Below are 112293 nucleotides of genomic sequence, written 5' to 3'. Positions count from 1 at the left end.
GACGGCGCCGTCCACGCGCACGCCGCCGCCGTCGATCAGGCGGTTGGCCTCGCTGGTCGACGGGGCCAGGTTGGCCTGCTTGAGCAGCGCGCCGATGCCCAGCGGCGCGCCGGCGAGCGACACCTCGGGGATCTCATCAGGCACGCCGCCCTTGCTGCGGTTGATGAAGTCCTGCTCGGCCGCATCGGCCGCCGCAGCGCTGTGAAAGCGCGCGGTGATCTCCTTGGCCAGCGCCACTTTGGCGTCCTTGGGGTTGCGGCCGCCCGCCACCTCGGCCTTGAGCGCCTCGATCTCGGCCAGGCTCCTGAACGACAGCAGGGTGTACCAATCCCACATCAGCGTGTCGGAGATGGACAGCACCTTGGCGAACATGGTGTTGGCCTCTTCGGTGATACCGATGTAGTTGTTCTTGGACTTGGACATCTTGTCCACACCGTCCAGGCCCACCAGCAGCGGCATCGTCAGGATGCACTGCGGCTCCTGGCCGTATTCCTGTTGCAGGTGGCGACCCATTAGCAGGTTGAACTTCTGGTCGGTTCCGCCGAGCTCCAGGTCGCTCTTGAGCGCGACCGAGTCGTAGCCCTGCAGCAGCGGGTAGAGGAATTCGTGCAGGCTGATCGAGCTGCCGTCGGTAAAGCGCTGGTGGAAGTCGTTGCGCTCCATCATGCGCGCCACGGTGTACTTGGCGGCGAGCTGGATCATGCCGACGGAGCCCAGAGGCTCGCACCATTCGCTGTTGTAGCGGATCTCGGTGCGCTCCGGGTCCAGCACCTTGGCGGCCTGGGTGTAGTAGGTTTCGGCGTTGACCTTGATCTGCTCGGGCGTGAGCGGCGGACGGGTGGTGTTGCGGCCCGAGGGGTCGCCGATCAACGTGGTGAAGTCGCCGATCAGAAAGATCACCTGGTGGCCCAGGTTCTGCAGCTGCCGCATCTTGTTGAGCACCACCGTGTGGCCGATGTGGATGTCCGGCGCCGTCGGGTCCAGCCCCAGCTTGATGCGCAACGGCTGGCCGGTGGCTTCCGAGCGCGCGAGCTTGCGCGCCCATTCGTCGCGCGGCAGCAGTTCCTCAACGCCCCGCAACGTGACTTCCAGGGCTTGTCCTACACCATCGGTGATCGGGTAGGTTGTAACAGCAGATTGATTCATAAGGGTTTTTTTCGGGTCCGGCCGTAGGTGAATGGCTATACTTCGACCCACATCGCAATGGCGGATTCTAGTGGCCCGCCCGTCACGGCCCGGCCCAGCCACTGCGCACGACGACATTCCTGCACCCCGCCTCCACCCTCTGCTGCACGCTGGGCCGCAGGGTATGGCCCGGGTGCATCCATTTGGGGTACAACTTTTGACCAATGGCTTGACTTCCGCCTGCCTGGACCTGCTTGAGCGGGTTCGACAGCGCCTGGCAGATACCGCCCGCAAGCATCCGAAACGCATCACCGCCGCCGTGGCGACCCTGCTGCTCACCGGCGGCGGCGGGGCATTCGCGGTCGCTTCCCTCGCGCCCGATGCATCCGAGCTGCCCGTGAGCACCGTGTCGTACGCGGTCGACTCGCTGGCCGGCGACACGCCCCTGACCCAGCTGGTGGACATTCCCAGCTACACGCTCTATCGCTCCGACCAGACGCGCACCAACGACACCGCTGAGAGCATCCTTCAGCGCATGGGCGTGGCAGATCCTGCTGCAGCAGGCTTCCTGCGTGGCGACAGCCAGGTCCGCCAGAACCTGCTGGGCCGCGGCGGCCGCTCGCTCACCGTCGAGGCCACCGAAGACCACCGCCTCGTGCGTATGGTGGCGCGATGGGCACCCGACGACAGCGGCACGTTCAAGCGCCTGGTGGTCGAACGCCAGGACGGCGGCGGCTTTGCCTCGCGCATCGAGACCGCACCACTCACGGTGGGCTCGCGGCTGGCGGGCGGCATCATCCGCAGCTCGCTCTTCGCCGCCACCGACGCGGCCAACATCCCCGACGCCATCGCGATCCAGCTGGCCGAGGTGTTCTCCAGCAACATCGACTTCCACCGCGCGCTGCGCAAGGAAGACCGCTTCTCCGTGGTCTATGAAACGCTGGAAGCCGATGGCGAGCCGCTACGCAGCGGCCGCGTGCTGAGCGCCGAGTTCCACAACAACGGCAAAACGCACGACGCCATCTGGTTCCAGGAACCCGGCGCCACCAAGGGCTCCTACTACACGCTGGAAGGCGAGAGCATGCGCCGAGCCTACCTGGCCTCCCCGGTCGAGTTCTCGCGCATCTCCAGCGGCTTCCAGATGCGCTTCCACCCCATCCTGCAGAAGTGGCGCGCGCACCTGGGAACCGACTTCGCAGCGCCCACGGGCACCTCCGTGCGCACGGTGGGCGATGGCGTGGTGGAATTCGCCGGCGTGCAGAACGGCTACGGCAACGTGATCTACGTGAAGCACCGTAACCAGCACGTGACGGTGTATGCCCACCTGAGCCGCATCGACGTGCGCAACGGCCAGGCCGTGGAACAGGGCCAGAAGATCGGCGCCGTGGGCGCCACCGGCTGGGCCACCGGCCCGCATCTGCACTTCGAATTCCGCGTGAACGGCCAGCACCAGGATCCGATGACCATCGCGCAGCAGAGCGAGGCCGCCCAGCCCGTGTCGGCCGCTTCGCGGGCCGCGTTCAAGCAACTGGCGTCGAACATGCGTATCCAGCTGACCTCGGCGGGGCAGTTCGAGCAGGCCAGCGCGCAGTAGGGGTGCCCCCCCCGGAGGCGCTGCGCGCCTTCCCCCTTCTCTCGCGCTGCGCGCGGGAAGGGGGACGACGCCAGTGGACCGGCGGAGCCGGATCCACGGCGTCTTTGGCCTTTGGCCGCGCCGGCCTCCACGCTGCGAACTGATTCAACCAGCAAGGCGCTTCGCCCTATTCACTGCTTTCCCTGTGAACTCCTCCGCTTCCGTCGATCGCTATATCGGGCTCATGTCGGGCACCTCGCTCGATGGCGTGGATGGGGCGCTGGTCGAATTCGATGGTGATCGGCTGCGCGTGGCGGGCTTCGCATCGCTGCCGTTTCCCGCCGCGCTCAAGGCCGAGCTGCTGGCGCTCAACACCAGCGGGGCGGACGAGTTGCACCGCGCAGCGCTGGCGGCCAACGCGCTCGTGGGGATCTATGCCGATGTGGTCCACCAGTTGCTTCAGACGGCGCAACTCGGCGCCGCCGATGTGCGGGCCATCGGTGCGCACGGCCAGACTGTGCGGCACCGGCCGGGACTCTTCGACGGCACGGGCTACACGCTGCAGCTGAACAGCCCGGCCCTGTTGGCCGAGCGCTCCGGCATCGCCGTGGTGGCCGATTTCCGCAGCCGCGACGTGGCGGCCGGCGGCCAGGGCGCGCCGCTGGTGCCGGCCTTCCATCAGGCGGTTTTCGGGCAGGCAGGTTCGGACGTCTGCGTGCTGAACATCGGCGGCATCGCCAACCTCAGCGTGCTGGGCGCGCAGGGCGAGGTGCTGGGCTTCGACTGCGGCCCCGGCAATGCGCTGATGGACCACTGGTGCGAACGCCACACCGGCCAGCCCTACGACGCAGGCGGTGCCTGGGCCGCTCAGGGCCGCGTGTTGCCCAATCTGCTGCAGAGCCTGCTGGCCGAGCCCTATCTGCACCAGCCGCCGCCCAAGAGTACCGGGCGCGACCTGTTCCACCCGGCCTGGCTGCAGGCCCACCTGCAGGCCCATGGCGACGCGGCCCCGGCCGACGTGCAGGCAACCCTGGCCGAATTGACCGCCCGCGCTGGTGCAACCAGCGTCATCAGCTATGGAAAAAATAGCAAACGGCTTGCCGTCTGCGGCGGGGGCGCACGCAATGGCTACCTGATGGAGCGCATCGCCGCAGCGCTGCCAGGCGTGGCGGTGCAGGCCACCGATGCGCTGGGGCTGCCCTCGCAGCAGGTCGAAGCCGCCGCCTTTGCCTGGCTGGCGCGCCAGACAGTGCACCAACTTCCCGGCAACCTGCCCCAGGTCACGGGCGCCGCCGGCCCCCGCATCCTGGGCGCGATCTACCCAGCCTGACGCCCTTCATCAGCCCTGGCCTGACACTTCGGGCCCGTCGCGGGGCGGCGTGCGCGCCTCGCGCGGCAGCTGCCAGAAGACCGCCGCCGACACCACCGTGATGAAGCCCACCGTCAGAAAGGTGGACTGGAAGGCGTGCAGCACCGCGCCGGGCACTTCCGTGCCGCCGTAGGCCTGGCTCCATTCGGACAGTACCGCCCCCGCCACCGCGACGCCCAGACTCATCGCCAGCATCTGCACCATGGAGAGCAGGCCGTTGCCGCTGCTGGCACTCGCACCATCCAGGTCCTTGAGCGTGATGGTGTTCATCGCGGTGAACTGCAGCGAATTCACGGCGCCAAAGGCCGCCAGCTGCAGCACCTGCCAGGCCAGCGGCCAGCCGGGCTGGCGCAGCGCGAAGCTCGCCATCAGCAAACCCAGCAGCAGGGTGTTCACAACCAGCACGTTGCGATAGCTGAAGCGGCGGATCAGCGGCGTCGCAGCGCGCTTGATGCCCATGCCCGCGAGGGCGGTGGGCAGCATCATCAGCCCGGCCTGCATCGGCGAAAATTCCAGGAGAAGCTGCAACGACACCGGAATCAGGAACGGCATGGCACCGCTGCCCAGCCGGCAAAAAAGGTTGCCCAGCAGCCCGACCGACAACGTGCGCACGCGAAAGAGCTGCGTCGAATAGAGCGGGCGCTCGTGGCGCACCGCATGCAGCCAATAGACGACCAGCGCCACCAGGCCACCTACCCCTAGCGCCGCCGCACCGCCCCGCCCCACCAGGCTCGCCGCCTCGATCGCCAGCGAGATGGCCACCATGCCAAAGGCCAGCAGCACGTATCCGGCGGTGTCAAACCGGTCGGGTTTGGGCACCCGCAGGTCGGGCATGAAACGCGTCGTCGCCACCAGGCCGATCAGGCCCACCGGCAAGTTGATGAGGAACACCCAGTGCCACGATGCGCTCTGCACCAGCCAGCCGCCCAGCGTCGGGCCCAGCAGCGGCCCGATGAGCCCGGGGATGGCCACGAAGCTCATCGCCTCGAGGAACTCACCGCGCGGAAAGGTGCGCAGCACCGCAAGGCGCCCCACGGGCAGCAGTAGCGCGCCGCCCAGGCCCTGCAGCACGCGCGCGGCCAGCAGCTCGTCCAGATGGCGCGAACTCGCGCATGCCAGGGAGCCCAGCGAGAACACGGCGATGGCGAAAAGGAACACCTTGCGCGTGCCAAAGCGGTCCGCCAGCCAGCCCGAGGCGGGGATCAACATGGCCATGGTCAACGAATACGCCACGATCACCGACTGCATATGCAGCGGGCTCTCACCCAGACTGGCGGCCATCGCGGGCAGGGCCGTGTTGACGATGGTCGCATCCAGCGTCTGCATGAAGAACCCCACCGCCACGATCCACAGCAGGATGCGTCGATGGTCCGGGCCAGGGGCAGAGGCAGGAACGATGGGCGTGGCTTCAGGACTGGGAGATGCCATGGCTTCTGGGTCTTGCGGGAACGAAAAAGCCGCCCTGGGGGGCGGCTGGACGGGTGGCACGGGCGGGAATCAGGTCGAGAAGCTCGAACCGCATCCGCAGGTCGTGGTGGCGTTGGGGTTCTTGATGACGAACTGCGCGCCTTGCAGGTCTTCCTTGTAGTCGATCTCGGCGCCCACCAGGTACTGGTAGCTCATCGCGTCGATCAGCAGGGAGACCCCGTTCTTGGTCATGGTGGTGTCGTCGTCGTTCGTGATCTCGTCGAACGTGAAGCCGTACTGGAAGCCCGAGCAGCCGCCACCCTGCACGAACACGCGCAGCTTGAGGTCGGGGTTGCCTTCTTCGGCGATCAGATCCGCCACCTTGGCAGCGGCGCTGTCGGTGAAGAGGATCGGGGCGGGCATATCGGTCTGTACGTTTTCTGCTACTGCGCTCATCGGGTGCTCCTTCGGGAGGGTTTGCGGTCAATGCTACTGCAATACCCCCATCGAGTCAGATCAAGAGGCGTTTGACGCCAGTTTCAGTGTGGGCTTTGCCTCCAGCAGTGCTTCGGCCGCGGGCGACATCTGGCCGGCGATCGTCGCGCCCTGATGCATCTCGAGCGCCTTGTAGTGCACGTCGCCCGTGATGCGTGCCTTGGGCTGCAGCTCCAGCAGCTCACCCGCATGCACCGGGCCGACTACGGTGCCGTTCACGATCACATGCATGGCATGCAGGGCGCCTTCCACTCTGCCCGATTCCGACACCACCAGGATACTCGGCTGCCCCGGCTCGGCACGAACCTCGCCCACCACCTCACCGTCGATGCGCAGGCCTTCGGAGAACAGCACGTCGCCCTGGATGCGCGTGCCCTGGGCGATCAAGCTCTTGATGGGCGGTTGTTTCTTGCGGGAGAACATGGCGGCAGGCTCCTGGGCGGCAGCGCGCGCGATGCGCGCAGGGTTAATCGACGTCCACGCTATGAACGGTTCGCACCGTATTGCCTTCCAGCACCCGGGCGGTAACCGTTTGTACCATGGCCCCTTCGGGCAGATCGATCATCCCTTCGGCACGCCGGTATTGCTGGAACAGCAGGGGCTGCGCCACGGCGGGCGGCGCACTGCTCCACGGCTGGCCGTTCTGCGTGCCCGACAGCACCAGCTCTAGCCGCCCCTTGAATTCGGGTGCATTGCGCACCGGCTGGATCACCAGCACCTGCCAGCGCATCTGCCTGCCCCCCTGCCGCTCGGCCTGCAGCCCGCGAATGGAAATGCCGTCGGACTTGCCTGCAGGAATGAGTTTCTCGAAAAAGCCGAGGTCGTCGCGCAGAGCGCGGTTGTCGGCTTCGAGCTGGCGCATCTGCGTCTGCACGCGCTCCAGCGCGGAGCGCTCGGCGATCAGCATGCTGCCTGCGGTGGCGGCCACCTCCTGCTGCTGGCGGCTTTCGGCATGCAGCCGGCCCACCTCTTCGCGCAGCCGCATCAATTCCTCGCGCGAGCCGGAATCCAGCCCGGCGATGCTCTTGCCGAATTCAAAGGCCCACAGCGCGACCGCAGCAGAGAACCCCAGCAACAGGGCGGCCAGCAGCCAGCGCAGCGGCCACGGAAGCGCATTGCGCACCGCGACGCGGGGCGCGGAGATGGTCAGGCGGCGGCGCAGCAGGCGAAATCGCATGGGCTCTTTTCTCGCTCCGGAAAAAGGGCGGATTCTCGCCGATGTCCATGAAACGCAAAAACCGCCACGAGGGCGGTTTTTGCAAAGGGCAGATCCTTCTCTTGCGAAAGAGAAGGCCTGCAGGGCGGCAAAGCCCTGCGGGCAGCGAATTAACGCTTGGAGAACTGCTTGGCGCGGCGTGCGGAGTGCAGACCGACCTTCTTACGTTCGACTTCACGGGCATCGCGAGTCACGAAGCCGGCTTGGCTCAGTGCGGACTTCAGCGTTGCGTCGTAGTCGATCAGGGCGCGGGTGATGCCGTGGCGGGTGGCACCGGCTTGGCCGGATTCACCGCCGCCGTGGACGTTGACCTGGATGTCGAAGGTTTCGACATGGTTGGTCAGCACCAGCGGCTGCTTGGCGATCATGATGGAGGTTTCGCGGCCGAAGTACTGTTGAATGTCTTTGCCATTCACAGTGATCTTGCCGGAGCCCTTCTTCAGAAACACGCGGGCGACGCTGGACTTGCGACGGCCGGTGCCATTGTTCCATTCACCAATCATTCAAGGCTCCTTAGATTTCCAGCGCTTTGGGCTGCTGAGCGGTGTGCGGATGTTCCGCGCCGCCGTAGACCTTGAGCTTCTTGATCATGGCGTAGCCGAGCGGGCCCTTGGGCAGCATGCCCTTGACGGCCTTTTCCAGCGCGCGGCCGGGGTGCTTGGCTTGCATGTCGCGGAAGTTCGTGGCCGTGATGCCGCCGGGATAGCCCGAATGGCGGTAGTACACCTTGTCGAGCGACTTGGTGCCGGTGACCTTGAGCTTGGATGCGTTGATGATGACGATGAAATCGCCGGTATCGACGTGAGGCGTGTAAATGGCCTTGTGTTTGCCGCGCAAACGGAGAGCAACTTCGCTGGCTACTCGTCCGAGGACCTTGTCGGTCGCGTCAATCACAAACCACTCATGCACGACCTCAGCGGGCTTTGCGCTGAAAGTAGTCATGTGTTTCTCTCAAGAAAAAGAGGGTTTGGTCGGTCCTTTTCCACGGTCGGTGCTTCTCTGAAGGAAGCCTCTTAGGTGGCAGTTGAAACCTCGCCGCGGGACCTGGAAATCGCTGCGAAGCCCGCCATTATACAAAGCCGGCCGCACAACATGCAAAGGCGCCAAAACAACGGCCCGGATGGCCGACGGGTCCCGGCCCCTTCGCGCCACAAGGCTCGCATCGGGCGCTGTTGGCGATCCTGTCTGGGCGATGTGCGACCACGGCAGGACAGCCCGCTATGGCGAGAAGGTCTCTCGGCGGCGCGCCTCTTCCGCAGCGCGCTGGCGAAGCTCGACGCACACCGGATGGCGCGTGAAGGCGGACGACTGGCATTCTCGGTGAATGCACATCGGCCGCGTCAGCATCGAGGAGTCCGCGCAGGCCTCCACGGGGCCGCGCGGGCGCGGGGCCTGCCGCGCGGGGGACGGGGGGGGCTCATCCGTGGCCTGCGACGAAGGCGCACCCCCCGCAGCGCCATCGGCAGGCAGGCCGCCAGTGCCGGCGCTGCCCGCAGCGGCGTGTGCTCTCTTCACGGACGACCCAACGCGCCTTTCCTGGCGCCGGGCGTGGGATGCGATGTCGGCTGGCGGAGTGGCGTCGGGCTGAGCCTGTGCCGGCGAGGCAGATGCGTCCTGCTCCGGCGACAAAGGGGCGGCCGCAGGCTCGGGCGTTGCAGCTGGAATGGAAGGCGCGGGCTTGGCCCATTCAGTGACTATGTCGCTGTCGGGCGTGCGGGCCTGCGGCGTCTCGCCGCGCCAGGGCCACCCTGCGGCCAGGAATCCGGCGACCAGAACGCCTGCCAACATGGCCACGGGCGCCCAGCGCCGGACTGAAGCGGTCCCCGGCGGCTCTGCTCCGACGGGAGCAGACGCCGAGACCGTGGCGCCCGGCATCGAATGCACGGCAGCGCCGTCGCCGCTGCCGGCCAGCTCATCGTGCGTCCCCCCAGCAGCGAACGGACCATACGCGGCCTCCGGCGTGGAAACAGCCGACGACGTCGGCGGCTCGTGCGCAGGCGCGAGTGCCGGGTGAGTCGTGTCACGCTCCCTATCGGGCATCCTCACCGTCGCCGTGACCGGCACATCGGGTCGCTCCACGGCCGCGCCTGGGCTGACCGCACCCGGCTCGACCCAGACATCGCCCAGCTCGGCGCGGAAGTCGAAATGCTCCAGACCCGAAGCCGGCTGCTGCAGCTCCAGTAGCCGCACGAGTTCGTCCGCCGATTGAGGCCGGTCGTGCGGTTGCAACTGAAGGGCCTGGGAGATGCCACGCACGAAGGGCTCTGAGTACGCCAGCCCCCACTGCTGTTCGACCGTATGCGCCACACGCTCAAAAGGCACCATGCGGTCGCGGATGGCCCGCAGCGTGGCCGGCATGGGCGTATCGTTGCACAGGCATCCGTGCACCACGGCCGCAAGGGAATAGAGGTCGCTCCAAGCACCCTGCCGCAGGTCGCTGCCGGCCTCGGCGTATTGCTCGATGGGCGCGTAGTTCACCTTGAGCACGGCCGTGTGCTGATGGATGCCATCGCCGCCACCGCCGATGGCATGGCGCGCAGCGCCCAGGTCCAGCAGCACAGGCGGACCCACGTGCTGCAGGAAGATGTTGTCCGGAGAGATGTCTCGGTGCAGCATCTGCGCGCCGTGCAGCACCCGCAGCGCCCCCAGCACCGACCACAACACCTGCCGCAGCCACGCTTCAGGCGGTGGCGTGCGCATGCTGGCGCGAGCCTGCTTGAGCGTCATGCCGGAATAGAGCGGCATCACCATGTAGGCGGTGTGATGGGCCTCCCAGAAACGGAACACCTTGACCAGCGAAGGGTGGTCGAACTGCGCCAGCAGACGTGCCTCGTTCACGAAGGAAGCCAGTCCCGCCTGGTACGACGCCTCGTCGCCAGAGGACCTCACTCGCAATGACTGTCCCTCCATGCGCCCCGCCAGCGCGGTGGGCATGTATTCCTTGATGGCGACGAAGCGCTGCAGCGAATGGTCGTAGGCGCGGTAGACCATGCCGAAGCCGCCCACCCCCAGCAGCGAAAGCACCTCGAACTCCCCCAGCCGCGCGCCAGGGGCCAGAGCATCGACATGGTGGACAGTGCCGGCGGCAGTGTGACTGGGCATGATGGAGCGCGAAACGGTGCGGGTGGAGCAGTAACTGGGAGGCGTGCGGCGGGCGCAGCAGCCCGCGCATCGTAGCGTGCGCGAAAGGCTTCGACACGGATCTCACGCGGGCGCAGTCCGCCGTGCTGGTTACCATTGGCCGATGTTCAGTTATCGCCACGCCTTCCATGCAGGCAACCACGCCGATGTGCTCAAGCACACCGTGCTGATTGCCGCCCTGCAGCATTTGACCCAAAAAGACGCGGCGCTGACCGTGCTCGACACCCATGCGGGGGCTGGGCTCTACCGTCTGGATGGCGACTACGCCAGCACCAGCGGCGAGGCGGCCGACGGCATCCTGCGGCTGCTTGCGTCGCCACAGCCGCTCACGCCCGCCCTGCAGGCCTATGTGGATGTGGTGCGCGCCTTCAACCAGGGCGCCGCCACGCGCACCTACCCCGGCTCGCCCTTCATCACCCAGCACCTGCTGCGCAGCCACGACAAGCTCAAGCTGTTCGAACTGCACCCCACCGACCTGCGCTCGCTGGCCGGCAACGTGGCGCAGCTGGAGGCCGGCCGCCAGGTGGCCGTTTTGCATGAGGATGGCTTCGAGGGCGTCAAGAAATTCCTGCCCCCGCCGGCCCGCCGCGCGCTGCTGCTCTGCGATCCCAGCTATGAAATCAAGAGCGACTACGGCCGCGTGCTGGACATGGTGACCGATTCACTCAAGCGCTTCGCCACGGGCACCTACGCCGTCTGGTACCCCATCATCCCCCGCCCCGAGGCGCACGACCTGCCGCGCCGCCTCAAGACCATGGCCACCAAGGCGGGCAAGCCCTGGCTGCACGCCACGCTGACGGTCAAGAACAGCAAACTGGTGGAAGCCGCCGACGGCGAGAAGCGCCGCCCGGGCCTGCCGGCCAGTGGCATGTTCCTCATCAACCCGCCATTCACGCTCAAAGCCGCACTGAAGGATGCCCTGCCGCAGATGGCCGAGCTGCTGCAGCAGGACAAGCACGCCGCACACAGCCTGGAATCGGGCGGCTGACGCCCCACCCTGCCGGGGCTTACGGCCCGAAGGCTATTGGTCGTCGTCCGCATCCTGCTTGTCGGTGCAGCCGCTCTGATCATCGTCAGCCAGCGCAGTGATGGCCACCTGCTTGGTGCCCAGACCGAGCATGCCCAGGCGCTTGGCGGCAGCCTGGCTCAGATCGATGATGCGCCCGGGGGTGTGCGGCCCCCGGTCGTTGATGCGCACCTGCACCGTCTTGCCCGTGACCAGGCTGCGCACACACACGCGGGTGCCGAACGGCAGCGTGGGATGGGCCGCCGTGAGGGCATACATGTCGAACCGCTCCCCGCTGGCGGTGCGCCGCCGATGGAAGCGCGAGCCGTACCAGGAGGCCATGCCTTGCTGGCCGGACTCCGCCTCGCCATCGGAGGGTTTTCGCAGGCCTTCCGATGATTTCTCTTCGTCCAGCGAATACAGTCCGCCCGGCCCAGGCACGCCGGTGGGAGCGACCGCCGGCACCACGGTGGAAACCGGCGGCAGCTCCGCCGCCCGACGCGCCCGGCCCGTCGCGTCGGAAGCCGGCGCCGGGGCGGCTGAAGAGGGCGATGCCTGGGACGCGGCCGCCCGTGCCGCAGGCTTGGACGGATGCGCCGCGACGGGCGATGCTTCGGACTGCGGCGAATGCGCGGACGGAGCTGCGCAGGCGGCCATCAAGCCAGCGCCGGCAAGCAGGGCCAGCCAGCGCGCAGCACGCCAGGCTGCCGGCACGAAACGCGGATCATGAAATGACGCGTTGCCTGCCGCGCCGCTCATGCGGCGCGTGCCGGCACTCGGCAACGGCGGCGAGCGCCACAGGTCTTGGAGAGGGCAAGGGAAGTCTTCATCGGCGCGATGTTAGCGAATGACGGGAACGACGCAGCCCCAGTGGCCAGCCCATGAAGCACGCTCACAAGCCCAGCCGACGGCACAGCTCCAGCGTGGGGCCGCTCTGGTTCATGGTGTAGAAGTGCAGCGCGGGCGCGCCGCGCGCGCGCAGTTGCGCGCACAGCTCGCTCACCACGTCCAGCCCGAAGGCGCGGATGCTGGCCACGTCGTCGCCGAAAGCCTGCAGGCGCAGCCGGATCCAGCGCGGGATCTCGGCGCCGCAGGCATCGGAAAAGCGCATCAGCTGGCTGGAGCCCATGATGGGCATGATGCCTGGCACCACCGGCACGTCCAGCCCCAGGCGGCGCGTGTCGTCCACGAAACGGAAATACGCGTCGGCATTGAAGAAGTACTGCGTGATGGCCGAATCGGCACCGGCGCGCACCTTGGCGGCGTAAGCCTGCAGGTCCGCCTCGGGCGAGCGCGCCTGCGGGTGCGTTTCCGGGTAGGCCGCCACTTCGATGTGGAAGTCGCGCCCCGTCTCGGCGCGGATGAAGGCCACCAGATCGCTCGCGTAGTGGAATTCGCCGCCCGCGCCGTAGCCGCTGGGCAAGTCGCCGCGCAGCGCCACCAGGCGCTGGACGCCCATGGCCTTGAGCTGGGCGAGCTGGCCGCGCACCGACTCGCGCGTGGCGCCGATGCACGAGAAGTGCGAGGCCGCGCTGAAGCCTTCGGCCAGGATCTCGCGCACCGTGCCGAAAGTGCCTTCCTGCGTGGAGCCGCCAGCGCCATAGGTCACCGAGCAGAACTCCGGCTGACGCGCATAGAGCTGCTGGCGCACGGCGCGCAGTTTCTCGGCGCCCTCGGGCGTCTTGGGCGGGAAGAATTCGAAGCTGACCGGAAAGCGGCCTGATGCGGCTGCGGCCCCGGCTGCGGGAGTGGTCGTCTCGCTCATGCGGCGCTCCGTGCGTGGATGAAGAATTCGCGGTTGCCGTCGCCACCTTCGATGGCGCTGTCCAGCCAGGCGACGACCTGCAGGCCCAGGCCCGTGCAGCAGTCGCGGATGCGCTGCTCCACCAGCGGGTAGAGAGCCGCATCGCGCACGATGCCGCCCTTGCCCACCTGGCCGGGCTGCAGCTCGAACTGCGGCTTGACCAGCATCAGCAGCTCGCCACCGGCCTTGAGCAGCGGCGCCACGGCCGGCAGGATCAGCGTGAGCGAGATGAACGAGACGTCGCCCGTCACCAGGTCGAAGACGGGCGTGACGTCCACCTGCTCGCGTCCGGCGCGGCGGCGGCGCACCGTGGGCAGCGCGCCTTCGGCACGCGCGCGGGCCTTGGCCTGGCGCTCGGCCTTGAAGGCTTCCACCTCGTGCTCCTTGGCGTCGTCGCTGTCGTCGTATTCCTCATCGACGAGGCCGCCGTTGCGCATCCAGCTGTAGGGCGCCTCGGGCTGGGTCTCGTTGTCTTCCAGATCCTGCTCGACGCGTTCGGACAGCGCCTCTTCGCAGGCTTCCTGCAGCGATTCGGCGGTGATCGAGCGGGCATTGATGCCCTCCACGCCCACCACGCGCGGGTCTTCGCGCAGCCGCTCATGCAGCTGGCCGTGGCCCACGTCCACGCCGATCACCTGCGCTGCGCCGCGCTGCAGCAGGCAGTCGGTGAAGCCGCCGGTGCTCTGGCCCACGTCCAGGCAGCGCCAGCCGGCGACGGCCAGGCCGGTGGCCTCCAGCGCACCCTCGAGCTTCAGGCCGCCGCGCGAGATGTAGCGCGCCTCGGACTGGTCGAGCAGCTGCACTTCGGCGATCTCGGGGATGTCGTCGCCGTTCTTGGCGACGGTGTTCCAGGGCAGGCTGGCCGCCAGCCGCCACTGCACGCCCGCCGCGATCAGGCGCTGCGCCTGCGAGCGGGTCGTGGCATGGCCCTTGTCCACCAGGTACACGTCTGCACGCATGCACCCCTCCTTTTTCAAGACTCAGAAATGCTTCAGGCGCCCATTCCTCAAGCGCCTGAAGCTATGAATTCAATAGCACAGCACCACGCCCCTCACAGGGCGGGCGCGGCGCCGTGCCGCATGCGATCCGGGGATCAGTAGCGGTAGGTGTCGGGCTTGTAGGGCCCTTCCTTCTTCACGCCGATGTAGGCGGCCTGGGTGTCGGTCAGCTCGGTGAGCTGGGCGCCGACCTTCTTCAGATGCAGGCGCGCGACCTTCTCGTCCAGCACCTTGGGCAGCACGTACACCTTGCCGGCCTGGTAGGCGTCGGGCTTGGTGAACAGTTCGATCTGCGCGATGGTCTGGTTGGCGAAGGAGCTGGACATCACGAAGCTCGGGTGGCCCGTGGCGCAGCCCAGGTTGACCAGGCGGCCCTTGGCCAGCAGGGTGATGCGCTTGCCGTCCGGGAAGATCACGTGGTCCACCTGGGGCTTCACTTCTTCCCACTGGTACTTCTCGATCGAGGCGACGTCGATCTCGTTGTCGAAGTGGCCGATGTTGCAGACGATGGCCTCGTTCTTCATGGCGACCATGTGCTCGTGGCGGATCACGTCCTTGTTGCCGGTGGTGGTCACGAAGATGTCGGCCTTGTCGGCGGCGTATTCCATGGTCACGACCTTGAAGCCTTCCATGGCGGCCTGCAGGGCGTTGATGGGGTCGATCTCGGTGACCCACACCTGGGCGCGCAGGGCGGCCAGGGCCTGTGCGCAGCCTTTGCCCACGTCGCCGTAGCCGGCCACCACGGCGACCTTGCCGGCGATCATCACGTCGGTGGCGCGCTTGATGCCGTCCACCAGCGATTCACGGCAGCCGTAGAGGTTGTCGAACTTCGATTTGGTCACCGAGTCGTTCACGTTGATCGCGCGGAACAGCAGCGTGCCCTTGGCGGACATCTCGTTCAGGCGGTGCACGCCGGTGGTGGTCTCTTCCGTCACGCCGATGATCTCGGCCGACTTGCGGGTGTACCAGGTCGGGTCCTGGGCGATCTTGGCCTTGATGGCGGCAAAGAGGATGCGCTCTTCCTCGCTGGTGGGGTTGGCCACCACAGACAGGTCCTTCTCGGCGCGCTGGCCCAGGTGCATCAGCAGCGTCGCGTCGCCGCCGTCGTCCAGGATCATGTTGGGGCCTTCGCCGGCCGAGCCCTTGGGGCCGAAGTCGAAGATGCGGTGGGTGTAGTCCCAGTAGTCTTCCAGCGATTCGCCCTTGATGGCGAACACGGGCGTGCCGCCTGCGGCGATGGCGGCGGCGGCGTGGTCCTGCGTCGAGAAGATGTTGCACGAGGCCCAGCGCACGTCGGCACCCAGGGCTTTGAGCGTCTCGATCAGCACGGCCGTCTGGATGGTCATGTGCAGCGAGCCGGTGATGCGCGCGCCCTTCAGGGGCTGAGCCGCCGCGAATTCCTCACGGATGGCCATCAGGCCGGGCATCTCGGTTTCGGCGATCTTGATTTCCTTGCGGCCCCAGTCGGCCAGGGAAATATCGGCAATGGCCAGGTCGGCCGGGGTCTTGAGAACTGCGCTCATGGGTTTCTCCAACAAAGGACGTTTGTGAAAAACCACGCTCTTTGGGAAAGGCACTCACCGCACCGGAAATAGCGTGGGTGAGCGTCGTTGCTTGTCTGATCCGAGCCTCACGCCCCGCTGTGCTGGGGGCGCTGCAACGCTCCTCGGAATGGCCGCGATTGTACAAAAACCCTGCGTCCTGCATGGCCGCGGCGGGATGCCACCGCGTCGGTGGCCTGAGTCAGGTCGAGTCAGGTGGCCGCGCCAGCCGCCCGGGCCGTGGCATGCAGGCGCAGAGCCAGCCCCAGCGCCCCGGCCAGCAAGACCAGACAGAAGGCCGCCACGGCCAGCCACTGCCCGAACTCCCAGACTCCGCCGGCAGCCACACCCAGCACACTCGCGCCCAGGTAATAGATGAGCAGGTACAGCGACGAAGCATGCCCCTTGGAATGCCGGGCCACCACCCCCACCCAGCCGCTGCAGACCGCATGCGAGCCGAAGAACCCCAGCGTGAGCACGCAGATGCCGGCGATCACCCATACCAGGTGGTTGGACAGCGTCATCGCCACGCCCGCCGCCATCATGAGCACACCCGTCAACAGCACCGGGCCACGGCCCAGGCGGTCTGCCAGCCCGCCCGCCACCGGCGACACCCCCATGCCCAGCAGGTAGGCGGTGAAGACCAGGCCGATCTCGCTCTGCCCCAGCCCGAAGCCGGGGCCCGACAGCCGAAAGCCGATGGTGTTGAACACCGCCACCAGCGCGCCGACCAGCAGGCAGCCAGCCGCGAACAGCAGCGGCAGCGACGGATCGCGCAGATGGTCTCGCCAGATGCGCACATGCCGGGCCGCGCCCAACCCCTCCGTGCGCACGAAACGGCGGGACGGCGGCAGCAGCAGCATGAAGCCCACGGCCACCACCAGCCCGAGCACGCTGATGGCTGCCAGGGCCGTGCGCCAGCCGTAGGCATCGGTCAGCAGCCCCATGATCACACGCCCCGACATGCCACCGAAGGCCGTGCCCCCGACGTACAGGCCCATCGCGAAGCCCAGGCCGCGCGCATCGATCTCCTCTGCCAGATAGGCCATGGCCACCGCAGGCACACCGCCCAGCACCACGCCTTCGACAGCCCGGGCCAACAGCAGCAGAGGCCACTGCGGCGCCAGCGCCGCCGCAAGATTGCAGGCCGCGGCCAACGCCATCGAGGCGAACATGAGCCATCGCCGCCCGACGGACTGCGACAGCGCGCCGGCGAACAGGATGGACACGGCCAGCAGCCCCGTGGTGAGCGACAGCGCCAGGGCGCTCTGCCCGGCCCCGACGCCGAAATGCCGGGCGAATTCCGGCAGCAGCGGCTGCACGCTGTAGAGCAGCGAAAAGGTGGCGAAACCTGCCAGGAACAGCGCCAAGCTGATGCGCCGGTAGGCCGGCGTGCCGACGAGCACCCCGTCCGGCAGGGCCGCATCGGCGGCCGTTGTGGTCGTTGCCATCGCGTCTCCCATCCCCCCGATGTGTGTGGTGCCGTGATTGTCCGTGCCGGGCAACGCGGCTGTCTAATGCATCGCTCGGGCGGCGCGGGCGAACCCGATAGGCGCAGCGCTGCGAACCCCGGCCCGCTAAAATCGCGGGTTCCGCCCCCAGGGCGCCGGCCCGCACGCCCGCGCCTCGGGGTGCTTTCGAAGCACCTCCCGAGCACACCCTTGTCCTACGCCCCCGAAACCCGGCGCCGCCGCACCTTCGCCATCATCTCCCACCCCGACGCGGGCAAGACCACGCTGACGGAAAAGCTGCTGCTGTTCTCGGGCGCGATCCAGATCGCGGGCGCCGTGAAGGGCCGCAAGGCCAGCCGCCACGCCACCAGCGACTGGATGGAGATCGAAAAGCAGCGCGGCATCTCGGTGGCCTCTTCGGTCATGCAGATGCTCTACCGCGACCACGTCATCAACCTGCTGGATACGCCGGGCCACAAGGACTTCTCCGAAGACACCTACCGCGTGCTCACGGCCGTCGATTCGGCCCTGATGGTGATCGACGCCGCCAACGGGGTGGAGGCGCAGACGCGCCGCCTGATCGAGGTCTGCCGCCAGCGCGACACGCCCATCATCACCTTCGTCAACAAGATGGACCGGGAGGTGCGCGACCCGCTGGACATCATGGACGAGGTCGAGCGCGAACTGGGCATGCCCTGCTGCCCCATGACCTGGCCCGTGGGCCAGGGCAAGAGCTTCGGCGGCATCATCAACCTGCGCACGCAGGCCATGACCGTGTTCGAAAGCGGCAGCGAACGCCGCCCGCAGGACTTCGAGACCATTCCGCTGTCCGACGAAGCGACGCTGCGGGCACGCTTCGGCGCCGAATTCGACGCCGCGCTGGAAAGCATGGAACTGGCCGTGGGCGCATCGCCCGCCTGGGACCATGACGCCTTCCTGGCCGGCAAGCTCACGCCCGTCTTCTTCGGCTCCGGCGTGAACAACTTCGGGGTGATGGAAGTACTGGACGCACTGGTGGACATGGCGCCCTCGCCCGGCCCGCGCGTGAGCACGCTGCAGGTCAACAAGCAGCCCGTGGTCAAGACCGTGCAGCCCGAGGACGAAGGCTTCGCCGGCGTGGTGTTCAAGGTGCAGGCCAACATGGACGCCAACCACCGCGACCGCATCGCCTTCGTGCGCGTGGCCAGCGGCAAGTACCAGCCGGGCATGAAGCTCAAGGTGCAGCGCACCGCCAAGGAATTGCGCCCCACCAGCGTGGTGACCTTCATGAGTCAGCGCCGCGAGGCGGTGGAAGAGGCCTACGCGGGCGACATCATCGGCTTCACCACCCACGGTGGCGTGCAGCTGGGCGACACCATCACCGACGGCGCCAGCCTGCAGTTCACCGGCCTGCCCTTCTTCGCGCCCGAGATGTTCATGACCGTGGTGCTGAAGAACCCGCTGCGCACCAAGCAGCTGCAGCAGGGCCTGGCCCAGCTGGGCGAGGAAGGTGCCATCCAGGTCTTCAAGCCCGACGCCGGCGGCAACATGCTGCTGGGCGCCGTCGGCCAGCTGCAGTTCGAAGTCGTGCAGCACCGCCTGAAGACCGAATACGACGCCGACGTGCGCCTGGAGAACTGCCAGTACACCGGCGCCCGCTGGATCACGGCCGACAGCGCCGCCGACCTGCGCGCCTTCACCGACGCCTACCCGCTGCGCCTGGCCCACGACGCGGCCGACACGCTGGCCTACCTCTGCACCAGCCCCTACGACGTGCGGCTGGCGCAGGAGCGCTTCCCCAAGATCCACTTCCACCCGCTGCGCGAGCACGCCGGGCTCTCGCTGGGCAGCGCGGGCTGACCGCCCGGCCGATGTCTGACACAGCATCCCCCTCGCGCCAGCTGCTGCTGTTCGCCATCGCCGGCGTCGTCGGCCTGTTGGTGGATACGGCCGTGCTCTATGCCCTCGCGCCCTGGCTGGGCTGGTATGCGGCGCGGGTGGTGTCGTTCCTCGCGGCGGCGACCACCACCTGGTGGATCAACCGCCGCCATGCCTTCCGTACGCAGGCGGCCGAGGCCGGCGCCCAGGGCCTGCCCTGGTGGCGCGAATATGCGAAGTACCTCGCCTCGATGACGGTGGGCGGGCTGGTCAACTACGCGGCCTATTCGCTGGTGCTGCAGTGGCTGCACGGGCCGCTCGCGCCCATGCTGGGGGTTGCGGCGGGCAGCGTGGCCGGGCTGGCGTTCAACTTCGCGGCGGCGCGCTATCTGGTGTTCCGCCGCTAGCCCTTTCTGATTGATGGCCCATCCCATGACCGCTGCCGAACACTCCAGCGACACGCTGCGCCCGCTGGCCGAATGGAGCCCGCCGCGGCATCCCGCCGGCGTGCTGACCGACATCGACGACACGCTGACGACCGAAGGCGCCATCACCCCCGATGCACTGGCGGCGCTTGCGGCGCTCAAGGCGGCCGGCCTGGTGGTGATTCCCGTGACGGGCCGGCCAGCCGGCTGGAGCGAGACCTTCGCCGCCACCTGGCCCGTCGATGCGGTGGTGGCCGAGAACGGCGCGCTGGCCTTCGTGCCCGGCGGGCCGGGGGCGCCGCTGGCCAAGCTCCATCAGCAGGACGCGGCGACCCGCGCCGAGAATTTCGCGCGCATGCAGGCGGTGCTGGAGCGCATCGAGCACGAGGTGCCCGGCGCCGTGCGCGCCACCGATTCGCCCGGGCGCGAGTGCGACATCGCCATCGACCACAGCGAATTCACCCACCTGCCGCCCGAGCGCATCGCGCAATGCGCGGCGCTGATGCGCGCGGCCGGCATGAACGCCACGGTCAGCAGCATCCACATCAACGGCTGGTACGGCCGCCACGACAAGCTGGAGGGCGCGCGCTGGATCGTCCGCACCCTGCTGCAGCGCGACCTGGATGCCGAGATCGACCGCTGGGTCTATGTCGGCGACTCGACCAACGACCAGCGGATGTTCCAGCACCTGCCGCACAGCATCGGCGTGGCGAACATCGCGCGCTTCGTGCCGCAGCTGCAATATCGGCCCCGCTACGTCACGCGCAGCGAGCGCGGAGCGGGCTTTGCCGAGGTGACGAAACGGCTGCTGGCTACACGTTGATGCGAAGCCATGCGGCAAACTCGTCAATCCTGCGCTAGAGTGCCGTATGGACCCGATCAACACTCTCAGACAATGGCAGGCATTCGACCGCTCCCGCCCTTCCCTGCCCGGCGAAAACCTTATCGTGGCCGGCCTCGGCCTGGCCCTGATTGCCGTTTCCCTGCGCTCTGAACGGCGCGGCACGGCCGCCGTACAGGCTGCCACCGGCGGCGCCCTGCTGCTGCGCGCCGCACGTGGCTGCACCTATCTGACTCAGCTGCCCGAGCCGCGCCCCGCGCCGGCCTGGGACGCGCACCTGGCAGACGCCCGCGCCCTCGGCCTGGACTGAGGCACCACGGCTCTGCGCCCATCGCATTCGTTACTGCGCCGGATCGCACTGCCCTCCGGCAGGCAAAGGGCACCGGCCCCGATGAGGCCCGGTGCGGTCATGCGTGGCGGCAGCTGCCGTCACGGGGCCTTGGCCAGGCCCAGCTTGGCCACCAGCGCCTTCTCGCGCGCGAAGGTGGTTTCGGCGAACTTCTGATAGGTGGCCGTTCCCATGTAGATCGGCACCATGTCGTAGCGGGCGAGCGCGGCCCGGTAGCTTTCCTGCTCCATCGCCTGCTTGAACGCATCGTGCAGACGCTTCACCACCTCGGGCGGCGTGCCGCGCGGCGCGCCCAGGCCGAAGGGCGAGTTCTGCACCAGGTCGATGCCCAGCTCCTTGAGCGTGGGCGCGTCCGGGAACTTGGCCAGCCGCTCGGCACCCCAGGTGTTAAGCACGCGCAGCTTACCGGCCTCCACCTGCGGCGCGAAGCCGGTGGAATCGGCCGCAGCCATCAGCTGGCCGCCCAGCGTGGCCTGCATCAGGTCGGCGCTGCCCTTGTAGGGAATATGCAGCAGTTCGATGCCGAGCTGCTGCGCGATCAGCTCCATGGTCAGGTGCGGGCTGGTCAGCGTGCCGGTGGAGCCGTAGCTGAGCTTGCCGGGGTTGGCCTTGGCATAGGCCACGAAATCGGCCCAGTTCTTGAACGGCGAGCTGGCCGGCACGACCACCCCGAAGGCGTAGCCGGTAAGGTTCAGCACGTAGCTGATGTCCTTGACCGGGTCCCAGTTGATCTTGGTGGTGTAGGGCAGGCGAAATACGCCCAGCGGGATCTGCGCGACGGTGTAGCCATCGGGCGCGGAGGTCTGCAGCGCCTGGGCGGGCAGCGTGCCGCCCGCGCCGGGCTTGTTGTCGATGATGACGGGCTGGCCCAGCAGCTTGCCGGCTTCGTCGGCCAGGATGCGCATGGTGATGTCGGTGGGCCCGCCGGCCGGGAAGGCCACCAGCAGCTTGATGGGCTTGGATGGAAAGGCCGGCGCCTGGGCGCGGGCGACGAGTGCGGGGGCGGCCAGGCTGGCGGCGGCGAGTTGCACGAGATGGCGACGCTGCATGGAGAAAAATCCTTGGATGAGTGGATGACAACGGCAGTGCGTACATTGCAGCCGATGCGGGCCGCAGCCCCTACGCCGGAAACCCGCACCGGCTGTCGCGCAAGCGTCATCACATGCAGCCGACCTCTTGAGCCTCATCACAGGAAATCCCGCTCTAGCCCTTCGCATAACGCTATTTTTTAGATAGCAAATAGCGGACATATGCGGCGCTCCGAATCAGTACCAGCGGTCGCAAGGGCACTTTCCTACACCGGGCGCCGCGTGGCGCCGACAGTGGCTGCGGTAGGGGCCGCATACCTTCCGATCCGCGGCACGCCACGCACACTCCAGCCGGCGCCCCGACCCGCCTTTTCCGCATGCCGGCTTCTCCGGCAGCCCCCAACCCAGCGCCTTAACCGCCCGTTTCCCGAAAGGAAGCTCCATGACGCATCAACGTGTTGCGCCCATCGCGATGGGGCTGCTGCTCGTCCTCGTCGGACTGGTAGTCGGCATGGGCGGCGTCTGGCTGATGGCACTGGGTGGCTCGTGGTACTACCTGCCCGCCGGGCTGCTGCTGGTGCTCACGGGCTTGCTGCTGCTACAGGGCAATCCCGCCGCGTTGCCCACCCACGCGGTGCTGCTGAGCCTCACGCTCGCGTGGTCGCTGTGGGAATCCGGTCTGAACGCCGGGGCACTCGCCGCGAGAGGCAATGTGCTCTGGATGCTGGGCCTCGTCATGGCCACGCCCTGGTTCCTGCGCGGCCTGGAGGGGCCTCTGCCCCGCGCTGCCCGACGCGGCCTGGGAGCAGCGCTGTCTGTGTTTGCGGCGGTAGGCCTGGCCGCGCTCTTGCAACCCGCCACGGCAAAGCCTGCCCGATTCGGCCTGAGAACCGCTTTCGCCGACGTCACCCCCCTCACGGCCGAGCCTCACCCTACCGACAGGTCCCAGCCGCTGAGCGCCCGCATACCCGCTGGGATGGCCTGCCCGGGCGCATTGCGGGAGTCTGCGGGGAACGCGCAGAGCCAGGCGGCGGGATCAACACCCGTCCGTGGACCGGGCTGCGCAGTGACACAGGCTGAGGATGGCGGTCACCTCGTCGGGCCATCGCCCTCGCAGCGACTGACCGGTGCCGACATGTCGGGGCTGACCCTGCTTGATCACCTGGCCTGCCGGATCGCCTTCGAACGCATACGCTTCAACGCCCGCTTCGCCCGCTCCATGGCGCCAGGGCAGCGGCTGCTGCAGACGCCTCCGCTCGCCAGCGCGCGCCCGCTCGTCAAGCACGCCCCATCAGCCCTGATGTACACGGCGCAGATCACGTCCACGCGCTCCGCTGCGGAGACGACCGATGCACTGGCCCGTCCGATCGAAGACTCCATTGCTGCGCAGCCTGCGCCAACCCGGCCAGCATCCCTGCAGGTTACCGATGACGGACCGGCGGCGCCGCTCAAGCCCCTCGTGTCGCCCATCGGGCTGCCGTGCCTGGCGCCATCACGGGCGCTGCAAGGCGCAATGGCGTCAGGCGAAACCGTCACCGCTCCAGCACCGCGGCCACGGCTGCGCACCGACCCACCGATGGCGGCGGCACAGGTATCAGACAGCGCTGCCCTGTGATTCAGCACAGCCGCATCGTCCCGAACAGAGCATTCCAGAGGCCCGCAGCGCAATCAGAATCGGGGCCCGCAGCTATTAATTCGATAGCAAAATGTTGGCTACGCGGCGCCGGGTGGCTCCGCCCGCAGCGGCAGCGCATCGCAGCCCTGCCCCGCGGCGATCCACCGGCGCGCTACCGCACGCGCACCTCGCAGCCACCACGCGTTGCGCCAGCCCGTAACGCCGGCCGTATCGGTCAGCAGCCCACAGCGATAGCGCCCACCCTGCTCGTCCCAGCGCAAAGCGCTACAAGGGCCATTGCGGCGCCGCGACACCAGCATGCCCACCGGGCAAGGCTCCGCCAGGCAACACAGTCCGCAGCCGTTGCAAGGCTCGCCCCAGGCCGGCTGGGGTGGCGCATCGCTGTGCCACTGCACCACCTGCCATTCGGCGGGCAGCCCCGGCCCGCGCGTTGCGGCGGCTGGGGGGCTTGCGGGGGGGCGGTGGTCAGGCATGGCTAGGAGGTGATGGGCTCGTGCAATGGGAGAGACGGCGCCCCCATTCTGGCCGCCCAAAAGCAAAGGCGCCCGAAGGCGCCTTTGCTTTTTCCTTGGGAGCACCGGCGCGGCGGCTGTGGCCGCCGCTGGCCCGTGCCCTGCACTTCTGCCGGATCAGTGCTGCAGGATCTTGTTGAGGAAGTCCTTGGTGCGCGGCTGGCGAGCGTCGGGGTTGCCGAAGAATTCTTGCTTCGTGCAGTCCTCCAGGATCTTGCCGCCCACGTCCATGAAGATCACGCGGTGGCCCACCTTGCGGGCAAAGCCCATTTCGTGGGTCACGCACATCATGGTCATGCCTTCGTTGGCCAGCGCGACCATCACGTCCAGCACTTCGCCCACCATTTCGGGGTCCAGCGCCGACGTGGGTTCGTCGAACAGCATCACGATGGGGTCCATCGACAGCGCACGGGCGATGGCTACGCGCTGCTGCTGGCCGCCCGAGAGTTGGCCGGGGAACTTGTCCTTGTGCGCCAGCAGGCCCACGCGGTCGAGCATCTTCAGGCCGCGCTTCTTGGCCTCGTCGGCACTGCGGCCCAGCACCTTGATCTGGGCGATGGTCAGGTTGTCGGTGACCGACAGGTGAGGAAACAGCTCGAAGTGCTGGAACACCATGCCGACCTGGCTGCGGAGCTTGGGCAGATTGGTCTTGGGATCGTGCACGGGCACGCCGTTGACCCAGATCTCGCCCTTTTGCACCGGCTCCAGCGCGTTCACGGTCTTGATCAGCGTGGACTTGCCGGAACCCGAAGGGCCGCAGACCACGACCACTTCACCCTTCTTGATGGTGGTGGAGCAGTCGTTGAGCACCTGGAAGCTGCCATACCACTTGGAAACGTTCTTGAGTTCAATCATTTGCTTTATTCCTCACTCACTGACTCGTCGAGGGAGTCGTTCGTCGTTCATTCGTCGAAGTCGGTGGATCTGTTGGTTCATGCCGCCCGGGCGATCATCGGATGATGGCGATCTTGCGGTGCAGGCGCTTGACGACCCACGACAGCGCAAAGCACATCACGAAATAGACGACGGCGGCCAGCAGGTAGGCCTCGATGGGTCGGCCGTAGTTCTTGCCAGCCGTTTCGAAGCCCTTGAGCATGTCGTAGGCGCCGATGGCATAGACGAGCGAGGTGTCCTGGAACAGGATGATGGTCTGGGTGAGCAGCACCGGCAGCATGTTGCGGAACGCCTGCGGCAGGATCACGAGCTTCATGTTCTGCCCGTAGGTCATGCCCAGCGCCTGGCCTGCGAAGACCTGCCCGCGCGAGATGGACTGGATGCCCGCGCGCATGATCTCGCTGAAATAGGCCGCCTCGAACGCGATGAAGGTGATCACCGCCGACATCTCGGCGCCGATGGGCCGCCCGACGATGAAGGGCACCAGCAGGAAGAACCAGAGGATCACCATCACCAGCGGAATGCTGCGCATGCCGTTGACGTAGATGGTGGCCGGCACGTCCAGCCACTTCTTGCCCGACAGGCGCATCAGCGCCAGCACGGTGCCGAACAGGATGCCGCCCAGCGTGGCCACCACGGTGAGCATGATGCTGAAGTAGAAACCCTTCAGCACGAACTTGCTGATGATGTCCCAGCTGTAGAAGGAAAAATCGAGATTCATCATGTCAGTGGCCTCCACCTGCGCCGCTGGAGACGATGAAGCCCGGCACCCGTGAGCGCTTCTCGATGAAGGCCATGATGCGGTTGATCGCGAATGCGGAGATGACGTAGAGGCCCGTCACCGCCAGGTACACCTCGATGCCGCGCGAGGTTTCTTCCTGCGCCTGCATGGCGAACATGGTCAGCTCGGTCACCGACACGGCGAACGCCACGGACGAGTTCTTGAAGATGTTCATCGTCTCGCTGGTCAGCGGCGGAATGATGATGCGGAACGCCATGGGCAGCAGCACATAGCGGTAGTACTGCAGCGTGGTAAAGCCCATGGCCATGCCGGCGTAGCGCTGGCCGCGCGGAAGCGCCTGGATGCCAGCGCGTACCTGCTCGGCGATACGCGCGGAGGTGAAGAAGCCCAGCGCCAGCACCACGAGGATGAAGCTGGAAAAACCCTTGAGCACCGGGAAGATCGCCGGCAGCACGTGGTACCAGAGGAAGATCTGCACCAGCAGCGGGATGTTGCGGAACAGTTCCACCCACGCATTGCCGAAGCCAACGAGGAACTTGTTGTCCGGCAACGTGCGAATCGTGCCGATGAGGGAGCCGGCGATCAGGGCGATCACCAATGCCAGCAGCGAGACGGACACTGTCCAGCCCCAGGCCGAGAGCATCCACTGCAGGTACGTCGGGTATTCGCCACCCGGGTCCTGCAGGAACACCTGCCAATCCCAATTCGATCCCATGGGAAATCCTTCTTTTCTAATCGTTTGTCGTATCAGGCATCCCGGTGGCCCGCAGGTCGTCCCGCAGCGGCCGGCTTACAAAAAACGCCCACTCATGTGGGCGTTTTCCGGGGAGAGCCGCACCTGGGTGCTTCAGTCCTTCAGCTTGTAGTCTTCCATCGGCTTGTCGTTCGGGTGGGCCCAGGCGTCCTTGGTGGCATCGCTGGCGGGCAGACCGACCTTCACGTTGTTCGGCGGGATGGGCTGCATGAACCACTTGTCGTAGAGCTTGGCGATCTCGCCCGACTTCATCATCGCTTTCAGGCTGTCGTCCACCACCTTCTTGAAGGCGGGGTCGTCCTTGCGGATCATGATGCCGATGGGCTCCACGCTCAGGACTTCGCCGACGATCTTGTAGTCGGCAGGTGCCTTGGACTTGGCGATGTTGGAGGCCAGGATGGAGCCGTCCATGATGAAGGCGTCAGCGCGGCCCGATTCGAGCAGCAGGAAGCTGTCGGAGTGGTCCTTGCCGAACACTTCCTTGAAGGTCAGGCCATCAGCGCGCTTGTTCTTGCGCAGCGTCTGCACGGAGGTCGTGCCGGTCGTCGTGGCGATGGTCTTGCCATTCAGGTCCTTGATGCCGGTGATGCCGGAGTTGGCCTTGGTGGCGATGCGCACTTCTTCCACGTAGGTGGTCACGGCGAAGGCCACGTCCTTCTGGCGAGCCTGGTTGTTGGTCGTGGAGCCGCACTCGATGTCCACGGTGCCGTTCTGCACCAGCGGAATGCGGTTCTGCGAGGTCACGGGCTGGTACTTGGTTTCCAGCTTGGCCAGGCCCAGATGCTTCTGGATATCGGAGATCACGCGGGCGCACACGTCGTAGTGGAAGCCCGTGTACTTGCCGTCGCCCAGCGTAAAGGAGAGGCCGGAGGATTCACGCACGCCTTCGGTGATCGTGCCGGAAGCCTTGATCTTGGCCAGGGTGTCATTGGCCTGTGCGAACGCGCTGCCCGCCGCGAGAGCGGTAATGGCCAGGGCCAACAGATGTTTCTTCATGCATATCTCCTTAACTTGCGATACAAAAAACTGAGACTTTCATTCTAGGCGCCGGACTGCAGCACGCACACCGCATAAACCACCCCCGTCAACAGGGATGCCCGGCGCTCATGCGACCGGCACTCTCCCAGCCTGTTCGGCGAGGCATTCCGGGAGCGCGCAGTGAACGCCCGAAGACGCCGCGCCACCCAGCCCACCCACAATCCAAGCAAGCTCTGCGCCAGATACTGTGATGCCACCCGGGCAGCACCGCGACAAATGCCATGCAGCCCGTACGCCGCAGACTGTAATTGCGCCGCTGGCCCGGTGACCAATGCCAATTGGGCGCCACTTTATGCGAGAAACACATAACTCGGGTTAACCCTTGCATAACCCTGCCCATGCGGGAGGCGCCTTCGTCCCCTGCCTGGCCTGCGGAAAGGCTCAGACCGGAGAGTGCACCGTTTCGGTGCTCTGCTGCAGAAGGTAGCTCCAGAGCGCCTCGGCCGTTCCCTTGGCCCCGTCTTTGGCCGAAGGCTTCTCGCGGTAGGCGCGCACCTCCATCACCATCTGCAGGTCTTCCACGCCCGGCGGCGCGGCGCTGACCAGGCGGCGCGAGCGCAACTCCTTCTTCACGGCGCTGTGCGGTAGGAAGGCCACGCCGTGGCCCTCCAGCGCCATGGCCTTCAGGCCCTCGGCCATGTCGGTTTCATAGACGCGATCGAGATGGATGGCCGTGCCGGACTGCTTGAGGATCAGCTCGGTCACCCGACCCAGGTAAGCGCCAGGCGCATAGCCCAGGTAGGGCAGTGGCTGGCCGGGACGGCCGGGCAGCGCGAACAAGGGCTGGCCATCGGGTCCGGCCTTGGCGTAGGGCGAGAGCACCTCCTGCCCCAGGGTCACCATCTCGTAGCGGTTGGCATCGAGCTGCAGCGGCTGCGAGGGGTGGTGGTAGGCGATGAGCAGATCGCAGCCGCCTTCGACCAGCCGCATCACGGCATCGTGGACGTTGAGCGCGATGAGCCGGCTCTTGAGCGGGCCGAACTTCTCGCGCAGGCTGGACACCCAGGCGGGAAAGAAGGTGAAGGCCAGCGTGTGCGGAACGGCGAACTCCACCATGTCCTGCCCCGCGCTGGTATGGGCGCGCAGCATGGCGCGGGTGTTCTGCAGCGCCTGCAGCATCTCCAGCGCCTGGTCGTAGAGCGTCTTGCCCGCCGGGGTGAGCCGGGTGGGGTAGGAGCTGCGGTCCACCAGATCGGTGCCCGCCCAGGCTTCGAGCGCCTGGATGCGGCGCGAAAAGGCCGGCTGCGTCACATGCCGCAATTGCGCCGAACGGCTGAAACTGCGTGTTTCCGCCAGGCTGACGAAGTCCTCGAGCCACTTGGTTTCCATGGCGCGCATTATGGGCACTGCGGGGGGCCTTCCCAGGTGGTCCGCACCCTGCGGCTCCTTTGCTGCGCTGCGGGAACACCCCACGACGGCGCACGCACCTTTGGTTGCAAAATGGTTCGGGGCGCCACCGCGCCCACGGGCGGTCCCCGCCAAGCCTGTGGCGCACGAAGCCGGCAGGCGCCCCGCTGCCGCCGCACCCGTGCGCGCCCTGGCTGCCTTTCTGCCGATTCCCTCAAGCGCCCCCTTTTTCGCCTTTCTCCCGCTTCCTTCTCGACCCATGTCCGCCCACCCATCGCCCGGCTCCGCGCCGGACGCCACCGCTCGCCCCCCCGGCAACGACGCCAACGAACCGCCCCGGTCCCTCCGCATCGAAGACTGGCTCACCGTGATCGTGATGGCGCTGCTCGCACTCATCACCTTCGCCAATGTGCTGGTGCGCTACTTCACCAACTCTTCTTTCGCGTGGACGGAGGAGATCTCCGTCTTCCTGATGATCGTGCTGGCGCTGGTGGCCGGCTCCGCCGCGGTGGCGCGCGACCGCCACATCCGCATCGAATGGTTCGCCGAGCGCGGCTCGCCCGCGCGGCGCCGGTTCCTCGCACAGTTCGGGGCAGCCCTGGTGGCGGTGCTGTTTGGCGTAATCGCGGTGCTCAGCGTGCGCGTGGTCTATGACGACTTCCGCTTCGAGGAAACCTCGCCCGGCATCGGCGTGCCGCAATGGTGGTATTCGATCTGGCTGCCCATCCTTTCGCTGCTGATCACCTGGCGCGCGATAGGCCTCTACATCCGCCGGGGCCGTCAGCCCGATACGTTCTTCACCGATGCCGACGCGGCGCCGGGCACGCCGGGCGTGCCGCAGGAGCGCCAGCCATGATCGCCACCTTGCTCTTTGTGGCCTTCCTGGCGCTGATGTTCGTGGGAGTGCCCATCGGCGCGGCCCTGGGCCTGGCGGGCGCCGCCGCCATCGCGCTGGCCAACCACGACGCGCAGTGGTTCGGCCTGCTGGCCGTGCCGCAGAACTTCTATGCCGGCCTGGGCAAGTACCCGCTGCTGGCCATTCCCATGTTCGTGCTGGTGGGCTCGATCTTCGATCGCTCGGGCGTGGCGCTGCGCCTGGTCAACTTCGCCGTCGCCATCGTGGGCCGCGGCCCCGGCATGCTGCCGCTGGTGGCGATCGCCGTGGCCATGTTCCTGGGGGGCATCTCGGGCTCGGGGCCGGCCAACGCGGCGGCCGTGGGCGGCGTGATGATCGCAGCCATGAGCCGCGCGGGCTACCCGGGCAGCTTCTCGGCCAGCGTGGTGGGTGCGGCTGCGGCCACCGACATCCTGATTCCGCCCTCGGTCGCCTTCATCATCTATTCGGTGCTGGTGCCGGGCGCCTCGGTGCCGGCCCTGTTCGCGGCCGGCATGGTGCCGGGCGTGCTGGCCGGCGTGGCGCTGATCGTGCCCGCCGTGTGGCTGGCGCGCCGCCACAGGATGGGAGCGCTGGAAGCCTCCATGCCGCGCCCGCCGTTCTGGCAGAGCCTGCGCGAAGCCTCCTGGGGCCTGGCCGCGCCGGTGCTGATCCTGGGCGGCATGCGCGCGGGCTGGTTCACGCCCACCGAGGCCGCCGTGGTGGCCGTCTTCTACGGGCTCTTCGTGGGCATGTGCATCCACCGCACCATCACCTGGCGCGATCTGTTCCCCATCCTGCGCGAAGCGGGCGAGCTTTCGGCCGTGATCCTGCTGGTGGTGTCGCTCGCGGGCATCTTCGCGTTCTCGCTGTCCACGCTGGGCGTGATCGACCCGGTGGCCAACGCCATCGTGCATTCGGGCCTGGGCGAATACGGCGTGCTGGCGCTGCTGATCCTGCTGCTGATCACCGTGGGCATGTTCCTGGACGGCATCTCGATCTTCCTGATCTTCGTGCCGCTGCTGCTGCCCATCATGAACCACTACCGTTGGGACCCGGTATGGTTCGGCGTGATCCTCACGCTCAAGGTGGCGCTGGGCCAATTCACGCCGCCGCTGGCCGTGAACCTGATGGTGTCGTGCCGCATCGCCGGCGTGCGCATGGAATCCACCGTGCGCTGGGTCGGCCCCATGCTGCTGGCCATGGGGCTCGTCATGCTGCTGGTCATCGCCTTCCCGCAGCTCGCTCTGTGGCTGCCTGCCCGGCTGGGCTACTGACGGAATCCCGATTCGTACAACCAGGAGACTGAAACCATGAAACTGCGCACCTTTCTCACCTCTGCCATGGCGGCCGCTGCGGCCCTGGCCTTCAGCGCCACGCCCGCACTGGCCCAGACCAACTACAAGAGCGAATACCGCATGTCGCTGGTGCTGGGCACCGCCTTTCCCTGGGGCAAGGGGGGCGAGATCTGGGCCAACAAGGTCCGCGAACGCACGCAAGGCCGCATCAACATCAAGCTCTATCCGGGCGTGTCGCTGATCCAGGGCGACCAGACGCGCGAATTCAGCGCGCTGCGCCAGGGCGTGATCGACATGGCCATCGGCTCGACGATCAACTGGTCGCCGCAGGTCAAGCAGCTCAACCTGTTCTCACTGCCCTTCTTCTTTCCCGACTACGCTGCCGTCGATGCCGTGACACAGGGCGAGGCCGGCAAGACGATCTTCCAGACGCTGGACAAGGCCGGCGTGGTGCCGCTGGCCTGGGGCGAGAACGGCTACCGCGAGATCTCCAACTCCAAGCGCCCCATCAAGAGCCCGGCGGACCTGAAGGGCATGAAGATCCGCGTGGTCGGCTCGCCGCTGTTCCTGGACACTTTCAGCGCCCTGGGCGCCAACCCGACGCAGATGAGCTGGGCCGACGCCCAGCCCGCCATGGCCAGCGGCGCGGTCGATGGGCAGGAGAACCCGCTGTCGGTCTATATGGCGGCCAAGCTCTACACGGTGGCGCAGAAGTACGTCACGCTGTGGAACTACATGAACGACCCGCTGATCTTCGTGGTCAACAAGGACATCTGGAACAGCTGGACCCCGGCCGACCGGGAGATCGTCAAGCAGGCCGCCATCGACGCGGGCAAGGAGCAGATCGCCATCGCCCGCAAGGGCTTGGTGGAGGCCGACAAGCCCCTGCTCAAGGACATCGCCAGCCACGGCGTGACCGTGACGCAGCTCAGCCCCGAAGAGCGCCAGGCCTTCGTGCAGGCCACGCGGCCGGTGGTGGACAAGTGGAAGGGCACCATCGGCGCCGACCTGATCGGCGCGGCCGAGAAGGCCATTGCCGCACGCAAGAAGCCCTGAACCTCAGCCTGCTTGCGGCGCCCGAGCCCCGCCCCTGCGGGGCTTTTTGCATGGCCGCCTCAGCGCGGCGCGGGCGGGTGCTTGACCGCGTTCATCGCCAGCTTGCGGGCCACGGCGGCTTCCAGATCCACGCCGGTGTGGTCGGCCAGCTGCAGCAGGTAGAGCAGCACGTCGGCCATTTCCTCGCCCACGCGATCGCGCCCCGCGCGCTGCTGCGTGAGCGACCGCGACTCTTCGGGCGTGAGCCACTGGAACAGCTCCAGCAGCTCGGCCGATTCCACCATCAGGGCCATCGCCAGGTTCTTGGGCGTGTGGAAGGGCTGCCAGTCCCGGGCCGCGGCGAATTCGCGCAGCTGGCGCTGCAGGGCGGGTACATCCATCGTCGGTCTTCCATTCGAGCGATCCATCGATCACTATCAATTCAATAGCAAACTACCCAGGCGGTTAGCAAGCTAGCCGGCGATTTCGCCATGGCTTTGCTGCAGCGCCCACATGCTGGCGTAGCGCCCGCCGCGGGCCAGCAGCTCGGCATGCGTGCCGCGCTCCACGATCTGGCCGGCGTCCATGACCAGGATCTCGTGGGCATCGACCACGGTGGAGAGGCGGTGGGCGATGAGTAGCGTGGTCTTGCCTTCGGCCGCGCTTTTCAGCTCGGCCTGGATGGCGCGTTCGTTGGCCGAATCCAGCGCGCTGGTGGCCTCGTCGAAGATCAGGATGGGCGGGTCCTTGAGCAGCGTGCGGGCGATGGCCACGCGCTGCTTCTCGCCGCCCGAGAGCTTGAGCCCGCGCTCGCCCACCGGGGTGGCATAGCCCTGCGGCGTGCCAGCGATGAAGCCGTGGATGCGCGCAGCCTGCGCGGCGGCCTGCACCTCCTCCTGCGTGGCGCCGGGCCGGCCGTAGGCGATGTTGTAGGCGATGGTGTCGTTGAACAGCACCGTGTCCTGCGGCACGATGCCGATGGCGCGGCGCACGCTGTGCTGCGTCACGGCGCGCAGGTCCTGCCCGCCGATGGTGATGGCGCCGGCCTGGATGTCGTAGAAGCGGTAGAGCAGCCGCGCCAGGGTCGATTTGCCCGAGCCCGAGGGGCCCACCACCGCCACCGTGCGGCCGGCAGGGATCTCGAAGCTCACGCCGCGCAGGATGGGCCGCGCCGGGTCGTAGGCGAACTGCACGTCAGCGAAGCGCACGGCGGGCGGGCCCGCCAGCTGCAGCGGCGCGGCGCCGGGGGCGTCGGCCACCTCGCGCTCACGGTCCATCAGCGTGAACATCTTGTCCAGATCGGTCAGGCTCTGCTTGATCTCGCGGTAGATCACGCCCAGGAAGTTGAGCGGGATGTAGAGCTGGATCATGAAGGCGTTGACCATGACCAGGTCCCCCACCGTCATGCGCCCGTCGGCCACGCCCTGGGCCGCGCGCCAGAGCATGGCGACCAGCCCGGTGGCGATGATGAGCTGCTGGCCGGTGTTGAGCAGCGACAGCGAGTTCTGGCTTTTCAGCCGCGCGCGGCGCAGGCGCTGCAGGCTCTCGTCGTAGCGCTGCGCCTCGAAGGCTTCGTTGTTGAAGTACTTCACCGTCTCGTAGTTCAGCAGCGAATCGATGGCCTTGGAATGCGCGGCCGAGTCGAATTCGTTGGCCTGCCGGCGGAAATGCGTGCGCCATTCGGTCACGCTCACGGTGAAGGCGATGTAGCAGGCCAGCGCCGCCAGCGTGATCCAGGCGAAGCCCGCATCGAAGCGCACGGCCAGCACGGTGAGCACCATGAACACTTCCACCAGCGTGGCGCCGATGTTGAACAGCGTGAACGAGATCAGCGACTGGATGCTGCTCATGCCGCGCTCGATGTCGCGCGTCATGCCGCCGGTCTGCCGCTCCAGGTGGAAGCGCAGCGAGAGCGCGTGCAGATGCTCGAAGGTCTGCAGCGCGATCGCGCGCGCCGCGCCCTGCGTGGCCTTGGCGAAGACCAGCTCGCGCAGCTCGGTGAACACCGAGGTGGAGAGCCGCAGCAGTCCGTAGGCCACGATCAGCGCCATCGGCACCACCACGACGGCTGCCGGGCTGCCGGGCGGGATCGTCATCGCATCCACCAGGTGCTTGAGCAACAGCGGCACGCCTACGTTGGCGCTCTTGGCGATGAAGACGAAGGCCAGCGCGGCGGCTACGCGCCACTTGTAATCCCAGAGATAGGGCAGCAGCCGGGCGATGGTGCCCCAGTCGGAGCGTGGCGAAGCGGAGGGGGACGCCGGGGCCGAGGCGGCCGGGCGGAGGTGGGCTGCAGATTCGCCGTGGGGGCGCATGAGGGACAATTCCGGTTGTTGTTTTTACCCAGATTGTGCCCATGACCGAATCCCCCAGCCCCGCGCGTGCCGCAGCGCGTGCCCCTGCCCTGCTGACCGCCCTGCCCGCAGACAAGGAACTGGTGCTCAAGGTCATCCCCATGCCCGGCGACTGCAACGCCAATGGCGACATCTTCGGTGGCTGGGTGATGGCGCAGGTGGATCTCGCCGGCTCGGTGCTGCCCGCGCGCTATGTGCAGGGCCGCATGGCCACGGTGGCGGTGAACGAATTCATCTTCAAGCAGCCGGTGCGGGTGGGCGACATCCTCTCGTTCTACGCGAGCGTGCAGCGCATCGGCCGCACGTCGGTGACGGTGGAAGTCGAGGTGTATGCCGAGCGCTTCGCCACCCAGGGCAAGTACCTGAAGGTGACCGAGGCGCGCCTGACCTATGTGGCCATCGACGCCTCCGGCCGGCCCCGGCCGATCCCGCCGCGTGCGGAAGACGACGCGGCGGACGGAACGCTGACCACGGAGTGAATCAGCCCTCGATGGATTGATGGAGTGCAACGGAAACCGGGCTGCAAGAGCGTGCCCGGTGGAAAGCCATCGCGCTGCGGCGCCCGGACGGGCGGGCCGCAGCCGCCGCCGCTCAGGCCGCCGCGAGGGCGGGCGTTTCGTTGCGGGGCGCGTTATAGGCCGCCGTGGTGCTTGCGCTGCTGCTCCGGCTGGCGCTCATGCCCGCCTCGATCTCGCCCGAGAGCTGGCCGCCTTCTTCGATCACCACCTTGCCGTAACGGATCTTGCCCGTGACCTTGCCGGTGCTGTAGATCACCAGCTTCTGGCGCACGGTGAGGGTGCCGTCGAACTCGCCATGGATCTCGGCAATGTCGATCTCGGCCGAGCCGCGGAACGCGCCCTGCTCTGCGATGTGGATCACGCGCGAATCCATCGTGGCCTCGACGGTGCCTTCGACCACCAGCGTGTCGCAATCGGTGATCTCCACGCCCTTGAGCTTGATGTTCGGGCCGACGGTGAGCTTGCTGCCAGCACCTTCGGTGGCGGCTGAGGTCGCCGTCGCGGCGGGCGTGGCCGTCAGGGGCTTGCCGGCAACACTCGCCCCGGCGGCGGGATTCAGGGTGCCCGGGGTGGTAGCGCCCCCCAGCACGGAGTTGGATTGGCGGGGCTGGAATGCGTCGGGTTCACGCTTGCCAAAGAACGGGTTTTGCACGGCCATCAGATCTCCTTGAAAAGAGAGGCCATGCTAGAAGCGCTGCCGTAGGAAATATCCCCGCATCCGGCAAGAACCGTAACGAAACCCCTCGTTCGTTGCATGCGCTTGCAGGGTTTGCAGCGACACACAGCGACCGGACCGGATGGTGGAACGCAGCACATCCCGCCTTCCTCCGAAGCCGACGGCAGGAGGCCTGCTTCAGCAGGCGCTGAAATCAGGGCGCCTTTTTTAACGAAAACCCTTGAGCCGCTGCGCGGCAAGCTACCTGACGGTAGCCCCTGATTTCAGCAGGCGCTGAAATCAGGGCGCCGTTTTTGGCGAAAACCTCTGGGCCGCTGCGCGGCACGCTACCTGACGGTAGCCCCTGATTTCAGCAGGCGCTGAAATCAGGGCGCCGTTTTTCCATGAACGCGGTGAAGGCTTCGCGGGCCGCGGGCTGGGTCAGCATGCGGCCGAAGCTATCGCCCTCGTGGGCGATGCGCTCGAGCACGGCGGCCTGGTCTGCGCCCTTCATGAGGCGCTTGGTCTCGATCAGCGAGCTGAGCGGCTTGCCGGCGAGCTTGCGGGCCTGGGTTTGGGCGACCATGTTGCATTCGGTGGGCGGCACCACACGGTTGACCAGGCCCACTTCCAGCGCGGCCTCGGCCATGAAGGGCTCGCCCAGCAGCAGGGCTTCGGCCGCGCGGTGGTAGCCGAACATGCGCGGCACCAGCAGGCTGGAAGCCGCCTCTGGGCACAGTCCGAGGTTCACGAAGGGCATCGAGAACGCGGCGTTGTCGCCCGCATAGACCAGATCGCAATGGAACAGCATGGTGGTGCCGATGCCCACGGCCGGGCCGCAGACGGCCGCGACCACGGGCTTGGGGAAGGTGGCGATGCCGCGCAGGAAGCGGAACACGGGCGAATCCTGCGCCGAGGGCTTTTGCTCCAGGAAGTCTCCGATGTCGTTGCCCGCGCTGAAGATGGCCACATCGCCCTGCAGCACGACCACGCGCACGGCCGGGTCCTGCGCGGCGGCGTCGAAGGCGTCGGCCAGGGTCGCGTACATGGCGCGGGTGATGGAGTTCTTCTTGTCCAGCCGGTTGAAGGTGATGGTGGTGATGCCGGCTTCGGTGTGGATCAGGATGTCCTGCGAAGTGCCTTCGGCCTGCGGGGATGCGGTGGCGGTGGAATCGGTCATGCGGAGTTCCTTTCTTGCGTGCTGCGGCTGCGTGGGGGGCGCCGCATCATTCCTTGTAATAGACGATCTGGTGGCTGGTCGCCAGCAACGTGCCGCCATGGTTCCACAACTGCGCGGTCTGGTCGAAGAAACCATTGCGGAATTCCTGCGCGCGGGCCTGGCCCAGCACGTGGCCGGCGCCGCTGGCTTTGAGCTGCGCGCTGCCGGCATGGAAATACACCGTGAGCGAAACGGTGCCGGCCGGCACGCGCAGCGCGCGGCGCAGCCAGACGCGCGGGTAGAACACGTCGGCCAGCGCAGTCAGCGCGCAGAAGTCGAGCGGCCGCGCCGGCGCGTCGCGCATCCAGAGCTGCGTGAGCGTGCCCTCGCCCCGGCTGCCGTCCCAGCGCTGCGGTATATTGCCAGCCACGGGGCGCAGATCGTAGCGATCCAGCCAGGCGGTGCCCAGCCCCGGGCCCAGGGGCTCCAGCATCTCCGGCGCGGGGGCCGCTGGCATGGGGGTGTCGCTGTCGCTCCAGGTGTCGCGGCGCGCGGCGGTGACGGCCGTGGCGGTGGTAGCCGTCACGGGCTCGCCGTCGGGCCCGGGTTGGGTGATGGAGAGGGTCCAGTGCTGGGTGGAGCGGTTGGTGCGCACCGGCGTGGCCTGCACGGTGAAAGGGCCCTCGGCGACCGCACCCGCATAGTTCACCGTGAGCGACAGCGGCTCGCCGAGCCGATCAGGGTGCTGCATGACGGCCTGCAGCAGCGTGGCGGCGGTGATGCCGCCGAACGGTCCCACCATGTTCCAGTAAGCCGGCGTGGTGCGGCCGGCGAAGCGGTGAGCACCGGCCGGTTCCAGCGCGATGGCGTCGTCGAAGGGGTGCAGAGCATCGGTCATGGGGGATCAGTGTGCCGTGGTTGAAAGCGGTGCGCCGTCGTGCCCGCGACTTTGCGCTCTGCGAGGGGAGCGGCGTGACTTCGCCAGCAGACGCCGTGGAACGGCCTTCGCCCGGGCGCTGGCGCCGAGCCCCTTCCCGCGCACCAGTGCGGGAGAAGGGGAAGCGGCTTAGCCGCTCAGGGGGTGGACATCAAACCCGCTCGAAGATGCCGGCGGCGCCCTGCCCCATGCCCACGCACATGGTGACCATGCCGTACTTGAGGTTCTTGCGGCGCAGCGCATGCACCACCGTGGCGGCGCGGATGGCGCCCGTGGCGCCCAGCGGGTGGCCCAGAGCGATGGCGCCGCCCATGGGGTTGACCTTGGCCGGGTCCAGGCCCAGCTGGCGGATGACGGCCAGGGACTGCGCGGCGAAGGCCTCGTTCAGCTCGAACCAGTCGATGTCGCCGTGCTGCAGGCCGGCGTAGCGCAACGCGGCCGGGATCGCCTCGATGGGGCCGATGCCCATGATGCTGGGCGGCACGCCCTTGCTGGCGAAACTGACGAAGCGCGCCAACGGCGTGAGGCCGAAGCGCTTGACCGCCGATTCGCTGGCCAGGATGAGCGCGCCCGCGCCGTCGCTGGTCTGCGAGCTGTTGCCGGCCGTGACCGATCCGCGCGCGGCGAACACGGTCTTGAGCTTAGCCAGTCCTTCCAGGCTGGTGTCGGGGCGGGCGCCCTCGTCCAGCGTCACGGTGCGGGTCTTGGCGATGGCCTCGCCGGTGGCGAGGTCGGCCGTGCGGTCGGTCACCTCGATGGGCGTGATCTCGTCGGTGAATTCGCCCGCCTGCTGCGCGGCCAGCGCCTTCTGGTGCGACTGCAGCGCGAAGGCGTCCTGGTCCTCGCGGCTCACCTTCCACTGCTGGGCGACCTTCTCGGCCGTCAGACCCATGCCGTAGGCGATGCCCACGTCGCCGTCCTTGGCGAAGATGCTGGGCGAAAGCGAAGGCGTGTTGCCCATCATGGGCACCATGCTCATGCTTTCGACGCCGGCGGCGATCATCACCTCGGCCTCGCCCACGCGGATGCGGTCGGCCGCCATCTGCACCGCCGACAGGCCCGAGGCGCAGAAGCGGTTGACGGTGATGCCGCCCACGCTGGTGGGCAGGCCGGCCAGCACGGCGCCGATGCGTGCCACGTTCAGGCCCTGTGCGCCTTCGGGGATGGCGCAGCCGCAGATGATGTCCTCGATGGAGGCCGGGTCCAGCCCCGGCACCTGGGCCAGCGCGGCCTTCAGGGTCGTGGCCAGCAGGTCGTCGGGCCGGGTGTTACGGAAATAGCCGCGGTGCGACTTGCCGATGGGCGTGCGCGTGGCGGCGACGATGTAGGCGTCCTGCAGTTGTTTTGCCATGGAGAAGGCTCCTTCAAGCGATCCGTCGATCGGTCAGTCTGTCAGTCAATCTTGTGGGTAGGTTCGGTGGCTCGCTGGCACTCACCTGGCGGGGCGGCTGGAGGGCACCCAGGCCCACGTGAATTCGCACTCCACCGGCTCCACGCCGGCCTCGTCCGTCACGGTGACCTGCACCTGCATCTCGCCCCTGTCGCTCGCCTGCATGGCTGCGCGCTGCGCGTCGCTCAGCACCGCCACGGCGCGCAGGGCGCCGGTGGCGCGCTTGCGGAAGGCCATCTTCATGTCCTTGGCCAGCGGCAGGCAGTCGTCGCGCACGTTCAGCCCCACGGCCATGCCGGTGGCCGTCTCGGCCAGCAGGTTCATGGCCGAGGCATGGATCCCGCCGATGTGGTTGCGCACGCGGGGCTCGTTGCCGAGGCGCACTTCCACGCGGCTGGGCGACATCTCCACGAATTCCACGCGCGCCGTGCGGGTGAACGGCACGGCGCGGCGCAGCACGAGGTTGCGCACCCAGGGGCGCAGCAGCCGGGGGAATTCGTCCACCTGCTGCAGTTGCAGCTGCATGCGGTTGGGGGCGATGTCGGTGGTGGTCGTCATGGCGGCGAGCGGCGGGGCTTCAGTTGCGCACCGGCTTGCCGGTGCTCAGCATGCCCAGGATGCGTTCCTGCGTCTTGGGGTGCTGGATGAGGGCGCAGAAGGCCTTGCGCTCCAGCGCCATCAGGTATTCCTCGCTCACCAGCGTGCCGGCATCCACGTCGCCGCCGCAGACGATCTCGGCGATCAGGGTGGCGATGTGCTGGTCGTGGTCGCTGATGAAGCCGCCGTCGCGCATGTTGACCAGTGAGCCGCGGATGGTGGCGATGCCGCTGCGCCCTGCGACCGGGAACAGGCGCTTGTTCGGCGCGCGCCAGCCGCTGGCGGCCATGGCACGGGCTTCGTTGAGCGCGACGAACAGCACCTCGTCCTTGTGCGGCACGACGATGTCGCTCTCCAGCAGGTAGCCGAGCTTGCGGGATTCCAGCGCGCTCGTGCCCACCTTGGCCATGGCGGCGGCGGTGAAGCCTTCGGTCAGGAAGGGCAGCAGGTCCTTGCCGGTGGAAGCGGCGGCATTCTCGGCCGCGCGGCGGGCGATGTAGGTCAGGCCGCCCGCGCCGGGCACCAGGCCCACGCCCACTTCGACCAGGCCGATGTAGCTTTCCATGTGGGCCACGCGGCGCGCCGAATACACGGCCAGCTCGCAGCCGCCGCCCAGCGCCATGCCGTGGATGGCCGAGATGACCGGCACCTGGGCATAGCGCAGGCGCAGCATCAGGTTCTGCAGCTCCTGCTCCACGCTTTCGATGGCGGAGATGCCGGCCACGACGAAGGCGGGCATGGTGGCCTGCAGGTCAGCGCCCACGCTGAAGGGGGCGTCGCCGGACCAGATCACCAGGCCGTCGTATTCGCGCTCGGCGGTGTCGATGGCTTCGATCAGGCCCTCCATCACGTCGGGGCTGATCGCGTGCATCTTGCTTTGGATGCTGGCGATGAGCACCTTGCCGTCCAGCGTCCAGGTGCGCAGCGCATCGGATTCGGCCACCGTGGTGCCGGCCGTGCGCCAGTCGGGCAGACTGGTTTCGCCCAGCAGGCGTTCGGGGAAGTGCTGGCGCTCATAGACGGGCAGCTGGCGGCGCGGCACGAACGTCGATTTCGACGCGCTCCACGAGCCTTCGGCCGTGTGCACGCCGCCGGCATCGGCCACCGGGCCCTTGAAGACCCACTCGGGCAGCGGCGCCTTCGACAGCGCCTTGCCTGCGTCGATGTCCTCCTGGATCATCTTCGCCACGTCGAGCCAGCCGGCCTCTTGCCAGAGCTCGAAGGGGCCCTGCTTCATGCCGAAGCCCCAGCGCATGGCCTGGTCCACGTCGCGCGCGTTGTCGGCGATGGTGGCCAGGTGCACGGCAGCGTAGTGAAAGCTGTTGCGCAGGATGGCCCAGAGGAAGCGGCCCTGCGCGCCCTCGGCATTGCGCAGCAGTTTGAGGCGCTCGGCGGCGGGCTTCTTGAGCATGCGGCCATAGACCTCGTCGGCCTTCTGGCCGCCCGGCACGTAGTCGCCTTCGGCCAGGTCGAAGCGCAGGATGTCGCGGCCCACCTTCTTGTAGAAGCCGGCCTTGGTCTTCTGGCCCAGGTGCTTCATCTCGATCAGCTTGTTCAGCACTTCGGGCGTGCCGAAGCTGCCGTAGAACGGATCGGTCTCTTCCGTCAGGTTGTCCTGCAGCGTCTTGATGACGTGGGCCATGGTGTCCAGGCCCACCACGTCGGCGGTGCGGAAGGTGCCGCTGGAGGCGCGGCCCAACTTCTTGCCGGTGAGGTCGTCCACCACGTCGTAGGTGAGGCCGAAGTTCTCCACCTCCTTCATCGTCGCCAGCATGCCGGCGATGCCGACGCGGTTGGCGATGAAGTTGGGCGTGTCGTGCGCGCGCACCACGCCCTTGCCCAGGCCGCTGGTCACGAAGGCTTCAAGCTGGTCCAACACGGCGGGCTGGGTGGTGGGCGTGTCGATCAGCTCCACCAGCGTCATGTAGCGCGGCGGGTTGAAGAAGTGGATGCCGCAAAAGCGCGGCTTGATGGCGTCTGGCAGCGCCTCGGAGAGCTTGGTGATCGACAGCCCCGAGGTGTTGGACGCCACGATGGCCTGCGGCGCGACGAAGGGCGCGATCTTCTTGTAGAGATCGAGCTTCCAGTCCATGCGCTCGGCGATGGCCTCGATGATGAGGTCGCATTCGCGCAGCTGATCCAGGTGCTCTTCGTAGTTGGCCTGGCCGATCAGCGCGGCATCATCCGCCACGCCCAGCGGCGCGGGCTTGAGCTTCTTCAGCCCCTCGATGGCCTTGGCGACGATGCCGTTCTTCGGGCCTTCCTTGGCCGGCAGGTCGAACAGCACGACCGGCACCTTCACGTTGGCGAGGTGGGCGGCGATCTGCGCGCCCATCACGCCTGCGCCGAGCACGGCGACTTTCTTCACTTGGAATCGGGACATGGTGGTTTCTTGTCGAATGGGTTACTGCACGCGCTGCCAGACTTGCGTGCGCCAGAAGGGCCCCAGATAGCCGCGCACTTCCAGCTTGGCGCCGCCCTCGATGGGCGTGAAGCTGGCGCGGTATTCCTTGCCGCTCTCAGGATCGAGAATCTTGCCGCCCTCCCACACGTCCTTGGCGTCGGCCTTCCTGCCGCCGCGGATGATCTCCAGGCCGGCAATGGGCTGGCCCTTGCGGTCGTCGGTGCATTCCACACAGGTGGCGTCGGGAGCCGTGTCTTTTTTGAGCGACTTCTCGATGCGCCCGGTCAACGCACCGGCGGCTTCGCCGATGCGGATCTGGGCCTTGGCCTCGCCGGTCTTGTCGTCGATGCTGCGCCACGTGCCCACGGGGGTGACCTGGGCCCAGACGGGGGCGGTGATTGCTACACAAAAGATAGCTACTAGCGCTTTATTCATAAGGGCTCCTTGGCAAAAACGTGGATAAACGGCGAGAGACGGCGGCCCGTTCAGGCCAGCGCGGCGTCGGTGTCCATCAGCGGCTTGGCGCCGGCACGCGCGGTGCGCATCAGCGTGGCCGTTTCAGGGAACAGCTTGGCGAAGTAGAAGCGCGCCGTCTGCAGCTTGGCGACGTAGAACGGGTCGGTGTTGCCGGCCGCGATCTCGCGCAGCGCGACCTGGGCCATGCGGGCGAACAGGTAGCCGAACACCAGGTGGCCGGCCACGCGCAGGTAATCGACGGCGGCGGCCCCCACTTCGTCGGGGTTCTGGAAACCCTTGAAGCCGATCTCGGTGGTGAACTTGGTCATCTGGTCGCCCAGGTAGGCCACGGGGTTGATGAACTCGGCCATCTTCTCGTTCACGCCTTCTTCTTCCACCAGCTTGGCGACCAGCTTGCCCAGCTTCTTGAGCGTGGCGCCGTTATTGCCCAGGACCTTGCGGCCCAGCAGGTCCAGCGACTGGATGGTGTTCGTGCCTTCATAGATCATGTTGATGCGGTTGTCCCGCACGAACTGCTCCATGCCCCATTCCTTGATGAAGCCGTGGCCGCCGAACACCTGCATGCAGGCGTTGGTGGAGATGTGGCCGTTGTCGGTGATGAAGGCCTTGACGATGGGCGTCAGCAGCGCGACCAGCTCGTCCGAGTCCTTGCGCACCTTGTCGTCCGGGTGGCTGTGGGCCTTGTCCAGCAGCAGCGTGCAGTAGATCTGCAGCGCGCGGGCGCCTTCGGCATAGGCCTTGGCCGTGAGCAGCATCTTGCGCACGTCGGGGTGGACGATGATCGGATCGGCGTCCTTGTCCTTGGCCTTGGTGCCCGAGAGGCTGCGCATCTGGATGCGGTCCTTGGCGTAGGCCAGCGCGTTCTGGAAGGCCACTTCGGTCAGCCCCAGCGACTGGTTGCCCACACCCAGGCGGGCCGCATTCATCATCACGAACATGGCCTGCAGGCCCTTGTGGGGCTGGCCCACCAAGGTGCCGATGGCGCCGTCGATGGCGATCTGCGCGGTGGCGTTGCCGTGGATGCCCATCTTGTGTTCCAGGCCGGCGCAGAAGATCGGGTTGCGCTCGCCCAGCGAGCCGTCGGCGTTGACGTGGTACTTGGGCACCACGAACAGGCTGATGCCCTTGCTGCCCTTGGGAGCATCGGGCAGGCGGGCCAGCACCAGGTGGACGATGTTCTCGGTGAAATCGTGCTCGCCGGCGCTGATGAAGATCTTGTTGCCGGTGATCTTGTAGGTACCTTCGGGTGCGCCGGCCACGGGCTCTGCCTTGGTGCGCAGCATGCCCAGATCCGTGCCGCAATGGGGTTCGGTCAGGCACATGGTGCCGGTCCACTCGCCGCTTACCAGCTTGGGCAGATAGGTCTTCTTCTGCTCGTCGGTACCGTGCGCCAGCAGCGCTTCGTAGGCGCCGTGGGAGAGGCCGGGATACATGGTCCAGGCCTGGTTGGCGCTGTTGAGCATTTCGTAGAGGCACTGGTTGAGCACGAAGGGCAGGCCCTGGCCGCCGTATTCGGGGTCGCACGAGAGCGCCGCCCAGCCGCCTTCGATGTACTGCGCATAGGCTTCCTTGAAGCCCTTGGGCGTGGTCACCTCATGCGTCTGCTTATCCAGCGTGCAGCCCTCTTCGTCGCCCGAAATATTGAGCGGAAAGGCCACGCCGGCGGCGAACTTGCCAGCCTCTTCCAGCACGGCGTTGATGGTGTCCTCATCGACCTCGGCATGCTTGGGCATCGCCTTGAACTCGTCGGAAACGCGGAAAACCTCGTGCATCACGAATTGCATGTCGCGCAGGGGAGGCGTGTAGCTGGGCATGTGGGCTCCTCAAAAGGCTGGAAGGGAAACGAACGTTGTCGAAGGGACCGATGGGTGGAACACGGAGGGCAACGCGGACGGGCTCAACCGCCGCTGCTGCCGGAATCGGGCACGCCGTAGCGCGCCAGGATGTTGTCGAAGCCGGCATTGGCCCGGTCGATCGAGCCGGGCGTCTGCAGGAAGCGCGCTTCGTAGTGCAGCGCCAGGATGAGGCCGTGGATCTCGAACAGCATCTGATCGGGGCTCACGTCGGCGCGCAGCTGGCCCAACTCCTTGGACTGCTCGATGGCGCGCTTCATCGCGGCGAGCCAGGTCAGCACGGAACTCGCGAGCGCGTCGCGCACCGGGCCCGCTCGGTCGTCGAACTCCACGGCGCCGCTGATGTAGATGCAGCCGGAATCGATTTCGATGGAGGTGCGCTGCATCCAGTGGGCGAACATGGCCCGCAGCCGCGCCACGCCGCGCGGGGCGTTCATCGCGGGGTAGAAGACCTCTTGCTCGAACCGCACGTGGTATTCGCGGATCACGGAGATCTGCAACTCTTCGCGCGAGCCGAAATGGGCGAAGACGCCGGACTTGCTCATGCCCGTGACGTCGGCCAGCGCGCCGATGGACAGGCCTTCGAGCCCGATGTGGGTGGCCAGGCCCAACGCCGCCTCGACGATGACGGCCTTGGTCTGCTGACCCTTTTGGAGGGCACGGCCTTCCCGCGCCGCGGCGCGGACGGGTTTGTGGGGAGCGGACGTGTCAGTCATGGAAAATAAAACGAACGATCGTGCTATTTTGCATGAAAAATGCGCATCAGCGATAGCCCCTAGGGGCCGATGGGGGGATGCGCGGGAAAACCCCTAGCCGCCGCCTCAGCGAGCGGGGGCGGCGTGGACAGGCCCGAGCCAAAGCTGCAGCGTAGCCTCCAGTTGCTCTACAGGTGAACGGCGGAAATCCGTGCGCGCATAGCGCTGCAGCCGCCCGCGCAGCAGGTCGCAGAGCGCGGCAGCGCGCACCTGGGCATCCGCCGTGGGCGTGGCTGAGCCGGCGGCATCCGCAGCCGGGCGCAGGCATTGCCGCAACGACGATTCGATGCGGTCGAAGAACTGGTTCATGCGCTGCAGAAGGCGGTCGTTTTCCAGCACCAGCGCATCGCCCACCATCACCCGCACCATGCCGGGATTACGCGCGCCGAACTGCAGCACCAGGGCGCAGATGCGGGCCGCGCACTGCGCGCCCTCCTCGCCCGGTGCGGCCTCGCCGCTGGCCGCGCCGCCCGGCACCCGCAGGCCCTGGGTGATCTGCTGCACGCGCCTGAAGATGCTTTCCTCAATGAAGTCGATGAGCCCCTCGAACATCTGGGCCTTGCTGGCGAAGTGGCGGTAGAGGGCCGCCTCGCTCACATCCAGGCGGGCAGCCAGCGCTGCGGTGGTGATGCGCTCCGCGCCAGGCTGCTCCAGCATGCCGGCCAGGGCCTGCAGGATCTGCAGGCGGCGCTCACCCGGCTTGGGGCGGCGGCGAGCCGCCGCAGCGGCCGCCGGGGGCGATGCGGCCTCATCCATGCCTGCGGACGCGGCGGAGTCGGTGGCAGCGCCGCCGAAGGCAGCGGAATCGTTGGGGATATCGGGCATGACCTGCGGGTGTGTGCAAATCATTCTCGCACAGCGTTTTGACAGGGCTTTGCTCCAGCCCAGGCGGCGCGCTCAGGCCGCAAAACGCACGGAAACCAACAGCCCCTGGCCTTGCGCGCCCTGGTCCAGCGCCAGTTCGGCCTGGTGGGCCCGTGCGATTTCATCGGCAATGGGCAGACCCAGCCCCGTGCCCTCTCCGGCGGAGCCGGGCAGGCGGTAGAAGCGCTGCATGACCCGCGTCCGCTCGGCAGCCGGCACGCCAGGACCGTCGTCCTCCACCTGCAGGAAGGCCCGGCCCGCCTCCATGCCGCAGCGCAGGGTAACGACGCCGCCACAGGGCGTGTATTTGATGGCGTTATCCACGAGGTTGGAGAGCAGCTCGCGCAGCAGCCACCCGTGCCCGTTGGTGTAGGCCGGCGCGACTTCCAGCCCGAGATCCAGCCGCTTGGCGGTGGCCGCATCGAGCGAATCCTCCAGCAGGCTTTCGCACAGCGCTTTCAGATCGACGGACTGGGGAGCCAGCGCATCGAGGTTGCGCGCATCCGCCCGCGACAGGGCGAGCAGCTGGTGTGCCAGCTTGGACGTGCGCCGCGTGGCCTGGCGCAATTTTTCGACCTCAGAAGCTCCTAAAATAATAGCATTCTGCCCAACATTTACGGGCGCAGAAGCCGTTTTCTGCACTACGCCAGGCAGCTGAGAACCGGCTGCACCCGCAGTGCCACCGCGAGCCGCCAGCGCCCAGGCCTCGACCTGCGCCTGCAGACCTGCCAGCGGCGTGCGCAGTTGGTGGGCAGCATCGGCCACGAAGCGGCGCTGGCTCTCGGCCTGCGCATTGACCAGCGCGAACAGCCGGTTGAGCGAATCGACCAGCGGGCGCACTTCGGCCGGCGAAGCGGCCTCGTCGATGGGGCTCAGGTCACGCGGCGAGCGGCGCTCGACGGCGTCGGCCAGCTCCACCAGCGGCTTGAACGCGCGCCGTACAGCCCAGTGGATGGCGAGCGCCGCAGCCGCAATCAGCGCCAGGTTGGGCAGCAGCACGCGCAGCAGCATCTGGCGGCCCCACTGCTGGCGCGGGTCGGAGCCGTCGGCCAGCGCCACCACCAGTTCGCCAGCGCCCGTGTGGCTGCGCTGCACAGCCACACGGTAGATCACCCGGTCGTGCTCGACGCTGTGGAACTCCGGCACCAGTGTGGTGGGCACAGCGTTGCCCAACCAGTCGTCGCCCAGCAGCACGCGTCCTTTCAGGTCCAGCACGCTGAAGCCGGAAGCGCCGCCGTTCTGGCGCAGGAACTCCTCCACGGGCGGCGCCAGGAGCAGCATGGGCTCGCCATCCTCCGTGATGGCCGGCGAAAGGATCGAGTCGGCCAGCGCCGGAAGCAGCCGCATCAGCCGCTGGTCGTGGCGGCCAGCCGCTTCGTCGGCAGAGCGGTAATCCAGCCAGGCCCCGACCAGCGCCAGCAGGCACAGCGGCGCCAGCAGCAGCAGCAGCAGACGGTTGCGCAGGTCGGAGGTCACGGGAATTCTGGGAAACGAAGCGCAGGGCGGCGCGGCGCCGTGCCCCGATCAGCCCGGCGGCGACGCAGGCCGCAGTTCGAGCCGGTAGCCGAAGCCGCGAATGGAGCGCAGTGCCACGCCGTGCGGCTCCAGCTTGCCGCGCAGGCGCGAGACGTAGACCTCGACGGCGTTGGGCGTGATTTCCTTGTCCCACCCCGTCAGGGCCTGCAGCAGCTTGTCCTTGCTGGCCGGCTTGGGCGCATGGATCATCAGGTATTCGAGCACCGTCCACTCGCGAGGCCCCAGCTCCAGTGCGTGGACTTTCGGCCCCACACCATGCATGCCAGGCCATGCCGGCGCCGCAGCCCCGCCCGCCATCCCGTCTGCCGCCCCGCGAATGCTGGCCGTGCGGTGGGCGGCATCCAGCTCCAGCGGGCCGAAGCTCAGCACCGATGTGGTGGCGGCCTGCGAGCGGCGCAGCAGCGCCCGCAGCCGGGCCAGCAGCTCGGGCAACTCATAAGGTTTGACCAGGTAGTCGTCGGCCCCCAGATCCAGCCCCTGGACCCGGTCATGCAGCGCATCGCGCGCCGTCAGGATCAGCACCGGCATGGAAGGATGCGCCATCTCGGGCCGGCGCAACCGCCGTGTGAGCTCCAGCCCATCCATGCCCGGCAACCCAATGTCGATCACCGCCGCATCGAACGACTCGGCCAGCAGCACCTCTTCAGCGCGCTCGCCGCTGCCCACCCAGTCCACGGCATAGCCGGCGTCCGTCAGGCCCAGCTTGATGCCGCTGGCCAGCATGACGTCGTCCTCGACCAGCAGGAGGCGCATGTCAGAGGCCTGCCCCGAGGGTCACCGGCACGGCGTCGACCCGGAAAGCGAACGGCACGCCACGCTGCGCGTTCGATCAGTGGCTGCGAATCATCGTGCCGTAAGCCTGCTCGGTCAGGATCTCGAGCAGCATGGCATGCGGCACGCGGCCGTCGATGATGTGTACGGCATTCACGCCCGCCTTCGCCGCATCCAGCGCGCCGGCGATCTTGGGCAGCATGCCGCCAGAGATCGTGCCATCGGCGAAAAGCGCATCGATCTCGCGCGAGGTCAGGTCGGTCAGCAATTCGCCCGCCTTGTTCAGCACACCGGGAATGTTGGTGAGCAGCACCAGCTTCTCGGCCTGCAGCACGGTCGCCAGCTTGCTGGCCACCACGTCGGCGTTGATGTTGTAGCTCTCGTTGTCCTCGCCGAAGCCGATCGGGCTGATGACCGGAATGAAGGCATCGTCCTGCAGTGCCTTGACCACACTCGGGTCGATAGAAACGATGTCGCCCACCTGGCCGATGTCGTGCTCAATGCTCGGATCCTTGTTGTCCACCATGCGCAGCTTCTGGGCACGGATCATCCCGCCGTCGCGGCCCGTCAGGCCCACGGCCTTGCCGCCGGCCTGGTTGATGAGGCCCACGATGTCCTGCTGCACCTCGCCGGCCAGCACCCATTCGACGACTTCCATGGTCTCGGCATCGGTCACGCGCATGCCCTGGATGAACTCGCCCTTCTTGCCCAGACGGTTCAGCGCCGTCTCGATCTGCGGCCCGCCACCGTGCACCACCACCGGATTCATACCCACCAGCTTGAGCAGCACCACGTCCTCGGCAAAGTCCGCCTGCAGCGCCGGATCGGTCATGGCGTTGCCGCCGTACTTGATCACCATGGTCTTGCCATGGAACTTGCGGATGTAGGGCAGCGCCTGGGCCAGGATTTCGGCCTTGGTGCGCGGCGCGATGGAAGACAAGTCGAGTTCCGTGGAGTTGGACATGGCGTTGAACGTTCCTGAGACAAAACTGGCGCGATTGTAGGTGCGCAGCCGTTACATCCTGAGCCAGCGCGGCACCTTGAAGCGGATGATCATCAGATACGCTCCCACATAGGCCGCAGCGAACACGAGGCAGCAGATCACCAGCACCGTGGTGTTGCGCCAGAACAGCATGGCCGGTACCACCGATGCGGCAGCGAACATCCAGAGATAGGGCGAGGTGCGGTTGTTGCGGGAGAGCAATTCACGCGCCTCGTCATCCTGCAGCGCCACCCGGACGATGCGCCGAAAGATCAGCTGGTGCAGATGCAGCGCATCCGCCATGCCAGGCGACTGGCCGCGCACCAGCTTGCGATAGATGGAAAAGAAGGTTTCCCCAACGGGATAGATCAGCAGCAATACCGGAAACCAGGGCGACACGGCCGGATGGCGCTGCACCAGCATGATGCAGCCCACCGCGATGACGAGCCCCCAGACATAGGCCCCGCCATCTCCGGCGAACACCTTGCCCCGAGGGTAATTCCACAGCAGAAAGCCGGCCGTCGCGCCAGCCAGGCACACCAGAGCGGCGGCCAGTTGCCGATCACCCAACTGCAGCGCGACGTGGACCAGCGCCAGACTGATGATCAGTGCCACCACCCCAGCCAGCCCGTTGTAGCCGTCGATCAGGTTGAAGGCATGCGGCAAGCCCGCAATCGCGATGACGGCAAAGGCCGCGGCAGCCCAGGGGCTGACATGCAGCCAGGCATCCACCGGCCCCAGGCCCAGTCGATTCGTCTGAAGCCCCAGCAAGACGCACAGCAGCATGGCCGACAGCGCCGTCAAACCCAACCGGACTTTGGCCGGCACTTTTTGCGTCACATCCTCGACCAACCCAGCCCCCACCGCCGGTACCATGCACAGCAAACCAGCCAGGGAAGACCAGAACGGCAGATTCACGTTCAAATGCTGCCCCAGGGGCGACGCCGCGAACAGCACCGCACAACCCAGTCCGATGAAGATGCCCAGGCCGCCGATGCGAGGCACATGACCGCTATGGAAGCGCTGCGGCATGTCCTGCCGGTAACGGCGCGCATGGCGACGAGCCACACGCGTGATGAGGAAAGTCGTGAGTGCTGCGCAGAAAAAGCTCAGAACGATAAGGGCGATCATGCAGTCGTGAGTGAAACGCAGTTGCAAGCTGCTCTTTGATAGAAATAAAGCACCGGTCTTTCAACTTGTCCCGAAAGCTTGCCGACGGGCAAGACAGCTACACAAATTAGATCATGACCAACCCACTGCCAGCCTTTAAAAGCGTTACCGTCTCCATCGTGAGTCACGGCCAACAGGCGCTGATCCGTCCATTGCTGGAACAGTTGGACCGCCACAGCCACCAGTGGGTAGCGGTAGTCGTGCTCACCCTCAACATCCCCGAAACAGATCTCCTGACCGAAGCCGAAGAGGCATCGTGGCGCTTTCCGATAAGGCGCCTCGTGAACAGCACACCCCATGGATTCGGGGCCAATCACAACCAGGGATTCCAGCACTGCGGTACGCCCTGGTTCTTGGTACTGAACCCCGACATCCGTTTCGACTGCGATGTGCTGGCACCCTTGCTGGCCCAGGCCGCGCCGGACGCGGGACTACTAACACCTCGCGTACAAGAGCCAGGCAAGCTCGAACCCGAGCAGCACCGCGCGCTCCTCACTCCGCTGGAAATCCTCACGCGCAACCACCAGCGCTACCGACGCCCTCCCCGACCGGCCTGGGTGCCGGGCCTATTCATGCTTTTTCGCAGCGAGGCGTACCGGCATATTGCCGGCTTCGACGAGAAGAGGTTCTTCATGTATGGGGAAGACTTCGACATCTGTGCTCGCCTACGCCTGGCAGGCTGGAAGATCCAGGTGGGCGAAGACCTGCAGATCCGGCATGAAGCGCAGCGGGCTAGCCGCCGCCGCAGCCGGCATCTCTATTGGCATTTGAGCAGCTTAGTGAAAGTGTGGCTGTCGAGCGCTTTCTGGCGCTTGCGCCGGCTAGAGGCCTCCAACAGGAGTGACTAACGCGGCGCGAGCGACGAGTTGCGGACTCCACCCCGAAGACAAACACCAAACGCGAGAGCGAATCCACCGCAATTTGCATATTGCGCCAAACAGTTATGAGCAGTTGCAACTGAAAAAAAATGCGACCTCCCAAAAAGTCGCAGCAATGACGCTAGAGGGATCCCCCAACCGATCTCGTTCAGCGTGTCTTGCCTTGAACAGACTGGCCACCCTGTGCCGAGACAGCCCCAGAAGCACTGCGACTGATCGAGGTGAGCACATAGGAAAGCGTGCGCTCATCGGTCCCTGATTTCTGCTGCTTGGGGTTGCTGGCACAACTGGAGCGCAGCGTGAGATCGACAACCGTATCGACCTGAGCTGCAGGCACGGGAATGTCCAGCTCTATAGGCATGTCGGCGGTGTAGAGACGCGACAACACCTCCTTGTCGTCAACCAGCGCCTTCAGGGTACATCCTTGTGCCGGATGGAACATGCTGGGGCGTATCGAGCCGCGCACGGATATGGTCGAAGCTCGGGCGAGCAGACGTGCCGTGACCTCTGGTCCAGCCCAAGCATACCAATTCATATCTCCACGCTCAGGAGGAAACACTCCAGCGGCTTTGGAAATAGTCTTATCGCTCACATCCAGACGAGAAGGAACACCCACACCGTCATCGATCGCCTTATTCAGACCACGAATGTCATCGAATCGTGGACCCGGATTTCCACTGACATCCCGAAAGTCGCCAGCTTGTGTGTAGTCAGAAAGGTACAGCCCGCCAATGCGCAGTTTTCCACTGCCGGCTTTCACCATGAATTCTGTATCAACCTGAGATACCGGAAAGCGCATAGACAATTTTTCGGCAACTGAGCCGACTCGTATACCCTGGGTTGCCCCTCCGTAGCTGGCAACGAGTTCCCCCGGCCCAACGGCCTCTAGACGCAAGGTCATGACCTTGGCAGTATCCCTGAAATGATCACGCGCGGCAGGGATGAACTGAGCGACCGAAGCTCCAGAAGGCAATTCAGCCATCCGTGTGGGCTTATCGACAATCCGAGCACCATCATTCATTTTCCAACCCAAATTACTCAGGCTAAAAAATCCATTAAAGAGCACGCTCGCTTCATAATCGCGAGCCCCCCAGAGAGCATAACCTGCGGTCTGGCTAACCATCGGCACAGCAACCATCCGCAAAAAATCCGATAGCTCCGAGGGGTTGACCACAGTATTCCTGGATGCGGATGGTGTATTGTCCTGAAAGAGAAATTGTCCTATCACGATGCGATTCTTGGTGTGCTCCGAGATCTTCTTGTTGATATAAGAAAACCGTTCTATCACCTTCTTGGCAGACTCGCGGCTAGACTTATTCTGCGCACCCATAGCAGGAGCCCAGTACGTCATCAGGTAAGGAGACGAGGGCACTTGATAAGTCTGTGCGTGGCTGTACCACTCGACAATCTTGCCCCCCTCATAGATAGGATCATCATCCCCTCGCGCCTCGATGCTGGCACGCGGCAACTTGCGCGCCAATACGGGCATCAGGTGCTGCATGAGCCTGTCATCAAACCACTTGTAGACCATCCGGAAATCCGAACTGCTGCGTGCAGGCACAGGATAGGCGCCAAACTTATTGAATACTGCAGCGTGGCGTGCGCGATACGCTGCATCGGCGTGGCCCTTAGCCCACGCATCAAAACCCATACGACGCGATAGTTCGACAGCCGCCGCTGGCTCCATAGGAGCGGCCATAGAGGCCGTGGCATGCCAGAAATCCTCCCAAGAAATAAATACGCCACTCGCGCAGTCACCAGAGACTTCCGCGATACGGGAGAGGTACTGTTCCCAGGCAGGAATCAGGTCGTCACCTGCGAACAGCAGGTCGAAGCGGGCTGGAGCCGGTAACTCCACTCCAGGATACATGTCATGCTGATAAGACACACGCATATGTACTTGCAGCCCTGCCTGCTTGGCTTGCGAACAGACCTGCTTGAGACGCGCATATGCATTGTCATTGAAGCGAACTGGGCTCAGTCCGGGCTAAAACTCCCCCCAGGGAACCGCCAAAATGATGGCATTGAAACCATCTGACTTGATCTGCGAAAAATACGCAGGAGCCCTACTGACATCGGAATTCCAGTAATTCAAAGGCCAAGCGTTACCGAAGTAGGTGACAGCCTTGATGTACTTGGCGTGCGAAATAGCTGGAACCGCGACACAGCAAGCTAGGACTGCAATGAGTAGCAGCACGCGCCATAAGCGCCTTTGCACTCGTAGTGATTCACGCATACTCCTTTGCTCTTCCTGCATCGCTGGCAAGGCCCATTCCCAAGACTGATGGTTGCAGGAGGCAATCCTAGACATGGATATCCGCCGTAAAGACATTCCTGACGGCAGCCTGGGAAAAACGTGCCAGCACAAAATCCCGCCCATCTACGGAGACCCGGTCCCAATAGTCATCATCAACCATGATTCTCAAGATTGCATCTGCAATTGCCTGTGACTCATCATGCACAGGAACAACAACATCCAGTCCATCAAGGCCCTGGACACCCACTGAAGTAGTCACCATCGGAACCCCTTGGTTCAAGGCTTCGAGCACCTTACCTTTCACCCCAGCGCCGAAACGTAAAGGAACGACGGCAACGCCTGCACGCTTGTAAAGCGCGTCCAGTGCCGCATCACTCAAATAACCAGTCACTCGCACGGAATCACTCGCCAAGGCTTTCACCTCGTCTGTGGGATTCGAGCCTGCAAGGGTGAGGAAAGCCCCAGGCTGGCGATGCTTGACTTTTGGGAATATCTCCTGCACCAACCATTTGGCTGCGTCCACATTGGGCGGATGACCAAAACCTGCAACGAATAGGAGATCCGTCCGCTGACGCAACTCTCGCCCGGGCATGACGTCGGACTCGTTGAAGTAATAAAGAGGGACTGTGCGAGCCACAACACCCGGAACCACAGCCTTTACAGCATCGGTCTCTGAAGCAGATGGGTAATAAACCACATCCACCCGCCGCCAAATAGACTCCTCCAGGGCACGAAAATCTTCGGCCTCGCGCAGAAGCTGCGGCTCCTTGGTTTTTTCATACTCCCCAAGCAAACGGGCGTAATGTAAATCATGCCCATAATAAAGCACCTTGGCAGAGGTATTCTGCCGAACAGCATCCAAGTGGTCTTCCGTGATATGCGGACGGCTCAGCAGAACATAGTCCAGGCTGGATCCATGCTCCTGCATCCATTCCGCAAAGTGCCCAACATAATCCCCACCATAGAAGACCTCTATTCCTGCCTGCTGCAGCAGTGGGGAGTAATATGGATCATGCCATAGGTTAGCAGGCCAAAATTTCACATTCAACCCCATCGCCACAAATTCTTGCAAGAAACACCACGTACTCCGCGAGCCTGCATCACGATCCGGCTGAGGAACATAGTGATCAACGACCAGTATGGTCTTTTTCTTCACAGATCGATCGCGCGCGAGAAATGGGTTGACCGCGTTATCCAAATGATTGCGTTCTAGCTCATCTTTCCAGCGGGCATAGAATTTCTTCTGGTTGGTCACCTGATGCGCCTTGACTCCAGAGGCAGTATCCGTCCCATGCGAAATCCCCTCATAGTGAATCACCACGGAGTCCGGCTGATAAAGAACACTCTTTCCGGAAGCACGCACTCGGAAGGCAAGATCAGTGTCTTCGTAGTAAGCCGGCAAATAATGCTCATCAAACCCACCCAGATGATCCCATAACTGCTTCGGAATTAGCAGAGACGCGCCAGAACAATAGTCAGCTTCCTTAACGTAGTTATATATGCTACGAGTGGGATCATCCAACCGGCCATAATTCCACGCAGAGCCATCACGCCACAGAATACCGCCAGCCTCCTGCAGACGTCCATCCGGATACACCAGCTTTGAACCCACCATTCCACAATCTGGGAATTTCTCGAACAGCGACAACATGCTATCTAACCAACCGGCCGTCACTTCAGTGTCATTATTCAGCAGATAGACGTACCGCCCATGTGCAAGCTGCACCGCAGCATTACAAGAGCGGAGAAAACCCATATTGGCTCCATGATTGACGAAGCGTAAACCGGGGATGGCCTGAAGGCGCTGAATCTCGGCATCACCCGAGGCATCTTCTGCCACCATGACTTCCACCGATGCAACCGGCAAGTTCCGAGCAATCGACTGCAGGCACATGAGAGTGTGATGCAAGTTCCCGTAGGTTGGAATAATGATGCTGATTTGAGGGGCATCCACGACAGGAAAACTCAGCGAAGCCAATACATCAGCGACATCATCAACAGCAATAGGTCCAGTACCCACCGGAACTGCAGGAGAGTGACCGCTCTGGCGCCGCCACACCTCGTAGTGAACCATGCCTTTGAATAAGGGACCAGCCACGCGATAAGCGGTAGTGACCAAGCGATCCTTTATCGACCTAGACAAAGGCAGGGCGCTATAGGCTCGCTTGCCCCAGCGGATAGCATGAGGGGACAACATGGATGCCAGCGTCCCCCACTCGCCGCGCAGCACCCGGCCCGACATCCGCAAAGGCATGGTGAGAGTCCAGGAGTGCGACTTCCTGATGGCATTGATCTGTTGGCTCAAATCAGTATTGGCAAGCCTTAGCCTGTCCAGTTCAGAGCGATCTTGGCTCTGCACAGCCGTCAAGGCACGGACCTGCTGCTCCAGTAAGGCAATTCGTCTGGTACGTTCGAGCTGCTGAGCAGAGTCCAGGTGCGGCTGCACAATGGGCGGCACCGAAACAGTAGCGGCAGCAGCCACCCCGTCAGTCCATCGGGCTTCCAATTCAGCGCACCGTGCGTTCAATTGCAGCGCCCACGCTGTACGCTCGTCGAATTCTGCTTGCAGTTGAACAAGTCGTTCGTCAACTGCTGCGAGGCGCTCGACCTGTTTTGCCAACTCCAAATTACGCCGACTCAGCAGGTCATGCTGGGCACGAAATTGTGCATGCGTAGTTAACAGTGACTGCAACTTAGCATGCATCTCGTCGGCATATTGGACTCGCTCCGCCAGTTCTCCTTGCAACCCTTTCAGCAACGCATCGCGACCCTGCAAATCAGCGCGGAGCGTCTGAATTCGGGGATCAGCGTCGAACTGCTTTTCCTGACAGGCCCTTTGCTCTGCCAGCTGAACTTCCAGCTCCTGGTTTAGCCGCGAATTCTGCTCATCGAGTTGGGCAATACGGGCCTTGAGCGCCAAAATCTCTTCTTGCAGTCGCAGCTCTGAATCGACACGCGCCTGATATTTCTCAAGCTCCAGACGAAGAGAAAGATTGCGCTGCCCTAACTGATCCTGTTGAAGGCGTAACTCTGCGTGGGCCTCTTGCAAACCCTGCAGTTCGACATGCAATATGTCAGCCTGACGGGATCGATCCGCCACTTTTTTTTCCAGCTCTGCATTTTCCCGGAGACGGAGAGCCAATTCATCCTTCAGCTTTGGAGATTCCGAATTTCCGGAAGCGCGCTCTACCTCGGCCACCAGCCGGGCACGTTCCGCATCCAACTGCAGCGCCCACGCAGTCCGGTCTTCGAATTCAGCTCTCAACTGTGCATGTCGCTTGTCGAGGTCACGATGTTCGAGGTCAAGCGTAGAGGCCCAGCGCAAGGACTTCTGGGCCTCAGCATAGAGATCGATGTCTTCATCTACAAAAAACGAAGGATCCGTCTTCGGCAAATGGCCATCGTCCGCCGCACAAACGGCAACAAAATACATGATGCCAGTGGACGGAGGGGTCTGCTTCACAAGATGGTCACCTTTAAGACCAATCGCCTCATAGTAAGCACCTTGCTGCCCCATTGGCGCAACGACAGATCCCGTCAGCAACCGCTGCCCCAAATAAGTGACAGCGGAGAACTGCTCGCGCAGCAGCGCATCGAATTCCTCGAAGTAAAGCTCCTTGACGTGAAACTCATTGACATAGTTTCGATCGTCGGAGTAGACCTTCTTATTGGGGGAGGATATGATCAGCAAGCCGTCAGGTCTCAGTACACGCCGAATATCCGCCAGCATCTCACTTTGCTGCGGCAAATGCTCGACTGTCTCGAAAGAAACGACTACATCCACGCTATGCGCCTGGAGAGGTATAGCTGTTGCACTCCCTTGAAGAAACTGCAAATTACCCTTGGTGGCATACTTTTCGCGAGCATGCAAGACCGCCTCGTGCGCTATGTCAACGCCCATAACCGAATCTGCATGTGCGGCCAGCAAGGCAGAGCCATACCCTTCACCACAGGCTATATCCAGAACCCTCTTACCCTGGCAAAAGCGGGTAACCCAAGCATATCGGTGCATATGCTCATAGCGAATTTCACCACTCTCCGTAGGCACGAAGCGCTCACCCGTAAAATTAATCATCCGCAACCTTCCTGACCGATATCTCCAGCATGGGCAGACCTACCAAGCCATGCTTCATCGTGGTATCCGTGGCACGTACTTCCAAGGCATCGTGCAACCAATGCTGTTGGGTATGGTTGTCTTGCGTTCCTGATGCGATCGCAAGATCCATCGAATAGAGGCCCGATGGAAGAATCGGCATCCGAAAGCGAAAGCAGGCCGTCATCGTTTCACCGACCTCGGCGCTGATCGGCGCATCCATCGTGGTGATAAAGCTGTTGTCACCAAACAGACGCTGCCCCATCCGATCTTTAAAATAAAATCCGAAGATCAGATTGGAGAGTGGCTGAAGCACCTCAGCCTTTACAGAAAGCCGAACGATTTCGCCGCCATGGCTCATGTGCAAAGGGCTGCCATCCTCAGCCAGAAAGCTGGAATCGACGATTCGCGCACCACCAGCGCCGAATTCCGCAGCAGCACGGTCAGGGTCGAACTCAAAAAATTCGAATTTCGTCAGCGCCCCATGCTCAGCCAATTTCGGCAAGCGCGCATCCTTGATGTCATCAGACTCGCTTTTCAACGCAGCAGAAGTACGGCGCCCCGATCGCAGCGCAACGGCAGTTCCTTCGCCCTCTCGGTCAAGGGCGTGCTGCGCTGCAAGATAGGTTTCGACAACCTCTTTCGCCGGACCATCCATGCGTAGTCCACCATGATCCAACCATACGGCTCTTGAACACAACCCGATGACAGCGCTGGTGTCATGACTCACGAAGAGAAGCGTTCCCGTCTTCTGGAACTCGCGTAGGTAACGCATGCATTTCTGCGTAAAGCGCACGTCTCCCACGGATAGCGCTTCGTCAATAATAAGTACATCTGCATCGACATGCGCAGCAATAGCGAATGCAAGCCGCACATACATGCCGCTTGAATATGTTTTTACAGGCTGCTCGATGAAATCCTCAAGCTCAGCGAACTTGACGATACTCTCGAACCTCTTGGCCAACTCATCCTGGCTTATGCCGTAGAGTAGGCCGCTAAGGAAGATGTTCTCCCGCCCAGAGAACTCTGTATTGAAGCCGGCCCCCAATTCGAGCAATGCGGCGATCCGTCCCGAAATGTGGACACTCCCAGTTGTAGGAGAGAGCGTCTGGCATACCAGCTGCAATAGAGTGGACTTACCCGAACCGTTCTGACCAACAATCGCTACGGTTTCACCGCGCCCCACCTGGAAGCTCACGCCATTGAGTGCCCAGAACTCCTGGAAATAATTTTTCCTTGCCAGCCCCAGAATTCTCCGGATAGGTGACATCAATGACTGGCGCAGGCGATCACGGGGCTGCTTATAGATCTCGTAACGCTTACTGAGATCCTGGACTTTGATAATCGCATCAGAGGACATCCGCAAATCCCCCGCGCATTCGCTGAAACCACATAAAACCCAACCAAGCCACCACATAGGCGACGAAACAATAGAGCGCCCAGCCCATCCAATCGACAGGCGAGCCCCAGATCGCCACGTTACGAACCTGCTCCACAATAAAAGTCAGCGGATTCAGATATAAAAACTCCGCAAACCCAACCGGTACAGAATGCAAAGGATAAAAGATGGGGGCCATGAACATCAACAAGGACGAGACGATTCCCATGAGCTGGCCGATATCCCGCAAAAACACACCGAGCGAAGAGATGAACCACACCAGGCCGACCGTCAGCAAAGCGAACGGCATGAGCAAAACAGGCACCCACAACACCGACAGCATGATATGCCCCTGCCATATGAAAATAGCAATCAGCAAGATAACCATGGAAATGGCAGTATGGAAAAGAGCAGCCCCCACCGTGACCCATGCAAATATCTCAAGCGGAAAAACAACCTTCTTGACAAAATTCACATTACTCACAATGAGTGAAGGAGCACGCATGACACATTCTGAAATCAGGCTGTGAAGCATGACCCCAGCAAACATCACGACCGCGAACTCCATGTGATTGACGGCATCCGGACGCCACCGCGACTTGAAGACCACACCAAAAACAAAGGTGTAGATACTCAACATCAACAGCGGATTCAGGAAAGACCAAAAAACACCCAAGAAGGAGCCTCGATAACGTCCGGCAATTTCACGCTTGATCAACTGGCCGATAAGCGTACGATGCTGCAGAAGCGTTACCAAGACAGACAGGGGATTGGTGGCACGATCTTGCATCAGTTAGAAAACCTCTGCGTGAGTGAGACAATTCGCAGACGCATCTTTGGGAGAAACCTTAGGTTCCCCGCCAATATCAGGCCATTCAATCCCAATATCGGCGTCATTCCAGAGAATGCTTCGCTCATGCGCCGGCGCGTAGTAGTCGCTCGCCTTGTATAGAAAATCTGCGCTATCGCTGGTCACCACGAAGCCATGCGCAAAGCCGGCCGGAATCCACAGCTGCCGATGATTGCTCTCGGTCAGTTCCACCCCCACCCACTGCCCGAAGGTCGGCGAGCTCTTGCGGATATCCACCGCCACGTCGAACACGGCGCCGCGCGTCACTCGCACCAGCTTGCCCTGCGGCTGCTGCAGCTGGTAGTGCAGACCGCGCAGCACGCCCTTGGTCGAGCGGGAATGGTTGTCCTGCACGAATTCCACATGTTGGCCCACCGCTTCGTCGAACACACGCTGGTTGAAGCTTTCCATAAAGAAACCGCGCTCGTCGCCGAAGACTTTGGGCTCCAGGATCAGTACGCCGTCCAGTTGGGTCTTCGTCACCTTCATCCGTGGTACTCCTCGCGCAGCAGGCGCATCAGGTATTGGCCATAGCCGTTTTTCTTGAGGGGAGTGGCCAGCTTCTCGACCTGTGCAGCGTCGATGAACCCGGCACGCCAAGCGATCTCTTCGGGGCACGCGATCTTCAGGCCCTGGCGCTGTTCCAGCGTGGCGATGAATTGGCCGGCTTCCAGCAGGCTTTCATGCGTACCGGTATCCAGCCACGCGTAGCCGCGCTTCATGATCTGTACGTTGAGACTGCCCTGATCCAGATAGGCTTGGTTCACGGCCGTGATTTCCAGCTCGCCTCGGGCGCTGGGCTTGACGGCCTTGGCGATGTCCACGACCTGCTGGTCGTAGAAGTACAGGCCGGTGACGGCATAGTTGCTCTTGGGCTGGGTGGGCTTTTCTTCGATGCTCACCGCACGGCCGCCCTGGTCGAAAGCGACCACGCCATAGCGATCGGGGTCGTTCACGTGATAGGCGAAGACGGTGGCGCCGTCGGGCTGCTCACCTGCGGCCATCAGCTGCTGCTGCAGCTCGTGGCCGTAGAAGATGTTGTCGCCCAGCACCAGTGCGCTGGGCGCGCCGTCCAAGAATTGCTCACCGATGATGAAGGCCTGAGCCAGCCCATCAGGGCTGGGCTGCACGGCGTACTGGAGATTCAGGCCCCATTGGCGGCCGTCGCCCAGTAGTTGTTGGAAGCGCGGAGTGTCCTGCGGCGTGCTGATGATGAGGATGTCGCGCATGCCACCCAGCATCAGCGTGCTGAGCGGGTAGTAGATCATGGGCTTGTCATAGACCGGCAGCAGTTGCTTGCTGATCGCGAGAGTGGCAGGGTGCAGGCGTGTGCCAGAGCCGCCAGCAAGGATGATGCCCTTGCGTTGCTTGTTCGTGGAATGCATGTTTTCTTTTCTCTGACGGGGAGTACGGCGACTCCGGCGCGTTGTGACCTACAGGATTTCTCTGAGCATGCGGGCGACGCCGTTCTGCCAGGGGGGCAGGCGCAAGCCGAAGGTGGTCTGCAGCTTGGACGTGTCGAGCCGGGAGTTGTGGGGCCGCTGGGCCGGCGTGGGGAATGCGCTGGTCGGCACGGCCTTGACCGCATCGGGGCCAGCCTTGAGTTCGACACCGGCTTGCTGCGCCAGGGCCAGCACGTATCGGGCGTAGCCGTGCCAGGTGGTTTCTCCTGCCGCGATGGCGTGATAGAGCCCGGCCTTGGAGGGGTCTTGCAGCGTGGCACGGATGGCGTGCGCGGTGATGTCGGCCAAGAGTTCGGCACCCGTAGGCGCGCCGAACTGATCGTCGATCACCGTGAGCTGGTCGCGCTCCTTGGCCAGACGCAGCATGGTCTTGGCGAAGTTGCCACCGCGCGCGGCATAGACCCAGCTGGTGCGCAGGATCAGGTGCCGGCTGCAGTGCTGCGCGACGAGTTGCTCGCCTTCGAGCTTGGTCTGGCCATAGACGCTCAAGGGTCCCGTCGCGTCGGTCTCGCGCCAGGGCGTGCTGCCGCTGCCGTCGAACACGTAGTCGGTGGAGTAATGCACCATGAGAGCGCCGAGTTCTTCGGCTGCCCGCGCGACCTCCCCCGGCGTGGTGGCGTTGAGCTTGCGGGCCAGATCGACTTCGCTCTCGGCCTTATCCACGGCCGTATGCGCCGCGGCATTGACGATGACGTCGGGGCGCACGCGCCGCACGGTGTCGGCGACCTGTTCGGGCTGGCTGAAGTCCGCCGGATAGTCCGTGCTGTCGAAGTCGAGCGCCACCAATTCACCCAGCGGCGCCAGGCTGCGCTGAAGTTCCCAGCCGACCTGGCCACCCTTGCCCAGCAGCAGCAGCTTCATGCTTTCACCGCCTCGTTGCCGTACTGCTTGGCGACCCAGTCGCGGTAGCCGCCGCTTTGCACGTTGGCGACCCATTCCTGGTGGGCCAGATACCACTCCACCGTCTTGCGGATGCCGGTGTCGAAGGTTTCCGCAGGCTTCCAGCCCAGCTCGCGTTCGAGCTTGCGTGCGTCGATGGCGTAGCGGCGGTCGTGGCCGGGACGGTCGGTCACGTAGGTGATCTGTTCCTGGTACGAGCGTCCGTCCGCGCGCGGGCGCAACTCGTCGAGCAGCGCGCAGATGGTCTGCACGATCTCGATGTTGGGCTTCTCGTTCCAGCCGCCCACGTTGTAGGTCTCGCCCAGTCGGCCGGCTTCCAGCACGCGGCGGATGGCGCTGCAGTGGTCCCTCACGTAGAGCCAGTCGCGGATCTGCATGCCATCGCCATAGACTGGCAGGTTCTTGCCGGCCAGCGCGTTGACGATCATCAGCGGGATGAGCTTCTCGGGAAAGTGGAACGGGCCGTAGTTGTTGCTGCAGTTGGTGGTGAGCACCGGCAGGCCATAAGTGTGGTGCCAGGCACGCACGAGGTGGTCGCTGGCGGCCTTGCTGGCCGAGTACGGGCTGTTGGGCTCATAGGCATGGCTTTCCGTAAACGCCGGAGCATCTGCGGACAGGGTGCCATAGACCTCGTCGGTGGACACGTGTAGAAAGCGGAAGGCTTCCTTCTCGCCCGCGGGCAGAGCCTGCCAGTAGTGCCGTGCGGACTCCAGCAGTCGGAAGGTGCCGACGACGTTGGTCTGCACGAAATCCTCAGGCCCGTGGATCGAACGGTCCACATGCGATTCAGCCGCGAAGTTGACGATGGCACGCGGGCGGTGCTCAGCCAAAAGCCGCGCGACCAGTTCGGCATCGCCGATATCGCCCTGGACGAAATGATGGCGTCCATCCGACTGCAGCGAGGCCAGCGTCTGCAGGTTGCCTGCGTAGGTGAGCTTGTCGAGGTTGACGACGGGCTCCTGGGAACCCGCCAGCCAGTCGAGGACGAAATTGGCACCGATGAAGCCTGCACCGCCTGTGACGAGAATCATTGTTTGATATGTGTCTATGTGTTTCTGGAATGCCTTTGGCAGGCGATGGATTATCACATCGGACTGACATGCCTCCGTAACCTGATGCACTCATCAGCGACAGTCAACGCAATCGCCTCTCCCTCGATACTGCAGTGCAGCGTGCCGGAAATACAGCGCTGGTTTACAGTGGTCCGCAACAAGAAACCCGCAGAGACAGGGAAGGCCGCCATGACCAAGAAAATGCCGCGCCGTACGGCCGAACGCATTCTGGAAACCACCCAGGAACTGTTCAATCGGTTTGGCGAACCCAATGTATCGACCACGGCCATTTCCGCGGAAATGCGCATCAGCCCGGGCAATCTCTATTACCACTACCCCTCCAAGGAAGCGTTGATCAATGCGCTTTTCGCCCGCTTTGAAGGAGCCCTTGAGAACTTGCTCGCATCCTGCGACGGCCTTCGCACACTGGGCGACGCCCAGGCCTTTCTGCGTTCTTTGTTGGAACTGGTGTGGCAATACCGCTTTCTCTACCGCGACATGAACGACCTGATGTCGCGCAACAGGCAGTTGGAGCTCCACATCCAATCCCTTCAGGCGCGCAAGGTGCGGGCTGTCATGTACCTGCTGAACGGCATGCGGCGAAACGGCACGCTCCGACTTCAGGAAGCAGACGTTCCCCGCCTGGCCACCAGCCTGGTGATGCTGGCGACCTACTGGTTCAGTTTCGAGTATGTGAATAACCCGCGCCACGCCCTGGAGTCGGAGAGCGAGTGCTCGTCGATCACCCGGGGAGCGGAACAGCTTCTGAGCCTGCTATCGCCCTACCTTACGAAGGAGGAGCACCAGCAACAGGACAAGCCGGCCGATACCCGCAATGCCGCAAACGCCGCAAACGCTGTGACTGCGTGAGCCTAGAAGCAGAGCCCGCTCGGACAGCAGGACGACCCCACCCTGCGTGGACAGACGCTAGACGGGCTGCGCGGCAAAGCGCCGCGATGCGATCTCCAGCAACCCGTCGAAGATCAGGTTCTCGATGAGTTCGAAAGGACGCGTCATGCTCGGCGCCATCTTCCAGCCCGCACCGCCGGTCATCATGCAGGCAGGTGGCTGGCCGCAATGCTGGATCACGTGTTGCACCATCCGCTCAACCGCGCCCGCGATGGCATAAGTGCCGCCACTGGTCAGCGCATCGCTGGTGTTGGTGGGGAAAAGGCGCACCTCGCCCGTCGGCACGTGCAGGCCCGCCGTGCCGGTCTCGAGCGCTCGCAGCATGATGCCGTGGCCAGGCAGGATGAGCCCCCCCAGGAAGCGCCCCTCTGCATCGATCGCCTCCACCGTCACCGCCGTACCCACCATCACGACGATGAGCGGGCGCGCCGGCCCCTGGGCGAGCATGCGGTGACGCGCACCGATCATCGCCACCCAACGGTCGGAACCGAGCCGCGAGGGATGGTCGTAGCCATTGACCAGGCCGGCTTCCTGGGCCGACGAAACCACCCATCGCGCCGGCACGTCCCAGAGCTCCATCTGCTCGACAACGCGGCGTTTGACCGCGTCGCCCGCGACGATGCAGCCCAGCATATGGGTCGGCGCCGGCAGGCCTGCCCAGGCGCCTTCAGCCAAGCGTTCGATGTTGTCCAGGAACTCCGCCCCGTGCGCCCGCACCGAAGCGCCGGGGTGCGGAGCATCGAACAGCGCCCACTTGAGACGGGTGTTGCCCACGTCGATGGCCAGAAAAGTCATATTCGAATTATCACGAGTTTTACCTGAGGGACTGTCTCCAGCGCATATGCCGCCGAAAGGAAGGCGGACATAGCGCCCCACTGTGGAAAATGCCCCTCGGCGCCCCATCCGACAGCGGGGCGTCATTGTTCCCGGCTACATTGCAACGCTTGTCCAACATTTACCGAGGAGCCATCCATGGGACTTTTCAACTTCATCAAGGAAGCCGGCGAGAAACTGTTCGGAGGCAAAGAGGCGCACGCTGACACGGCGGCGGCCCCCACGCAGGACGAACTCAACGCCCGCGCAGGCAAGGCCATCGAGACCTACATCGCCACGCAGAACCTGGGCGCCACCGACGTGAAGGTCACCTTCCAGGGCCCCGAGGGCAAGGTCATCGTGCAAGGCACCGCCCCCACGCAGGCCGTCAAGGAAAAGATCACGCTGTGCTGCGGCAACGTGTCCACCGTGACCAGCGTGGACAATCAAATGACGGTAACCAACCCGGAGCCGGAGGCCCAGTACCACGACGTGGTGCGCGGCGACACGCTCTCGGCCATTGCCAAGAAGTTCTATGGCGACGCCAACAAGTACCCGGTCATCTTCGAGGCCAACAAGCCCATGCTGACGCACCCCGACAAGATCTACCCCGGCCAGAAGCTGCGCATTCCGGCGCTCTGACGCCAACGCGCAGACACGTATCTACGGGCCTTCGGGCCCGTTTTTCATGTCTGCCCGGCGCGAGGATCAGCCCTGGCGCCAGGGCAGGCCGCGAAGGCGCCAGCCGCCACGCCGGTTGCGGTGGCCGTTCTCATCGGCATCGCCCTCGAAGCCTTCGAGGATGTTGTAAGCCTCCACACCCAGCTCCGCAGCGCGACGGGCGGCCGCCACCGAGCGCACGCCGCTGCGGCACAGCAGCACGGCACGGCCGCCGGGCGGCACGGCGGCCTGCAAGGTGTCGTCGAATGTGGGGTTGGGCACCATGCCGGGCCAGTGTTTCCAAGGGATGGCGACGGCGCCCGGCACGTAGCCGACCCAGTCGCGTTCAGCGTCGGTGCGCACGTCGATGAGCACGGCCTGGCCGGCCTGCACCCATTGCCAGGCAAGCTGGGGACTCACGTCGCCGGCATAGCCCTCGGCGGGCGCCGGAAGGTCGGTAGAGGTGGAAGAAGGGTTCGAGGTCATGCGGACATTCTGGCAGAGCACCCGCCCTGTCCAGCACCTATTCCCAGAGCGGGGCCGGCTCTTCGCGCAGCTGGTTGCGCAGGCCGGCGTAGTCGGGCATGACGCTGGCCACCGTGTCCCAGAAGCGTGGGCTGTGGTCCATCACGCGCAGGTGGGAGAGTTCGTGCGCCACCACGTAGTCGATGACGGCGGGCCGGTAGTGCAGCAGCCGCCAGTTCAGCCGGATGGAGCCATCGGACTTGGCGCTGCCCCAGCGCGTGCTGGCGCTGGACAGGCGCAGACTGGTCCAGCGCACGCCCAGTTGCGGCGCGAAGTGTTCCAGCCGGCGCGTGAAATGGCTGCGCGCCTCGCGCATCAGCCAAGCCTGCACGGCGTCGCGGATCTGCGCGGGCGCAGCGCTACGCGAGAGGCCCACATGCAGCGTCCGCTGGCCGCTGGCGGCATCCTGCAGCAGCGCCGCGCCTTTGCCGGAAAAACCGTGCGTCGGGTCCAGCACCACGGTCAGCGGCTCGCCCAGATAGGGCAGCACGGCACCGTCACGCCATGCGATGCGGCCGCTGGCCTGCCGGTCCAGCCGGGCCTGGGCCTCGCCCAGCTTGCGCAGGATCCATCCGGACTTTTCCTGCAGCGCCTGCTCGATGCCCGCAATGGTGACCCAGCCCGGTGCGCGCACCGCCAGCCCCTCAGGGCCCACGGTGAAGCCGATGCTGCGCCGGCGCGCCCGATGCAGCGCATAGCCGACGAGGACATCACCCAGCAGCACCTCGCGCTGCGCGTGCGGGGGACGGAAAAGCGCCGGCGAGAGCAGCGTGCCCAGCGGGGGCGCCGGGGTGGCGGAGGGCGGAGCGGAAGGTACCGGAGCGGCAGGCCGGGGCGCAGAGCCATTCGCTACCTTTTCGATAGCACCCTGCCCTTTGGAATCAAGCGCCGAGGGCCTCTTCGGCACTTCGGCGCGCTTTTCCGGCGCAGCCCGATCGCCCGTAGCCTGGCCACCCCAAAGGTCCAGCGCCAACTGCACCAAACGCTGCATCGCGCCTCAGCTCCGAGCCTGATCCATCGACTCGGCAGCAGGAGCCGTGAGCGGGGATGCCGCATAGGCCTCGGGGTCCAGGCGGCGCATCTCGGCCTCGATCCATTCCTCCACCTCGCGCATCAGCTCGTCGGGGGCGCGGCCGGTGCTGGCGATGGGCCGGCCGATGGACACATCCACCGTGCCGGACCGCTTCACGAAGGCCTTGCGCGGCCACACCTTGGCCGAGGTGACGGCGATGGGCACCACCGGCACGCCGGTCTCGATGGCGAGCCGGGCGCCGCCGCTCTTGTACTGCCCGCGCTGGCCGCGCGGCGCGCGCGTACCTTCCGGAAAGATGATGACCCAGGTGCCCTGGGCCAGCAGCCGCCGGCCCTGGTGCAGCACGCGGGCGAAGGCCTGGGCGCGCTGGCTGCGGTCGATGTGGATCATGTCCAGGCTACCGATGGACCAGCCGAAGAACGGGATGTGCAGCAGCTCCTTCTTGAACACGTAGGCCAGCGGGCGCGGCAGCATGGCCGGCATCAGGAAGGTCTCGTAGGTGGACTGGTGCTTGACCAGCAGCACCACACCCTGGCCGGGGTCGGTGGGCAGGTTCTCCATGCCGCTCACGCGGGTGCGGATGCCGATGCAGACGCGCGCCGCGTCCACGCTGAGCCTCAGCCAGGCGCGCGCAATGCGATAGCGCGCGGGAACACCGCCGCCGACCAGCCGCACCAGCAGGATGGCCAGGGTGTAGGGCACGACAGTGACGGCCATGAAGAGCAGATGGATCAGCGAGCGGAGTAAGGCCATGGCGAGGTTTCCGGGGCAGAAGGTTCTTCAGTTGCTTTCAGCCGTTTAGCGCCCATGTATCAGGCGCATATCGCTATCTTTTCAATAGCAACCGATGCGCTGGCGGCGGCAGGCCGGGCGCACGCGGGTGGGTGCCTCCGGGCAGGCACGGTTCAGACCGCGATCGCCAGGCCGCCCGCATCGGGCGCGGCGCCAGGGCGCGGCACCGCAGGGTCCAGCAGCAATGTATCGACCAGCGCATCCAGGCTGGCATGCAGGCGGGTGCCGGGCGGCCAGCCTTCAGGCAGGGGCTGGTCGGGCAAGAGGTGCTCGGAATGGCCGGTGCACACGGCATGCAACTGCCGTGCGCCGATGGCGGCGGCCGCCTGCAGGTGGGCCGCACAGTTGCCGATGGCCACGACATCCGCGCCTTCCACGCCGTAGCGGTCGCGGATCTGCTCCATCAGGCCCGGCAACGGCTTGCGGCAGGTGCAGGGCTCGCTGTCGGCATGCGGGCAGTAGAACACCGCGTCGATGCGCCCGCCCGCCACCGCCACCAGCCGCTGCATCTTGGCGTGGATGGCGTTGAGCGCCTGCGCGTCGAAAAGGCCCCGGCCCAGGCCGGGCTGGTTGGTGGCGATCACCACATGCCAGCCGGCGCGGTTGAGCCGGGCCACCGCTTCCACGGCGCCCGGCACGGGCACCCAGTCGTCAGGGGTGGCGATGAAGCCGTCGCCCAGCACGTTGAGCGTGCCGTCACGGTCGAGGATGGCGATCTTCAGCATGGTGCGGCGGGGCGTGGGTGGAGGGGTGGTGGTGGCTGGCGCCGGGGCGAATCAGGCCGCCAGGCGCGAGAGGTCGGCCACGCGGTTCATCGCCACGTGCAGGCGCTTGAGCAGGCCCTGGCGATTGAGGCGCAGGTCCAGCGCTTCGGCGTTGACCATCACGTCGTCGAAGAAGGCATCGACCGGCGCGCGCAGCACGGCCAGGGTCTGCAGGCTGGCGGTGTAGTCGCCGGCATCGAACTGCGCGTCGGCCTCGGGCACGAAGCGCTGCAGCGCGGCGAACAGGTCCTGCTCGGCCTTTTCCTGCAGCAGCTCAGGGTTGACGTGCGGGTCCACCTGCCCTTCGGCCTCGGCCTTCTTCAGGATGTTGCCCACCCGCTTGTTGGCCGCGGCCAGGGCCGGGGCCTCGGGCAGCGCGGAGAAGGCGCGCACCGCCGCCAGCTGCTTTTGCACCAGCGACAGCCGCTGCGGACGCAGGGCGATGACGGCATCGACCTCCTGCGCGCTGTAGCCCTGCTCGCGCAGGCTGCCGGCCAGGCGGTCGTAGATGAAGTCGGCCAGGGCGCCGCTGGCGTCCTGGATCTTGTCCCCGAAGGCGGGTACGGCGCCGGCCAGCAGGGGCTGCAGGTCGAGCGGCAGCTCTTTTTCGACCAGCATGCGGATCACGCCCAGCGCATGGCGGCGCAGCGCGAACGGGTCGCGGTCGCCGGTGGGCAGGTTGCCGATGCCGAACATGCCCACCAGCGTCTCCAGCTTGTCGGCCAGGGCCACGATCACACCCACGTTCTCGCGCGGCAGCTCGTCGCCGGCGAAGCGCGGCTTGTAGTGGTCTTCGATGGCGTGGGCCACCTCGTGCGCCAGGCCGTCGTTGGCGGCGTAGTAGCCGCCCATGATGCCCTGCAGCTCGGGGAATTCGCCCACCATGTCGGTGACCAGATCGGTCTTGGCCAGCAGCGCGGCCGTGTCCACACAGGAAAGCAGGTAATCGCGGGCGATCTCGCCGTCGGGCGAATCCAGCTCGGGGTTCTGCGCGCCGATGCCGGCGAAAAGCTGCTCGGCAATGGCGCGGGCGATGGCGCGCACGCGCTCCACCCGCTCGCCCTGCGTGCCCAGCTTGTTGTGATAGACGACCTTGCCCAGCGCTTCGACGCGCGAATGCAGCGTCTTCTTGCGATCCTGGTCGAAGAAGAACTTGGCGTCGGCCAGGCGCGGGCGCACCACGCGCTCGTTGCCGCCGATGACGGCACTGGCATCCTGCGGGCTGATGTTGCTCACCACCAGGAACTGGTTCGTGAGCCGGCCTTCGGCGTCCAGCAGCGGGAAGTACTTCTGGTTGGCCTTCATCGTGAGGATCAGGCATTCCTGCGGCACGTCGAGGAATTCCTTCTCGAATTCGCAGACCAGCACGTTGGGGCGCTCGACCAGGGCCGTCACTTCATCGAGCAGCGCGTCGTCGTCGATGGGGCGTACGCCGCCGCCCACGCGCTCGGCCGCCGCTTGCAGCTGGCGGGCGATCTCGGCGCGGCGCTCGGTGAAGCTGGCGATCACCGCGCCCTCGTCGCGCAGCTGCTGCGCATAGCCGTCGGCGTTCTGGACCACCACCGGTTGCACGGCCGCCTCGAAGCGGTGGCCCTGCGTGGTGTTGCCGGCGGCGAGGCCCAGGGCCTTCACCGACAGCAGCACCTCGGTGCCGTGCAGCGCGACCAGGCCGTGCGCGGGGCGCACGAAGTTCACGCTGCTCCAGCCGTCGGCCAGCTGGTAGCGCATCACCTTGGGGATGGGCAGCTTGGCGATGGCATCGTGCAGCGCCTTCTGCAGGCCGTCGGACAGGGTCGCGCCGCGGGCCGTGCTGTTGTAGAAGAGCACGTCGGCCTTGCCGTCGTTGACGCGGGCGAGCTGCGGCACGGCCGAGGCGTCGGCGCCCAGGGCGGCGAGCTTCTTCAGCAGCGCGGGGGTGGCGGTGCCGTCGGCGGCCAGGCCCACGGACACGGGCATGAGCTTGTGCGAGACGGCCTTGTCATCGGCGGCGGATGCCACTTCGGTGATGTGCGCGGCCAGCCGGCGCGGCGAGGCGTAGGCGGTCAGGCGCGAGCCGGCCGAGGTCAGGCCCTGGGACTTGAGCTGCTCGAACAGCACGCCGGCAAAGGCATCGCCCAGCTTCTGCAGGGCCTTGGGAGGCAGTTCTTCGACGAAGAGTTCGACGAGAAGGTTGGGATGGGTCATGGTGGTCTGTATTCCTGCTGCGTGCCCGTGCCTCAGGCCGCCTTCTTGTTGTTCTGCTGTTGCTCGGCCTTGGCCAGATCGGCCAGCACTTCGGTGGCCCAGTCCTTGGGCGCCATCGGAAAGCCCAGCCGCGCACGGCTGTCCAGATAGCTCTTGGCCACGGCGCGCGCCAGGTTGCGGATGCGGCCGATGAAAGCGGCGCGCTCGGTCACGCTGATGGCGCCGCGCGCGTCCAGCAGGTTGAAGCTGTGCGCGGCCTTCAGCACCTGCTCGTAGGCGGGCAGCGCCAGTTGCTGCTCCATCAGGTGCTGGGCTTGGCGTTCATGCGCATTGAAGGCGGTGAAGAGGAAGTCAGCGTCGGAATGCTCGAAGTTGTAGGTGGACTGCTCCACCTCGTTCTGCTTGTACACGTCGCCGTAGGAGAGGCCATCCGTCCAGGTCAGGTTGTAGACGTTGTCCACGCCCTGCAGGTACATGGCCAGTCGCTCCAGGCCGTAGGTGATCTCGCCGGTGGCGGGCTTGCAGTCGATGCCGCCGACCTGCTGGAAATAGGTGAACTGCGTCACTTCCATGCCGTTGAGCCAGACCTCCCAGCCCAGGCCCCAGGCGCCCAGCGTGGGGTTCTCCCAGTCGTCTTCCACGAAGCGGATATCGTTCTTCTTCAGATCGAAGCCCAGGGCTTCGAGCGAGCCCAGGTACAGCTCGAGGATGTTGGCCGGCGCGGGCTTCAGGACCACCTGGAACTGGTAGTAGTGCTGCAGGCGGTTGGGGTTCTCGCCGTAGCGGCCGTCCTTGGGGCGGCGGCTGGGCTGCACGTAGGCAGCTTTCCAGGGCTCGGGGCCGATGGCGCGCAGGAAGGTGGCGGTGTGCGAGGTGCCGGCACCCACTTCCATGTCGTAGGGCTGCAGCAGTGCGCAGCCCTGTTCAGCCCAGTACGACTGCAGCTTCAGAATGATTTGCTGGAAGGTCAACATGCGTGTGTGTGGCATGGCCGGGCCATGCATGGAAATACGGAGACAAAGAGGCAGCGCGCCGCGGCGCGCGGAACGGGCGATTCTACGAGCCGCACCCCGCGCGACCCGCGGGGCCCGGAACCAGGCCGGGGTAGTTGGCGCACCGCCTCACCGGCTTTCAAACAAAAACAGCTGCCAGCGCGCCTGGAGAGGGCACTGGCAGCTATCTTTTTAGTAGCGCCTGAGACTTCAGCGCACCAGCACGGAATCAAGCCTGCCAGCGACGCAGCACCAGGCTGGCATTGGTGCCGCCGAAGCCGAAGCTGTTGGACAGCACAGTGGTCAGCGCGGCATCGCGCGACTCGCGCACCAGGGGCATGCCCTCGGCCGCCGGGTCCAGATTCTCGATGTGGGCCGAGCCGGCGATGAAGCCTTCCTGCAGCATGTACAGGCAGTAGATAGCCTCCTGCACGCCGGTCGCGCCCTGCGAGTGGCCGGTGAGCGACTTGGTGGACGAGAACGGGGGCACCGCATCGCCGAACACCTCGCGCAGCGCACGCAGCTCGGGCAGGTCGCCCACCGGGGTGGAGGTGCCGTGCGTGTTCACGTAGTCGATGGCACCGCCGCCGGCTTCGGCCACGGCCTGCCGCATGCAGGCGATGGCACCGTCGCCCGAGGGGGCGACCATGTCCTCGCCGTCGGACGAGAGGCCGAAACCCACGATCTCGGCCAGGATGGTGGCTCCGCGCGCCTGGGCATGCTCCAGGCTTTCCAGCACCAGCGCACCGCCGCCGCCCGCGATCACGAAGCCGTCGCGGTCCACGTCGTACGGGCGCGAGGCTTTCTCGGGCGTGTCGTTGTACTTGGCGGACATGGCGCCCATGCCGTCGAACAGCGTGGCCAAGCCCCAGGAGAGTTCCTCGCCGCCACCGGCAAACATCACGTCCTGCAGGCCGAAGGCGATCTGCTGGGCCGCCATGCCCACGCAGTGCGCGGAGGTGCTGCAGGCCGAGGTGATCGAGAAGTTGATGCCCTTGATGGCGAAGGCCGTGGACAGGTTGGCTGACACGGTCGAGCCCATGCAGCGCGTGACCTGGTAGGGCCCGACGCGGCGGATGCCCTTGGAGCGCAGCGTGTCGGCCGCCTCGATCTGGTGGGCTGGCGAGCCGCCGCCCGAGCCCATGATCAGGCCGGTGCGCGGGTTCGAGACCTGTTCGGGCGCCAGACCCGACTGGGCGATGGCGTCCTTCAGCGACAGATAGGCGTAGGCCGCGGCATCGCCCATGAAACGGCGCAGCTTGCGGTCGATGAGCGCGTCCAGGTCGATCTGGGGAATGCCGGCCACCTGGCTGCGCAGGCCGAGTTCCTTGAACTCGGGCATGGCGCGGATGCCGGACTTGCCCTGGCGCAGCGACTGAACCACAGCCTGCTGGTCATTGCCGATGCACGAGACGATGCCCGCACCCGTGATGACGACGCGCTTCTTGCTGGTCATGCCGATGCTCCCGTTGCGAGTGCTCCGTCCTTCCCGTCTTCTTCGCGCTTGAACAGGCCCACGCGGAGGTCGTTGGCCACATAGATTTCCTGGCCATCAGCCAGCAGGCGGGCATCGCCGATGGCCATGACCAGCTTGCGCTTGATGACGCGCTTGATATCGATCTCGTAAGTGACGAGCTTCACATTGGGGCCGACTTCGCCCGTGAACTTGACCTCGCCCGCACCCAGGGCGCGGCCGCGGCCGGGCAGTTGCAGCCAGGTCAGGTAGAAGCCGATGAGCTGCCACATGGCGTCCAGCCCCAGGCATCCAGGCATGACCGGGTCGCCCTGGAAGTGGCAGGCAAAGAACCACAGGTCGGGCTTGACGTCGAGTTCGGCACGAATCTTTCCCAGCCCATGGGCACCGCCGTCGGCATCGATGTGCGTGATGCGATCGAACATCAGCATGGGCGGCAGCGGCAGGCGGCCACTGTCGGGAGTGAACAGCCGGCCTTCACCCGAGGCGATCAGTTGTTCATAGGAAAAGGAATCAGCCATTGTCAGTCGTGCTCCAGATCGGCGCCTTGCCGTCGCGGGGGGGGTGGGTGGGAAAAGGAACGGAAAGAGGAAAACGCAAACTATCAGAAACCGGTGCGCACCGCATTGTGCCGGTGCCACGGCCCATCATTATCCTGTGTCGCGGCCGGCGGATCGTTGGAGAGGGCCAAGGGACTTCGCCAATCCTGCGCCGCCCGCATGACATTTCCTTGCCAGCCCTTGAACGGAAAAAGCTCCCGAAGGAGCTTTGAGCGGGTAGGCCGGGCTCCCGGCACACAGGCCGGGCAGGCCTTCGGATCAGCGATCCGCCGTGATTCCCGGCGATCAATACTGCCAGAAAATGCGCTGCAGTTCCTGGCTGGTCTGCGGGCGGGTCAACGCCACGGCGGCCAGGATGCGGGCCTTCTGCGGGTTCAGGTCATGCGCAACCACCCAGTCGTATTTGTCGTCGGGCTGTTCGGCATTGCGCAGCACGAAGCCGTCGGCCACGCGCGAGGAGCGCACGATCTGCACGCCCTTGCCGCGCGCTTCCTGCAGCGCGGGCACGATGCGATCAGCCACCGAGCCATTGCCCGTGCCGGCGTGGATCAGCGCCTTCACACCGGAACCTGCCACGGTATCGACGAGCGAACGCGGCACGTTGCCGTAGCCATAGACGATGTCCACGGGCGCGAGGGCCGTGATGTCGTCGATGTTGAACTCCGACTGCATCGTGTGGCGCTTGACCGGGGCGCGGAACCAATAGCTCTTGCCTTCCACCACCATGCCCAGCGGGCCCCACTGGCTGCGGAACGCCTGCGTCTTGATATTGATGCCCTTGGTGACATCACGGCCGCTCTGGATCTCGTCGCTCATGGTCACCAGAACGCCCTTGCCGGCCGATTCCTTGCTGGCGGCGACCGTGACCGCATCCAGCAGGTTCAGCGCGCCGTCGGCCGAGAGGGCCGTCCCGGGGCGCATGGAGCCAACCACCACGATGGGCTTGTTGGTATGCACGACCAGATTCAGGAAATAGGCGGTCTCCTCCAGCGTGTCGGTGCCGTGCGTGATGACGATACCGTCCACATCAGACTGCTTGGCCAGGGCCGACACCCGCTTGCCCAGCTGCAGCAGCTGGGCGTTGGTGAAGCTCTCGGAGGCGATCTGGAAGACCTGCTCGCCGCGCACGTTGGCGACATTGGCCAGCTCGGGCAAGCCGGCCAGCAGTTTGTCCACCGGCACCTTGGCCGCTGCGTAGGAAGCGCTGTTGGCCGCCGTAGCGCCGGCACCGGCGATGGTGCCGCCGGTGGCCAGCACCACGACCTGGGGCTTGGACGCTGCAACGGTTGCGGCAGCCGGCTGCGCGGCAGGGGCCAGCTGCTGGGCGGGCGAAACGATGGCCCAGGCGGCGAAGGCTGCGCCGGCCAGCAGGCGCTTGAGGTTCAGAGGCGAAAACATGAGCAGAAAATCTCCGAGTCGTTGTAGGTATGGAATACGCTGCTGCGCGGCCCACGGGCTCCGGGGCTTGCACGCAGCGTTCATGCCCGCACGCCTTGTGGGCCGCAGGTGGCGTATCGTAGTCGCCCACGCAGGGCTGGCGAGCAAAAAACGCCCCGATGGCAGCATTCAGTCTCGGCTGCGGCGGGCCGAGACCCAGGCCCCGCCGGCCACGGCCAGGCCCAACGCCCAGAGTGGCCAGAGCCCCCAGCGCGACACCCACCAGGCGAAGGGCGTGACCTCGCCCCGGCGGCCCTGCACCTCGGCCAGCAGCACGCCGCGCGTGTGCGGCGCCAGTTCGGCAGTGACGATGCCCCGGTGGTCGATGACGGCCGTGGCGCCAGTGTTGGTGGCGCGCACCATGGGCCGCTCGAATTCCAGGGCCCGCATGCGGCTGATGGCCAGATGCTGGTCGATGGCCACGCTGTCACCGAACCATCCGATGTTGCTCAAGTTCACCATGATGGTCGGTGCCGTGGCGGCATCGGCGAAGCGCGTGCCCAGCTCTTCGCCGAACAAGTCCTCATAGCAGATGTTGGGGGCGATGCGCTCGCCCTGCCAGTCGAACGAAGGCTGCCCCATCGCCCCGCGGTTGAAGTCGCCCAGCGGGATGTTCATCATCTCGGTGAACCAGCGGAAGAAGGGCGGAATGAATTCGCCGAAGGGCACCAGATGGTGCTTGTCGTAGCGGTAGGGAGCGACCTGCCCCGGCGCGAAGCCCAGCACCGAATTGGTATAGCCCAGGTCCGCAGTGCCCAGAGGAATGCCGATCAGCGCCGCCTGCCGGCCGGCCGTGAAATGGTCGGCCAGGCTTTCCAGATAGCCGGGCATCAGCTGCTGCGGCAGCAGCGGAATGGCGGTTTCCGGCGCCACCACCAGGGAGGCCGTGGCGCTCTTGAGCTGCCCGGCATACCAGCGCAGTGCCAGCGGCACGCCGCTGCCGGGCTGGAATTTCTCGTCCTGCGGAATGTTGCCCTGCAGCAGCGCGAGCGAAAGCCCCGGGCGCGGCGCAGCACCGGGCGCGCACTGCTCCACCGCGCAGTGGCGCTGCGCAGAGAGCGCCGCCCACATCAGCACAGCCGCGGTGGCCAGCGCCCACACGCCCCGGCGGCGCGCGTCGGCCCGGCGCAGGAGCGCCAGGCCCATGGCCGAGGCCGCCGCGACGAAGCCCACGCCATAAACACCGACGCTGCGCGCCAGCACGGCCAGCGGCCCCTCGACATGCGCGTAGCCTCCGGCGCCCCACGGAAAGCCCGTCCACCAGACGCCGCGCGCCAATTCGGCCAGCAGCCAGAATGCTGCGAAAACCATAGCAGAGAGCGCTCTATTTTCCGGCGCCACCCGCCGAAAACACCCCGCAACCACTGCGTAGTAGCCGCCCAGGAAAGCCGCCAGCCCCAGCACCGCCAGCACGGCCAGCGGCGCGGCCAGGCCGCCATAGGTATGCATGGAAATGAAGAGCCACCAGAAGGTCGCCGCCAGCCAGGCCGTGGCGAAGAGCCAGCCCAGCGCCGCGGCGCGGCGTGGGGTGGGCGCCGCCAGCAGTTGCCGGCCGAGCACGGCCAGCGAAAGGATCTGCAGCCACCAGAGCGGCTGCCCGCCCCAGGGCCAGGCAATGGAGCCAGCCTGCGCCAGCCCGGCCAGGGCCGCCAGCAGCCAGGGCAGCGCGCGCCGCCAGAGCGGGCCGGACGGCGGGGACTGCACGGTCTCGCCGGGCAGCGGAGCGGCGGCCGCGCCCATCAGGCGGCGGGCACGGCGCCTTCGGCCGCCGGAGACACCTTGAACCAGCGCACCGCGCCGCCCTTGGCGTGCAGCACCACGAATTGCAGGCCGCCCAGCACGGCCTGCTCGCCCTTGCTCGGGGTGTGGCCGAGCTCATGCGCGATCAGTCCTCCGATGGTGTCGAATTCTTCGTCGGGGTCGCTGCTGTGCAGCGTCACGCCGAAGGCCTCGGCCACGCGCTCGACGGGGGTGTCGCCGCTCACGCGCCAGGTCTGGTCGGCCAGGCCGAAGATGTCGCCCTCGTCCTCGGGAATGTCGAACTCGTCCTCGATCTCGCCGACGATCTGCTCGAGCACGTCTTCGATGGTGACCAGGCCGGCCACGCGGCCGAATTCGTCGATCACCACCGCCATGTGGCTGCGCGTGCTGCGGAAGTCGCGCAGCAGGTCGTTCAGGCCCTTGCTCTCGGGCACGAACACCGCCGTGCGCAGCAGGGCGCGGATGTTCAGCTCGGGCGCGCGGCGCAGCTTGAGCAGGTCTTTGGCCAGCAGGATGCCGATGATGTTCTCGCGCTCGTCCTGATAGACCGGAAAGCGGGAGTGCGCGGTGTCGATCACCTGGCTGACCAGGGTTTCGAGCGGCGCGCCGATGTCGAGCAGGTCCATGCGCGTGGCGGGCACCATCACGTCGCTGGCGGTCATCTCGGCCATGCGGATCACGCGTTCGAGCATGACGCGGGCGTCGGCGTTGATGACGTCGTTGGTTTCCGCCTCGGCCAGGGTGGCGATCAGTTCATCCGTCGAATCGGGGCCGGGATGGATGAATTCGACGAGTTTCTGCAGGAAGGTGCGCTTGTCTTCCTTGTCGGAAGGGCGTCCCGGGTGGGGATCGGACACGGTCTCGGAGTGCAGGAAGTGCGGTCGTTGGACAAGCTGCAAGGATAGCGGATCACTTTGACGCTGCTGCAGCGCCCGCGCTGTGCCTGTTTTCTAGCCCGCCGAGCGGCCGCCCTGCAGCGCAGAGCGCATCGCACCCCACTGGCGCAGCTGCTTCTTGAACCGGTAGTTCATTTCGCCGTAGTAGCGCGTCGCCCGCTCGGCCAGGCGCGTCTTCCAGCCGGGCGGGTGCAGCTGCAGGTAGGCCTCGGATTCGGAGCCGTCGCGCCGCACGGTGGCGCCGGCATTGCGGGCGATGCGCAGCATGGCCGTGTTCTCCGACAGTGCATGGATCAGCACCTCGTTCACGCCGGCCGTGCGGGCATGCATCACGGCGCGCTCGAAGAGGCTCGCGCCCAGGCGCCGGCCACGCGCATGCGGCAGCACCGAAACGCCGAACTCGGCCCGACCCTGAGGCGACGGCCCGTGCGCGAACGCCAGATGCGCCGTGGCGATCAGCTGCAGCCGGCGATTGAAGATGCCGAAGATCTCGTCGCGTACGAAGTCGAGCTGGTCCACGTAGCGGCGCACCTGCTCATCGCTCGCGGCATAGCCGAAGCGCAGGTACCGATCGCCGGGCAGTAGCTGCAGCAAATGCTGGGCGATGCGTTCGCGGTGCTGCGGCCCCAGGGACCGGATCGGCACGGCCACGCCGGACGGCGCGGTGACGCCGGGGCGTGCGGTCCGCAGCAGGCTGCGGGCACGGCGCCAGGCGGCGCGTAGCAGATCGGAAGGGGTGGGCATGATGGCCGTATTTTAGGGTTTTCCCTGATTTTTGGCATGCAGCTGTGCGGCCGCGCCACGGCCATCGCAAGGCCCAGCCACCCCGCGTCTTTCAAGGCTCCAGCCCTTTGCCAAACTTGGCCATCAGCTATTAAAAATGGAGCAAACCATTCGGAGGCGGTGTCACCAACGCGTCAGGCCACTGGTTTCCCCGCACCGCCCTCATACCGGAGCGCCGTGAAAAAGCAGTCCGAGCTACAGCGGCACCGCCGTCGTCGCCTTGACCCGATCGAGCACGAAGCTGGTCTTGCAGTCCTGCACGCTGGGGTGCTTGAGCAGCGTGTCCATGATGAAACGGCTGTAGTGCGCCATATCGGCCACCACCACGCGCAGCAGGTAGTCCATCTCGCCGGTCAGCGCGGCGCATTCGACCACCTCGGGCCAGGTCTGCACGCTGGCGCGGAACAGGTCCATGGGGTTGCGCTTATGGCTTTCGGTGTGCTTTTCCAGCCGCACGTTCAGGTAGGCGGTGAGGCCCAGCCCCACCGCCTCGGGCTGCACCAGGGCTACGTAGCGGTCGATCACGCCCGCGTCCTCCAGTCGCTTGACGCGGCGCAGCACGGCACTGGGCGACAAGCCCACCTGTTCTCCGATGACGTCGTAGGTTTCGCGGCCATTCGCCTGAAGGCAGCGCAGGATGGCGCGGTCGAGCCGGTCCAGTGCGTGGGGAGCTTCCATTGCGCAGGATTCTACGAAGGTCGGGGCCCCATGCACTGTTGCTCCGGGCGCCCTCAGGTTTGCCCCCAATGCGACGGGCAAGGGCCCGGGAAATAATGACCCGCACAAAACGAACGATCGTTCTTTTTTGTACCAATCACCCCTCACGGAGACCCCCATGCACGCCATCTTTCGCCGCGGCAGACGGCTCGTAACCCTGGCAGCGTGCGCCGCGCTCGCCGCCACCTTGACCCTGGCGGGCGCGCCCGCAGCACAGGCCCAGCAGGACGGCACGAGCGCGGGCTACACGCAAACGCGCTACCCCATCGTGCTGGTGCATGGCCTCTTCGGCTTCAAGTCGCTGGCGGGCGTGGACATGTTCTACGGCATTCCCCAGGCGCTGCAGCGCGACGGCGCCCGGGTTTTTGTGGCCGAGGTCTCGGGCGCCAACAGCACCGAGGTGCGAGGAGAGCAACTGCTCGCGCAGGTCAAGGACATCCTGGCGATCACGGGCGCAGCCAAGGTCAATCTGATCGGCCATTCGCACGGCGGCCCCACCGCGCGCTACGTGGCCGGCGTGGCCCCGCAGCTGGTGGCCTCGGTCACCACGGTGGGCGGGGTCAACCGGGGCTCGCGCGTGGCCGACCTGGTGCGCGGCGCGCTGCTACCCGGCTCGGTGCAGGAAACCGTCGCCAACGAGGCCATCCGGGGCTTCGCGCGGGTGCTGGCCTTCCTGGCGGGATCGCCGTCCGAGCAGCCGCAGGAGCCCAAGGCGGCGCTGGATTCACTCTCCACCGCCGGCGCGGCCGACTTCAACCGCCGCTTCCCGCAGGGCCTGCCCGCCGGCTGCGGCGACGGCGCCTCGTTGGTCAACGGCGTGCGCTACTACTCGTGGACAGGCACCCAGCCCCTGACCAACCCGCTGGACCCCAGCGACGGCCCGCTGGTGTTGCTCTCTCGGGTCTTCGGCGAGGCCAACGACGGCCTGGTGTCGGCCTGCTCGTCGCGCCTGGGCACGCATCTGGGCGACTACCGCCAGAACCACCTGGACGAGATCAACCAGTTCGTCGGCCTGCGCGACCTGTTCTCCATCGACCCGGTCACGCTCTACCGCCAGCAGGCCCACCGCCTGAAGGCCCAGGGGCTCTGAGGCCATGGCCGCCCCGCGCACCCGCATGGCCCTGGCGCTGCTGGCAGCGCTCGTGCTGGGCGCGGGCGCCTGGCGGGCCACCCGTTCCCCGGATGCGGGCGGCGGCGCACCAGGAGCAACGGCCCAGGCCCCATGGAGCACCGCGGCCGGGCAGCCCGCACCCCGCGGCTCCGCCGACCCATTCATGACACCGCCCTCTGCGGGCCAGCAGGATGGCCCCCTGGCCGACCCCCTGCTGCGCCCCGGCCTGCGCTACGCCATGGAGGAGCTGCTCAACGCCGCGCTGCAGGCCGGCGACACCCGCGACCCGGCCGAGCTCAAGCGCCGCCTGCGGGCCCTGGTGGACCAGCACTTCGGCGCCGAGGTGCGCGAACGCGCCCTGGCCCTCGCCCTGCGCTATGTGGACTACCGCTCGGCCCTGGCCCGCATCGAGCCGCCGGCGGACCTGTCCGACGCGAAGGCCGTGCGCGATGCGATGCAGGCGCGCGACCAAGTCCGCCAGCAGTTCTTCGACCGCGGCGAATACGACGCGCTCTTCGCCGACGAAGCCGCGCTCGACCGCCTCACCCTGGCGCGGCTGGGCATCGACGCCGACCGCAACCTCACGCCCGAGCAGCGCACCCAGGCCCTGCGCGCCGCCGAAGAGGCCCTGCCGCCCTCCATGCGCGCCCAGCGCGAAGCGGCCACCGCGCAGCTGGGCGTGGCGCAGCAGACCGCCGCCCTCGATGCGCGCAACGCCGACGACGCCACCCGCTATGCCGAGCGCAGCGCCCGCTACGGCGAGGCCGCCGCCCAGGCGCTGGCCGCGCGCGACACGGAAGAACGCCAGTGGCAGCAGCGGCTGGACCAGTACCAGCAGGCCCGCGCTGCGAACGGCGACGGCCCAGCGCTGCAGCAGCTGCGCCAGCAGCTCTTCTCTCCCGAGGAACGGCTGCGCGTGGACGCCGCCCTGGCCCTGCGCGGCGCCGCAGGCGGCACCCGGCGGGGAGGCGGCTGAACGCCGCCCGCGCCGGCGCTCAGCAATAGCGCCAAACCACCACTCAACGCAGCATTCCTGCGTCAAGACAGCGATACCGCACGGCTTTCGCCAAAAACATCCACACCCTTGCGCCTACAGTGCGTTGACCGACATCAACACAACGTACGGAGACAAGCGCATGAACACCCCCCTGCCCCAGACCGCCGCCCAGGACGCTGCTGCCTGGGAGAACCCCATGGGCACCGACGGCTTCGAATTCATCGAATACGCCGCGCCCGATCCGCAGGCCATGGGCCGGGTCTTCGAGGGCATGGGCTTCAAGCCCGTGGCGCGCCACCGCCACAAGAACGTGACGCTCTACCGCCAAGGCCAGATCAACTTCATCATCAACGCCGAGCCCGACAGCTTCGCGCAGCGCTTCGCCCGCCTGCACGGCCCCAGCGTCTGCGCCATCGCCTTCCGCGTGCAGGACGCCAAGGCCGCCTACGAACGCGCGCTCAATCAGGGCGCCTGGGGCTACGCCGGACAGGCCGGCCCGGGCGAGCTGAACATTCCCGCCATCAAGGGTATCGGCGACAGCCTGATCTATCTGGTGGACCGGTGGCGCGGCAAGAACGGCGCGCAGCCGGGCGACATCGGCAACATCGGCTTCTTCGACGTCGATTTCGAGCCCCTGCCCGGCGTGACCGGCGAAGAGGCGCTGAACCCCAAGGGCCACGGCCTGACCTACATCGACCACCTGACGCACAACGTGCACCGGGGCCGCATGGCCGAATGGGCGGACTTCTACGAGCGCCTCTTCAACTTCCGCGAGATCCGCTACTTCGACATCGAAGGCCAGGTCACGGGCGTCAAGAGCAAGGCCATGACCAGCCCCTGCGGAAAGATCCGCATCCCGATCAACGAAGAGGGCAAGGAAAAGGCCGGCCAGATCCAGGAGTACCTGGACAAGTACAACGGCGAGGGCATCCAGCACATCGCCATGGGCTCGGACGACCTCTACGCCACGGTGGACGCGCTGCGCGCCTCGGGCGTGCGCCTGCTGGACACCATCGACACCTATTACGAGCTGGTGGACCAGCGCATTCCCGGCCACGGCGAGAGCGTGGAGGCGCTGCACCGCCGCCAGATCCTGATCGACGGCAAGAAGGACGCCATCCTGCTGCAGATCTTCAGCGAGAACCAGCTGGGCCCGATCTTCTTCGAGTTCATCCAGCGCAAGGGCGACGACGGCTTCGGCAATGGCAACTTCAAGGCGCTGTTCGAAAGCATCGAGCTCGACCAGATGCGCCGGGGCGTGCTGGAAAAGGCCTGAACGGCCCCAGCCCCCAGCGCCATGCCCGCGAAGACGGGCAGGCGCCGGGAGCGAACGACACACCGCCCACAGGAGACAAGCCATGGGAACCACCGGAGCCGCACCGGCCGTGTACGGCCAGTCCAGCCGTCCGCCGCGCGGGGACTATGCCCGCTGCCATGCGGACTACACCTGCGACCAGAACTTCAGCGCCTACAGCGAGGCCGACCACGACACCTACCGGCGCCTCTACGCACGCCAGTCGGCGCTGCTGCCCGGGCTGGCGAGCGATGTCTTCATCGCCGCCCTCCCCTCGCTGGGCGCCAAGGACCGCATTCCGCGCTTCGACGAGATCAACGAACGGCTCTGGCGCGCCACGCGCTGGGAGATCGTGGCCGTGCCCGGCCTGATCCCCGAAGTGCCGTTCTTCACGCTGCTGGCGAACCGCAAGTTCCCGGTGACGGACTGGATCCGCACGAGCGGGGAGTTCGACTACATCGTCGAGCCGGACCTCTTCCACGACCTGTTCGGCCATGTGCCGCTGCTCTTCGACCCGGTGTTCGCCGACTACGTGCAGCGCTACGGCCAGGGCGGCCTGAAGGCGCAGGCGCTGGGCGCATGCGAGATGCTTTCACGCCTGTACTGGTACACGATCGAGTTCGGCCTGATTCGCCAACCCGAGGGCTTGCGGGCCTACGGCGCGGGCATCCTCAGCTCAGCGGGCGAGCTGCCCTACAGCGTGCGCAGCCCCCTGCCGCAGCGCCTGCCGCTGCAGCTGGAGCGCACCATGCGCACGCGCTACCAGATCGACAGCTTCCAGCAGACCTATTTCGTGATCGACAGCTTCCAGCAGCTCTTCGACATGACGGCGCCGGACTTCGCGCCGCTCTACCCGCAGTTGGCGGCCTTGCCCGAGATCGACAGCGGCCTGGCCCTGCCGGCCGGATAGCTATAAGACCGGCAAGAGCCCCTCAATCTCTCAGCAAGTCCAAACAGGCCTGCACCACCGGGGGATGGAACGCCAGCTGCACGTGGGCCACGCCCTCGACCAGCCGGTTGTCTGCGCCGGGCAGCGTGGCCGCGCGCGCCGGAAAGACGATGTTGTCGCAGTTGGAATAGAAGCAGGTGAAACGGGCCGCGCGGCCCGCTGGCTCGGCCTGCCGCAGGGCCTGCACCCAGGGCCCCTCCAGCGCCATCTCGCGGCCATTGACCGCATGGCTGAAGCGCGCCGGCCAGGTGCCGGCATGGGGCGCGCCCAGCGTGATGATGCGGTGGGCGCAGGCCTCGGCGCGGCCCGCGTCGCAGGCGCGCAGCCAGGCGCGTGCGGCGACGCCGCCCATGCTGTGGCCGATGACCACCGGGGCGCGGCCGGTGGCCTCGGTCACGCGGCGCACGGCGGCGTCGATCTGGGCGGCATAGCCGTCGATGGAGCCGAAGGGCGGCTCCAGGTCCACCGCCACGAAGGCATGGCCCCTCGCGCGCAGCAGCGGCAGCCAGGGCGTCCAGAAACCACGGTTGCACAGGAAGCCGTGCACCAGCACCACGCCGCGCGGAGCCGGCGCAGTCGCCTCCAATTCCGCATCTTCGCCACCCGCGGCGCACCCGGGCAGCCAGTCGGGAATGGCGCCTCGGCGAAAGGGCTGCCACCAGCCGAAGATGACCGAGGCCCAGCCGGCCTCGGTCCACCAGGCGCGCACCATCCGCCCCACACCGGGCCGGGGCATCGGTTCTTCCCGGTTGGCCCAGGCCATCGCCACGAACTGCAACGCCATCAGCAGCCGCATGGCCAGCCATGCCAACGCCGGACCGGCCAGCGCGGCCACCGGCGATATGGACCATTGCCAGGCGACCCAGGCCACGGTCAACAGCAGGGAGCTCCAGACCATCCAGCGCTGCCAGCGCGCATTCGTCATGCTTCGTGCCCTTTCATTCAGCAACAGCCTGCCGGCCGCCGCGCATCGGCACGACGGTGTGCTGCAACGCACGCGACCCACCCGGCAAGCATCGCGGTACGCGGGGCATTCTGACGCATGCCTGGGGCGGCACCCTGGACGGCACCGCCTGCAAGATCGGTTGCGCCGGCCCGCATTTCTGCTGCGCTGCGTCGCGGCGGCGACACGCAACCCGCCGCGCAGCCATGACGTGATCTGGTTACAGCCTCCGTGCGCAGCGACCACCCGAATGCGGCGCCCACCCCAGAGTTACCGGGTTACATCCGAGGTACATGCAGCGCTGCGCAAAGTGCGCAGACGCCCGCCCCTGCGCAGCGGTAACAGGGATAACCCCATGCAAAAACGCAGACGAAAACGTTTGCGCAAACGTTTTACCCCGTTAATATCCGCGCCTCGATCCGCTGGACTGGCCTTTTTTCGCGCGTGAGCGCTGTGGGTCCGACCTGCCCGGTGGAAGAGTTTCTCTTTCTCGTTCCCGCCCCCTTCTTCCCTATATCGGAGACAACATGCGCTTTACCCGCCGTTCCGTACAGACCGCCGCCGCCATCGCCGTCCTGGGCAGCCTGCTGGCCAGCCCCGCCTGGGCCCAGGACAAGCCCAAGGTCGCCCTGGTGATGAAGTCGCTCGCCAACGAGTTCTTCCGCACCATGGAAGACGGCGCCAAGGCGCACCAGAAGGCGCACGCCGGCGAATACACGCTGGTGGCCAACGGCATCAAGAACGAGACCGACACCGCCGAGCAGATCAAGATGGTCGAGCAGGCCGTGGCCCAGAAGGCCACCGCCATCGTGCTGGCCCCGGCCGACTCCAAGGCCCTGGTGCCCGTCGTCAAGGCCGCCATCGACAAGGGCGTGATCGTGGTGAACATCGACAACCGCCTCGATGCCGCCGCGCTGAAGGAAAAGAACATCAACGTGCCCTTCGTCGGCCCCGACAACCGTGCCGGCGCCAAGCTGGTGGGCGACTACCTGGCCAAGCACCTGAAGGCTGGCGACAAGGTCGGCATCATCGAAGGCGTCTCGACCACCTTCAACGCGCAGCAGCGCACCCTGGGCTACCAGGACGCCATGAAGGCCGCCGGCATGAACGTGGTCGGCGTGCAGTCCGGCCAGTGGGAAATCGAAAAGGGCAACACCGTGGCCGCCGGCATGCTGCGCGAGCACCCCGACCTCACGGCCCTGCTGGCCGGCAACGACAGCATGGCGCTGGGCGTGGTCGCCGCCATCAAGGCCGCCGGCAAGACCGGCAAGGTGCAAGTGGTGGGCTACGACAACATCCAGGCCATCAAGCCCATGCTGGCCGACGGCCGCGTGCTGGCCACCGCCGACCAGTACGCCGCCAAGCAGGCCGTGTTCGGCATCGAACTGGCCCTGAAGGCCCTGTCCGCCAAGACGCCGCAGGCCCAGCTGCCCGCCGAGGTGAAGACCGACGTGGTGCTGGTCACCAAGGGCAGCAAGTAAGCCTGTAGCCCGCCCCCGCGCGTCCAGCGGGGGCGCCTTTGCCCCCTCCCATCGCACGAATCCCACGCCATGCCCCAGCCTTTCAGCAGCACGCCCCTGCGCACTCCCGTCCTGCACATCGACGCGGTGGGCAAGGACTATCACGGCACCACGGTGCTGAACGATGTGACGCTGGCCCTGAACGCGGGCGAGGTGCTGGCGCTGACCGGCGAGAACGGCGCGGGCAAGAGCACGCTCTCGAAGATCATGTGCGGGCTCACGCCCGCCACGCGCGGCGGCATGCGGCTGGCAGGCCAGCCGTTCGAGCCCGCCTCGCGCCAGGAGGCCGAACGCCAGGGCGTGCGCATGGTGCTGCAGGAGCTGAGCCTGGTGCCCACGCTGACCGTGGCCGAGAACCTGCTGCTCGGCCGCATGCCCCACCGCTGCGGCTGGCTGCGCCGCAGCGAACTGCACGCCGCAGCGCGCGCGCAGCTGGCCAAGATCGGGCTCGAATCCATCGACCCGGCCACGCCGGTGTCGCGCCTGGGCATCGGCCAGCAGCAGATGGTGGAGATCGCCCGCAACCTGCAGGACGACACGCGCATCCTGGTGCTGGACGAGCCCACCGCGATGCTCACCGCACGCGAGACCAACTACCTCTTCGAGCAGATCGCCCGCCTCACGGCGCGGGGCGTGGCCATCGTCTATGTGTCGCACCGGCTCGAAGAGCTGCGCCGCATCGCCGACCGCGCCGCCGTGCTGCGCGACGGCCGGCTGGTGGACACCAGCCCCATGGCGGGCCTGTCGGAAGACGACCTGGTGCGCCGCATGGTGGGCCGTTCGGTCAACGACCTGGAGCACCGCGCGCGCCGCAAGGCCGGCCCGGTGCTGATGCAGGTGGAGGGCATCGGCCGTGGCCAGGCTGTGCAGGACGTGAGCCTGGAGCTGCGCGCCGGCGAGGTCTTCGGCATCGCGGGCCTGGTCGGCTCCGGCCGGACCGAGCTGGTGCGGCTGCTCTTCGGCGCCGACCGCGCGGACCGGGGCAGCATCGCCCTGGCGCCGCTGGATACTGAGGCCCACCAGGCTGCAGCCCTTGAAATACCGGGGCAACACGCTACCAAAACCGTAGCGCATTCACAATTCAAGACCTGGCTGCGGGGCTTCGCCTCGCCGCTGCAGGCGATCGCCGCCGGCGTGGGCCTGGTGACCGAAGACCGCAAATCGCAAGGCCTGCTGCTGGGCCAGCCCATCCGCATCAACGCCACGCTGTCGGACCTGCCCGCCGTCTCGCGCGGCGGCTGGCTGCGCAATGTGCGCGAGCACGAACTGGTGCAGGGCTTCATCCGCACGCTGCGCATCCGCTGCACCAGCGGCGAGCAGCCGGTGGGCGAGCTGTCGGGCGGCAACCAGCAGAAGGTGGTGTTCGCCCGCTGGCTGCACCGCCCGGTGCAGGTGCTGCTGCTCGACGAGCCCACCCGCGGCGTGGACGTGGGCGCCCGCGCCGAGATCTACGCCGAGCTGGACCGCATGGCCAGCGAGGGCCGCGCGCTGCTGATGGTCTCGTCCGACCTGCGCGAGCTCATGGCCATGGCCGACCGCATCGGCGTGATGAGCGCCGGCCGCCTGGTCGCCGTGTTCGAGCGCGGCCAGTGGTCCGAACAGGCCCTGCTCGCCGCCGCCTTCTCCGAATCCGCAGGCCGGCCGGCCACCGCCGATGCCGCCGCACCGCGGGCGGCCGCTGCCGCCTCCGCCGCCTGACCGCTCCCCCTTTTTTCTTCCCGCTTCTTCATCCGACTCCGCATGAACGCCCAGCCCACTCCTTCCGCCGCCCCCGCAGCCGCCACCGCGCAGCGCGCCGCCACGCCGCTCTGGCGCACCCAGCTGGGCACCTACCTGGGCCTGGCCGCCGTGCTGGCCGGCATGGTCGGGCTGTTCTCCTGGATGTCCGAATACTTCTGGAGCGTGGACACGTTCGTGACCATCGCCAACGAGATCCCGGCGCTGGCCGTGGTCGCCGTGGGCATGACCTTCGTGCTCATCATCGCGGGCATCGACCTGTCGGTGGGCTCGGTGATGGCGCTGTCGGCCGCCACCTCGGCCGCCGCCATCCTCCAATGGGGCTGGCCCGTGCCGGCCGCCGCCGCGCTGGCGCTGGCCACCGGGCTGGTGTGCGGCACCATCACGGGCGGCGTCTCGGTCGCCTGGCGGCTGCCGTCCTTCATCGTGTCGCTGGGCATGCTCGAAGCCGTGCGCGGCAGCGCCTACCTGGTCACCGACTCGCGCACGCAGTACGTGGGCGACGCCATCTCCTGGCTGGCCGCGCCCATGGTGGGCGGCGTCTCGGTCGCCTTCCTGATCGCCGCCGTGCTGGTGGTGGTGGCGCAGCTGGTGCTCACGCGCACCGTGTTCGGCCGCAGCGTGGTGGGCATCGGCACCAACGAAGAAGCCATGCGCCTGGCGGGCGTGGACCCGCGCCCGGTGCGCATCATCGTCTTCGCCGTCACCGGCCTGCTGGCGGGCCTGGCGGGCCTGATGCAGTCGGCCCGGCTGGAAGCGGCCGACCCCAACGCCGGCAGCGGCATGGAACTGCAGGTGATCGCCGCCGTGGTGATCGGCGGCACCAGCCTGATGGGCGGGCGCGGCTCGGTCGTGACCACCGCCTTCGGCGTGCTCATCATCGCCGTGCTGGGCGCGGGCCTGGCGCAGATCGGCGCGAGCGAGCCTTCCAAGCGCATCATCACCGGCTGCGTGATCGTGGCCGCCGTCATCATCGACACGCTGCGCCAGCGCCGCGCGGCCGCCTGACGCACCGCCCCGCGCCACGCACAGCCGCCCGCCATGGCCACGATCAAGGACGTCGCCCAGCACGCCCAGGTGTCGGTCACCACGGTGTCGCACGTGCTCAACGGCACGCGCCACGTCAGCGCCGAGGGGCGCGCCCGTGTCGAAGACGCCATCCGCACGCTGGGCTACGTGCCCAGCGCCATCGCCCGCAGCTTGAAGCGCAACAACACGCGCACGCTGGGCATGCTGATCCCCAACAGCTCCAACCCCTACTTCGCCGAGATCGTGCATGCGGTGGAAGACCGGGCCTTCGGCGCGGGCTACAACGTCATCCTCTGCAACACCAACGACGAGCCGCACCGCCAGGGCAGCTACCTGCAGGTGCTGGCCGAGCGGCGCATCGACGGACTGATCGTCGTCTCCACCGGCCACGACGCCACCCTGCCCACGCAGCTGGCCGGGCTGACCGTGCCGACCGTGCTGGTGGACCGCGAAATCGCCATCGGCGAGCAGCCCGGCGACATGGTGGAGACCGCCCACCACCAGGGTGGCCTGCTGGCCACGCGCCACCTGCTGTCGCTGGGCCACCGGCGCATCGCCTGCATCGGCGGGCAGAAAGGTCTGGCGCCGAGCGAACAGCGCATCGCCGGCTGGCGCGCCGCGCTGGCCGAGGCCGGCGCCAGCGTGCTGACGGGCAGCGAGGCGCTGCTCTGGCACGGCCACTTCACCAGCCAGGGCGGCTACGAAGCCATGCACGCACTGCTGCGCAGCCCCGTGCCGCCCACCGCCGTCTTCGTCTGCAACGACCTCATGGCCATGGGCGCGCTCTGCGCCGCGCACGAGCGCGGCCTGCGCGTGCCCGAGGCGCTCTCGCTCGTCGGCTTCGACGACATCGAACTGGCTGCCTTCACCAGCCCGCCGCTCACCACCGTGGCCCAGCCCAAGCAGCGCATCGGTGCGCTGGCCGTGGACATGCTGATGGAGCGCATCGAAGGCCGCCGGCAGACTGCGCGCCAGGTGATGCTGCAGCCGGAACTGCGCGTGCGGGCCTCCACCGCAGCGGCCATCCCGACACCGACCACAACAACGAATCCCGTCCTTTCATGAACGACCGCGTGACCGCGCCCCGCATTGCCGTCGTCGGCAGCCTCAACATGGACCTGGTACTCCAGGTCGAACATGCCCCGCAAGGCGGCGAAACCGTGCTCGCCCAGAGCCTGCGGCTCGTGCCCGGCGGCAAGGGCGGCAACCAGGCCGTAGCCTGCGCCCGACTGGGCGCCCAGGTCTCACTCTTCGGCCGCGTGGGCGACGACGACAACGGCCGCGCCCTGCGCGCCGCGCTGGACGCCGACGGCATCGACCACGGCGGCGTGCTGACCGACCCCGCCGAGCCCACGGGCGTGGCCGCCATCACCGTCGAATCGACCGGCCAGAACCGCATCGTGGTGGTGCCCGGCGCCAACGGCCGCTTCACGCTGGACTCGGGCCTGCTGCAGGCCGCGCTGCACGGCGCCGGCGGCCTGGTGCTGCAGTTCGAATGCCCGCTCGCCGAAGTGCTGGCCGCCGCACACCAGGCGCGCGCCGCCGCCTGCCCGGTGCGGCTCAACCCCTCGCCCATCCAGCCCCTGCCGGACGCGCTCTGGCCGCTGGTGGACACCCTGGTCGTCAACGAAGGCGAAGCCGCCGCGCTCACCGGCCTGCCCGTCGCCACGCCCGAAGAGGCCGCCGCCGCCGCGCAGGCCCTGCGCGCGCGCGGCCCCGCCCAGGTGGTGGTCACGCTCGGCGCTGCCGGCGCCGTGGCCGCCGATGCGGCCGGCTGCCGCCACCACCCCGGCCTGCGCGTGCGCGCCGTGGACACCACCGCCGCGGGCGACACCTTCCTCGGTGCGCTGGCCGTGGCCCTGGCGCGCGGCGACACGCTGGACGAGGCCGTGAGCGACGGCATCCGCGCCGCAGCCCTGTGCGTGACCCAGCCTGGCGCGCAGCCCTCCATCCCCACTCGCGAAGCGGTGCTACAGAGCCCGCCCGCCACCGCCTGGACCGCCCTGCCATGAAACGCACCGCCCTGCTGCACGCAGAACTCTCGCACGCCATCGCCAGCCTGGGCCATGGCGACATGCTGGTCATCGGCGACGTGGGCCTGCCCATCCCGCCGGGGCCGCACCGCATCGACCTGGCCCTCACGCCCGGCATCCCGGCCGTGGCCGACGTGCTGCGCGCCGTGCTGTCCGAGATGCAGGTCGAACGCGCCGTGATCGCCACCGAAGCCGTGGCCCGCGAAGGCGGCGACCTGCCCGCCTGGTGCGTGCTGCCGGTCACGCCGGAACAGCTGCCGCACGACGACTTCAAGCGCCTGACGGCGCAGGCGCGGGTGATGGTGCGTACCGGCGAATGCACGCCTTATGCGAATGTGGTGCTGGTGGCTGGGGTGACGTTCTGAGGCTGAACGGGAGGTACGCAGGCCGGCTCCCCTGGTTGCGGAATCCGGGCCCTCATTGATGTTGCAAGGATTTTCACCGGCTGCAACTCACCGGCCTGGCTTCAACACACGACACTGACTCTCGTGAATCGGTCATTGACGTTGAAGATGTGCCTCACTGATCTGGTCAGAAACTGTGAATGGATCGGCTCCCATAATCGGCAACTAGCAGTCGGCGGTGGCAGGTGAAAGCGGGCGCTCAACGCCTGAATTAAGCCGTGCCGCGAAGCGGCATCGGCTTGAATGAATTGTTATGCCTCACTTGCGGGACGGTGAAGGACTGAAATTCTCTCCACGTCATTGCTTGGGAAGTCTGGGTCAACGTAAATGTACATTCTGGTTATCAGCTTGCCAGAGAACTCGAACACGCTGCAAAATCGACCTTGCGATATCTGCTTGTCAGGCCATACGGTTCCATCTTTCATGGTGCCGCCCTCTTGCCCCTCAACCACAACGGTCTGACCAGATACGATGATGTTGAAATTGGCAATGTCGTGCCAGATGCTGCCAAGTGACGAGCCAATTCTCTCGCCAAATTCAATCAGAGAGTCCTTGCCTTGAGTCGTGCCGAATTTTGGAAAAAAGAACTTTACCGATTCATCGAAAAGATCAAGATAACTTTCATCCCCGGAGTCAACCTTCTTGAAGTATGTGATGACCGCTTGGACTTTGGCATCGCTGGAATCTGGAGCAGACATTCGGATCTCTCTTGTGAGGCATAACGTAATGTAGACCGCACCAAACCGCCGGCCATATCTGGCGCTTGCGGTCTAAATTGGTGCGAGAAAAACGCGGAAAGGGGCTTGTAGCCTAGCTTGGCGGCGCGTTTACTGCATAAAAATACAGTACTAAATTCAGCCATGGAACCCGCCCCCCCTCCTGTGCTGCGCGCCACACGGTTGCTGGACCAGGGCCGTGAGCGGATTCGTTAAAAACACTATAGCCTGCGCACCGAGCAGTGCCTACGTTCAATGGGTGCGCATGTTCGTGAAATGGCAAGGCTTGCGGCATCCACGAGACATGGGGCAGCTGGAAATCGAAGGTTTTCTGGCCATCATGGCTGAATGACGGCTTTAGAGGTTCTAGCTGGACTGCTGCTCACGGCCCCAAGCTGCCGCTTTGCGGGGCCAGTGGCAAAGCCCGCAGAGGGAGTTTGCAAGTCAGGATGAATGACGGGCGGATGAATTTCCCGCGGACCTGCAACTTCCCCCAATCGAGCTTTGCGCATGCACCAACTGGAGCCTCAGAACCGCTCCCACCCCTGCAGGAACCGCCACGCCCCTTCCGGCACCTTCGCCAGCGGCACGCGGCCGATGCGGATGCGCTTGATGGCCTCCACGCGCAGCCCCACCGCCTCGCACATCGACGGGATCTGCCCCGGGCGGATGCCCTTGAGGGCGAAGCGCAGGCGGTTCTCGTTCTGCCAGCTGACCTTGATGGGCGGCAGCGGCCGGCCGTTGAACGAGAGGCCGTGGCACAGGCGCTCCAGCCCGCGCTCGGCGATCTGGCCCGACACGGTGACGATGCATTCCTGCTCCAGCGACTCAATGTCTTCGGCCAGCTTGCGCGCCACGCGGCGGTCCTGCGTATAGACGACGAGGCCGCTGGCTTCGGTGGGCAGCGGCGTGAAGCACTCGAGCAGGCGGAAGTGGCGCTGCAGCACGCGCACGCCGCTCGCGTCCTCGGCGGCATGGGTGTCGGCGCGCAGCAGCGTGACGGCCTGGGGGGCGCCCTGGCTGCGGCTGCCGTGGCTCTGGTGGCCGGAGCCCGGGCCCGCAGGGGCCTGCGCCGCGCCGCCCAGCCCGGCCTCGTAGCCGGCGGGCTTGTGCAGCAGCAGGGTGACGGGGGTCAGCTCCATCAGGTTGGCGTCGGGCGAGAGCGCCACGGTCTGGCCGGGCGAGACGCGGGCGCCGGGCGCCTCGACCACGCGGCCATCGACGCTGACCCAGCCGCCTTCGATGTATTGCTCGGCCGTGGTGCGCGAGCAGCTCAGCTGTTCGGCCAGGCGCTTGGCCAGGCGCACATGGGCGGGCGGTGGGGTGAGGGAGTTCGGTTGCAAGAAGGTCTTCCAGTTCAGAAATTGCCGGGCTCCATCGCCCGGATGCGCTCGACATGCGCCAGCAGCGAGCGTTCGGCCACCGGCCAGAGCCGCTCGGGCACGTCGCCGTAGGCGTGGCGCACCCAGTCGTGCGTGCTGCCCTGGGGCAGCGCCTGCATGGCGGCCAGCACCTTGGCCTCGCGCGCCAGCCGGTGGGCCTTCAGGCGGGCGATGGCGCCGCGCGCATCGCCCAGCACGTAGCCGTGCGCGGGCAGGATGAAGTCGGCGCCATGCAGCGCGCACAGGGTGTCCAGCCGGTCCAGCGAATCGAGGTAGTCGGCCATGTTGCCATCGGGCGGGTCCACCACCGTGGTGCTGCCGTTCAGGATGTGGTCGCCGCTGAAGAGCAGGCCGTCTTCGCGCAGCAGCAGGCAGACATGGTTGGCCGCATGGCCGGGCGTGTGGATCGCCTCCAGTGTATGGGTGTTTTCCGGCGATGGCGCAGAAGGGGCGAGCGTGAGCAGCTCTCCATTCGATAGCGCCCGGTCGGGCGTGAAGCGGCTCGCGGCGCGGGCCGTGGGCGCCGAGGGCAGGCCCAGCACCGGCGGGCGCGGCCGGCCGTGCGCGGCCACGCGGGCCGCGAGCGGCGCGGCGCCCGGGGAATGGTCGGGGTGCGAATGCGTGCAGACGATCGCGCGGATGTCGCCGCCCGCGGCGCGCCAGAGGCGCTCCAGGTGCTCTTCGTCCTCCGGGCCGGGGTCGATGGCGATGTAGCCCGTGTCCGGGTCGCCCACCAGGTAGCTGTTGGTGCCGGGGCCGGTCATCACGCCGGGGTTGGGCGCAGTCAGGCGCTGCACGTTCTTCAGCAGAGGCACCGGCCGCTCGGTCTGCCAGTCCAGCACGTGCAGCATCTGGCCGTCGGGGCAGACCAGGGCCAGCTCGCCGAAGGGCGGCTCGTGCTCCATGTAGCGCGCCTCCTGTCCGGCGAGCAGGCCGCTGCGCGGGCAGCTGGACCAGAGCGGCGCCTCGTCCTGCTGCTGCGCGACGGCTTCCAGCACGGCGCCGGCGCTGCCGAAGGCGGCCAGCCGCTCCAGCGTGCGCACGGTGGGGAAGATCATGAAGAACTGCCCCGCCGCATGCCGCGCCAGCGCGTCGGCCGGGCGCACCCAGACGGGCTCGAACTGCTCGGATTCATCGGCCACCGGCTCCTGCCCCTCGGGCATGCGGGCGACGAGAAACGGCACGTCGAAGCGCTTGGGCAGGTCGCGGTCGGCCGTCCAGTGCGCCAGCACGAAGACGGCATCGGCCGCCAGCGCGAGGCCGCGTGCCTGGCACTGCGGGGCGAAGGGCGCGGCGCGGTCCAGCGCGGCGATGTCGGCGGCATCGGCGAAGCGTCCGTCGGCATGGCGGGCCAGCAGCACACCCAGCTCTTCGAAGCTTTCGCGGATGGCGGCGATGGCCTGCGTGAGCCGCAGATCGCTCTGCCCGGGCCGGCGCTGCGCGGCCGCATGGGTGGCGGGCGCGGCATCCAGCGCGTCGATGGCGCCGCCGGGAAAGACGTAGGCCCCGGGCGCGAAGCTGGCATGCGGCGAGCGGCGCGTCATCAGCACTTCGAGCACACAGCCATCGCCGCCGGGCTCGGGCGCATCGCGCAGCAGCAGCACGGTGGCGGCGGCCCGCGTGGCGACGGGCTCGCGGTGGGGGTGGAGTTGTTGGCTGGAGCGGGGCATTGGGGGATTATGGGCAGCCGGGCGGCAGCGCGGGGGTCGCCTGCGCTTCACCCCTGCCCTGCCCCGCAAGAATCGCAGGCGCCAGGCGCCGCGCTCAGCCGATGAGCAGCCGCGCGCCCACGGCCAGGATCAGCGCCGGCGGCATCACCAGCACGCCCAGCTTGAGGAAGCGCAGGAAGCCGACATCGGCGCCCTCGCGCCGCAGCGCCGACAGCCACAGGATGGTCGCCAGCGAGCCGGTGATCGACAGGTTGGGCCCCAGGTCCACGCCGATCAGCATGGCGTCCACCACCAGCTGCGGCGGCGTGGCCTGCTGCAGCACGGTGCTGGCGACCAGGCCGGCCGGCAGGTTGTTGACCACGTTGGAGCCCACGGCCACCACGGCGCTGGCCGCCGCCGCCGTGCCGGCGGCGTTCGCCTGCACGCCGCTGGTGAGCCAGCCGGCCAGGGCGCCGATCACGCCCGTCTGGTGCAGCGCCTCGACCAGCACGAAGAGGCCGGCAACGAGGGGCAGCACGCTCCAGGAGACTTCCTTGACCACGGGCCAGGGATTGGCCTTGTCGCGCAGCAGCACCACGGCCGTGGTCAGCACGCCCATGATGCAGGTCGGCAGGCCCAGCTCGATGCCCTTGGCCGACACCGTCATCAGCACGATGGCCGTGACGACCAGCGCGCCCAGCGCCGTCATGCCGCCGGCATGCAGGGGCGAGACCTCGACGCGCGGCTCGCACCGGCCGGCGAGCTCGCCGCGCAGGGCCAGGCGCAGGCCGACATAGGTGGCCGCGATGGCCAGCAGCGAGGGCAGGCCGAAGCTCTTGATCCAGGGCAGCAGCGAGGGCACGTGCGCCCCGTACATCACCAGGTTGGCAGGGTTGGAGATGGGCAGCACGAAGCTCGCCGCATTGGCGATGAAGGCGCAGATGAAGAGATACGGCAGGGCCGGCGTGCGGGCCTTGCGGGCCGCGGCGAAGACGGCCGGCGTCAGCACCACGGCCGTCGCGTCGTTGGACAGAAAGGTGGTGATGACCGCGCCGATGGCATAGATCAACGTGAAGAGCCGCATCTGGGAGCCGCCGGCCCAGTTGACGGCGTGGCTCGCGACCCAGTCGAAGAGGCCCTCGCGCCGCGCCGTCTCGGACAGCAGCATCATGCCGATGAGGAAGAGATAGACGTCGTTGCCCTTGGCGACGGCGGCCAGGACCTCGTGCATCGGCAGCAGGCCGAACAGGGCGACCAGCGCCGCGCCGGCCACGGCCCAGAGGGCCTCGGGCAGTCTGAAGGGCCGGGCCAATACGCCGGCGGTGGCGGCGGCGGCGATGGCCCAGATGGCGACGTGGGAAGCAGCGAGCATGGCGGGGTGACGAAAGGCGGCAGCCGGGGGCGCCAGTGTAGGTAAGAACGTGTGGGCCATCTGCCAGGCGTCACGCAGCGGAGGATGCAGGCGCCCATCGCAATACCCGGTCGGCCGGGCACCGGCCAGGGGGAGCGAGGATAATTCGGCCATGCACATCCGCTTCACCAAGATGCAGGGCGCGGGCAACGACTTCGTCGTGCTCGACGAGACGCAAGGCCGCCTGGGCCTCACGCCCGCGCAGTACCGCTTCCTGGCCGACCGCCACTTCGGCGTGGGCGCCGACCAGATCCTCACCGTGCGCCCGTCGCCGGCCGAGGGCATCGACTTCGAATACGTGATCCACAACGCCGACGGCGGCGAGGTGGAGCAGTGCGGCAACGGCGCGCGCTGCTTCGCCCGCTACGTGCGCGACAAGGGCCTGACCGGCAAGGACCTGCTGCGCGTGCAGACCATGAAGGGCGTGATCGCCCCGCAACTCACCCCCGATGGCCGCGTGACGGTGGATATGGGCCGCCCGCGCTTCGCGCCGGCCGAGGTGCCGTTCGATGCTGCCGGCCTGCAGCCCGTGCCGCGCGGCCAGGGCGAACAATGGCCGATCGCGCTCGACGCGCCTGGGCATGCAGCTCCCGTTTTGATAGCAATCGCCTCCATGGGCAACCCGCACGCGGTGCAGCTGGTGGACGACGTGGACACCGCGCCCGTCGCCGCCACCGGCCCGCTGATCGAATGCCATGCGCGCTTCCCGCAACGCGTGAACGCCGGCTTCCTGCAGATCCTGAACCGCAGCGAAGTGCGCCTGCGCGTCTTCGAGCGCGGCTCCGGCGAGACGCTGGCCTGCGGCTCGGGCGCCTGCGCCGCCGTGGCCACGGGCATCCGCCTGGGGCTGCTCGATGCGCGGGTGGACGTCCACACGCGCGGCGGCCTGCTCACCATCGCCTGGGCCGGCGGCGCCGAGGACGCGGTCTTCATGACCGGCCCGGCCACCACCGTCTTCGAAGGCCAGATCGAGATTCCCGACACACCATGACCCCACACCAGCCCACGTCCCCCGCCTCCTCTTCCGTGCCGCCCATCACCGAGGAAGACATCGCCGAATTCCTGCTCAACACGCCCGGCTTCTTCGAGCGCCATGCCGAGGTGCTGGCCAGCGTCACCTTCACCAGCCCGCACAGCCAACGCACCGTGAGCCTGCAGGAACGCCAGGCCGAGATGCTGCGCGAGAAGATCAAGGGCCTGGAACAGCGCGTGATGGAGATCATCCGCAACGGCAGCGAGAACACCGGCATCGCGCAGAAGATCCATACATGGTCGTGCGAGCTGGCCGCCGTGCCCCAGGCGCAGGACCTGCCCGCTGCCGTCACCGGCGGCCTGCAGCGCCTGTTCGACGTGCCCCAGGCCGCGTTGCGCGTATGGGACGTGGCCGCGCCCTTCCAGGGCGCCGCCTTCACCCAGGGTGCGAGCGACGATGCCCGCGCCTTCGCCTCGTCGCTCACCGCCCCGTTCTGCGGCGCCAACCTGGGCTTCGAGCCCACGGCCTGGCTGCACCAGGCCTACCAGGTGCAGTCGCTGGCCCTGCTGCCGCTGCGTGAGGGCGCGGTGGACGGCTCCGCCCCCGCCTTCGGCCTGCTGGTGCTGGGCTCGCCCGATGCCCAGCGCTTCCAGGCCGACATGGGCACGGACTTCCTCGCGCGCATCGCAGAGCTGGCGAGCGCGGCGCTCTCGCGCCTGCGCTGAAGCCATGGCGAACGCGGCGGCGACGAGCGGCGACGCCGGCACGCCTGCGGCATCGCCACCCCCATCCCCACCGCCGCTGCCGCCCGAGGCGCTGCGCTACCTGGAGCACGTGCGCGTCGAAAAGCGCCTCGCGGCCCGCACGCTCACGCTCTACACGCTCGATCTCGAACGCCTGGTGCGGCTGGCCGAACCCACCGGCCTGCCCCTGCTGCAGCTGAGCAGCGGCCACATCCGCCGCTTCGTCGCGCAGATGCATTCGGGCGGCCGCAGCGGGCGCGGCATCGCGCTCATCCTCTCGGGCTGGCGCGGCTTCTACGCCTGGGCCGCGCGCCAGGGCCTGGTGCCGCACAACCCGGTGCTGGACGTGCGCGCGCCCAAGGCCCCCAAGCCGCTCCCGAAGGCGCTGCCGGTGGACGATGCCGTGCGCCTGGCCGAACACGAGCATGCGGGCGCCGACCCGTGGCTGGAAGCGCGCGACGCCGCCATGGTCGAGCTGCTCTACGGCTGCGGCCTGCGCGTGGGCGAACTGGTGGGCCTGGACGCCGTGCCCGGCCCCGACACGCAGCGCCAGGGACGCGGCTGGATCGACCTGCAGGCGGGCGAGGCGCATGTCTTCGGCAAGGGCTCCAAGCGCCGCAGCGTGCCGGTGGGCCGCGCCGCGCTGGCCGCGCTGCAGGCCTGGCTGGAGCAGCGCGCCCAGCCCTTCGGCGGCGACGCATCGCCCCGGCTGGATGTGGCGCTTTTCGTGGGCCAGCGCGGAGCGCGGCTCACGGCGCAGTCGGTCTGGCTGCGGCTGCGCCAGCGCAGCCAGCAGGCGGGCCTCACCACGCCCGTGCATCCGCACATGCTGCGCCACTCGTTCGCCAGCCACCTGCTGCAGTCCAGCGGCGACCTGCGCGCGGTGCAGGAGCTGCTGGGCCACGCCAACATCACCACCACCCAGGTCTATACGCGGCTTGACTTCCAGCACCTGGCCAAGGTGTACGACGCGGCCCACCCGCGCGCACGGCGCAAGCCGGGCGGCAGCGAAGAAGGCTGACGCACGCGGTTTTTTAGGGGGGACGGGGGATGCGGTGGAAAACGGCAGGCCCCTGGAGCCTGCCGTCTTCGGGGAAGAAAGTGTGAAGCGCGCCGATAAGCCGGATTCTGTGCGCTCGGTTGCCCGAACGTGACCGCCATTAATCTGGGCCGGGCGTCGCCGCCACGGCTCGGTGCTACCTACCCGCCAGCTCTGCGGAACCACATCAACGCTGGCCTACTTGGTATTGCTGCGCGTAGAGATTGCCCGTTTCACCCCGAGCGGACTTTGTCCGCTCGGGGTGGCTGTTCGGACCCGGCTTACGCCGGGTTCGGACAGCTCTCGCTGTCCTCTCGCCAGCTTGCGCTGGCGCCTCACAGAACACTCCGAAGCGGGCATCCACTCGGACTCGTCTCTGTTGCTCTGATCCTCACCTCACGGTGGGCAGCCGTTAGCTGCTACGCTGTCCTGTGCAGTCCGGACGTTCCTCCAGTGCCAGGTTTCCCCGATGGCACCAGCGGCGGTCTGGCGTGCTTCACGGCGTGCATTATCCCACCGGGTGACGCGGCATAACCTTATTGCTGCAAGGCAGGAGGACTGCACCACAATGCCCCGGAACCCCGTTCGTTCCTCTCTCTTTTCGTCCCACCCAACTCCCGGAGATGCCATGCCCGTACAGAACATCCTGCAAACCATCGGCAACACGCCCCATGTGCGCATCAACCGCCTGTTCGGCGCTGGCGCCAACGTGTGGGTGAAGTCGGAACGCAGCAACCCCGGCGGCTCGATCAAGGACCGCATCGCGCTGGCGATGGTGGAAGACGCCGAGCGCAGCGGCGCGCTCAAGCCCGGCGGCACCATCATCGAGCCCACCTCGGGCAACACCGGCATCGGCCTGGCGCTGGTCGCCGCCGTCAAGGGCTACAAGCTGGTGCTGGTGATGCCCGAGAGCATGAGCATCGAGCGCCGCCGCCTGATGCTGGCCTACGGCGCCACGTTCGACCTCACGCCCAAGGAAAAGGGCATGAAGGGCGCCATCGCCCGTGCGCTGGAACTGGCTGCCAGCACGCCCGGCGCCTGGGTGCCCCAGCAGTTCGAGAACCCTGCCAACGTCGATATCCACGTGCGCACCACGGCGCAGGAGATCCTGGCCGACTTCCCCGAAGGCCTGGATGCGGTGATCACTGGCGTGGGCACGGGCGGCCACATCACCGGCGTGGGCCGCGTGCTCAAGGCCAAATTCCCGCAGCTCAAGCTGTTCGCGGTGGAGCCGCTCGCCTCGCCCGTCATCTCGGGCGGCCAGCCTGCGCCCCACCCCATCCAGGGCATCGGCGCGGGCTTCATCCCGGCCAACCTGGACACCTCCCTGCTCGACGGCGTGATCCAGGTGGACGCCGAGCCCGCCCGCGAATACGCCCGACGCGCCGCGCGCGAAGAGGGCCTGCTGGTCGGCATCTCCTCGGGCGCCACGCTGGCGGCCATCGCGCAGAAGCTGCCCGAGCTGCCGGCAGGCGCGCGCGTGCTGGGCTTCAACTACGACACGGGCGAGCGCTACCTGTCGGTGGACGGCTTCCTGCCGGCCTGACGCCCCCCCAAGCCCTCCACGCCACGGGGCCGCCATGCGCGGCCCCGTGGTATTCCCGGCCGGACACCAGGTTGCCGCCACCCAGCGTCACGGGATCGGCCACCCGTCCTACAGGGTGCCGCAGAGCGCCTCGGAACAATCGGAAGGCATGGCCCACAGCCCGCCATACCGGCGCGCAGGCCGTGCCTTTTCTTTGCGATCCGACCCGATGGAAACAGCCACCCCACAGCCCACGGCGTCGTTCAAGGTGCTGACCGTGAACGTCCACAAGGGCTTCACCACTTTCAACCGCCGCTTCATGCTGCACGAATTGCGCGACGCCGTGCGCGACGTGTCGGCCGACCTGGTGTTCTTGCAGGAGGTGCTGGGTAACCACCAGAAGCACGCGGGACGCGTGGAAAACTTTCCCCAGGAGCCGCACTACGAATTCCTGGCTGACACGATCTGGAACCAGCATGCCTACGGCCGCAACGCGGTGTACGACAACGGCCACCACGGCAACGCGCTGCTGTCCAAGTTCCCCATCGTGCATTACGAGAACCACGATATCTCGGTGACCGGTCCAGAGCGCCGCGGCATGCTGCATTGCGTGCTGCAGCCGCCCGGCAGTGCGCTGCCGGTGCATGCCATCTGCGTTCACCTGGGCCTGCAGGAGGCGCACCGCCAGCGGCAACTGCGCCGCATCTGCGACCTGGTGAACACCTTTGATCCGGCCGAGCCAGTGGTGTTGGCCGGCGACTTCAACGACTGGCGGGGCCGCGCGCATGAAGTGCTGCGCGATGGAGCCGGGCTGCAGGAAGTCTTCATGCAGGGCGGCGGCAAGGCGCGGCGCACCTTCCCCGCATCGCTGCCGGTGCTGCAGCTCGACCGCATCTACGTTCGCAACGCGGCCGTGCTCACGCCCGTGCAGCTGCCACGTCTGCCCTGGAGCCGCCTGTCCGACCATGCCCCCCTTGCTGCGGAGATCGCACTATGAGCCTTGGCCGCACCGCCTCCACCACCGCCCGCCGCCAGGCCAGCAGCCGTTGGGTTGAAGACAACGACTTCGAACTGCTGGAAAACGGCGAGGAGTTCTTTCCCCGGGTGTTCGATTCCATCCGCACCGCGCAGCGCGAGGTCTGGCTGGAAACCTTCATCCTGTTCGAGGACAAGATCGGACTGCAGCTGCATGCCGCCCTGCTGGAGGCCGCACGCCGCGGCGCGCGCGTGCATGTGCTGGTGGACGGCTTCGGCTCGCCCGACCTCTCCCAGCGCTTCGTCGGCGAACTGGTCGAGGCAGGCGTGCATTTCCGCATCTTCGACCCGGGCCGCCAGCTCTTCGGACAGCGGCTCAACGTGCTGCGCCGCATGCACCGCAAGATCGTGGTGGTGGACGGCGAACACGCCTTCATCGGCGGGATCAACTATTCGGCCGATCATGTCGCCGATTTCGGCCCCGAGGCCAAGCAGGACTATTCCGTGCAGGTGCGCGGCCCGCTGGTGGCGCAGATACACGCCTTCGTGCAGGAGGCCGTGCTGCCGCTGAAGCAGCGCCGCCGCCGCTGGGAGCGGCGCCCCCGGCCGCATGCCACGGCCCCGCTGCCTCCGGCAGGCCCCGCGCAAGCGCTGTTCGTGACCCGCGACAACCACTTTCACACCAACGACATCGAACGCCACTACCGCATCGCACTGCGCTCGGCGCGCGAGCGCGTGGTGATCGCCAATGCCTATTTCTTCCCCGGCTACCGCTTCATCCGCGAGCTGAGGCGCGCCGCGCGGCGCGGGGTGGACGTGCGGCTCATCCTGCAGGGCCAACCCGACATGCCGATCGTGAAGACCGCCGCGGGCCTGCTGTACGACCACCTCCTGCGCGCGGGCGTGCGCATCTACGAATACTGCGACCGGCCGCTGCATGGCAAGGTGGCGCTGGTGGATGGCGAATGGTCCACGGTGGGTTCCAGCAACCTCGATCCCTTGAGCCTGTCGCTCAACCTGGAGGCCAACGTCATCATCCGCGACGCTGCTTTCAATGCGCAGCTCTACCAGCGTCTGTCGCACCTGATGGAAAACAGCTGCAAGCAGGTGAAGCCCGAACCGAAGGGCCGCTGGGAAGGCCTGCGCCTCGTGCGCAGCTACTGCGTGTTCCACTTGATGCGCTGGTTCCCCACCTGGGCCGGCTGGCTGCCCCGGCACGAGCCGGAGATCTCGCTGGTGGGCGGCCGCGACCTCGCCCCCGATACCGCCGCCGGGCAGCGGACGGCGACCGGTGCGGGCTGACCCACGGCACCGCGCCTGCATGTCCCGCAAGGCCGCTGCCACCGCCGATGCCGGCCAGCGGCCTGCCCAGCGCAGCCGCTGGGCCAGGCTACGCGCGCAGCCTTGGTGGCCCTGGCTCGTCACTGCGTTGACGGGCGCTTTCGCAGCCTTCGTGCTCTACCTGCTCTGGAGCCAGGGCCGCCGCGTGGACTGGCCGGCCGTGTGGCAGTCTCTGCGTGCCCTGCCCCTGGGGGCGGTGGCGCCGGCTGCGGCGCTGGCCTGGTCCAGCCATTTGCTCTACGCCACGTTCGACCTCTTCGGGCGCCACTACACGCGCCACGGCCTGCCGGTGGCGCGTACCCTGGGCATCACGCTGATCGCCTACCCCTTCACGCTGAACCTGGGCTCGCTCATCGGCGGCGCCACCACACGCTACCGGCTCTATTCCCGCCAGGGCGTGGGCGTTGGGGCCATCGGGCAGATCGTGGTGCTGTCCATCATCACCAACTGGCTGGGCTATTTCGTGCTGGCCGGCGCCGTCTTCTGGGCCTGGACGCCGCAGATGCCCGAAGGCTGGGTCGTGGGCGGCGCGCAGCTGCATTGGATGGGCCTGGCCCTGGCCGCCATCACCGCGGGTTACCTGGCGCTCTGCGCAGGGCGCGGTGGCCGGCCGATCACCGTGCGCGGCCACGACTTCCCTCTGCCGCAGTGGTACGCAGGGCTGCTGCAAATAGCGGTTTCCTGCATCAACTGGATGCTCATGGCCGGCGCGCTCTGGATGCTGACGCAGCGCCAGGCTCCCTACGCAGCGGCTCTGGCCACGGTGCTTCTGGGCGCCATCGCGGGGCTGATCTCGCGCATTCCCGCCGGCCTGGGCGTGCTGGAGGCCGTGGCCACCGCCGTGCTCTCGGCCTACATGCCCCCCGCGCAGGCGCTCGCCGCCGTGCTGGCGTACCGCATGCTCTACTTCTTCGCGCCGCTGGGCGTGGCGGTGGTGGCCTTCGGGGCGACCGAGCTGCTCTGGAAGCGGCGGCAGCCAGCAGCGGCAACGGCAAGGAGCGGCTAGCGGCGCCCGCCGCCATGCGGTGCATGACAACCCGGGCTGCCGTATGATTGCCGCCCCGCGAAACGCCCCACGCCCGATAGATACGGGCCTGAACGCCATGATCCGACTCTCGGAAATCAAGCTGCCGCTGGCCGCCCTGCCCGCCAGCCCCCTCGACAACGACCCCCATCCGCACGCCGCCCTGCACGAGCAGGCCTGCGCCGTGCTGGGCGTGCCGCCCACCGCCATCGCCCACCTGCACGTGCACAAGCGCAGCTTCGACGCGCGCAAGGCCGACCTGCTGGCGGTGTACATCCTCGACATCACGCTGGCCGACCCGGCGCAGGAGCCGGCCCTGCTGGCGCGCCATGCGGGCCGCCCGCACGTGCAGCCCACGCCCGACATGGCCTGGAAGCCCGTGGGCCGCGCGCCCGAAGGGCTGGCCCACCGCCCGGTGGTGGTGGGCTTCGGGCCCTGCGGCATCTTCGCCGCGCTGGTGCTGGCGCAGATGGGCTTCAAGCCCATCGTGCTGGAGCGCGGCAAGACCGTGCGCGAGCGCACCAAGGACACCTGGGGCCTGTGGCGCAAGCGCACGCTCACGCCCGAATCGAACGTGCAGTTCGGCGAAGGCGGTGCCGGCACCTTCAGCGACGGCAAGCTCTACAGCCAGATCAAGGACCCGCGCCACCTGGGCCGCAAGGTGATGGAAGAGTTCGTGCAGGCCGGCGCGCCGCCGGAGATCCTCTACGCCGCGCACCCGCACATCGGCACCTTCAAGCTGGTCAAGGTGGTGGAGACGCTGCGCGAGCAGATCATCGCCCTGGGCGGCGAGGTGCGCTTCGAGCAGCGCGTGACCGACGTGGTGGTCGAGGCCGACGCCTCCGGCCAGCGCCACCTGCGCGGCCTGCAGGTGCTGGACCAGGCCACCGGCCAGCAGCACACGCTGCGCGCCGACCATGTGGTGATGGCGCTGGGCCACAGCTCGCGCGACACCTTCGCCATGCTGCACGGGCGCGGCGTGCACATGGAGGCCAAGCCCTTTTCGGTGGGCGTGCGCATCGAGCATCCGCAGAGCGTGATCGACCGCGCCCGCTGGGGCCGCCACGCCGGCCACCCGCTGCTGGGCGCTGCCGACTACAAACTGGTCCACCACGCGGCCAACGGCCGGGCGGTCTACAGCTTCTGCATGTGCCCGGGCGGCACGGTGGTGGCCGCCACCAGCGAGCCCGGCCGCGTGGTCACCAACGGCATGAGCCAGTATTCGCGCAACGAGCGCAACGCCAACGCCGGCATGGTGGTGGCCATCGACCCGAGCGACTACCCGCACGACGCCGAGGCCTTCTCCGCCGCGCTGGGCGCCACGCACGGCATCGAATCGCTGCCCGCCGGCCAGGCCCATCCGCTGGCCGGCATCGTGCTGCAGCGGCAGCTCGAATCCCGCGCCTACGTGCTGGGCGGCAGCAGCTACAACGCCCCGGCGCAGCTGGTCGGCGACTTCCTGGCCCGGCGCGCATCGACGCAGTTAGGCGCAGTGGAACCTTCGTACAAGCCGGGCGTGACCATGGTCGATCTGCACGATGCCCTGCCCGCCTACGCCACCGAGGCCATGCGCGAAGCCCTGCCCGCCTTCGGCAAGAAGATCCGCGGCTACGACATGCACGACGCGGTGCTGACCGGGGTGGAAACGCGCACCTCTTCGCCGCTGAAGATCGGCCGGGGCGAGAACTTCCAGAGCCTCAACACCGCAGGCCTCTATCCGGCGGGCGAAGGCGCCAGCTACGCGGGCGGCATCCTCTCGGCCGGGGTGGACGGCATCAAGGTCGGAGAGGCCGTGGCCCGCGCCATCCTGGGGGTGGCGGCATGACTTCGCACCCGGCCACCGCACGGCCGCTGGACGCGGCAGCCTTCGCGCCCCCTTCCCTGCTGCGCTTCGCGGGCGCGGCGCTGGCCATGGCGTGCGTGGTGCTGGCCTCCAATATCTTGGTGCAGTACCCCATCAACGACTGGCTGACCTGGGGCGCACTGAGCTACCCGGTCGCCTTCCTGGTCAGCGACCTCATCAACCGCAGCCACGGCCCGGTGCCGGCGCGGCGCGTGGCCTGGGTGGGTTTCGCGGCGGCGGTAGCGGCATCGCTGGCGCTCGCACCGGCGCGCATCGCCATCGCGTCGGGCACAGCCTTCATCGTGTCGCAGTGCCTGGACATCAGCATCTTCCACCGTCTGCGCCAGGGCACCTGGTGGCGCGCGCCGCTGTGGGCCACGGTGGTGGCCGCTGCGCTCGATACCGCCGTGTTCTGGGGCATCGCCTTCGCGGGCTCGGCAGAGCCGTGGGTCACCTGGGCGCTGGGCGACCTGGGCGTGAAGCTGGCCATGGGCGTGCTGCTGTTGCTGCCCTTCCGGCTGCTGACCTGGCGCAGCGCGGCACAGGGCGCGCGCCCGCAGCACTGAGCGGGCGGCGCAACCGCTTCCCGTCCACTCTCAGCCGGCGGCCACGCCAGCCCGCTCCAGCATGGCGTGCAGCAGCACGTTGCACCCCGCCTCGATGTGCTCGGGTTTCGCATCCTCGATCTCGTTGTGGCTGATGCCGTCCTTGCAGGGAATGAAGATCATCCCGCTGGGCGCGAGCTTGGCCATGTACACCGCATCGTGCCCGGCGCCGGAGACTGCGGGCATGTGGCTGTAGCCCAGCTTGGCGGCAGCGCGGCCCACGGCTTCCACGCATGCAGGGTGGAATTGCTGCGCGGGATAGCTGGAGACGAGGTCGATCTGCACCTGCACGCCGTGCTCCTTAGCGACCTGGTCGGCCACGGCTTTGACCTCCGCTGCCATCGCATCGACAAGTTCGTCGGTGCTGTTGCGCAGGTCGACGCTGAATTTGACCCGGCCGGGAATGACGTTGCGGCTGTTGGGAAACACCTGCACCATGCCCACCGTGCCGCGCCCGTGCGGCGGGTGGCGGTGGGCGGCGGCCACCACGTCCTGCATGATGCGCGTGGCGGCCAGCATCGCGTCCTTGCGCAGGGCCATGGGCGTGGGGCCCGCGTGGGCCTCCATGCCGGTGACGGTGCAGTCAAACCAGCGGATGCCCAGCACGCCGCTGACCACGCCGATGGTCTTGTCGTTGTCTTCCAGCACCGGGCCTTGTTCGATGTGGGTCTCGAAGTAGGCGCCGATGGGGTGGTCGCCGGGCTCCTGGTCGCCGATGTAGCCGATGCGTTCCAACTCGCCCTTCACGGTCTTGCCTTCGGTGTCGGTGGCGGCATAGGCGTGCTCCAGCGTGAAGGCTTTGGCGAACACGCCCGAGCCCATCATCACGGGCACAAACCGGCTGCCTTCTTCATTGGTCCAGAACGCGACTTCGATGGGGGCTTCGGTTTCGATGCCGTGGTCATTCAGCGTGCGCACCACCTCGATGCCTGCCAGCACGCCGTAGTTGCCGTCGAACTTGCCGCCCGTGGGCTGGGTGTCGATGTGGCTGCCGGTCATGATGGGTGGCAGGTTGTTGTTGCGCCCGGGGCGGCGCATGAAGCCGTTGCCGATCTTGTCGATAGTGACGGTCATGCCTGCCTCGCGCGCCCAGCGGGTGACGAGGTCACGGCCCTGCTTGTCCAGGTCGGTGAGGGTGAGGCGGCACACGCCGCCCTTGGGGGTGGCGCCGATCTGCGCCAGCTCCATGAGCGACGCCCACAGGCGATCGCCGTTGATGCGCAGGTTCTCGATGTCGGTCTTCACTTTGGTGTCCATGGTGTTCTCCAGATGCATTGCAGCGGTCAGCGCGCAACGGCGGTAGGGGCCAGGTCCTGCGCACGCTTTTGCACGGCCTGGAAGTTGGCGCCAAACGCAGGGCGCTTGATGTAGCGGCCCTTGCCCTGCTCCGCCCGCAGGTCGCCATTGGCAAACACCACGCGGCCCTGGCTCACGGTGTGGCTGGGAATGCCGCGCACGGTGCGGCCTTCAAAGATGTTGAAGTCGCCCTTGCTGAACTGGGTTTGGGCCGAGAAGGTCTTGGTGCCTTGCGGGTCCCACAGCACCAGGTCGGCATCGGCGCCTTCACCGATGTAGCCCTTGCGCGGGTAGATGTTGAACAGCTTGGCCGCATTGGCCGAAGTGATGGCCACGAACTCGGATGGCGTGAGGCGACCGGTGTTCACGCCGCCATCCCACAGCGCGGCCATGCGCTCTTCCACGCCGCCGGTGCCGTTGGGGATCTTGGCAAAGTTCTCTTGGCCCATGGCCTTTTGCGCGGCGCAGAAGGTGCAGTGGTCCGTGGCGGTGGTGTGCAGCTGGCCTGACTGCAGGCCGCGCCAAAGCGCCTCCTGATGGCCCTTGGGGCGGAAGGGTGGACTCATCACATAGGCGGCGGCCTTGGCAAAGTCGGGGTCGCGGTACACGCTGTCGTCCACCAGCAGATGCCCCGCCAGCACCTCGCCGTACACGCGCTGGCCACGCGCACGGGCGCGGGCAATCGCGTCGGCGGACTCCATGCAGCTCACGTGCACCACATAGATGGGCACGCCCAGCACATCGGCAATGGCGATGGCGCGGTTGGCAGCCTCGGCCTCGACCATGGGCGGGCGCGAGAGCGGATGGCCTTCCGGCCCTGTGATGCCCATCTTGGCGACCTCTTGCTGCAGCAGATACACCAGCTCGCCGTTCTCGGCGTGCACCGTGGGCATGGCGCCCAGTTCCAGCGCGCGCTTGAAGCTGTTCACCAGGGTTTCGTCGTCGCACATGATGGCGTTCTTGTAGGCCATGAAGTGCTTGAAGCTGTTCACGCCTTCTTGCTGCACCAGCGTGCCCATGTCGGCGCGCACCTGCTCGCTCCACCAGGTGATGGCGACGTGAAACGAATAGTCGGCTGCCGACTTTTCAGCCCAGCCGCGCCATTTGCGGTAGGCGTCCATCAGCGGCTCTTGCGGGTCGGGGATCACGAAGTCGATGATGCTGGTGGTGCCACCGGCCAGCGCTGCCGCTGTGCCAGTGAAGAAGTCGTCCATGGTCACGGTGCCCATGAACGGCAACTGCATGTGCGTGTGCGGGTCGATGCCACCGGGCAGCACGTACTGGCCGCTCGCGTCCAGCGTAGCGGTGCCAGCGGGTGCCTGCGCTGCGGCGGCTTCGCCGACGGCGGCGATGCGACCGTCCACGCACAGCACGTCGGCGCGCTCTTCGCGGTCGGCATTCACCACGGTGCCGCCGCGGATCAGAAGGCTCGAGGTCATGGGATCTCCTTGGTTCTGGACTTGAATGCCCCGGCGCACACAGGGCGGGTGCGCCGCGACGGGCCGTTGATAGGGCTAGTTCAGCTTCCGGGCGGTGACGTAGTAGTAAAGGCCCGCCACGCCGAGGCTGAAGAACCAGCCCGAGTCAAACAGGGTGAGCCAGATGGCGGGCATGCCGGCCTTGTCCACCACGCCCGATACGGCCAGATAGCCCGGCAGGCAGGGCAGCACGCCGAGCAGGAAGGCCACCAGCGCGTGCAGGTTCCAGCCGTTGGTGTATTCGTAGTCGCCCCCGCGTCGGTACAGGTCCTCGACCTTCAGCCGGGTCTTGCGAACCAGGTAGTAGTCGACCAGCAGAATGCCGGCGATGGCGCCCAGCAGCGTGCCGTAGCCGCCCAGCCAGACGAACAGATAGCTGCCGGAGGTGGCCAGCAATTTCCAGGGCATGAACAGCAGGCCGAGCAGCGCGGCGATCACGCCTCCCATGCGGAAGCTGATCTTCGACGGTGCGATCTGGCTGAAGTCGTACGACGGTGAGACCAGATTGGCGGCCACGTTGGTCGTCAGGTTGGCCAGCAGGATCACCAGAAGGCCCAGACCGGCGGCCACGCTGCCCATCTGCGTGAGCAGGCCGTCCGGGAACAGCTGTGCCTTACCGTACAGGATGGCGGACGCCGAGAAGCCGATGACACCCACCATCGAGAACAGCGCCATGGGAATGGGCAGGCCAATGGCCTGGCCCAGCACCTGATCCTTTTGCGACCGGGCAAAGCGCGTGAAGTCGGGAATGTTCAGTGCCAGCGTGGCCCAGAACCCTACCAGGCCGGTCAATGCCGCCCATGTCTTCGGCCCTCCCTCCACCACCTTGGCAGGCAGGTTGAACAGCTGGCTCGGAGGCACCCGCACCAGCAGCACCACGACCAGCAGGACGGACGCTGCGATCATCAGCGGAGCCGCAATCACTTCCAGCCGGCGGATCGACTCCGGCCCCTTCCAGATGAACCAGATGTGGACGGCCCAGAAGGCCAGGAAGCACATGAGCTGCGAGGTACTGATGGTCTGCCCGTCGGCCGGCCCGGCGAGTCCCAACCCCAGGATGTTCAGGAATCCGTGCAATGCAAGCGCGCCGAAATAGCAGTTGATGGAGAACCAGCCGCAGGCCACCAGTCCACGCAGCACTGCGGGCAGGTTGGCGCCCTTGACGCCGAACGAGGCCCTGGCCAGCACCGGGAACGGGACGCCGTATTTGGGACCCACTCGGCCGATCAGCACCATGGGCACCAGCACGATGCAATTGGCCAGAAAAACGAGCCATACGGCCATCTGCCATGAAAAGCCCTGGTCCAGCATGGAGCTGGCCATGGTGTACGTGGGCACGCAGACCACCATGCCGACCCACAGGGCGGCATAGTCCTTCCAGACCCAGTGCCGTTGGGCCGCCGTGGTGGGCAGCAGGTCTTCGTTTGCGAGCGTGGCCTCGCGCCCCACCGGGGAGGTGGTCGTTGCGGCCGCCGCCGGTGCCGCGCCGCCTGAACTGTTCATCATGTCGTCACTCCTGGATGAAGAAGGTGATGGATCGCCGACTGCCATCAAGCAGCGACCGTGCCTGCGGCCGGCGCCACCGCCACACGCTGCGGGTTGTTGGGGTGCGTAGTCCAGTTGGCGTATTCGCCGGTCACCGTGCGGCCGGTGCGCGCATCGACCTCGCCCGGCGCCAGGCTGCGCATGCTGATGCACTCGGGCACCGGGCAGATCGAGGCGCACAGATTGCAGCCCACGCACTCGGCCTCGTTCACCTCGAAGCGGCGCACGCCGCCCTGCTTGTCGAACGTGATGGCCTGATGCGACGTGTCTTCGCACACCACGTGGCAACGGCCGCAGCCGATGCAGGCGTCCTGGTCGATCACGGCCTTCTCGATGTGGTTGAGGTCCAGCTGTTTCCAGTCCTTGACGGTGGGCACCGCCTGGCCGCGGAAGTCGTCGATGCATCCATAACCGTGCGCGTCCATGAAGTTGGAGAGGCCGTCGCACAGGTCCTGCACGATCTTGAAGCCATAGACCATGGCCGCCGTGCAGACCTGCACCGTGCCGCAGCCCAGGGCGATGTATTCGGCCGCGTCGCGCCAGGTGGTCACGCCGCCGATGCCGCTGATGGGCAGGCCGGCGGTCTGCGCGTCGCGCGCGATCTCGGCCACCATGTTCAGCGCGATGGGCTTGACGGCCGGGCCGCAGTAGCCGCCGTGCGAGCCCCAGCCGCCCGTGTGCGGGCTCATCGCCATGCGCTCCAGGTCCACGCCCATGATGGAGTTGATGGTGTTGATGAGCGAGACCGCGTCGGCCCCGCCGGCCTTGGCCGCGCGCGCGGGCTGGCGCACGTCGGTGATGTTGGGCGTGAGCTTCACGATCACCGGCAGGCGGCTGTACTGCTTGCACCAGGCCGTCACCATCTGGATGTACTCGGGCACCTGGCCCACGGCTGCGCCCATGCCGCGCTCGCTCATGCCGTGCGGGCAGCCGAAGTTCAGCTCGATGCCGTCGGCGCCCGTGTCCTCCACCATGGGCAGGATGCGCTTCCAGCTCTCTTCCACGCAGGGCACCATGAGCGAGACGATCATGGCGCGGTCGGGCCAGGCACGCTTGACGCGGCGGATCTCCTCCAGGTTCACGGCCAGCGGCCGGTCGGTGATGAGCTCGATGTTGTTCAGGCCGATCACGCGCCGGTCCTGCGACATGAGCGTGGAATAGCGCGGGCCGTTCACGTTGACCACGTGCGGGTCCTCGCCCAGGGTCTTCCAGACCACGCCGCCCCAGCCGGCCTCGAAGGCGCGGGTGACGTTGATCTCCTTGTCGGTGGGCGGCGCCGAGGCCAGCCAGAAGGGGTTGGGGCTGCGGATGCCCAGGAATTCGCTGCGGATGTCTGCCATGTGCTTCTCCCGTGTCGTGTCGCGGTGGGTTCGTGGGGTGGG

General features: G+C 66.7%; 101 protein-coding genes, 1 tRNA gene, 1 other RNA gene and 1 riboswitch (1 of these 104 running past the window's edge). Of the genes, 36 read left to right on the top strand and 67 right to left on the bottom strand.

The window, feature by feature from the left end:
* Positions 1-1146: the 5' portion of a tyrosine--tRNA ligase gene (gene tyrS, locus AC3A84_RS19585; RefSeq protein ID WP_487971728.1), read on the bottom strand. Its footprint begins 90 nt before the window's first position; the window shows 1146 of its 1236 coding nt (coding positions 1-1146); its start codon is at positions 1144-1146; its stop codon lies off the left edge, out of view.
* A 196-nt stretch (positions 1147-1342) separates the two neighbouring features.
* Between tyrS and AC3A84_RS19580 the strand changes: the two genes are divergently transcribed.
* Positions 1343-2719, top strand: coding sequence for a peptidoglycan DD-metalloendopeptidase family protein (locus tag AC3A84_RS19580; protein ID WP_487971727.1), 1377 nt, complete (start codon positions 1343-1345; stop codon positions 2717-2719).
* 184 nt (positions 2720-2903) lie between these two features.
* Positions 2904-4028, top strand: a complete 1125-nt coding sequence (locus AC3A84_RS19575; RefSeq protein WP_487971726.1) for an anhydro-N-acetylmuramic acid kinase — start codon at positions 2904-2906, stop codon at positions 4026-4028.
* A gap of 9 nt (positions 4029-4037) precedes the next feature.
* Here AC3A84_RS19575 and mdtD read toward each other — a convergent pair whose 3' ends face one another.
* The 7 genes from mdtD to AC3A84_RS19540 form a co-directional block, all read right to left on the bottom strand.
* Positions 4038-5495: a multidrug transporter subunit MdtD gene (gene mdtD / locus AC3A84_RS19570; RefSeq protein WP_487971725.1), complete on the bottom strand. Its 1458-nt coding sequence runs from the start codon at positions 5493-5495 to the stop codon at positions 4038-4040.
* 69 nt (positions 5496-5564) lie between these two features.
* On the bottom strand, positions 5565-5930 hold the full coding sequence (gene erpA / locus AC3A84_RS19565) for an iron-sulfur cluster insertion protein ErpA (RefSeq protein WP_487971724.1): 366 nt from the start codon (positions 5928-5930) through the stop codon (positions 5565-5567).
* 60 nt (positions 5931-5990) lie between these two features.
* Complete coding sequence (locus AC3A84_RS19560) at positions 5991-6392, bottom strand: bactofilin family protein (protein WP_487971723.1); 402 nt, start codon at positions 6390-6392, stop codon at positions 5991-5993.
* A gap of 43 nt (positions 6393-6435) precedes the next feature.
* Positions 6436-7146: a DUF6776 family protein gene (locus tag AC3A84_RS19555; protein ID WP_487971722.1), complete on the bottom strand. Its 711-nt coding sequence runs from the start codon at positions 7144-7146 to the stop codon at positions 6436-6438.
* A gap of 149 nt (positions 7147-7295) precedes the next feature.
* Positions 7296-7688 carry a 30S ribosomal protein S9 gene (gene rpsI, locus AC3A84_RS19550; protein WP_011797079.1) on the bottom strand — a complete coding sequence of 131 codons (393 nt, stop codon included), beginning with the start codon at positions 7686-7688 and terminating at the stop codon, positions 7296-7298.
* 10 nt (positions 7689-7698) lie between these two features.
* Positions 7699-8127: a 50S ribosomal protein L13 gene (rplM, locus tag AC3A84_RS19545; protein ID WP_092938781.1), complete on the bottom strand. Its 429-nt coding sequence runs from the start codon at positions 8125-8127 to the stop codon at positions 7699-7701.
* Between the two features lie 276 nt (positions 8128-8403).
* Entirely contained in the window at positions 8404-10287 is a 1884-nt protein-coding gene (locus AC3A84_RS19540; protein WP_487971721.1) for a serine/threonine protein kinase, read from the bottom strand.
* A 142-nt stretch (positions 10288-10429) separates the two neighbouring features.
* Between AC3A84_RS19540 and AC3A84_RS19535 the strand changes: the two genes are divergently transcribed.
* Complete coding sequence (locus tag AC3A84_RS19535; RefSeq protein ID WP_487971720.1) at positions 10430-11314, top strand: 23S rRNA (adenine(2030)-N(6))-methyltransferase RlmJ; 885 nt, start codon at positions 10430-10432, stop codon at positions 11312-11314.
* A gap of 33 nt (positions 11315-11347) precedes the next feature.
* On the opposite strand, the gene AC3A84_RS19530 is transcribed toward AC3A84_RS19535, so the two are convergent.
* The 5 genes from AC3A84_RS19530 to AC3A84_RS19510 all read right to left on the bottom strand — a co-directional run bounded on the left by AC3A84_RS19530 (position 11348) and on the right by AC3A84_RS19510 (position 17126).
* The gene (locus tag AC3A84_RS19530) at positions 11348-12046 is read right to left on the bottom strand and encodes a septal ring lytic transglycosylase RlpA family protein (protein WP_487971719.1); all 699 of its coding nucleotides are present in this window, start codon (positions 12044-12046) and stop codon (positions 11348-11350) included.
* Between the two features lie 178 nt (positions 12047-12224).
* A complete protein-coding gene (gene metF, locus AC3A84_RS19525) occupies positions 12225-13097 on the bottom strand; it encodes a methylenetetrahydrofolate reductase [NAD(P)H] (protein ID WP_487971718.1) in 873 nt (290 codons plus the stop codon).
* Positions 13094-14095, bottom strand: a complete 1002-nt coding sequence (locus AC3A84_RS19520) for a TlyA family RNA methyltransferase (RefSeq protein WP_487971717.1) — start codon at positions 14093-14095, stop codon at positions 13094-13096. The genes metF and AC3A84_RS19520 overlap by 4 nt, the downstream gene beginning before the upstream one ends.
* Before the next feature lie 134 nt (positions 14096-14229).
* A complete protein-coding gene (gene ahcY / locus AC3A84_RS19515) occupies positions 14230-15657 on the bottom strand; it encodes an adenosylhomocysteinase (protein WP_487971716.1) in 1428 nt (475 codons plus the stop codon).
* A 72-nt stretch (positions 15658-15729) separates the two neighbouring features.
* A riboswitch (S-adenosyl-L-homocysteine riboswitch) is annotated at positions 15730-15808 on the bottom strand.
* 79 nt (positions 15809-15887) lie between these two features.
* Positions 15888-17126, bottom strand: a complete 1239-nt coding sequence (locus AC3A84_RS19510; protein WP_487971715.1) for an MFS transporter — start codon at positions 17124-17126, stop codon at positions 15888-15890.
* A gap of 210 nt (positions 17127-17336) precedes the next feature.
* On the opposite strand from AC3A84_RS19510, the gene AC3A84_RS19505 reads away from it, so the two are divergent.
* From AC3A84_RS19505 to AC3A84_RS19490, 4 genes are read left to right on the top strand one after another with little or no spacing between them, the layout of a single operon-like run.
* Positions 17337-18965 carry a peptide chain release factor 3 gene (locus tag AC3A84_RS19505; RefSeq protein ID WP_487971714.1) on the top strand — a complete coding sequence of 543 codons (1629 nt, stop codon included), beginning with the start codon at positions 17337-17339 and terminating at the stop codon, positions 18963-18965.
* An 11-nt stretch (positions 18966-18976) separates the two neighbouring features.
* Positions 18977-19390: a GtrA family protein gene (locus AC3A84_RS19500; RefSeq protein ID WP_487971713.1), complete on the top strand. Its 414-nt coding sequence runs from the start codon at positions 18977-18979 to the stop codon at positions 19388-19390.
* 25 nt (positions 19391-19415) lie between these two features.
* Positions 19416-20231 (top strand): HAD-IIB family hydrolase, encoded by an 816-nt coding sequence (locus tag AC3A84_RS19495; protein ID WP_487971712.1) that lies wholly within the window; start codon positions 19416-19418, stop codon positions 20229-20231.
* 46 nt (positions 20232-20277) lie between these two features.
* Positions 20278-20559 carry a hypothetical protein gene (locus tag AC3A84_RS19490; protein WP_487971711.1) on the top strand — a complete coding sequence of 94 codons (282 nt, stop codon included), beginning with the start codon at positions 20278-20280 and terminating at the stop codon, positions 20557-20559.
* A 119-nt stretch (positions 20560-20678) separates the two neighbouring features.
* Here AC3A84_RS19490 and AC3A84_RS19485 read toward each other — a convergent pair whose 3' ends face one another.
* Entirely contained in the window at positions 20679-21647 is a 969-nt protein-coding gene (locus tag AC3A84_RS19485) for a tripartite tricarboxylate transporter substrate binding protein (RefSeq protein ID WP_487971710.1), read from the bottom strand.
* 421 nt (positions 21648-22068) lie between these two features.
* Between AC3A84_RS19485 and AC3A84_RS19480 the strand changes: the two genes are divergently transcribed.
* Positions 22069-23241, top strand: a complete 1173-nt coding sequence (locus tag AC3A84_RS19480) for a hypothetical protein (protein ID WP_487971709.1) — start codon at positions 22069-22071, stop codon at positions 23239-23241.
* 650 nt (positions 23242-23891) lie between these two features.
* Here AC3A84_RS19480 and AC3A84_RS19475 read toward each other — a convergent pair.
* The 5 genes from AC3A84_RS19475 to AC3A84_RS19455 form a co-directional block, all read right to left on the bottom strand.
* Positions 23892-24629, bottom strand: a complete 738-nt coding sequence (locus AC3A84_RS19475; RefSeq protein ID WP_487971708.1) for an amino acid ABC transporter ATP-binding protein — start codon at positions 24627-24629, stop codon at positions 23892-23894.
* Positions 24630-24723: 94 nt separating this feature from the next.
* The gene (locus tag AC3A84_RS19470) at positions 24724-25392 is read right to left on the bottom strand and encodes an amino acid ABC transporter permease (protein ID WP_175518440.1); all 669 of its coding nucleotides are present in this window, start codon (positions 25390-25392) and stop codon (positions 24724-24726) included.
* A gap of 1 nt (position 25393) precedes the next feature.
* Entirely contained in the window at positions 25394-26125 is a 732-nt protein-coding gene (locus AC3A84_RS19465; RefSeq protein WP_487971707.1) for an amino acid ABC transporter permease, read from the bottom strand.
* Positions 26126-26257: 132 nt separating this feature from the next.
* Entirely contained in the window at positions 26258-27160 is a 903-nt protein-coding gene (locus AC3A84_RS19460) for an amino acid ABC transporter substrate-binding protein (protein ID WP_487971706.1), read from the bottom strand.
* Between the two features lie 423 nt (positions 27161-27583).
* The gene (locus tag AC3A84_RS19455; protein WP_487971705.1) at positions 27584-28531 is read right to left on the bottom strand and encodes a LysR family transcriptional regulator; all 948 of its coding nucleotides are present in this window, start codon (positions 28529-28531) and stop codon (positions 27584-27586) included.
* Between the two features lie 277 nt (positions 28532-28808).
* Here AC3A84_RS19455 and AC3A84_RS19450 point away from each other — a divergent pair, with 277 nt between their 5' ends.
* Genes AC3A84_RS19450 through AC3A84_RS19440 form a run of 3 tightly spaced genes read left to right on the top strand, consistent with a single transcriptional unit; the run spans position 28809 to position 31777 of the window.
* Positions 28809-29405 (top strand): TRAP transporter small permease, encoded by a 597-nt coding sequence (locus tag AC3A84_RS19450; protein WP_487971704.1) that lies wholly within the window; start codon positions 28809-28811, stop codon positions 29403-29405.
* Positions 29402-30700, top strand: a complete 1299-nt coding sequence (locus AC3A84_RS19445) for a TRAP transporter large permease (RefSeq protein ID WP_487971703.1) — start codon at positions 29402-29404, stop codon at positions 30698-30700. The genes AC3A84_RS19450 and AC3A84_RS19445 overlap by 4 nt, the downstream gene beginning before the upstream one ends.
* Before the next feature lie 36 nt (positions 30701-30736).
* The gene (locus AC3A84_RS19440) at positions 30737-31777 is read left to right on the top strand and encodes a DctP family TRAP transporter solute-binding subunit (protein ID WP_487971702.1); all 1041 of its coding nucleotides are present in this window, start codon (positions 30737-30739) and stop codon (positions 31775-31777) included.
* 59 nt (positions 31778-31836) lie between these two features.
* On the opposite strand, the gene AC3A84_RS19435 is transcribed toward AC3A84_RS19440, so the two are convergent.
* On the bottom strand, positions 31837-32157 hold the full coding sequence (locus tag AC3A84_RS19435; RefSeq protein ID WP_487971701.1) for a nucleotide pyrophosphohydrolase: 321 nt from the start codon (positions 32155-32157) through the stop codon (positions 31837-31839).
* Between the two features lie 72 nt (positions 32158-32229).
* Positions 32230-34071, bottom strand: a complete 1842-nt coding sequence (locus tag AC3A84_RS19430) for an ABCB family ABC transporter ATP-binding protein/permease (protein ID WP_487971700.1) — start codon at positions 34069-34071, stop codon at positions 32230-32232.
* Between the two features lie 41 nt (positions 34072-34112).
* Here AC3A84_RS19430 and AC3A84_RS19425 point away from each other — a divergent pair, with 41 nt between their 5' ends.
* Positions 34113-34589 (top strand): acyl-CoA thioesterase, encoded by a 477-nt coding sequence (locus tag AC3A84_RS19425; protein WP_487971699.1) that lies wholly within the window; start codon positions 34113-34115, stop codon positions 34587-34589.
* Positions 34590-34701: 112 nt separating this feature from the next.
* Here AC3A84_RS19425 and AC3A84_RS19420 read toward each other — a convergent pair whose 3' ends face one another.
* The 14 genes from AC3A84_RS19420 to AC3A84_RS19355 all read right to left on the bottom strand — a co-directional run bounded on the left by AC3A84_RS19420 (position 34702) and on the right by AC3A84_RS19355 (position 50139).
* Entirely contained in the window at positions 34702-35286 is a 585-nt protein-coding gene (locus AC3A84_RS19420; protein ID WP_487971698.1) for a bactofilin family protein, read from the bottom strand.
* Positions 35287-35653: 367 nt separating this feature from the next.
* On the bottom strand, positions 35654-36463 hold the full coding sequence (locus tag AC3A84_RS19415; protein WP_487971697.1) for an enoyl-CoA hydratase: 810 nt from the start codon (positions 36461-36463) through the stop codon (positions 35654-35656).
* 46 nt (positions 36464-36509) lie between these two features.
* Positions 36510-37340, bottom strand: coding sequence for an acyl-CoA thioesterase (locus AC3A84_RS19410; RefSeq protein ID WP_487971696.1), 831 nt, complete (start codon positions 37338-37340; stop codon positions 36510-36512).
* Between the two features lie 190 nt (positions 37341-37530).
* Positions 37531-38730, bottom strand: a complete 1200-nt coding sequence (locus AC3A84_RS19405; RefSeq protein ID WP_288509610.1) for an acetyl-CoA C-acyltransferase — start codon at positions 38728-38730, stop codon at positions 37531-37533.
* 81 nt (positions 38731-38811) lie between these two features.
* Entirely contained in the window at positions 38812-39327 is a 516-nt protein-coding gene (locus tag AC3A84_RS19400) for a DUF4442 domain-containing protein (protein WP_092938844.1), read from the bottom strand.
* A gap of 19 nt (positions 39328-39346) precedes the next feature.
* Positions 39347-41749 (bottom strand): 3-hydroxyacyl-CoA dehydrogenase/enoyl-CoA hydratase family protein, encoded by a 2403-nt coding sequence (locus AC3A84_RS19395; RefSeq protein ID WP_487971695.1) that lies wholly within the window; start codon positions 41747-41749, stop codon positions 39347-39349.
* Between the two features lie 21 nt (positions 41750-41770).
* The gene (locus tag AC3A84_RS19390; RefSeq protein WP_487971694.1) at positions 41771-42205 is read right to left on the bottom strand and encodes a DUF2147 domain-containing protein; all 435 of its coding nucleotides are present in this window, start codon (positions 42203-42205) and stop codon (positions 41771-41773) included.
* A gap of 50 nt (positions 42206-42255) precedes the next feature.
* Positions 42256-44061 (bottom strand): acyl-CoA dehydrogenase C-terminal domain-containing protein, encoded by a 1806-nt coding sequence (locus AC3A84_RS19385; RefSeq protein ID WP_487971693.1) that lies wholly within the window; start codon positions 44059-44061, stop codon positions 42256-42258.
* 83 nt (positions 44062-44144) lie between these two features.
* The gene (locus AC3A84_RS19380) at positions 44145-44816 is read right to left on the bottom strand and encodes a TetR/AcrR family transcriptional regulator (protein WP_487971692.1); all 672 of its coding nucleotides are present in this window, start codon (positions 44814-44816) and stop codon (positions 44145-44147) included.
* Positions 44817-44921: 105 nt separating this feature from the next.
* The gene (gene slmA / locus AC3A84_RS19375) at positions 44922-45611 is read right to left on the bottom strand and encodes a nucleoid occlusion factor SlmA (RefSeq protein WP_487971751.1); all 690 of its coding nucleotides are present in this window, start codon (positions 45609-45611) and stop codon (positions 44922-44924) included.
* Between the two features lie 141 nt (positions 45612-45752).
* Positions 45753-47195, bottom strand: a complete 1443-nt coding sequence (locus AC3A84_RS19370) for an ATP-binding protein (protein WP_487971691.1) — start codon at positions 47193-47195, stop codon at positions 45753-45755.
* A gap of 48 nt (positions 47196-47243) precedes the next feature.
* The gene (locus AC3A84_RS19365) at positions 47244-48008 is read right to left on the bottom strand and encodes a response regulator (RefSeq protein WP_487971690.1); all 765 of its coding nucleotides are present in this window, start codon (positions 48006-48008) and stop codon (positions 47244-47246) included.
* Positions 48009-48084: 76 nt separating this feature from the next.
* Positions 48085-48990, bottom strand: coding sequence for an acetylglutamate kinase (gene argB, locus AC3A84_RS19360; RefSeq protein WP_092938861.1), 906 nt, complete (start codon positions 48988-48990; stop codon positions 48085-48087).
* Positions 48991-49041: 51 nt separating this feature from the next.
* On the bottom strand, positions 49042-50139 hold the full coding sequence (locus tag AC3A84_RS19355; RefSeq protein ID WP_487971689.1) for a glycosyltransferase family 4 protein: 1098 nt from the start codon (positions 50137-50139) through the stop codon (positions 49042-49044).
* Between the two features lie 113 nt (positions 50140-50252).
* Between AC3A84_RS19355 and AC3A84_RS19350 the strand changes: the two genes are divergently transcribed.
* Positions 50253-51026 (top strand): glycosyltransferase, encoded by a 774-nt coding sequence (locus AC3A84_RS19350; protein WP_487971688.1) that lies wholly within the window; start codon positions 50253-50255, stop codon positions 51024-51026.
* 178 nt (positions 51027-51204) lie between these two features.
* On the opposite strand, the gene AC3A84_RS19345 is transcribed toward AC3A84_RS19350, so the two are convergent.
* The 8 genes from AC3A84_RS19345 to rfbB form a co-directional block, all read right to left on the bottom strand.
* Positions 51205-52950: a hypothetical protein gene (locus AC3A84_RS19345; protein ID WP_487971687.1), complete on the bottom strand. Its 1746-nt coding sequence runs from the start codon at positions 52948-52950 to the stop codon at positions 51205-51207.
* A 409-nt stretch (positions 52951-53359) separates the two neighbouring features.
* Positions 53360-57388: a glycosyltransferase gene (locus AC3A84_RS19340; RefSeq protein WP_487971686.1), complete on the bottom strand. Its 4029-nt coding sequence runs from the start codon at positions 57386-57388 to the stop codon at positions 53360-53362.
* Positions 57381-58766 (bottom strand): ABC transporter ATP-binding protein, encoded by a 1386-nt coding sequence (locus AC3A84_RS19335; protein WP_487971685.1) that lies wholly within the window; start codon positions 58764-58766, stop codon positions 57381-57383. The genes AC3A84_RS19340 and AC3A84_RS19335 overlap by 8 nt, the downstream gene beginning before the upstream one ends.
* The gene (locus AC3A84_RS19330) at positions 58756-59574 is read right to left on the bottom strand and encodes an ABC transporter permease (protein ID WP_487971684.1); all 819 of its coding nucleotides are present in this window, start codon (positions 59572-59574) and stop codon (positions 58756-58758) included. Before AC3A84_RS19330 ends, AC3A84_RS19335 begins: the two co-directional genes overlap by 11 nt.
* 3 nt (positions 59575-59577) lie before the next feature.
* Positions 59578-60123, bottom strand: a complete 546-nt coding sequence (rfbC, locus tag AC3A84_RS19325; protein WP_487971683.1) for a dTDP-4-dehydrorhamnose 3,5-epimerase — start codon at positions 60121-60123, stop codon at positions 59578-59580.
* The gene (rfbA, locus tag AC3A84_RS19320) at positions 60120-61019 is read right to left on the bottom strand and encodes a glucose-1-phosphate thymidylyltransferase RfbA (protein ID WP_487971682.1); all 900 of its coding nucleotides are present in this window, start codon (positions 61017-61019) and stop codon (positions 60120-60122) included. Before rfbA ends, rfbC begins: the two co-directional genes overlap by 4 nt.
* A gap of 48 nt (positions 61020-61067) precedes the next feature.
* The gene (gene rfbD / locus AC3A84_RS19315; protein WP_487971681.1) at positions 61068-61958 is read right to left on the bottom strand and encodes a dTDP-4-dehydrorhamnose reductase; all 891 of its coding nucleotides are present in this window, start codon (positions 61956-61958) and stop codon (positions 61068-61070) included.
* Positions 61955-63028: a dTDP-glucose 4,6-dehydratase gene (rfbB, locus tag AC3A84_RS19310; RefSeq protein WP_487971680.1), complete on the bottom strand. Its 1074-nt coding sequence runs from the start codon at positions 63026-63028 to the stop codon at positions 61955-61957. Before rfbB ends, rfbD begins: the two co-directional genes overlap by 4 nt.
* A 210-nt stretch (positions 63029-63238) precedes the next feature.
* On the opposite strand from rfbB, the gene AC3A84_RS19305 reads away from it, so the two are divergent.
* The gene (locus AC3A84_RS19305; RefSeq protein WP_487971679.1) at positions 63239-63919 is read left to right on the top strand and encodes a TetR/AcrR family transcriptional regulator; all 681 of its coding nucleotides are present in this window, start codon (positions 63239-63241) and stop codon (positions 63917-63919) included.
* Positions 63920-63976: 57 nt separating this feature from the next.
* Here the strand turns inward: AC3A84_RS19305 and AC3A84_RS19300 are convergent, their stop codons facing one another.
* Complete coding sequence (locus tag AC3A84_RS19300; protein ID WP_487971678.1) at positions 63977-64753, bottom strand: type III pantothenate kinase; 777 nt, start codon at positions 64751-64753, stop codon at positions 63977-63979.
* Positions 64754-64930: 177 nt separating this feature from the next.
* On the opposite strand from AC3A84_RS19300, the gene lysM reads away from it, so the two are divergent.
* The gene (gene lysM / locus AC3A84_RS19295) at positions 64931-65413 is read left to right on the top strand and encodes a peptidoglycan-binding protein LysM (RefSeq protein ID WP_487971676.1); all 483 of its coding nucleotides are present in this window, start codon (positions 64931-64933) and stop codon (positions 65411-65413) included.
* 66 nt (positions 65414-65479) lie between these two features.
* Here the strand turns inward: lysM and AC3A84_RS19290 are convergent, their stop codons facing one another.
* The 7 genes from AC3A84_RS19290 to AC3A84_RS19260 all read right to left on the bottom strand — a co-directional run bounded on the left by AC3A84_RS19290 (position 65480) and on the right by AC3A84_RS19260 (position 72763).
* Positions 65480-65917 carry a rhodanese-like domain-containing protein gene (locus AC3A84_RS19290; protein WP_487971674.1) on the bottom strand — a complete coding sequence of 146 codons (438 nt, stop codon included), beginning with the start codon at positions 65915-65917 and terminating at the stop codon, positions 65480-65482.
* Positions 65918-65954: 37 nt separating this feature from the next.
* Positions 65955-66947, bottom strand: coding sequence for a M48 family metallopeptidase (locus AC3A84_RS19285; RefSeq protein ID WP_487971672.1), 993 nt, complete (start codon positions 66945-66947; stop codon positions 65955-65957).
* Positions 66948-66953: 6 nt separating this feature from the next.
* Positions 66954-67742, bottom strand: coding sequence for a lysophospholipid acyltransferase family protein (locus tag AC3A84_RS19280; RefSeq protein ID WP_487971670.1), 789 nt, complete (start codon positions 67740-67742; stop codon positions 66954-66956).
* 152 nt (positions 67743-67894) lie between these two features.
* Positions 67895-68503, bottom strand: a complete 609-nt coding sequence (gene gmhB / locus AC3A84_RS19275; RefSeq protein WP_487971750.1) for a D-glycero-beta-D-manno-heptose 1,7-bisphosphate 7-phosphatase — start codon at positions 68501-68503, stop codon at positions 67895-67897.
* A 54-nt stretch (positions 68504-68557) separates the two neighbouring features.
* Entirely contained in the window at positions 68558-70729 is a 2172-nt protein-coding gene (gene glyS, locus AC3A84_RS19270; protein WP_487971668.1) for a glycine--tRNA ligase subunit beta, read from the bottom strand.
* A gap of 32 nt (positions 70730-70761) precedes the next feature.
* Positions 70762-71703, bottom strand: coding sequence for a glycine--tRNA ligase subunit alpha (gene glyQ, locus AC3A84_RS19265; RefSeq protein WP_487971749.1), 942 nt, complete (start codon positions 71701-71703; stop codon positions 70762-70764).
* A gap of 247 nt (positions 71704-71950) precedes the next feature.
* Entirely contained in the window at positions 71951-72763 is an 813-nt protein-coding gene (locus tag AC3A84_RS19260; RefSeq protein ID WP_487971666.1) for a beta-ketoacyl synthase N-terminal-like domain-containing protein, read from the bottom strand.
* A gap of 61 nt (positions 72764-72824) precedes the next feature.
* Here AC3A84_RS19260 and AC3A84_RS19255 point away from each other — a divergent pair.
* Positions 72825-72906 (top strand) — tRNA-Ile (locus tag AC3A84_RS19255).
* Positions 72907-73173: 267 nt separating this feature from the next.
* Here the strand turns inward: AC3A84_RS19255 and fabA are convergent.
* From fabA to AC3A84_RS19225, 6 genes are all read right to left on the bottom strand, one after another.
* The gene (fabA, locus tag AC3A84_RS19250; protein WP_487971664.1) at positions 73174-73716 is read right to left on the bottom strand and encodes a 3-hydroxyacyl-[acyl-carrier-protein] dehydratase FabA; all 543 of its coding nucleotides are present in this window, start codon (positions 73714-73716) and stop codon (positions 73174-73176) included.
* 324 nt (positions 73717-74040) lie between these two features.
* Complete coding sequence (locus AC3A84_RS19245; protein ID WP_487971662.1) at positions 74041-75153, bottom strand: type II asparaginase; 1113 nt, start codon at positions 75151-75153, stop codon at positions 74041-74043.
* A gap of 168 nt (positions 75154-75321) precedes the next feature.
* Positions 75322-76932, bottom strand: coding sequence for an apolipoprotein N-acyltransferase (gene lnt, locus AC3A84_RS19240; RefSeq protein WP_487971660.1), 1611 nt, complete (start codon positions 76930-76932; stop codon positions 75322-75324).
* The gene (locus AC3A84_RS19235) at positions 76932-77810 is read right to left on the bottom strand and encodes a CorC family transporter (RefSeq protein ID WP_487971658.1); all 879 of its coding nucleotides are present in this window, start codon (positions 77808-77810) and stop codon (positions 76932-76934) included. The genes lnt and AC3A84_RS19235 overlap by 1 nt, the downstream gene beginning before the upstream one ends.
* 93 nt (positions 77811-77903) lie before the next feature.
* Positions 77904-78593, bottom strand: a complete 690-nt coding sequence (locus AC3A84_RS19230; protein ID WP_487971656.1) for an N-acetyltransferase family protein — start codon at positions 78591-78593, stop codon at positions 77904-77906.
* Between the two features lie 234 nt (positions 78594-78827).
* The gene (locus tag AC3A84_RS19225; RefSeq protein WP_487971654.1) at positions 78828-79310 is read right to left on the bottom strand and encodes an Lrp/AsnC family transcriptional regulator; all 483 of its coding nucleotides are present in this window, start codon (positions 79308-79310) and stop codon (positions 78828-78830) included.
* A 157-nt stretch (positions 79311-79467) separates the two neighbouring features.
* Here AC3A84_RS19225 and AC3A84_RS19220 point away from each other — a divergent pair, with 157 nt between their 5' ends.
* From AC3A84_RS19220 to phhA, 4 genes are all read left to right on the top strand, one after another.
* Positions 79468-80439 carry an alpha/beta fold hydrolase gene (locus AC3A84_RS19220; RefSeq protein ID WP_487971653.1) on the top strand — a complete coding sequence of 324 codons (972 nt, stop codon included), beginning with the start codon at positions 79468-79470 and terminating at the stop codon, positions 80437-80439.
* Positions 80440-80443: 4 nt separating this feature from the next.
* Positions 80444-81436: a lipase secretion chaperone gene (locus tag AC3A84_RS19215; protein WP_487971651.1), complete on the top strand. Its 993-nt coding sequence runs from the start codon at positions 80444-80446 to the stop codon at positions 81434-81436.
* Between the two features lie 160 nt (positions 81437-81596).
* Positions 81597-82733 (top strand): 4-hydroxyphenylpyruvate dioxygenase, encoded by a 1137-nt coding sequence (hppD, locus tag AC3A84_RS19210; protein ID WP_487971649.1) that lies wholly within the window; start codon positions 81597-81599, stop codon positions 82731-82733.
* Positions 82734-82815: 82 nt separating this feature from the next.
* Complete coding sequence (phhA, locus tag AC3A84_RS19205; protein WP_487971647.1) at positions 82816-83661, top strand: phenylalanine 4-monooxygenase; 846 nt, start codon at positions 82816-82818, stop codon at positions 83659-83661.
* A 22-nt stretch (positions 83662-83683) separates the two neighbouring features.
* Here phhA and AC3A84_RS19200 read toward each other — a convergent pair whose 3' ends face one another.
* Complete coding sequence (locus AC3A84_RS19200) at positions 83684-84625, bottom strand: esterase/lipase family protein (RefSeq protein WP_487971646.1); 942 nt, start codon at positions 84623-84625, stop codon at positions 83684-83686.
* Between the two features lie 545 nt (positions 84626-85170).
* Here AC3A84_RS19200 and AC3A84_RS19195 point away from each other — a divergent pair.
* From AC3A84_RS19195 to rbsD, 6 genes are all read left to right on the top strand, one after another.
* Entirely contained in the window at positions 85171-86124 is a 954-nt protein-coding gene (locus tag AC3A84_RS19195) for a substrate-binding domain-containing protein (RefSeq protein ID WP_487971644.1), read from the top strand.
* A 69-nt stretch (positions 86125-86193) separates the two neighbouring features.
* Entirely contained in the window at positions 86194-87861 is a 1668-nt protein-coding gene (locus tag AC3A84_RS19190; protein ID WP_487971643.1) for a sugar ABC transporter ATP-binding protein, read from the top strand.
* Between the two features lie 42 nt (positions 87862-87903).
* On the top strand, positions 87904-88908 hold the full coding sequence (locus tag AC3A84_RS19185) for an ABC transporter permease (RefSeq protein ID WP_487971641.1): 1005 nt from the start codon (positions 87904-87906) through the stop codon (positions 88906-88908).
* A 33-nt stretch (positions 88909-88941) separates the two neighbouring features.
* Positions 88942-89994, top strand: a complete 1053-nt coding sequence (locus AC3A84_RS19180) for a LacI family DNA-binding transcriptional regulator (protein WP_487971639.1) — start codon at positions 88942-88944, stop codon at positions 89992-89994.
* The gene (rbsK, locus tag AC3A84_RS19175; protein WP_487971637.1) at positions 89991-90941 is read left to right on the top strand and encodes a ribokinase; all 951 of its coding nucleotides are present in this window, start codon (positions 89991-89993) and stop codon (positions 90939-90941) included. Before AC3A84_RS19180 ends, rbsK begins: the two co-directional genes overlap by 4 nt.
* Positions 90938-91327: a D-ribose pyranase gene (gene rbsD / locus AC3A84_RS19170; RefSeq protein WP_487971635.1), complete on the top strand. Its 390-nt coding sequence runs from the start codon at positions 90938-90940 to the stop codon at positions 91325-91327. Before rbsK ends, rbsD begins: the two co-directional genes overlap by 4 nt.
* A gap of 290 nt (positions 91328-91617) precedes the next feature.
* Here the strand turns inward: rbsD and AC3A84_RS19165 are convergent, their stop codons facing one another.
* On the bottom strand, positions 91618-92064 hold the full coding sequence (locus AC3A84_RS19165) for a nuclear transport factor 2 family protein (RefSeq protein WP_487971633.1): 447 nt from the start codon (positions 92062-92064) through the stop codon (positions 91618-91620).
* Between the two features lie 283 nt (positions 92065-92347).
* On the opposite strand from AC3A84_RS19165, the gene AC3A84_RS19160 reads away from it, so the two are divergent.
* Positions 92348-92434: a hypothetical protein gene (locus tag AC3A84_RS19160; RefSeq protein WP_487971748.1), complete on the top strand. Its 87-nt coding sequence runs from the start codon at positions 92348-92350 to the stop codon at positions 92432-92434.
* Positions 92435-92609: 175 nt separating this feature from the next.
* Here AC3A84_RS19160 and AC3A84_RS19155 read toward each other — a convergent pair whose 3' ends face one another.
* The 3 genes from AC3A84_RS19155 to AC3A84_RS19145 all read right to left on the bottom strand — a co-directional run bounded on the left by AC3A84_RS19155 (position 92610) and on the right by AC3A84_RS19145 (position 96485).
* Positions 92610-93425: an rRNA pseudouridine synthase gene (locus AC3A84_RS19155; protein ID WP_487971631.1), complete on the bottom strand. Its 816-nt coding sequence runs from the start codon at positions 93423-93425 to the stop codon at positions 92610-92612.
* A gap of 14 nt (positions 93426-93439) precedes the next feature.
* Positions 93440-95134 carry an MBL fold metallo-hydrolase gene (locus AC3A84_RS19150; protein WP_487971629.1) on the bottom strand — a complete coding sequence of 565 codons (1695 nt, stop codon included), beginning with the start codon at positions 95132-95134 and terminating at the stop codon, positions 93440-93442.
* 94 nt (positions 95135-95228) lie between these two features.
* Entirely contained in the window at positions 95229-96485 is a 1257-nt protein-coding gene (locus AC3A84_RS19145; protein ID WP_487971627.1) for an arsenic transporter, read from the bottom strand.
* Positions 96486-96636: 151 nt separating this feature from the next.
* On the opposite strand from AC3A84_RS19145, the gene dapF reads away from it, so the two are divergent.
* Genes dapF through AC3A84_RS19130 form a run of 3 tightly spaced genes read left to right on the top strand, consistent with a single transcriptional unit; the run spans position 96637 to position 99261 of the window.
* The gene (dapF, locus tag AC3A84_RS19140) at positions 96637-97515 is read left to right on the top strand and encodes a diaminopimelate epimerase (RefSeq protein WP_487971625.1); all 879 of its coding nucleotides are present in this window, start codon (positions 96637-96639) and stop codon (positions 97513-97515) included.
* On the top strand, positions 97512-98222 hold the full coding sequence (locus tag AC3A84_RS19135) for a DUF484 family protein (RefSeq protein ID WP_487971624.1): 711 nt from the start codon (positions 97512-97514) through the stop codon (positions 98220-98222). Before dapF ends, AC3A84_RS19135 begins: the two co-directional genes overlap by 4 nt.
* Before the next feature lie 4 nt (positions 98223-98226).
* A complete protein-coding gene (locus AC3A84_RS19130) occupies positions 98227-99261 on the top strand; it encodes a tyrosine-type recombinase/integrase (RefSeq protein ID WP_487971622.1) in 1035 nt (344 codons plus the stop codon).
* Positions 99262-99341: 80 nt separating this feature from the next.
* On the opposite strand, the gene rnpB is transcribed toward AC3A84_RS19130, so the two are convergent.
* An RNA gene (gene rnpB / locus AC3A84_RS19125) (RNase P RNA component class A) lies at positions 99342-99777 on the bottom strand.
* A gap of 130 nt (positions 99778-99907) precedes the next feature.
* On the opposite strand from rnpB, the gene cysK reads away from it, so the two are divergent.
* From cysK to AC3A84_RS19095, 6 genes are all read left to right on the top strand, one after another.
* Complete coding sequence (gene cysK / locus AC3A84_RS19120) at positions 99908-100825, top strand: cysteine synthase A (RefSeq protein ID WP_487971621.1); 918 nt, start codon at positions 99908-99910, stop codon at positions 100823-100825.
* Positions 100826-101033: 208 nt separating this feature from the next.
* On the top strand, positions 101034-101801 hold the full coding sequence (locus AC3A84_RS19115) for an endonuclease/exonuclease/phosphatase family protein (protein ID WP_487971620.1): 768 nt from the start codon (positions 101034-101036) through the stop codon (positions 101799-101801).
* A complete protein-coding gene (gene clsB, locus AC3A84_RS19110; protein ID WP_487971618.1) occupies positions 101798-103081 on the top strand; it encodes a cardiolipin synthase ClsB in 1284 nt (427 codons plus the stop codon). Before AC3A84_RS19115 ends, clsB begins: the two co-directional genes overlap by 4 nt.
* A gap of 19 nt (positions 103082-103100) precedes the next feature.
* Complete coding sequence (locus AC3A84_RS19105; protein WP_487971617.1) at positions 103101-104126, top strand: lysylphosphatidylglycerol synthase transmembrane domain-containing protein; 1026 nt, start codon at positions 103101-103103, stop codon at positions 104124-104126.
* Positions 104127-104223: 97 nt separating this feature from the next.
* Complete coding sequence (locus AC3A84_RS19100) at positions 104224-105969, top strand: NAD(P)/FAD-dependent oxidoreductase (protein WP_487971616.1); 1746 nt, start codon at positions 104224-104226, stop codon at positions 105967-105969.
* 86 nt (positions 105970-106055) lie between these two features.
* Positions 106056-106553, top strand: coding sequence for a queuosine precursor transporter (locus tag AC3A84_RS19095; protein WP_487971747.1), 498 nt, complete (start codon positions 106056-106058; stop codon positions 106551-106553).
* A 30-nt stretch (positions 106554-106583) separates the two neighbouring features.
* Here AC3A84_RS19095 and AC3A84_RS19090 read toward each other — a convergent pair whose 3' ends face one another.
* The 4 genes from AC3A84_RS19090 to preA all read right to left on the bottom strand — a co-directional run bounded on the left by AC3A84_RS19090 (position 106584) and on the right by preA (position 112251).
* Entirely contained in the window at positions 106584-107849 is a 1266-nt protein-coding gene (locus AC3A84_RS19090) for a Zn-dependent hydrolase (RefSeq protein ID WP_487971614.1), read from the bottom strand.
* Positions 107850-107875: 26 nt separating this feature from the next.
* Entirely contained in the window at positions 107876-109327 is a 1452-nt protein-coding gene (gene hydA, locus AC3A84_RS19085; protein ID WP_487971612.1) for a dihydropyrimidinase, read from the bottom strand.
* Between the two features lie 75 nt (positions 109328-109402).
* Positions 109403-110872 carry an NCS1 family nucleobase:cation symporter-1 gene (locus AC3A84_RS19080; protein ID WP_487971610.1) on the bottom strand — a complete coding sequence of 490 codons (1470 nt, stop codon included), beginning with the start codon at positions 110870-110872 and terminating at the stop codon, positions 109403-109405.
* Between the two features lie 44 nt (positions 110873-110916).
* Positions 110917-112251 carry an NAD-dependent dihydropyrimidine dehydrogenase subunit PreA gene (gene preA / locus AC3A84_RS19075; protein ID WP_487971608.1) on the bottom strand — a complete coding sequence of 445 codons (1335 nt, stop codon included), beginning with the start codon at positions 112249-112251 and terminating at the stop codon, positions 110917-110919.
* Positions 112252-112293: the final 42 nt, after the last annotated feature.

The organism is Paracidovorax sp. (genome assembly GCF_057642795.1).
This window is presented reverse-complemented; position numbering and strand designations above follow the sequence as displayed.

Bases quoted from the DNA above. Each gene is read 5' to 3' on its own strand.
- AC3A84_RS19400 (WP_092938844.1), bottom strand. From the start codon at position 39,327: ATGACGACCACCACCGACATCGCCCCCAACCGCATGCAGCTGCAACTG.
- rbsK (WP_487971637.1), top strand. From the start codon at position 89,991: ATGAACGACCGCGTGACCGCGCCCCGCATTGCCGTCGTCGGCAGCCTC.
- hydA (WP_487971612.1), bottom strand. From the start codon at position 109,327: ATGACCTCGAGCCTTCTGATCCGCGGCGGCACCGTGGTGAATGCCGAC.
- hppD (WP_487971649.1), top strand. From the start codon at position 81,597: ATGAACACCCCCCTGCCCCAGACCGCCGCCCAGGACGCTGCTGCCTGG.
- AC3A84_RS19330 (WP_487971684.1), bottom strand. From the start codon at position 59,574: ATGCAAGATCGTGCCACCAATCCCCTGTCTGTCTTGGTAACGCTTCTG.
- AC3A84_RS19475 (WP_487971708.1), bottom strand. From the start codon at position 24,629: ATGATTGAACTCAAGAACGTTTCCAAGTGGTATGGCAGCTTCCAGGTG.
- AC3A84_RS19115 (WP_487971620.1), top strand. From the start codon at position 101,034: ATGGAAACAGCCACCCCACAGCCCACGGCGTCGTTCAAGGTGCTGACC.
- AC3A84_RS19200 (WP_487971646.1), bottom strand. From the start codon at position 84,625: ATGACGAATGCGCGCTGGCAGCGCTGGATGGTCTGGAGCTCCCTGCTG.
- AC3A84_RS19470 (WP_175518440.1), bottom strand. From the start codon at position 25,392: ATGATGAATCTCGATTTTTCCTTCTACAGCTGGGACATCATCAGCAAG.
- AC3A84_RS19405 (WP_288509610.1), bottom strand. From the start codon at position 38,730: ATGGCAAAACAACTGCAGGACGCCTACATCGTCGCCGCCACGCGCACG.
- AC3A84_RS19150 (WP_487971629.1), bottom strand. From the start codon at position 95,134: ATGCCCCGCTCCAGCCAACAACTCCACCCCCACCGCGAGCCCGTCGCC.
- AC3A84_RS19395 (WP_487971695.1), bottom strand. From the start codon at position 41,749: ATGTCCCGATTCCAAGTGAAGAAAGTCGCCGTGCTCGGCGCAGGCGTG.
- AC3A84_RS19380 (WP_487971692.1), bottom strand. From the start codon at position 44,816: ATGACTGACACGTCCGCTCCCCACAAACCCGTCCGCGCCGCGGCGCGG.
- AC3A84_RS19445 (WP_487971703.1), top strand. From the start codon at position 29,402: ATGATCGCCACCTTGCTCTTTGTGGCCTTCCTGGCGCTGATGTTCGTG.
- AC3A84_RS19130 (WP_487971622.1), top strand. From the start codon at position 98,227: ATGGCGAACGCGGCGGCGACGAGCGGCGACGCCGGCACGCCTGCGGCA.
- AC3A84_RS19410 (WP_487971696.1), bottom strand. From the start codon at position 37,340: ATGACCGATGCTCTGCACCCCTTCGACGACGCCATCGCGCTGGAACCG.
- AC3A84_RS19420 (WP_487971698.1), bottom strand. From the start codon at position 35,286: ATGGCCGTGCAAAACCCGTTCTTTGGCAAGCGTGAACCCGACGCATTC.
- AC3A84_RS19335 (WP_487971685.1), bottom strand. From the start codon at position 58,766: ATGTCCTCTGATGCGATTATCAAAGTCCAGGATCTCAGTAAGCGTTAC.
- dapF (WP_487971625.1), top strand. From the start codon at position 96,637: ATGCACATCCGCTTCACCAAGATGCAGGGCGCGGGCAACGACTTCGTC.
- AC3A84_RS19540 (WP_487971721.1), bottom strand. From the start codon at position 10,287: ATGCCCAGTCACACTGCCGCCGGCACTGTCCACCATGTCGATGCTCTG.
- AC3A84_RS19465 (WP_487971707.1), bottom strand. From the start codon at position 26,125: ATGGGATCGAATTGGGATTGGCAGGTGTTCCTGCAGGACCCGGGTGGC.
- AC3A84_RS19480 (WP_487971709.1), top strand. From the start codon at position 22,069: ATGACGCATCAACGTGTTGCGCCCATCGCGATGGGGCTGCTGCTCGTC.
- AC3A84_RS19500 (WP_487971713.1), top strand. From the start codon at position 18,977: ATGTCTGACACAGCATCCCCCTCGCGCCAGCTGCTGCTGTTCGCCATC.
- AC3A84_RS19510 (WP_487971715.1), bottom strand. From the start codon at position 17,126: ATGGCAACGACCACAACGGCCGCCGATGCGGCCCTGCCGGACGGGGTG.
- AC3A84_RS19385 (WP_487971693.1), bottom strand. From the start codon at position 44,061: ATGCCCAGCTACACGCCTCCCCTGCGCGACATGCAATTCGTGATGCAC.
- rpsI (WP_011797079.1), bottom strand. From the start codon at position 7,688: ATGATTGGTGAATGGAACAATGGCACCGGCCGTCGCAAGTCCAGCGTC.
- glyQ (WP_487971749.1), bottom strand. From the start codon at position 71,703: ATGTTGACCTTCCAGCAAATCATTCTGAAGCTGCAGTCGTACTGGGCT.
- AC3A84_RS19100 (WP_487971616.1), top strand. From the start codon at position 104,224: ATGATCCGACTCTCGGAAATCAAGCTGCCGCTGGCCGCCCTGCCCGCC.
- AC3A84_RS19285 (WP_487971672.1), bottom strand. From the start codon at position 66,947: ATGCAGCGTTTGGTGCAGTTGGCGCTGGACCTTTGGGGTGGCCAGGCT.
- AC3A84_RS19080 (WP_487971610.1), bottom strand. From the start codon at position 110,872: ATGATGAACAGTTCAGGCGGCGCGGCACCGGCGGCGGCCGCAACGACC.
- AC3A84_RS19195 (WP_487971644.1), top strand. From the start codon at position 85,171: ATGCGCTTTACCCGCCGTTCCGTACAGACCGCCGCCGCCATCGCCGTC.
- AC3A84_RS19425 (WP_487971699.1), top strand. From the start codon at position 34,113: ATGACCGAATCCCCCAGCCCCGCGCGTGCCGCAGCGCGTGCCCCTGCC.
- glyS (WP_487971668.1), bottom strand. From the start codon at position 70,729: ATGACCCATCCCAACCTTCTCGTCGAACTCTTCGTCGAAGAACTGCCT.
- fabA (WP_487971664.1), bottom strand. From the start codon at position 73,716: ATGGCTGATTCCTTTTCCTATGAACAACTGATCGCCTCGGGTGAAGGC.
- rfbC (WP_487971683.1), bottom strand. From the start codon at position 60,123: ATGAAGGTGACGAAGACCCAACTGGACGGCGTACTGATCCTGGAGCCC.
- lnt (WP_487971660.1), bottom strand. From the start codon at position 76,932: ATGGGCGCGGCCGCCGCTCCGCTGCCCGGCGAGACCGTGCAGTCCCCG.
- AC3A84_RS19190 (WP_487971643.1), top strand. From the start codon at position 86,194: ATGCCCCAGCCTTTCAGCAGCACGCCCCTGCGCACTCCCGTCCTGCAC.
- argB (WP_092938861.1), bottom strand. From the start codon at position 48,990: ATGTCCAACTCCACGGAACTCGACTTGTCTTCCATCGCGCCGCGCACC.
- slmA (WP_487971751.1), bottom strand. From the start codon at position 45,611: ATGGATGAGGCCGCATCGCCCCCGGCGGCCGCTGCGGCGGCTCGCCGC.
- AC3A84_RS19160 (WP_487971748.1), top strand. From the start codon at position 92,348: ATGTTCGTGAAATGGCAAGGCTTGCGGCATCCACGAGACATGGGGCAG.
- rfbB (WP_487971680.1), bottom strand. From the start codon at position 63,028: ATGATTCTCGTCACAGGCGGTGCAGGCTTCATCGGTGCCAATTTCGTC.
- rplM (WP_092938781.1), bottom strand. From the start codon at position 8,127: ATGACTACTTTCAGCGCAAAGCCCGCTGAGGTCGTGCATGAGTGGTTT.
- clsB (WP_487971618.1), top strand. From the start codon at position 101,798: ATGAGCCTTGGCCGCACCGCCTCCACCACCGCCCGCCGCCAGGCCAGC.
- AC3A84_RS19435 (WP_487971701.1), bottom strand. From the start codon at position 32,157: ATGGATGTACCCGCCCTGCAGCGCCAGCTGCGCGAATTCGCCGCGGCC.
- mdtD (WP_487971725.1), bottom strand. From the start codon at position 5,495: ATGGCATCTCCCAGTCCTGAAGCCACGCCCATCGTTCCTGCCTCTGCC.
- AC3A84_RS19390 (WP_487971694.1), bottom strand. From the start codon at position 42,205: ATGAATAAAGCGCTAGTAGCTATCTTTTGTGTAGCAATCACCGCCCCC.
- ahcY (WP_487971716.1), bottom strand. From the start codon at position 15,657: ATGAGCGCAGTTCTCAAGACCCCGGCCGACCTGGCCATTGCCGATATT.
- AC3A84_RS19185 (WP_487971641.1), top strand. From the start codon at position 87,904: ATGAACGCCCAGCCCACTCCTTCCGCCGCCCCCGCAGCCGCCACCGCG.
- lysM (WP_487971676.1), top strand. From the start codon at position 64,931: ATGGGACTTTTCAACTTCATCAAGGAAGCCGGCGAGAAACTGTTCGGA.
- AC3A84_RS19220 (WP_487971653.1), top strand. From the start codon at position 79,468: ATGCACGCCATCTTTCGCCGCGGCAGACGGCTCGTAACCCTGGCAGCG.
- preA (WP_487971608.1), bottom strand. From the start codon at position 112,251: ATGGCAGACATCCGCAGCGAATTCCTGGGCATCCGCAGCCCCAACCCC.
- AC3A84_RS19260 (WP_487971666.1), bottom strand. From the start codon at position 72,763: ATGGGCTCGACCGTGTCAGCCAACCTGTCCACGGCCTTCGCCATCAAG.
- AC3A84_RS19455 (WP_487971705.1), bottom strand. From the start codon at position 28,531: ATGGAAACCAAGTGGCTCGAGGACTTCGTCAGCCTGGCGGAAACACGC.
- AC3A84_RS19460 (WP_487971706.1), bottom strand. From the start codon at position 27,160: ATGAAGAAACATCTGTTGGCCCTGGCCATTACCGCTCTCGCGGCGGGC.
- AC3A84_RS19180 (WP_487971639.1), top strand. From the start codon at position 88,942: ATGGCCACGATCAAGGACGTCGCCCAGCACGCCCAGGTGTCGGTCACC.
- AC3A84_RS19560 (WP_487971723.1), bottom strand. From the start codon at position 6,392: ATGTTCTCCCGCAAGAAACAACCGCCCATCAAGAGCTTGATCGCCCAG.
- AC3A84_RS19215 (WP_487971651.1), top strand. From the start codon at position 80,444: ATGGCCGCCCCGCGCACCCGCATGGCCCTGGCGCTGCTGGCAGCGCTC.
- rfbA (WP_487971682.1), bottom strand. From the start codon at position 61,019: ATGCATTCCACGAACAAGCAACGCAAGGGCATCATCCTTGCTGGCGGC.
- AC3A84_RS19225 (WP_487971654.1), bottom strand. From the start codon at position 79,310: ATGGAAGCTCCCCACGCACTGGACCGGCTCGACCGCGCCATCCTGCGC.
- AC3A84_RS19095 (WP_487971747.1), top strand. From the start codon at position 106,056: ATGGCGTGCGTGGTGCTGGCCTCCAATATCTTGGTGCAGTACCCCATC.
- AC3A84_RS19105 (WP_487971617.1), top strand. From the start codon at position 103,101: ATGTCCCGCAAGGCCGCTGCCACCGCCGATGCCGGCCAGCGGCCTGCC.
- AC3A84_RS19440 (WP_487971702.1), top strand. From the start codon at position 30,737: ATGAAACTGCGCACCTTTCTCACCTCTGCCATGGCGGCCGCTGCGGCC.
- AC3A84_RS19290 (WP_487971674.1), bottom strand. From the start codon at position 65,917: ATGACCTCGAACCCTTCTTCCACCTCTACCGACCTTCCGGCGCCCGCC.
- AC3A84_RS19230 (WP_487971656.1), bottom strand. From the start codon at position 78,593: ATGCCCACCCCTTCCGATCTGCTACGCGCCGCCTGGCGCCGTGCCCGC.
- erpA (WP_487971724.1), bottom strand. From the start codon at position 5,930: ATGAGCGCAGTAGCAGAAAACGTACAGACCGATATGCCCGCCCCGATC.
- AC3A84_RS19535 (WP_487971720.1), top strand. From the start codon at position 10,430: ATGTTCAGTTATCGCCACGCCTTCCATGCAGGCAACCACGCCGATGTG.
- AC3A84_RS19345 (WP_487971687.1), bottom strand. From the start codon at position 52,950: ATGCGTGTGTCTTATCAGCATGACATGTATCCTGGAGTGGAGTTACCG.
- AC3A84_RS19300 (WP_487971678.1), bottom strand. From the start codon at position 64,753: ATGACTTTTCTGGCCATCGACGTGGGCAACACCCGTCTCAAGTGGGCG.
- AC3A84_RS19280 (WP_487971670.1), bottom strand. From the start codon at position 67,742: ATGGCCTTACTCCGCTCGCTGATCCATCTGCTCTTCATGGCCGTCACT.
- AC3A84_RS19450 (WP_487971704.1), top strand. From the start codon at position 28,809: ATGTCCGCCCACCCATCGCCCGGCTCCGCGCCGGACGCCACCGCTCGC.
- AC3A84_RS19305 (WP_487971679.1), top strand. From the start codon at position 63,239: ATGACCAAGAAAATGCCGCGCCGTACGGCCGAACGCATTCTGGAAACC.
- AC3A84_RS19355 (WP_487971689.1), bottom strand. From the start codon at position 50,139: ATGATCGCCCTTATCGTTCTGAGCTTTTTCTGCGCAGCACTCACGACT.
- phhA (WP_487971647.1), top strand. From the start codon at position 82,816: ATGGGAACCACCGGAGCCGCACCGGCCGTGTACGGCCAGTCCAGCCGT.
- AC3A84_RS19350 (WP_487971688.1), top strand. From the start codon at position 50,253: ATGACCAACCCACTGCCAGCCTTTAAAAGCGTTACCGTCTCCATCGTG.
- AC3A84_RS19415 (WP_487971697.1), bottom strand. From the start codon at position 36,463: ATGACCGATTCCACCGCCACCGCATCCCCGCAGGCCGAAGGCACTTCG.
- metF (WP_487971718.1), bottom strand. From the start codon at position 13,097: ATGAGCGAGACGACCACTCCCGCAGCCGGGGCCGCAGCCGCATCAGGC.
- AC3A84_RS19145 (WP_487971627.1), bottom strand. From the start codon at position 96,485: ATGCTCGCTGCTTCCCACGTCGCCATCTGGGCCATCGCCGCCGCCGCC.
- AC3A84_RS19430 (WP_487971700.1), bottom strand. From the start codon at position 34,071: ATGCGCCCCCACGGCGAATCTGCAGCCCACCTCCGCCCGGCCGCCTCG.
- AC3A84_RS19490 (WP_487971711.1), top strand. From the start codon at position 20,278: ATGGACCCGATCAACACTCTCAGACAATGGCAGGCATTCGACCGCTCC.
- AC3A84_RS19165 (WP_487971633.1), bottom strand. From the start codon at position 92,064: ATGTCTGCTCCAGATTCCAGCGATGCCAAAGTCCAAGCGGTCATCACA.
- AC3A84_RS19485 (WP_487971710.1), bottom strand. From the start codon at position 21,647: ATGCAGCGTCGCCATCTCGTGCAACTCGCCGCCGCCAGCCTGGCCGCC.
- AC3A84_RS19135 (WP_487971624.1), top strand. From the start codon at position 97,512: ATGACCCCACACCAGCCCACGTCCCCCGCCTCCTCTTCCGTGCCGCCC.
- rfbD (WP_487971681.1), bottom strand. From the start codon at position 61,958: ATGAAGCTGCTGCTGCTGGGCAAGGGTGGCCAGGTCGGCTGGGAACTT.
- AC3A84_RS19090 (WP_487971614.1), bottom strand. From the start codon at position 107,849: ATGGACACCAAAGTGAAGACCGACATCGAGAACCTGCGCATCAACGGC.
- AC3A84_RS19555 (WP_487971722.1), bottom strand. From the start codon at position 7,146: ATGCGATTTCGCCTGCTGCGCCGCCGCCTGACCATCTCCGCGCCCCGC.
- AC3A84_RS19340 (WP_487971686.1), bottom strand. From the start codon at position 57,388: ATGATTAATTTTACGGGTGAGCGCTTCGTGCCTACGGAGAGTGGTGAA.
- cysK (WP_487971621.1), top strand. From the start codon at position 99,908: ATGCCCGTACAGAACATCCTGCAAACCATCGGCAACACGCCCCATGTG.
- AC3A84_RS19495 (WP_487971712.1), top strand. From the start codon at position 19,416: ATGACCGCTGCCGAACACTCCAGCGACACGCTGCGCCCGCTGGCCGAA.
- AC3A84_RS19245 (WP_487971662.1), bottom strand. From the start codon at position 75,153: ATGTTTTCGCCTCTGAACCTCAAGCGCCTGCTGGCCGGCGCAGCCTTC.
- rbsD (WP_487971635.1), top strand. From the start codon at position 90,938: ATGAAACGCACCGCCCTGCTGCACGCAGAACTCTCGCACGCCATCGCC.
- AC3A84_RS19520 (WP_487971717.1), bottom strand. From the start codon at position 14,095: ATGCGTGCAGACGTGTACCTGGTGGACAAGGGCCATGCCACGACCCGC.
- AC3A84_RS19365 (WP_487971690.1), bottom strand. From the start codon at position 48,008: ATGCGCCTCCTGCTGGTCGAGGACGACGTCATGCTGGCCAGCGGCATC.